Below are 98,575 nucleotides of genomic sequence, written 5' to 3'. Positions count from 1 at the left end.
CATCATTCGTTCGGTAACAGATACATGTATTAAAAATGGACAAAATGTTTTAAATGCTTTTAAAACTATTGCTAAATTACAACCTGAATAGTTACTAATTTGGAAACTAACTGAGGTTTCTGTTTGAAAGCTTAATTCTTTCTTAGCTTCCTCTGTACGATACAATAATTCGTAATACAACGATTCATATTCTCCACCTTTGGTTTTTAGCTCAGTTTGCAGCGCTGGTAAGTTAAATTTCTTTTGCAATTGTGGTACCAAAATATGATCTATTATACTTTGGTCGAAGTCTGTTCCACCTAAAAAGTTGTTTCCTTCGTGGTCGGCTACTTTAAGCTCACCTTCCTTAATTTGCACCAAAGCAACATCAAAAGTGCCTCCGCCGAGATCGTAGACCAGCCAATATCCTTCTTGGTCTTCTATGTTTTGAGTATTAAAATAGGCCAAACTAGCAGCTATGGGTTCTTGCAACAATACTACTTCTTGCAAACCCGCCTGCTTCCCTGCCTTAATGGTGGCATTACTCTGCATGGTATCAAAACTAGCAGGAATAGTTACTACGGCAGCGTTTACCTGCTCGCCACTATGCACAAATTGTTTTAGCTCTTTTAGTACATGGCTAGATAAGTCTATTGGCGTTACATTATCATCAAGATTAACTACATAATATTTTTGATCTGTACCCATACGCCTTTTAAAACCTGCAAACACATTAAACGGGTCGCTTTTTAAAAGTTCACGAGCTTTATCTCCTAACAGAATTCTATCACGCCGATAGGCAACCACAGACGCTAAAGTTTCCTTTAGTCCTAAGGGATTTTTGAAGACCGTAACCCTACCATTTTCAAATTTTGCAATGCCGCTATTGGTGGTACCAAGATCGATTCCAAAATTTATAGATTTTAACGAATTCATTAATTTTTATTTATTGTTGCTTTATTCGGCAATCACTATTCCTTTTTGAATTAGAGAAACACCACCATCTTGCTGCAAATATATAATAGGTTTTATTACTCTAATTATTTTTTTCTTTGAGGATGTACCTATAAGACTTGCGTCAATATCGGTACGAGCTTCGGAGAAAGCTTCGCCTATAGGATTTGACACTTTATACCCGTCTTCTGCCAATAACATACTGATTTTTTGGAAATTTCGTGAAAACTTTTCCGAGTTGTTTTCTTGGATCAACCGTTGTTCAATTTCAAAAACTTGGTTGATAATTGCTAGATAATTATTCAATAGTGTAATTTTAGTTTCTAAAGTAGGGATTTATAGGAATAAAAGCAACCTTGATTTCATTTTAGTTTTTGTACGACAGTTGGCGCGTGCATTACAAACCGTACAAGTTGATTTTACGGACATTGTAATTTAGAAAATGGGAGTTCGCATAGATAGAAAATGTAGTGAGATAGAAGACTTAAAGTTTAGATATTCGAGAATTTGATATTTGCACACAAAAGAAGGCAACTTATGCAGAAGATTTGAAAACAGGAGACTGAATTTAAAGCAGTTGATTACATGCGAAAGATTCGTAGTGAATTAACTGAACAATTTTTGCAGGACAAAGAGAAATACCTAAAATACATACGCAAAGTGATGGAATATTTCAAAAGCGAACAAAACAAGATTTGAAGATGACAACAAATTGAAGTTATATCGAGTCAACCCAAAAAAAGAAATCTAGTTTATGCATGGGATAAACGCAGCGCAAACACAGCCCGCCAGAAAATCCTACTCACTTTAAATCTCGATAAATTTCGTAAATTTATGCGATGAAAAAACAGCGGTTATATTTGGACACCTCAGTTTTTGGAGGCCTTCACGATGAGGAGTTCCAACAATATACCGAACCGCTATTTGATAGGATAAAAAAATCTGAATTTACGATAATCTTATCAAACATTACGGAAGGCGAATTAGAAAATGCCCCGAACAAAGTAAAACAAACACCAAAATTACTTCCTAAAGATTCAACTGAATATGTAACGTCGGATATTGAATCAGCGAGGTTAGCTAAAAAATATATTGATGAAGGCGTTGTAGGACTTACATCATACGCAGATTGTTTGCATATAGCACTTGCAACAATACACAACGCAGACATCTTGTTGAGTTGGAATTTCAAACATATCGTAAACGTGGTTCGAATTATAGGTTATAATTCCGTAAATATTGCGGAAGGATATAAACAAATCGATATTCGTTCACCAAGAGAATTAATGATTTATGAAGACTAAAGAAAAGAGCGCAAACAGAACTCCTGTCCGTTCAGCAGGCGGGTTCGATGCCGTAAAATTTATGCGGGAACAAAGAGACAGGATTTCAAAGGATATTATGAACTTAAGTCCAGAGGAAATAGTCAACTATTTTGAACAAAGAAAAAACGAAAAACAGATACAGCCCAGTGCCTAACAGTCTATACTTTTATACTTTGACCCCTCTGCATTTGGAACGCTAAGACTGGCGAATCAATCAATGAACAAAACCCAAAAAGCCTTCCTCTTCTCAGACATCTTCTGCCTGCTTGTCGTTCTGGCTTTTCTGTTGTGCCTGCCAAAAAAATTGTTCCATTATCCAACTTCTTATGTAATAGAAGCGAGTGATGGAAAGTTATTAAGCGCATCCATCGCTAGCGATGGCCAATGGCGTTTTCCGATTACCGATAGCATCCCACAAAAATTTAAAGATTGCATAATCGCTTTTGAAGATAAACGTTTTTATAACCATATTGGGATAGATTTTATAGCCCTTGCCAGAGCAATGCGACAAGATATACGAGCGAAAAGTATAGTTAGCGGCGGCAGCACGCTCACGATGCAAGTGATGCGTCTATCGCGTAAACAAGACCGCACCGTTGGCCAAAAATTAATAGAAATGATTTGGGCTTTACGCTTAGAACTAACAAATTCTAAAGAACAAATTCTAAAATTATATACCGCCAATGCACCTTTTGGGAGCAATGTCGTTGGTTTAGATGCTGCAAGTTGGCGCTATTATGGTCGCAATCCAGGTCAGCTTTCTTGGGGTGAAATGGCAACGTTGGCAGTGTTACCAAACAGTCCGTCTTTGGTGTTGCCAGGTAAAAACGCCGCGAAGCTAATAAAAAAACGAAACGACTTATTGGATAAATTAGCTAAGCTAAAATACATCGACCAAGAAACAGCAAACTTGGCGAAGCTAGAGCCAGTGCCTGGCAAACCTCTGACCCTGCCTCAAAACGCCCAACATCTTTTAAATCGATTTAAGCGAGAACGCAGTAAATTAAAAGTAAACTCCACGCGCATAAAAACTACGATAGATGAGCAACTACAGCTCAAAATAAACAGCATTATAAAACGCTACAACAACCGTTACCGAGCTAACGGAATTAACAATATTGCGGCTTTGGTGTTAAACGCAAGAACGGGCGAAGTGGCAAGCTACGTAGGCAACATCTATCAACCGGAAGATCCTTCTTTGGAAAGTCATGTAGATATGATTAAGGCACCAAGAAGCCCGGGGAGTACCTTAAAGCCCTTTTTATATGCAAGCATGATGAATGATGGCTTTATTCTGCCGACTACTTTGGTGCCCGATATTCCTACACAAATCTCTGGCTACGCGCCCCAGAATTACGATTTAGGTTATGATGGCGCCATTGGTGCGGACAAGGCGTTGAGCAGATCGTTAAATGTTCCGGCGGTTAGAATGTTGCAACAGTACAAATACCAGCGGTTTTATGATAAGCTTAAAAAAATGGGGATCGGTACGCTTAACCAACCTGCAGATCATTACGGGCTTTCGCTTATTTTGGGCGGCAGCGAAGTAACCATGTGGGATTTGGCAAACACCTATATGGGCATGGTAAGAACGCTCGATCATTTCAACAGCTATCAAGGCTTGTACAATGCTGCCGATTACGACCAAGCAACCTACATCAAACAGCTGAAACCAAAACAACCAATTTTAGAAAAATCTTCCTATTTGGATCATGGATCCATTTGGGCAACCTTTAATGCCATGGAAGAGTTGATGCGGCCTGGCGATGAAGGATTATGGCAACAGTTTTCTTCTTCGCAACGTATTTCTTGGAAAACAGGAACCAGCTTCGGGTTTCGCGATGCTTGGGCTGTTGGCTTAACGCCAGATTACGTAGTTTGTGTTTGGGTGGGCAATGCTGATGGAGAAGGTCGCCCGGGATTGGTTGGCGTAGAAGCTGCTGCACCAGTAATGTTCGATATCTTTAGACAACTGCCCAACGGAAAATGGTTCGAAACGCCAAAAACTAAACTCAAAACCATAAAAATTTGTAAAGAAAGCGGCTATAAGGCAGGAGAAAACTGCCCAGATGTAGTAGATGAATTGGTGCCTTTTGGCGGAGAAAAAACAACCGTTTGTCCATACCACAAACTTATTCATTTAGACAAAACCGGCACTTACCGCGTAAACGACAATTGCGAAGAAGTTATAAATATGCAAAACAAAAGTTTTTTTATTCTGCCGCCCGCGATGGAATATTACTATAAAGTTAAGAATGCCGATTACAAACCTTTGCCCCCATTTAAACCTGGCTGCGACATAAATACCTCAACCGCAGCATTGGAACTCATTTACCCAAAAAATGGGGCAACGGTTTACATTCCCTTAGAGATTGATGGAACACGCGGAAAAGTGGTGCTAAATGCCGCACACAGAAATCCACGGACCAAAATCTATTGGCACATAGACAACGAATACATTGCAACGACCACTAACTTCCACCAATTGGCGGTAAGTCCATCGCCGGGAAGACATAAACTTACCTTGGTAGATGAAAATGGCGAGCGATTAGAGCAATATTTTACGGTTTTAGATAAGGAGAGAAATAGTAAAAAATAAGAAGTGGTGTCTGGTCTATTCTTCTTTTTCAGTCCTGAAGCCAATCCTAGTTCTCGGCTGCTCGTCCTTTTCTATGAATTTGCTTAGATAGTTAAACAACAATTCGATCTTTTCATCTTGTTTCATCATCTGTTTCTCAAATTGTTCAACTTTGATAAATATATCTTTATGTTTCAACAGCATCTCGCGTATGCGGGTGTAAATACGCATAATTTGGATATTTACTTTAATTGCTTGTTTGCTGTTTAATACGCTAGAAAGCATTAGCACACCATGTTCAGTAAAAGCATTTGGCAGCTTTCTTCGACCTCCCCAACTTGATGTCGCATTTTGCGACTTCAAGTCGCTAAACTCAGTTTCATCCAACTGGAACATAAAATCTTCTGGAAAACGATCTTTATTACGCCTCACCTGCTCGTTTAATCTCCTAGTCTCCACGCCGTAAAGTTCTGCTAAGTCTTCGTCCAACATAATTTTCTGGTTCCGGATAATATACATTTTGCTCATGACTACCTCGTCAGGTATGGTTATTGATTGCGTCTTGCTCATAATACAAATATATTTTTATTTCGATGTAATTTCTTAGCGTGAAAATCAAACACAAAGGCCTCGACAAAGTCTCACACAAAATTTTCACAGTGATTCAAAACCTAACCTAAAAAAGTAGAAACCCATAAAACACCTTTCCCATCTTTTATATTAACGGTAGTGCTGTGCTTAGAATATTTCCTTGCTTTTATAAGGGACTCTATCAAGTAAAACCCTTTTAAACTCTTCTATAACAGTCCTTCTTTTTTGTCCATCTAAATCTTTTGCATATAACTTTACGCCATGAATGTTTGAAACTGCAAACAAAACTATTCTACAAAAGGGCACATTCCATTCATCCACACCTTCAGCGAATCTATACCATACTATCGGATAAGATTTATTATCAGGTAAATGGACACTAAAATTGATACTGTCCTGTAGTGGATGAAATTTAGTATGCTGAAACTCACTTTCTGCAAACGAGCCTGGATTTACCGTCTTATAAAAAAATTGGGGCGTTCTAAGTTCTGGATGATGAAGGTTAAGTTTTTTGACTTCTTTAAAGATCTGTTTTTTACTTGCAGATATTTCAAATCTAGTAAAACGTCCTACCGTACCAGCTGTGGAAACCAAAGAAAAAGCAGAAATTATAAAAATAATCGATCAAAACCCAATGATATAGTTAGATTTAATTTAGGAGCTACAGGCTTATAAATATAGCTTAGTGGCAAAACAAGTAGCGCAAAATAATCTGTATAGTCTATAACTCGCCCAATCTGAAAAATATTTAAAGAATTCCAAAAAGCAATTGGATAATCTGCTATAGGACATTTCCACGCCACAAACAAAACTGCTGCCGTTATATATGCTAGTATTTTATTGCTAAATATTACGGAAAGAAAAATAGCTAAGACACACAGACCTGCAACATCGCTCAATTTGCCAGTTAAGGTGTTATGAAATAAGTTCTTTAAGTAAAAATCGTTAATTAACAAACAAGAAAGGCAACTAAAAAAAGTGGCGATAATAACAATAACCTATGGGTGTCTCTTTTGCATTTCATATCAACTGTTAAAACTAGTGTTAAAAAAATAATTTTGTGTCATTTGAGGTGTTATCTGCAATGAATCTTCGCCCTTAGCCCACAAAAATTCAAACCACAACAAAATGCTAAGCAGCAGCACCGCGTTTAGTAGATATAAGATCATCCACGTTTAAAATTTCTATTTTTCCTTGGAGCGTGTCTAATTTAGATTTTTCATTTCTAGCTATTTAATTGCTGTTATTTAATTTTTTATTAGATAAAGTAAATTCATTTCTTTTTATCCGATCCCGCCATCTGAATATTCTTAACGAGCCTATTCTGGTAAAATTTCACTGCATCCCTTTTCCACTTCAAGTGTGTTACCTTAATCAATCCGTAAGCACTATCTGCAGGGATTAGCCTATTGAAGGAAATAAGTAAAATGCCGGGGTTGGTCCCATTTTTCATTTTTTCGGGCACATCAGAGAAGATATTCAGGTAAATTGCCGGTACATCATCAGTTCGTGAATCATAACTTGGAACACCGTTGTAATATTTAAAAATCGGTAACTTTAGTGAATCTAACAGGACTTTAAAAGGCTTATTGATGTACGATTGTTTATTGATGACAAAATTTTCTTTTAAATACTCCAGGGTATCTTGCTTAAAATTTTTCAGTGGAATAACACTAATTTTTATGGTTGAGTCCTGTAATTCGACACCTGTATGAACAACCTGCTTATTACCACTTTGACATCCCTGAATTGTTCCTAAGAGTATTAAAACAAAATTTATATATAATCTCATGTTTTTTTTATAATCGAATAAACGTTCCTTTTATCTAGCGTTTAGTTTGGCTCTTAATCATTTCTTTTTTCGGCCAATAAAATTTACTAACTCGTTTTCCAATACTATCAGTTACAATTATTCGATATTTCATACCTCTTTCTTCAACCCTAATAAATATTGGTTTCGTTTCCATGCTCGGAATTTGGTATTTTTCATATTCATCAATTTGATCTGGAAAATCAACACTACTCCGTTCATGTAATTTCAATACTAATTTATAACACCCCTCTTCCGTGTAGAATTGATCAATGGGCAGAATATGATATAGAGTAAAAGCTTCATCTTTTTCCAAAAACAAAGGATTAAAACTTCTTTTACCATGAAATTGTGGCATATTGTTCATGAGATTTTCTCCAAATTTCTTTTTTAATTGAAATTTAGCCACATATTCATCGATTTTATAGGATGTTATCCCAACATAGATGTTTGGCACAATTCTATCTTGTCGCCTCCCAGTTATTATTGTTAAAACTTTGTAGTCATTTGCAGTTTCTGATTTCAGAACAACCATGCTATCTGAAGTTTGATATATAAATTGAGTTAAAATTGTAGGAATATATATAGGTTTATTACTTCTGTTCACTAACCGAACTTGGATTCCAGTCTCTCTATTTTTTTCATTCTTAATTAAAGAATCAATAAATTTTAATTCAACGGAAATACCTTTAAAGGTTTGACTAAAAACTTTTGACTCACAAGTCAAAATAAAGATGAGGCAAAAATAAACGAGCGTTTTCATAATTTCCTTTTATAAATAATATTACTGCTGAGTTTTATACTTATGTGTTGGCAAATTAAATTTACTAAGCACGTGTCCGTTGCTATCTTTTACCACAATTTTTTTAGTTCTTTTATTATTCCTTCCGGTTATAGATATGGGTTTTGTCTGAAAACTTTCTATAGAATATTTCTTATAACCCCCAATTTGGTCTGGCGCGTCTTTGTTGCTTTTTTCATTTAAATAGAACACTATTTCATAGTGCCAAAATGGCTCATCTCTGTTGTAGAGAAAATGGATGGGAGAAATATTATACAAGATAAAGGACTCACCCTTTTTTAAAAACAAAGGTTTTAAATCTTTACCTATTTCAGTGAGCTCAGCCATAGATATTACTTGCCTGCCAAAATCTTTCTTTTTTAAAAAACTGGCGTAACTTTCGTCTGATTTATATCCAGTCAGTCCACTTATCCCGTCAGCACCCATTTCATCTGGCCTATACCCTCTAAGCACTGATAACCTTTTAAAAGCTTTATCCAAAATTAGCAAACTATCATTTGCCTGAATTTTAAATTGCTCTAAAATATTCGGTATATAAATGTTTTTGTCCGTTTGATTTGTCACTTGTATCTGGAGTGCTGCTTCCCGATAATTTCTACTCCGAATTAGTGTATCAACAAATTTTAATTCAACGGAAATACCTTTAAAGGTTTGACTAAAAACTTTTGATTCACAAGTCAAAATAAAGATAAGGCAAAAATAAACGAGCGTTTTCATCAGTTTTTTTAATAAAGATGACAATTTTTTCGAAATTCCATAAATTAAAAAACCAGTCAAACAAAAATTAAACGCGGTCGCGATTAACCCTAAACCTCCGTCTTGGTTACCAGCAACTTCCTAACAATTGTTCCATAAACCATTAAATATTGTGCTATAAAATAGCCTGCAATAACCAAGGCAGAACTTTCTACTATTGGTTGTACAAATCTATCTATCGCCCAAACGGTATTTGCAAACAAGAAAAATAAAGACGCGTAAAAAATCATCTTAAAACTTAGAAGATTTACTTTTTTAAACCTATTTACGGCCATAATCCCCATAAAGCACAATGTTAATGTGTAAATTAAAACAGCGGCCTGTTGTGGGCCGAGCTGTGGCTGCAGGTAAAAGAAAATTCCGGCGCAGAATGTGGCAAAGCCAATTATTGCCCAAATTAAATAACCGTTCTTCTGTTTCGGGTTAGATTTATGATCTAATCTAAATGCCCTTAAGTAGAACAGGTAACAAATAAACTGAGTAAAAAACACCACCGTTTCTATGTAAGTATTTGCAGCAAAGGCAGCATACACATCTCCCACCAAAGCAACACATAAACCAATAAAAATTTGTTTATGAAACCTACCCTTCAATCGTTCTGCTTGGTAAAGCCATGCCAACAACAACACAATAGATAGCGGTTTGGAAATTGCGAGTAAGTCATCGCTTTTTACATAATCGGCAGCAAGAGCTATTAAGGTAAGTATAGCAAATAAAAGAGAATAGATTTTGTTTTTCATTAGATATAAATAGAGTCAAAAATTAACAAGTCAAATGTAGTTTTAATTCGGCAAAGCCCTAATTATTCAGCTGCCGGGATAGTATTCTTTTTTGCAGTTTCTATATAGAGTACAACCTGATTTACACAAATATCTAAATTCTTCTTCAGTTCATGTTCCCAAAAACGCATAACCGTATAACCCATGTAAGTAAGTTGTTGGTTAACAAAGACATCGCGTTGCATGTTTCGCTCTATTTTAGGAATCCAAAAAGCGGCGTTGGTCTTAATTTTCTGCTTCCGTTCCGCCCACCCGTACCCATGCCAAAAATCGCCATCCACAAAAATAGCTAAACGATATTTTTTAATTACAATATCGGGTTTACCTAAAACTTTCTTTAAATGGATCCTATATCGCACATTATTCGCCCACAACGCTTTTCTAAACCTCAACTCCTGCGAAGTGTCTTTTGCTTTTATCTTAGCCATTGTAGCACTTCGCTTACTGGAAGTGTAAAAGCCGGCGCGCTCCTCAAAACGTGGTACTTTTATTCTGTCTTGCTCTTCTGGCAGGTAAAACTTTGTTGGCATTTAAAAAACAACAGGCCAGACGGCTATTTTGTTTAATTCCTTTCTAAATTTTCGACTAAAAACACCTATATGTATCAAAGTTATTATAATTTTGATTTCCATACCTTAACCTAAATCCATGCACTTTAAAGGAACTTTTTTTTGGGTAATTTTTACCTCCCTACTAGTAGCTTTCATTTGCTTGAGTGTTTTTATCGCCCATCATCCAATTATCCAATCAGACATTGCCATTTCTAATTATTTACAGCAATATCACGCCAATTGGCTAGACAAGGTTATGACCGGCATTAGCTTTTTTGGCGAGCTGCCCTATTCCCTTATCTCTGTACTACTCGCCGCAGCCATTTTTTATGTTACTCGCTATAGAAGAGAAGCTTATTATACCGCCAGCATTCTGCTTTCTGGCTTAATTATTCTGCTAGTAAAGCAATTGGTAGATCGCCCAAGACCAACCTCACTCTACGTTCGATTGGTTGGAGTCAACCGGTTCCAAAGTTTCCCGAGCGGCCATGTGCTTTCCTATACCCTCTTTTTTGGGTTTTTACTCATTCTCATGTTTACGTTAAAAGGAGTACCCAACCTAATAAAGAACGTCCTCATATTTGTGTCCACCTTTTACATCGTAACCATTCCATTTTCTAGAATATATTTGGGCGCCCATTGGTTTACCGATGTGTTGGGCGGCTTTCTTCTCGGCTTATGCTTGTTGTTTCCGTTGTGTTATTTTTATTTTAGGGGAAAGGATAAATCGGAAATAGAAAGGTCTTCTATATTAAAGAACTAGTAGCTAAAAAATATTATATTTTCATTTGGGCGCTTTTACACGCTATCCACTATAGTTTTTTTTCGCTAAAAAGCTTCAAAAAAAGCTGCCGTTTCTATCGTTAGCGCTCGCATCATGGCTATTCGTGTGGGGATGTTCTCGCTGATCTCGCTGATTGACGCAGAGGGTACTTGGCTTTATTTCTGCGCTCATCTGCAGAATTTGCTGGATATTTTTTAGCAAACTACAGAGCTCCAGTTATTTTCCTTAAATAAAAAAACGGACTGTAGCCTCGGCCACAATCCGTTAATTTTAGCTGTTACTTACTAATTAGAAAACTTGTAGATAGAGCTTGTTTTATACACTTGGCCAGGCTTTAATTCTGTAGACGGGAACGAAGGTTGGTTCGGGCTGTCTGGAAAATGTTGTGTTTCCATGGCAAATGCGGTTCTAAAATCGTCTTTAGTACCTCCTTTAAAAGTATTCATACTTTGCATAAAGTTACCGCTATAAAACTGCAAACCTGGTTCTTGGGTGTAAACATCCATAACAATTCCAGATTTATCTCCTTGTACCGTAGCCGCATGGTACATGCCCATTCCTGGGGTTTTGTTTAACACAAAGTTGTGGTCATAACCTTTGCCAAAAGTCAATTGCTCATTTTTGTCGCCTATGCGTTTACCAATAGTTTCTGGTTTTGTAAAGTCAAACGGAGTTCCTGCAACTGGCTCAATTTTTCCCGACGGAATTAAGGTAGAATCAACAGGGGTGTATTTATCGCCGTAAATGGTTACGGTATGCCCCAAAATAGTTCCACTTCCCTCTCCATTTAGATTAAAAAATGCGTGATTGGTCAAATTTACAATAGTTTTTTTATCAGTAGTTGCCAAATAATCCATTTTCAACTCATTACTATCTGTTAAGGTATAAGTTACCTTAACATCTAAATTACCTGGAAAATTTTCTTCTCCATCTTTAGATAAATAATGCAGTTCTATCGTGTGGTCGTTTGGTTGTTTGGCATCCCAAACCACATATTGAAATCCTTTTTTACCACCATGCAACGTATTTTGCCCGTTGTTGGTAAAAAGCTGACAGTTCTTGCCATCTAGCGTAAACTTTCCTTTGGCAATTCTATTTCCATAACGTCCAATGGTGGCGCCAAAATACGGCTCGGTAGATTTTTCATAATCGGCTACACTCTTAAAACCAACAACTACATCTGTAAGTTTTCCATTTTTATCTGGTATTAACAGGCTTACAATTCTGCCGCCGTAATTGGTAAAAATAGCCTCGGCATTATTTTTATTTTTTAGTGTGAATAAGCCGACTTGCTTTCCGTCGATTTCTGTTTTAAAAGAATCGGCTACTAATTTCACTACTTTTACAGAATCGTTTGTAGCGCTATCTGTAGAAGAAGCATCTTTTTTAGAATTAGATTGGCAAGACGCCAACAATAGACCACCAGAAGCAAGCATGCAGTAAATGGATTTTAGGTTCATTTGAAAAAAATATTTAGGTTAAAATATAAAACGTAAATGTAACCATAACAATTATAATAGCAAATAGAAGTTAAGTCTTTGCCTAACTCGCAATGCTTACCAAAACTTATTTTTCATTAGAAATTGGTATAATTGCAAAAAAAGAATACGATGGAACATACAGCTACAGAAAACAGGTACGAGAAAATGCAGTATCGCCGCTGCGGAAAAAGCGGCTTAAAGCTACCCGCCATGTCTTTAGGACTTTGGCACAATTTCGGGTTTGTAAATGATTTTGAGAACAGCAAAAACCTTATAGCAACCGCTTTTGACCACGGAATTACCCATTTCGATTTGGCAAACAATTATGGGCCGCCTCCGGGATCTGCAGAAACTGTATTCGGGAAAATTTTAAAAGAGAATTTTTCAGCTTATCGCGATGAAATGATTATTTCTAGCAAAGCTGGCTATACCATGTGGGATGGCCCTTATGGCGATTGGGGTTCGAAAAAATATTTGGTCGCCAGCTTAGATCAAAGCTTAAAAAGACTTGGGCTAGATTATGTAGACATATTTTATCATCATCGCCCCGATCCCGAAACGCCGCTGCAAGAAACTATGGATACCTTAAGCTTAATGGTGCAACAAGGAAAAGCACTTTATGTGGGCATTTCTAATTATCACCCAAAAGAAGCAAAAAAAGCCATCAAAATACTTAAAAAGAATGGCACCCCTTGCCTTATACACCAACCAAAGTACTCTATGTTTGAACGCTGGGTAGAAGACGGATTGCTAGATGTACTCGAAGAAAATGGCGTTGGTTGTATTCCTTTTTCGCCATTAGCGCAAGGATTGCTTACCAATAAATATCTTCATGGCATTCCAGAAGATTCTAGAATAGCCACAAGTGGTGTGTTTTTGAAAGAAAGCAACTTAACTCCAGAAACTTTAACAAAAATCTCTAAGCTAAACGAGCTGGCACAGTCTCGTGGACAAGATTTAGCACAAATGGCTTTGTCTTGGATTTTAAAAGACGAACGTATTACTTCAGTTTTAATTGGAGCAAGCAAGCCAGCACAGGTGCTCGATTCTGCAAAAGCAATAGAAAACACCAAGTTTACAGAAGAAGAATTGAAGCACATCAACCAAATTTTGGGCTAATTGGCGAGAGCTAACAAATCTATATATAGCGCCTTAGCTGCAAATTTGCTTATAGCTGTAACCAAATTTGTGGCAGGCGCTTTCACCAGCAGTTCTTCTATGATTGCCGAGGGAATTCACTCTACAGTTGATACCAGCAACCAGCTTTTACTGCTTTATGGATTAAAGAAAAGTAAAAAACCTGCAGATGAACGCCATCCTTTCGGCTACGGAAAAGAGCTGTATTTTTGGTCGTTCATTGTAGCCATTATGATTTTTGCCTTGGGTGGAGTGGTTTCTATTACGCAAGGCATTTATCATATTATAAATCCCGAAGAATTAAAAAGCCCCACTTGGAATTATGTAGTTTTAGGGCTTTCGTTCTTATTTGAAGGCGCTTCCTTAATTATAGCAGTAAACGAATTTAACGAAACCCGCAAGGGTGTTGCTTGGTGGAAAGCTTTTATTAACAGCAAAGACCCAGCTGGTTTTCTTGTTATTTTCGAAGATGGTGCAGCAGTTCTTGGTTTGCTTATAGTATTTATAATGATGCTTTTTAGCCATCATTATGGCTTGCCGTGGTTAGACGGGCTGGCCTCGGTATTGGTTGGAGTTTTGCTTGTATTGGTCAGCCTAATTTTAGGTAGAGAAAACAGAAGCTTACTTATGGGTGAGGGATTATCCAAAAAACTTCAAAATGAGGTAAAATCAACTGTGGTAGAAGATGAAAGCGTTGTAGCTGTAACGCGTCTTTTATCTACCTATCAATCGCCAAATGAAGTGATGCTGGTATTGATCATCAACTTTAAAAACGACATGAATACGCAAGAAATTGAAAAGCGTATCGTACAGATAAAAAATAAGGTAAAAGAAAAGTTCGCAGTGATTAAGCATGTGGTTATCGAACCAGCAGCCTCTGCAACTGAAGCAACTAGTTGATTAAAGAGTTGATTTTCTTTTTTAATACGGCAGCAGCTTTGGTGTAACCACCTTCGGCACCGTCTATAAAGTGGATGTGGTCATCTTCTAAATCTCTAACATAACAACTCATTACAGACGCCGAACTTATGTGCAAGCCATATAAAATTTCGCTGTTTTTTTCCATTTTATCCAGCGCTTTCACCAACGCAGAACGTTGAGTTTCTGAACCTGTAATAACCGTATTAATTCTACCGTCTACCACAAGCGTATCAGACATTTCTACCAATCGCCGTAAATATTTTTTCCCTTTTTCTGTTCTAAAGAACACATACCCATAGAAATTAGTTAAATAGGTTTTAAGCAGTTTGAGTATATTAATTTTGCCAAGCTGGCTTTTCATCTCGCGGCCGAGATTGTTAAAGCTTGTTTTAAATACCAATTTAGACACAGATATCGGTTGGCGCATCTCTGGCATCCCATAAATTTTATCGATAAAACTGATGACCGCAGCAAAGCAATTGGCTTGATGAACATGGTCTCTTGAAACGACTATTAAGGTTACAATCTCGTTATTCGTTTTAGGAGGTTCTATCTTATCCCATCTACATTGCATACCAGAAAGATCTGGCTCGTAATCTTGAGGATCCACACCCGAATACAGGTAGTCATCACCTTTAATTATTTTCTCTGCATAATCCAAGCCATCGCCCAAAACAATTGGCGTAACCAAGTTGCCAGAACTTGCAAATTTGCTAATGCGAAGCACATGGCCTTGTTTATAAACTTCTTTAACCGCTACAATACCAGTTCTTAAACTTAGACTGAAAGCGTTAAGGGTATTTTTTTTATAAATAAGCAGCGCTTTCATTGCATCGTTTACAATGTTTGGCGGCACCAGAAAAGTTGCGCCATCTCCACCAAAAAAAAACGGAACAACGATGTCGTTTTTATAAGCTATGTTTAACAAGGCGACAATACTTCCAGTTGCAACGAGGTTTACATTTTCGTGTAAACCGGCATGTACTGCATCTGTAGATTGCTCTATGTCTGTAATAATTACAAACCAATCGTTAGGCACATTAAAAAACAGACGCTCATTCAGCATCAATTTACTTAACGACAACCTGTTAACTGGTAAATTAGCATAGAATTTCTCCGTTTCAACAGCCATAATTAATTTCTAACGCGTTCCACAATTAAAAATAATAGCCTTACATCCGTTCAGGAGCGTTGATGCCAAGAATTGATAAGCCCGCGTTGAGCACATCTGCAGTCTTTTTACAAAGATTAAGCCTAAACTGTTTTACATCCTTCTCTTCGGTTTTTATAATTGGAGGCACATCATGATAAAACTTGTTAAACAATTTTGCCAGCTCATATAAATAATTGGCCAAACTTGCCGGGCTGTGAGCCTTTGCCGCAATTTCTACCTCTGCGGGATATTTGGCCAATAAAATAATCATATCAAGCTCCACCTCAACTATACCAGAAAACTTTGAATTTAATTTAGCACTGTTGTAATCGGCTTTGCTTAACAGCGATTTTATCCTTGCATGGGTATATTGAATAAAAGGCCCTGTATTTCCTTGAAAATCTATGCTTTCTGCTGGATTAAACAGCAGTCGCTTTTTTGGCTCAACTTTTAATAGAAAATATTTTAAAGCGCCAAGACCAATCTTTTTATAAAGCTCTTCTTTCTCCTGCTCGCTAAAATCACTTATTTTTCCAAGTTCCACAGATTTTTCCCTAGCTGTCTCCACCATGCTTTCTATCAGTTCATCTGCATCGACCACCGTGCCTTCTCTACTTTTCATTTTTCCGTTTGGCAAATCTACCATGCCATAAGAAAGATGATAAAGGCCGTTTGCCCAGCTCTTACCAAGTTTATGCAAAATGAGAAACAGCACTTTGAAATGATAATCTTGTTCGTTGCCCACCACGTAAATAGATTCGTCCATGGCAAAATCATCATACTTCATTTTAGCTGTGCCTAAATCTTGGGTAATATAAACCGAAGTTCCATCTGCCCTCAACACCAGTTTTTGGTCAAGTCCTTCTTCGGTTAAATCAATCCAAACAGAACCGTCGTCTTTCTTAAAAAAAACACCTTTTTCCAAACCTTCCTTTACCGTATCTTTTCCGAGTAAATAGGTGCTGCTCTCAAAATAATATTTATCAAAGTCTACACCTAAGTTCTCATAAGTAACTGCAAAGCCCGCATACACCCATTCATTCATCATATTCCAAAGCTGCATCACGCTAACATCATCAGCTTCCCATTTTTGCAACATGTGTTGAGCCTCTACAATTAGTGGCGCGGTCTTTTTGGCCTGCTCTTCTTCCAGGCCCTCTAATTTTAGCTGTGCTATTTGTTTTTTATACTCTTGATCAAAAATTACATAATATTTTCCAACCAAATGATCACCTTTTAATCCACTACTTTCTGGTGTCTCGCCATTGCCCCATTTCTGCCAAGCAAGCATTGATTTACAAATATGTATTCCCCTATCATTTACCAAGTTAACCTTAATTACTTCGTAACCATAAGCTTCTAACAACTTAGACACAGAATACCCCAATAAGTTATTTCTTACATGCCCCAAATGCAGCGGTTTGTTTGTATTTGGCGAAGAATACTCTACCATTACTTTCTTTCCGTTTGAGGGAAATTGCCCAAAATCATCGGCAGAGATAACTTCGTTAAAATGCTTCAAAAAAAACTCTTCGCTTAAACTGAGGTTTAAAAACCCTTTTACAACGTTAAAATCTGTAATTTCTGCAACATTATTCTTTAAATATTCGCCAATCTCGGTTCCGGTTTGTTCTGGCGACTTTTTAGAAAAACGGGTAATAGGAAAAACCACCACAGTTACTTGTCCATTAAATTCTTTCCGGGTATCTGTTATGTTTATCAAGCTGGGAGAAACATCCTCTTGGTAAAGTTTCAATACAGCTTTATGTGTGGCATCGTAAATAAAATCCATGTGTCAAAAGTAGCTAAAAACGCTAAGCAAAAAAAGGCACATTTAACTTAGAACCGACATACTTGCCTTTTTAATCAGAAAAATTGATTTACTTTTATCTTTTGAACAAACAAATTAATATCTTCATTGAGAAGCAACTATTCAATCGAGCTAGTTGTTGAAGAATTTTAGATTTGACATTTAAAACCAAACAAACGTTGTGGACACTTCGATTGGTCTGAGTAAATTATAGGAATTGATATGTTAAAAATGGATAAAAAAAAAGATACTGTACAGGTAACCAGCGAAGTTGGTCGTTTACGTAAGCTATTGATTCACAGTCCAGACAGCGGATTGGGGAAAGTAGTTCCTTCTAAAGCCCAAGACTGGCTTTTTGAAGACATTGTACATTTGGACACTATTAGAAGAAAAGAATATGATTACTATTTAAAACTGTTGATGTACTTTTTAGATCCATCTAAAATTAAAGGTAAGCTTGCAGAAATAGATAATCCATTAGCCAAACGCGCGTTTTACAAACCAAAAAGTACCGATTTCCACCACTCAAATTCGGTTATAGAAATCCAGATTTTGTTGACCGAAATTTTGGAACAGGAATTAATCAGAAAAAAATTGGTCGCGGCTGTTTGCGCAATAGAAGGCATCACTTATAAAGTGCAATTAGAGCTTATAGATACTGAGCCTGCACAACTTGCAGAAATTTTAATCTCTGGAACGCTTGCAAATGATAAGATGATTTTTGCTCCGATTCCAAACTTAATTTTTACACGCGATGTTGGGACGACCATAAACAACTTCATTCTTATTAATAAACCAGCAAAAAAGGCCAGGGTTAGAGAAACATTATTGATGCGTTATATTTTTTTCAATCACGCGTTGTTCGAAGGCCATCAAGATTTTGTATTAGAAATACCAGACGTAACGATGCATTTTTTGAGGCCTGGCGATGAACCTGCCTTTAGCACTACTTTAGAAGGTGGAGATGTGATGGTGGTTTCGCCAAACCATGTGTTAATTGGTTGTAGCGAAAGAACATCAGAACATGGCGCAAATGAAGCCATTAAACTGCTATTTGATAATGATGTAGTAGAAAAAGTTACCGTAGTGAAAATTCCGAGTAAAAGAGACTACATGCACTTAGACACCGTTTTTACACAGGTAAAACGTAACACTTGGGTAATTTTAAACTCCATTGCACATTCTCCAAAATATAATTTGCAAGAGCCTATAAACTTCTTAAAAGAACCAGAAAGATTGGAGGCAACAACGGCAATTCAATTCACCAAAACAAACCCAGGCGAACCAAAAATTTTCCAAAATGTAGAAGCTTTGCTTAATGACATAAGTCAGAACGATTTAAAAAGCACCGAACCCACCAAAATTATTTATAGTGGCAACAATTCTTTCCCTTATGATTCTAGGGAACAATGGACAGATTCTTGCAACCTGCTCGCCATTAAAGAAGGCGTTGTAATTGGCTATGATAGAAATGATAAAACCGTTGAAGCATTTAAAGATGCGGGCTATGCCATTGTGAAAGTTAAAGACTTGATAAACGATTTAGAGGCAGGCAAAGTTGATGTAGAAACCATTACAGATACGCTCATTTTAATGCCATCGGCAGAGTTGTCTCGTGCACGTGGCGGTTTCCATTGTATGAGTATGCCGATTTTGAGAGACCGCTTAGAGGATTAAACACGTACAAAAACACACGTTTATTTTAAATTTCGATACATTAAAAACAATGCCCGCAACCAGCCACCTATTAATGATTCGCCCGGTAGACTTTAAGTTTAATAAGCAAACGGCGGCGAACAACATGTTTCAAGAAAAATCAACGCACACCAAGGTTCAAGAGTTTGCCTTGCAAGAATTTGATGGATATGTAGTTATGCTTCGAAAAAACGGTGTGAATGTCTTGGTGATTGAAGATACCCTGAAACCAGAATCACCAGATTCTATTTTCCCAAACAATTGGATATCGATGCATAAAGATGGAGAAGTGATTCTGTACCCAATGTTTTCTCCAAACCGCAGGGTAGAGCGTCGCGCTGATGTGGTAGACATGCTTAAAGAGAAATTCTACGTTAAAAAAGTAACCGACCTAAGTTTTTACGAGCACGAAAATTTGTTTTTAGAAGGTACGGGGAGTTTGGTGCTAGATCGGAAACACAAAATTGCCTACGCTTGTCTGTCAGTAAGAACTAGCGAAAAAGTCATCGAAGATTTTTGTGCGGAAACCAATTACAAGGCCATAACCTTTCATGGAACAGATCAAGATCATGCGCCAATTTACCACAGCAACGTAATGATGTGCGTGGCAGACGATTTTGCAGTAATTTGCACAGCGGCGATTGCTGATAAACAAGAAAGAGAAAAGATAACAGAAAGCTTAATCACTACTGGCAAAGAAATTATAGAAATCACCTTCGGTCAAATGAATCAGTTTGCCGGGAATGTGCTGCAGATCAAAAATAAAGCTGACGAAAAATTAATTGTGATGTCTGAACAAGCGTTTAAAACACTTAATCAAGAACAGATAGATAAGCTAGAAAAATTTGGTAGAATTATTTATGCTCCACTCTACACGATAGAAAAAAATGGCGGGGGAAGCGCCCGATGCATGCTTGCAGAAATTTTTTTACCTGACAAGATTTAAGAAATCAATTGGATCAACGCTGATAAACGGCAATAGTTTCTGCTAGTTCGATGATGTTTTTAACTTTTAATTTTTGGAACAGCCTAAGCTTATAAGTGCTTACCGTGCCCATTTGCAAATTAAGTTTTTTAGAAATATCCAACACTCCATCACCTTTTACAAGTAACTCTGCCACTTCTAGCTCTCGGGCAGAAAGTTTAGCAAAAGGTACTTTTTCTACAGTTCCAAAAGCGCTATTGAACATGCTCTCCTTGATGTTTTTACTAGAGTACCTGCTACCAGCTAGCACAGTGGTTAACGCAGCGATAATTTCGCCTTCTGGTGCGTTTTTTAACAGATAACCAGCAGCTCCATGCTTAAGGTAAGGCATTGCATATATGCTTTCATTTAAGGTAGAAAACACTAAAACTTTCGCTCCAACTTGCGCATCTAAAATTTGCTTCATCAATTTTACGCCGTAGGCTTCTGGTAAGGTAACTTCAGTGATAATTACCGTGGGCTTTTTCCTAACCTCTATAATCAGTTCAGCTACAGTTTTTGCTTGGCGTACTACTGCACCTGGCCAAAAATCGTTTAAAAGCCCCTTTAATCCACGTAAAACTATTTCTTGATCGTCCGCAATGAGAATGGTTAATCTATTTAAATTTGTTCGTTTATTCATATAAGGTAGGGCTTTTTACGCCCTCACTTTTTTACTGTACAACTTAATTTACCAAACTGCTCAATTTAAACGAATCCTTTAAATATTCAAAAACGCTCTAAAAAGTCTGTTTTAGTATACAAATTTAGTTTTATTTTAATTAAATCCTAATAATAATTTCTAATTCTTAGTTCCATGTTAAATGAGCGGAAAAACCTAAAATCAAGTCAGACATAAATTTTTAAAGCCAGTACACATTATTAATTTAATAAAAAACAAGCGGCAGTGCCAGATTTTATCTCTTTGCATAAAAAGCCTCATGTTTTTCTATACCAAGCCCAAAAAGTGCAAAATCGTACTTTACTGGGTCGTTTTTATCAAATGCTAGGAGATGATGGGTTAGCTCAACGGCAGTTTTCCAATCTGTTTGTTTTCGATCAATCAAACCTAATATTCTGGCAATCCTATCTACATGCAAATCACAAGGGCAGATTAAGCTTTGTTGATTTAATTTAGTCCAAATACCAAAATCTACCCCCTTGTCGTCTTTTCTTACCATCCAGCGCAAAAACATATTTAATCTTTTACAAGTAGAATTTTGCCTTGGCGACGAAATATGCTTTACCGTTCTGGGTGGATAATATTCTAATGAAAAAAAGTATTGCCTAAAATTGTTCAATGCGTGCTCGATACTAAAATTCAGCTCAGCAGCGAAACAAACGCTTCCCTCCTGCTGGGCCTCCTCGGTAAATGTTGCATTGTTTAAATAACCATCTAAATATTTTCCGCTCTGCGAGATAAATGCGTCTTCTAAACTCCTTGAATGTGAAAAATGAAACTTAAAAAACGAGATAAAATAAAGTAAATCGGTATCGTTGAATGTTCGATGTTTAAAACCTAACAAACCCTTCAAATCAGCATCGGTATGATTTACTACGAAATCGAAGGGCGAATTATCCATACGAGCCAACAAATCACGGCATTTATTTATAATGGTTTTCCGTTGCCCCCAGGCAAAAATTGCGGCAAAAAAACCCGCAATTTCGATGTCTTGCTTTTTTTCAAACAAGTGTGGAATACAAATAGGGTCATCGTTTATAAATTCGGGCCTATTGTATTGGTCGACTTTTTCGTCTAAAAAATTCTTAAGGGATAAAAAGTCCAAAATTTACCGTTTATCATTTTCAAACGCATCAGAGTTACTTCAATGCGTTTTCCAAATCTTGTATTAAATCCTCTATATCCTCTACGCCAACACTTAGCCTTAATAAACTATCGGTTACGCCAACTTTTTCTCGTTCCTCTTTTGGGATCGAGCCATGCGTCATAGAAGCTGGGTGGTTTACTAAAGATTCAACTCCCCCTAAAGATTCGGCCAAGGTAAAAACCTTAAAGTTCGAAGCAATTCTAAACGTTTCTGCCAAATCTGCATCTTTTAGACTGATTGAAACCATTCCTCCAAAACCGCGCATTTGTTTTTTGGCAACATTATGGTTTGGATGGTCTTCAAATCCAGGCCAATAAATTTTATCAATTTTAGGGTGATTTTTCAAATACCGAGCAACCTTTTCGCCGTTTATGCAATGGGCTTGCATACGTAAATGCAAGGTCTTAATTCCCCTTAAAACCAAAAAGGAATCTTGCGGACCTGGCGTGGCGCCACAAGCATTGTACACAAACCAAAGTTTATCGTATAACTCTTTATTGTTGGTTACCAAAGCGCCCATTACCACATCACTGTGGCCGGCAATGTATTTGGTAACAGAATGCATTACTATATCTGCACCCAAATCTATCGGGTTTTGCAGGTATGGAGATGCAAATGTGTTGTCTACTACAAAAACTAGATCATGAGCTTTAGTAAATTTCGCTAAACCCGCTATATCAACAATTTGCATGGTTGGATTGGTAGGCGTTTCTACCCAAACCATTTTGGTGTGCTCATTTACATAAGGCAAAATATTTTCTGGCTTAGATAAATCTAAAAAATGAAACTTTATTCCATAATTGGCAAACACCTTGGTAAATATCCGATAAGAACCTCCATACAAATCGTTCCCGGTAATCACTTCATCGCCGGGTTGGAGCATTTTCATTACCGCATCTGTAGCAGCCATACCGCTACTAAAAGCCAAACCATAAGTTCCGTTTTCTAAAGCTGCGATACAATCTTCTAAAGCTTTACGTGTTGGATTTGTTCCCCTAGAATATTCATAACCTTTATTGTCGCCAGGCGATTTTTGCCAATACGTAGAGGTTTGATAAATTGGGGTCATTACGGCCCCAGTTGTAGGATCTGGGTGTTGTCCTGCATGTATTGCTTTCGTTCCAAATTTCATTTTTTCAATATTTAGATATGAGAAGTGAGATTTGAGATTTGAGTTGCATTCCTCAACCCCGGTTACCTACTTCGAACTTTTAACTTTTAATACTTAACTTTCAACTCTAATACGCTCTCGCAAATAATACGCGTTGGATAGACGGCGCACCAGAATAGATGCAAACACCATCTTCTAAGGTATTGTTTAGCGGTATGCAACGTATGGTTGCTTTTGTCTCTTCTTTAATTTTCTGCTCTGTTTCTGCGGTGCCATCCCAATGCGCCGAAATGAAACCTGCTTTCTCATCAAGCAATTTTTTAAATTCGTCGTAGCTATCTGCTTTGGTAATGTGGCTATCTCTAAATGTTAAAGCCTTAGTATACATATTTGTTTGTATATCGTCAAGCAAACGCACAATATATTCATCTAAATCGGCTTGCGGCACGGTTTGTTTCTCTTTAGTATCTCTACGCGCAATCTCTACTTCTCGGTTTTGCATATCTCTTGCACCAACCGCAATCCTTATCGGCACGCCTTTCAACTCATATTCTGCAAACTTAAATCCGGGTCTTTGGGTATCTCTATCATCAAACTTTACCGAAACATTTGCTTGTTTCAATTTCTCGATTAATGCTTTTGCAAAGGCAGATATTTTTTCTAGTTCCTCGTCGGTTTTATAAATAGGCACAATAACCACTTGTGTGGGCGCCAATTTAGGTGGGATAATTAGGCCGCTGTCATCGCTATGCGCCATAATAAGCGCACCCATCAACCTGGTAGAAACGCCCCACGAGGTGGCCCAAACGTAATCTAACTTACCATCTCTCCCCGTAAACTTAACATCAAACGCTTTTGCGAAATTTTGCCCTAAAAAGTGTGAAGTGCCAGCCTGCAATGCTTTGCCATCTTGCATAAGCGCCTCTACGCAATAAGTCTCTAACGCACCTGCGAAACGTTCATTTGGCGATTTTAACCCACGGATTACTGGAACGGCCATGTAATTTTCTAAAAAGTCTGCATATACGTGGAGCATTCTTTCTGTTTCTTCTATCGCTTCTTGAGCTGTTGCATGTGCGGTATGTCCTTCTTGCCATAAAAACTCAGCCGTGCGCAAAAATAACCTCGTACGCATTTCCCATCTTACCACATTTGCCCATTGGTTAATAAGTAAAGGTAAATCTCGGTAAGATTGTATCCATCCACGGTAGGTATTCCAAATAATGGTTTCTGAGGTTGGGCGAACGATAAGTTCCTCTTCTAATTTAGCTGTTTCATCTACAACGATATTGCCATTTCCATCGTTTTTAAGACGATAATGTGTTACTACTGCACATTCTGTTGCAAAGCCTTCTACGTGAGACGCTTCCTTGCTGAAAAAAGATTTTGGGATAAAAAGGGGAAAGTAAGCATTGCTGTGGCCAGTATCTTTAAACATTTTGTCTAAAACAGCCTGCATCTTTTCCCAAATGGCATAACCATTTGGCTTGATAACCATACAACCACGAACTGCCGAATGTTCAGCCAAATCGGCCTTAATTACGATATCATTGTACCACTGCGAGTAATCTACAGCCCGCTTTGTAACTTCTTTGCTCATATACGATTTTGGAACGCAATTTGTAATGAAAAACAGATAAACTTTAGCCACAAATCTATAACTTTATGAGCAAAAAACACCACAATAGCTTTTAAAACTAATTCTACAGTTTTCTGACGATAATTTAGTGAAAAAAACGTATATTGTGTTGATTTGATTTCTTTAGACACACACAACACTAAATATAAACACAAATGAAACCAATTAACTTTTTACAAATTGCGCTGATTGCCACTGCTGGGATGGTGGCTTCTTGCGCGACACCTAAGTTGGCCAGTAATTCGGCAACTGACGATGTTTACAACACGACAGCAAAAGCTCAAGAAGTGGTTTATGCGCCAGTAGCCGAGCAAAAAACAACCGTTTATGACGATGGTTATTACGGAACGAGCAACCCATATTTAGATATGGATTACGCCTCTAGAATAAACAGGTTCTCTAACGGCTACTCTTGGCGCTCTTATTACGATCCCTATTTTGATAATTTGTACTATGGAAATTCATTTGGTTATGGATTGGGATGGAATTCTGGCTATGGCCTTAATTACGGATTAGGATATTACGGCGGAATTTGGAATAACCCATTTTATTATGGTAGCTACTTTGGTAGCCCGTTTTATGGGTACAACTCTTGGGGACCCTACTCCTACTATGATGCTTTTGGCCGCGGCGGCGGCTATTATGGTTACGGCGGCGGATATGGCTACGGTGGCGGTGGCTATTACGGCGGCGTTTACACCAACAACAAAAATTATAGACCAAGACCGGGTAGCGGGGGCGAAAACCAAGCTGCATACAGCGGGGGCAACAGAGCAAGGACCAGCGTAACACCTAAAGGAGACTATGGCAGGCCAACGCTCGATGCAACTGGAAGACCAGCGAGAGGTTCTGCAAACAATACTAATAGCCAACCCAACCGTGCCGGTTCGAGACCAAGTAGAGGTGAAGTAAGCAGACCTCAAACTCAAGAAAGTAGACCACAGCCTCAAAGCAGACCTCAGCCAGAAAGTCAGCCGACCAGCCGACCCCCTCGCGGAAGTTATACACCTTCACCCTCTTCTTCACCTGCTCCAAGCCGTTCTTCGGGCGGCGGTGGCGGTAGTGCTCCAACAAGGGCAGGAAGAGGTTAATTTAATTTGAACACATAACATGAAAAAATATATACTAGCTTCAATAGTGGCTACAGTAGCCACTATTGGGGCATCGCACGCTCAGAGTTATGCTCCAGATGCATTTCGTTTTTCTCAAACCAATTACGGAAGTTCTGCTAGATTTAAAGGTATGGCAGGCGCTCAAATCGGCGTTGGCGGAGACATAGGCTCTATAAGCGCTAACCCTGCTGGATTAGGGTTATTTACTAAATCAGAGTTCAGCTTAACTCCCGAGTTCAATTCTGTATCAAATAATAGCAAATTTCTAGGAACAGGAACTAAAGAAACTAAAAGTCAATTAAATCTTAGCAATATTGGCGCAGTATTTTATAGCCCAGCTTTTAAAAATAAAGGTAGCGAATTGAACAAGGGTTTGGTTAGTACCGTATTCGGGATCAGTTATACAAGAAACAATGATTTTTTGAATAACATTAGCTACAATGGCACCAACACGAATAGTTCCATTAGAGATGCTTTTGCAGAGCAAGCAAATAGTTCTGGCGTAGATCAAACGATTGCAGGTGATGCATACAATAGTTACTTAATTAATAAAGATGCCACCAACTATCCAAACAGTTATTCTGCCGAGCCTTATAAAAATTCGAGTTTTAATCAAAATTGGAAAGAAAATAGATTAGGTTCAACTTCAGAAATTAATTTAGCTGGCGCATTAAATTTTGGAAACAAAATCTACATTGGTGCAACTACAAGCTTTGTTAATGTTAGATATTCAAGCGAAGCTACTTATACCGAATCTGGTCTTGTTAATACCTTCGATCCTGTTAAAGGTTATGCTGGAAATGAAGATTATACCCTAACTCATCTTAGAAATCAAGACACAAAAGGAAGTGGTTTCAACCTGAAACTTGGAATGATTTTTAGGCCAGTTAGTGAGTTTAGAATTGGACTGAACTTTCAATCGCCAACTTGGATGAGTATTCAAGACAATACAGACGAAACCGTAAACAGCCAATTGGCAAATTATAACTCAAATAATCCTGGCAGAAATTATCCTTTCAATTATAATTTACGCACCCCACTAAAAGCCTCAGCAGGATTAAGTTATATTATTGCAGGAACTGCATTAATTTCCGCAGATATAGATTATGTTGATTATTCATCTATGCGCTTTAGTGCCGATAATGGTTCTGGTCAAACTACTATTAACAGCACAAATGCATTTATAAAAAATTCTTATAAGGAAACCATAAACTATCGCGTGGGTGCGGAAATTAAGGTTAGCCCAGAGATTAGTTTAAGGGGTGGTTATGGTATAAATGGGAATGGCGTTAAGGGTGGCGATAATTCATTTTACCAAGGTCAATATTTTACTGGTGGCATTGGTTATCGCATTGAGAATTATTACTTTGATTTAGCTTATCAAAACTATCAAACTAATTTCAACTCGGCTCCGTATCAATTACAGGATTTCTCTGAACCAGTTGCCAATATTAAAAGTGACAGAAATAATATGTTCTTGACGTTTGGAGTGAGATTTTAACACGACTTTTTTTATCAAAGAAATTTGACACTTTTAAATGCCCACAAAGTTATTTGGCTTTCGGGCATTTTTTTTTCGACAACGCTGCCTTTAAAACATAGCAACCATTTCAACAATTAATATTGGCCAATTGCGGTTTATGAAAACATCCTGAAATAGATTAAGTGCTTTTTTAATGTTTCATTACCCCACCCTACTTTAAATGTTCAACTTTCGGAATGGCACGCGTAATTGATGAATTATCGACGGCAAAAAAAGGATAGAAAGACCAGCAAAATGTTATACCAAACATTTAATTGGAATGATTGTTGTGGATTAAAAGGGATTAACACATCGATCGCAAAGTTTACATTTCCAATATTTTAACTTTTAAATTTGATGATTTTTTCGTAACTTTGCAAACCGAAAATATTATATAGCGCACAAAACATATAAATGAGACAACTCAAGATTACACAATCCATCACAAATCGCGAAAGTCAGTCATTAGACAAGTACTTGCACGAGATTGGAAAGGTGGATTTGATTACGGCAGAAGAAGAGGTAATTTTAGCTAGAAAAATTCGGGAGGGTGATCAGGCAGCGTTAGAACGTTTAACAAAAACGAATCTACGTTTTGTTGTTTCTGTAGCAAAGCAATATCAAAACCAGGGGCTTACCTTGGGAGATTTAATTAATGAAGGAAACTTAGGTCTTATAAAAGCAGCAAAACGTTTTGATGAAACGAAAGGATTCAAATTTATTTCCTATGCTGTTTGGTGGATTCGCCAGTCTATTTTACAAGCTATTGCAGAGCAAAGTAGAATTGTGCGTTTGCCGCTTAACCAAGTAGGTTCGTTAAGTAAAATTAGCAAAGCTTTTTCTAAGCTAGAACAAGAGTACGAGCGAGAACCATCTCCAGAAGAATTGGCAGAGATTTTAGAAACTACAGTTGAAAAGATTTCTGATACGTTGAGTAATTCTGGACGTCATGTTTCTATGGATGCTCCGTTTGTACAGGGAGAAGAAAATACTTTGCTAGATGTATTGGAAAATCACGAGCCGAATACGGACAGTTCATTAATAGACGAATCGCTATCAGAAGAGATTAAACGCTCACTGTCTACTTTAACAGAAAGAGAGAGAGAAATTATTGTCTTGTTTTTCGGACTTGGATCTAACCATCCACTATCGTTAGAGGAAATTGGCGAAAAATTTAACCTTACGCGAGAACGGGTAAGACAGATAAAAGACAAGGCGCTACAACGTTTGCGCCATACTTCTAGAAGTAAGATTTTAAAATCATATTTGGGTTAAAAACCAAGTCATAATCATATTGGTAATAAAAAAAGATCGACGGTAGTCGGTCTTTTTTTATTTGTGAGGACTACAGGAATTAACCACGGAGTACACAAAGTTTTGCACAAAGTCCACAGAGCAGGCGGCTTTTTTATTTGGACACTTTGTGTGATTTTCTCTGCGCTCTTTGCGGTTACTTTTTAACTGAATGATATAGGAATCGACATCCGATTTCTGACTTCTGACATCTGACATCTCCTTATTAAAACAACAAATGCTTTACAGTTAACCCATTGTTGATCAATTGCTTTAAAGAATCGATCCCGATACGCAAATGCGTTTCCACATAATTCTCTGTAATAGACGAATCGCTCTTTTCAGTCTTCACACCTTCTGGAATCATTGGTTGGTCTGACACTAACAGCAAAGCACCAGCAGGAATTTTATTTGCAAATGCAGTAGTAAAGATGGTTGCCGTTTCCATATCTACGGCCATAGCTCGTAAGGTTTTTAAATATTTTTTAAAATCCTTGTCATGCTCCCAAACCCTTCTATTGGTGGTATAACAGGTCCCAGTCCAATAATCTCTACCATAATCTCTAATGGTAGTAGAGATGGCCTTCTGCAGGGCAAAAGCAGGTAAAGCTGGTACCTCAGCAGGTAAATAATCGTTAGAAGTTCCCTCTCCCCTAATGGCGGCTATCGGCAAAATCAAGTCGCCAAGCTGATTTTTCTTCTTCAACCCGCCACATTTACCTAAAAATAAAACTGCTTTTGGTTTAATTGCGGTAAGCAAATCCATCATGGTAGCAGCCATTGGGCTTCCCATACCGAAATTTATAATGGTAATGCCATTGGCAGATACACTTTGCATGGGCTTATCTAAGCCATAAATTGGTGCGTTTTGATTCCATTCTGAGAACATGCCTAGGTATTTGCTAAAGTTTGTTAGCAAAATGTAATCGGTAAATTCTGATAATGGTCTACCTGTATATCTAGGCAACCAATTACTTACTATTTCTTCTTTAGAAACTAGACCAGATTTTACTGCGGATACTACTTCCTTAATCTTTTTGACTTTGGTACTGGAAATAGTTTCCTTTTTTATGTCTTTTTCTTCGTTCATAATAAATAAAATAAGCGTTTTCAGAAAAGCATTGTTAAAAAAAATCCTCTCGTTTTTGGCGAGAGGATTTTTTCGATTTGTTAGGCTGCTTGTAAGTTTTTAAAATTTCCCTTTTCGAATTTTCCAATCGCGTAATCGAGCGTAATGTGCAACTCTTTTACATCGGCCTGCGTCGGCGTGTCAAACATCGCGTCTAGCATAATAGCTTCGCAAATAGACCTAAGCCCTCGCGCGCCCAACTTATATTCCATCGCTTTATCTACAACGTAATCTAACACATCATTTTCGAAAACCAGGTTTACTCCTTCGTAGTCGAACAATTTTACATACTGCTTAATAAGCGAGTTTTTTGGCTCGGTTAAAATATTTCTTAAAGACTCTTTATCTAATGGATTTAAATGAGACAGCACAGGAATCCGACCGATTAATTCAGGAATTAATCCAAAAGATTTTAGGTCTTGAGGTGTAATGTATTTATAAAGATTCTTTAAATCCAGCTCGGCATCGTCTTTTTTAACTTTATAGCCCACCACATTGGTCCGCAATCTATTTGCTATTTTCCGTTCAATACCATCGAAAGCACCGCCGCAAATAAATAGAATATTATTGGTATCAACAGGGATCATCTTTTGATCCGGGTGTTTTCTACCCCCTTGGGGCGGCACATTTACCACCGTTCCTTCTAAAATTTTTAGTAAGGCCTGTTGTACGCCTTCGCCAGATACATCTCTTGTGATAGATGGATTATCACTCTTTCTAGCTACTTTATCAACCTCATCAATATACACAATGCCACGTTCTGCCGATGCCACGTCGTAATCTGCAGCCTGCAATAGGCGTGTTAAAATACTTTCTACATCTTCGCCAACGTAACCTGCTTCAGTCAATACCGTAGCATCGCAAATACAAAAAGGCACATGCAAAATCTTCGCAATTGTTTTTGCTAAAAGTGTTTTTCCAGTTCCCGTTTCGCCAACCAGCATGATATTTGACTTTTCAATCTCAATTTCATCCTTATCAACTTTTTGGTTAAGCCTTTTGTAATGGTTGTAAACAGCCACCGACAATACTTTTTTTGCATCGTTTTGACCAATAACGTATTGATCTAAATGTTCCTTAATTTCTAACGGCTTTAATAGAGAAACCGTAGAAGGAATGCTTTTTGCCGACTTATTGCCAAGCTCTTGCAACAATAGTTGATTTGCCTGCGTAACGCATTTGTCGCATATAAATGCATCCATGCCTTCAATAAGCATCAACGTTTCGTTTTTGCCAGAATGACAGAATGAACACCTTGAATCTTTATTTTGTTTTGCCATTTTTCTTCTCGTTTCTCGATAATACTTCATCAACCATACCAAAGCCCTTAGCTTCACTTGCGGTCATCCAATAATCTCTATCTGATGCTTTTTCTACCCAATCATAAGTTTGGCCGGAGTGTTCTGAAATAATATCGTACAGCTCCTTTTTTAACTTTAACATCTCTCTCAAGTTGATCTCCATATCCGAAGCAACTCCTTGTGCACCACCAGAAGGTTGGTGAATCATTACCCTAGAATGGGGCAACGCCGAGCGTTTTCCAGGCGCACCTGCCACCAATAAAACTGCACCCATAGAGGCGGCTATTCCAGTACAGATTGTTGCAACATCTGGCTGAACAAATTGCATGGTATCATAAATACCTAAGCCCGCGTAAACAGAACCACCCGGAGAATTGATGTAAATCTGAATGTCTCTTTCTGCATCGGCAGATTGCAAGAACAAAAGCTGTGCTTGGATAATGTTTGCGTTCTGATCGTGAATTGCATCTCCAAGAAAGATAATTCTATCCATCATCAATCGAGAAAAAACATCCATTTGAGCCACATTTAACTGGCGCTCTTCTATAATGTATGGCGTCATAGACTGTGGTGAAAAATTAGCCTGCGCAATAAATTTATCTACATGAAGGCCGCCAATACCTTGGTGCTTCACGGCAAAATTTCTAAATTCTTTTGAATCTACGTTCATGGTTTCATTTCCTTTATCGGGCTGCGAAGAACGTTAGAAATTGTTCTTTATACAAACCCTTTATGTGATTGTGAATATTTCCCTAAGTTGGTTAATTTTCGTGCCAGTTTAACCTGCCTCCAAAAATCATAAATTTAAACCATTATCGCACAACTCCCTTAAAACTACAAAAATATTTACATTTATAACGCAAAGATATTTTAACATTCAGATAATGAGTAAATTCCAACTCGATGTTAATTTTAAAATAATCGCTTCTAACAAGAAAGAGCGGCACTTAATAAGCCGCTCTTCTAATTTTTTATCGTTGCAAACTGACAAACGGTCAGCCTAAAAAAACATCTTTCTGCAACCTATTTAGTTTTTTGCATCTCAACAAACATATCGTAGTCGATGTCTTTTTGCTCTAAAGTTGCCAAAGATTTTATATGCTCGAACGTTTTCAGCGCTTTCACTTCTTCGAACGTGCGGTTTGCATTTTCTTTATCTTGTAAAAACTGAGCAACATATTGACCGAGTTGATTTTCTGGTAAAGGTTGAGGACTGTACATTCTGAATTGAGCATCGATCTTTTGCTTAGCAGACTGAAAAACATCTTCGTATTTTATCTCGATTTTATTGTCTTTAATAATTTTGTTTTCGATTAGAGTCCACTTCAAGTTTTTTGCGAAATCATCGTAGCCTTCTGCCAACTCTTCATCGCTCAATTTTTCATTGGTGGCTTTAAGCCATTTACGCAGAAACTCATCTGGCAATTCAAATTGGTGCTGCGCCAATAGTTGCTCGTAAATATCGTTAGAAAGTTTGCGATCAGAATCTTGTTGAAACATTCCTTCTACCTCGGCTCTTATTTTCTCTCTAAAACCAGCCTCATCGGTAACTTCGTCTTTACCAAAAAGCTTGTCGAAAAACTCTTGGTTTAAGTCTGCTTCTTCTAACCGATTCACATTTTTTACCACAAGTTTAAAACTGGCACTAACTTCTTTTGCTTTATCCTCCTCTATTTTCAACGCCTTTGCAACTAGATTTACATCGTCTAAAGCTGTTTTTATGTCAAAAGTAAGCTCAGCTTCTTTTTGCAACCCAATTAAAGACTTCTTTATTTTGGCATCTTTTATTTGGTCTAACCTAATTGTTGCAGAGCTCTTAATACCCTCTCCTACCTCGCTACCATCTTCTGCCAGCTCCGTTAAGTCTACGTATAATACGTCATCGTCTGCAGATGTTTCTGGATTGCTCATTTTGCCATAACTTCTACGAATGTTTTTTATCCGGCTTTCTAGGGTCTCGTTGTCTGCTTTTACAACATATTCGGTAAATTTATCTTTGGAAGTGATGTTAACATCTACTTCTGGCGCAAGACCAAGTTCATAATCAAACTCAAACTCATCTGTATTATCCCACTTAAACTCTTTTTCCTTTTCCATTACTGGAAGCGGCTGGCCTAAAATCTCTAGTTTTTGCTCAGCAAGATAATTGTTAAGCGTGTCGCTCAGTAAGTTATTCACTTCTTCAACCAAAATGCTTTTGCCATACATTTTTTTAATGTGTGCAACAGGAACCATGCCTTTTCTAAAGCCCGGCAATTGAGCCTTTTTAGCTTGGTCTTTAATAGCTTTATCAATCTTTTCGCTATAATCTGCTGGAGTCATCTTTATTTTTACAACCGCAGTAAGGTTTCCAGTCTTTTCTTGTGTAATATCCATTTTTTTTAGCTCTGAGTATTAAAATGTAATCTTTGGCAGACGGTCTCGTCCTCAAATTTCACACCGATTTATCTTTTTTATCAATGTTCAAAAAACAAAACCGCTCCGATTGGTATCGGAACGGCTTCATGTACTGTGCGGATGAAGGGACTCGAACCCCCACGCCGTGAAGCGCCAGATCCTAAGTCTGGTGCGGCTACCAATTACGCCACATCCGCAATTAGGAATTAATTTGGATTGCAAAGATAGACATTAGAATGAATTATCAAAAAAAATTCGAGCACTATCGCTATTTTTGTCATGTCTAAAAACATAAACCATTAAAGATAAACACTCTAATTTCTTAAAAAAAGAAAATTAATTGTTTCCCCTATTCTTCTGCGGTTGCGCAAAGATTAAACTTGCAACCTAAAAATGTCGCGTTTACTTTCTACACTTTAAACAAATTGTTTCTGCAACTCGAAGAAGTAGTGAACCGCTTTAACCATTCTGCTTCCATACCAGCTAAACATTTCGCCATCAACAAGCATAACCTCTGTATTTGGCAAGCTTTCTTTTATCGCATCGAGATGTTTCTCTTTAAAAGGATAAGGTTCTGATGACAACAATACAACTTGGCAGTTTAGCACCTCTAACTCTTTTAAACTTACCTCTGGATACCTGCTTACACTTACCACATTTGTTAGCCCTATGGTGGTAAGTATATTGTTGATAAACGTTTGCGGGCCAACTGCCATATATGGATCTTTCCAAATAAGGTAAGCTACCCGTTTGTATATATTATGTTGTGCGGCCAACAGCGCTAAATCTCTAAACCCAGCATCAATTAAATGTTTAAGGTAATCGGCTTCTGGAGCCCTATTTACCATTGATCCAATTTGGCAGATGGTTTCAACAGCGTCTTCTACGTTGTAGATATCGCTCATCCAAACCGGAAAGTGTTTTTGCAAAAACTCTATATCTTCTTTGCAGTTTTCTTCTTTATTGCCAATAATTAAATCTGGTTGTAATTGTTCAATTAACTCTAATTTTAATTTTTTTGTACCACCAACCTTGGTTCTCGAAGCAAATTTTTCTATCGGATGGACGCAAAACTTGGTCACTCCTACAACTTCTTCATCCAACCCTAAATCGAACAAAAGTTCTGTTTGCGAAGGCACGATAGAGACGATTCGCTTTGGTGGAAAATTAATGGTAATCGAGTTTCCGAGATGATCTATGAAGCTTTTTTGCATTGCTCAAATGTAAGAAAACCATTTAATCGAATTTATTAAACAGCTAGTTAACTGCTATAAATATATCAATGGGCGAACAATTACCGCTTTTTTTGGTTAAACTAACAGCATAACAACTATAAATGAACGAAAAAACAATCATAGTTTCTAATAGGCTACCAGTTAGAATAATTGAAAAAGACAACGAATACACTTTCATTCCAAGTGAGGGAGGACTAGCAACCGGATTAAGTGGCGTTTACAAATCTGGAAACTCTATTTGGGTTGGTTGGCCTGGTATAGATGTACCAGAAGAAAGGCAGCAAGAAGTAATCGAAAAGCTGAGTCATTTAAACCTTTACCCGGTATTTTTAACCCAAGAAGAAATTAACCTCTATTACGAGGGGTTTTCTAATGAAGTGCTCTGGCCCATTTTTCATTATATGATTACATACGCAAATTTCGAGCAAAGTTATTGGGAGAGTTACAAATCGGTCAATCAGAAATTTGCAGATGCAACGAAAAAGGTAATGGACCAGGATGATAGAATTTGGGTGCAAGATTACCAATTGATGTTATTACCCGGCATATTGAGGTCTGTACATCCCAAATCTACCATTGGCTTCTTTAACCACATTCCATTTCCATCTTACGAGATTTTTAGGCTTATCCCATGGAGAGAAGAACTGTTACAAGGCGTAATGGGATCAGATTTGATTGGTTTTCATACTTATGATGATGTACGACATTTTGTTAGTACTGCTACCAGGCTATTGCCAGTAAAATCTTCTTCGAACGTGTTGGTGGAAAATGATAGATCGGTGGTTATAGAAGCTTTTCCAATGGGCATAGATGCCGAAAAGTTTGAGAACTTGCCAAACCAACCAGATGTTAAAGAGGAAATTGAGCTGTTAAAGCAAGGCAGAGAAAACATCAAACTTATTTTATCTATCGACCGCCTCGATTACAGCAAAGGCATTCTTGAAAGGCTAAGGGCCTACGAAATGTTATTACAGCAAAACCCGGAATATTTAGAAAAAGTAGAACTGTATATGATTGTGGTTCCTTCTAGAGACAGCGTTGCTCAATACAAAAGTTTAAGAGAGCAAATAGATCAATTTGTGGGTAACTTAAATGCCCGGTACCGTACGCTAAACTGGAACCCAATAAATTATTTTTATAGGTCTTTCCCTATCAACGTGCTGTCTTCGCTTTTTTCTACCGCAGCCATTTGTTTGGTTACACCTATGAGAGATGGTATGAACCTTGTGAGTAAGGAATATGTGGCCAGTAGAGTACAGAACGATGGCGTTTTGATTTTAAGCGAGATGGCTGGTGCATCAAAAGAACTTACAGAAGCACTTATTGTTAACCCCAATAACCTAAACGACATTAAAAACGCCATTATTAAAGGGCTGGAAATGCCTTTGGCAGAACAACAAGAACGTATGACATCCATGCGTGCCATAGTGGCGAAATTCAATGTTAACCATTGGGTAAATAACTTTATCACAAAATTAAACGAAGTGAAAGAATCTCAAAATTCATTAAAAACCAAACATGCAATAAACAGCATAAGAGAAAAGATTGTAGAAAATTATAAAAATGCAAATGAGAGAACGCTCTTCTTAGATTATGATGGCACTTTGGTAGGTTTTTCTGGCGATATAGATCAAGCAACGCCAAATGAAGAGCTTTTAAATTTGCTAAACAGTTTAATCTCTGACCCTAAAAATAACGTGGTAATTATTAGCGGCAGGCGTCATGAAACTTTGCAAAATTGGTTTGGCGACCTAGATGTAAACTTTATCGCAGAACACGGCGCATGGCAGAAATATAGAGGTAACAACTGGACTTCGCTACCCCTATTAACCAGCGCTTGGAAGAGAGAGATCAAAACCTTGTTAGATACTTATACAGACAGAACCCCCGGAAGCTTTGTTGAGGAAAAGAGCTACTCGTTAGTTTGGCATTACAGGAAAGCAGAAGCTGGCTTAGGGGATTTAAGGGCAAACGAAATTGTGAGTAATTTACGTGTGCTTGCAGCAGATAAAGGTTTAAAATTGATGCCCGGCAATAAGGTTATCGAATTTAAGAATATGGAAGTTAACAAAGGAAAAGCGGCGTTGAATTATCTCCACGGAAAAACAACAGATTTTATATTAGCTTTAGGTGACGACTACACTGACGAAGATATTTTTACAGCTTTGCCCCAAACTGCTTTTACTGTAAAAGTTGGAAACACCAGTTCTGCAGCCAAATACTATCTGGTAGACTATAAAGAGGTTAGACAGCTGCTTTGGGCACTTGTAGAGTAAATCTATAACTCAACACTAAAATATTAAAGAGCTTTGAATCCTTGCAAACGCAATTGATTCAAAGCTCTTTTTTTAGATAAATCCTATGTATTTCTCTTCACAATAAAACCCCAAGTAAAACCTTGGCTTGTAAAATCGACAGGATTTTACAATTAGGCACAGACCAAAACGATAGCTGCCCGACAATGTAAGCCAAATGCTCTTCTATCGTTTTTTTTTGCTACTTGCCTTTTAATTTACCCCAAAATGATTTTTCAGGGATTAAATTTTTTCTATTCGAGTCCATTACTTCTTTCCCGTTCGCTCTTATTAATAAATCTAATAGCTTACTGTATCCATTTTCCATCTTAAATTCCATCTCGTTTTTATAGAGCGGGAGAACGTTGTATATATTTATTTTCCTTCCATTTCTTTCTATTTCCGTAAATTTTTTTTCAAAAGTAACCGAGGGGAGAATTATTGCGCCAACATATTCTGTATCATTGTTATAAGGTGTAAAGTCTTCTTTTGCCTGAATTGTGTGCCCAATTCCAACCCAAGTATCGTAAAAGTGCGGAAATTTAGCTGTCTTTTTAAGAATTGAAATAATCCAATCATTCTTATTTTTTCCAGAGTAAATTTGTCCGAATTCAACGTTTTTAGGAATCAACATCATTAGTTCGGCAAATTCCAATTCCTTTGAATTCGCAACTTGCTCTGAAACATTCATTTTTAACGTACTCATCCCTGACGTGAGAAGTATGTTAAATGACGAATTTTCAGGTTTTATCCAATAAATATCAAGATGCATATCCATCGTCGGAATTTCATGAAATACAGAAATTAAATCATTATCAAAGAATTCGCTTAAATGGTCGTTAATCCATTCAAGGTGTTCATGGTAATGTTTTCTATCCGAGAACGGATTTTGATATTCAGCCATGGCTTTTTTTCAGATGATACCTACCTTTTTTACAGCGATAATATTAGAAATGGCTACTTCGACAAAAAGATGGGTCGATCTAATTTTGTTGCAATTCTATATGCTGCATTCATAAGCCCAACATGGCTGTATGCTTGCGGAAAGTTTCCCCACTGACTTTCTGTATGTGCATCTACATCTTCGCTAAACAACAACAAATGATTGGAATATTTGATGATGTTCTCAAATTCCCTAATTGCATCGGCTGTTCTTCCTACACAGGCTAAAGCCTCCACGTACCAAAAAGCACAGATTAAAAAAGTGGTTTTTGGTATACCGAAATCATCTGCGTGTAGATAGCGATAAAATAACCCATGTTCTGTTTTAAGCTCTTTCTCTAAAGCGATAAGATGATTTTTGGCCCGATCTGATGCCGGATCTAAATAATTCATCACAATAAGCTGCAATGTACTGGCATCTAAATGCGGACTACCAACAGCGTTTGTATACACTTTCCTTTCTGGATCATAACAATTCTCTATGTGTGCCGATGCCTTATCTATCAATACGTTGGCTCGGTCTTCAAAATCTTTGTTTTTAATCTGCTTAGCCATTTTTAGTGCAGCATTTGCACCGGCCCATTGAAAAAGGTTGCTATAACAATGCATGTTTGCGATGTTTCTGAACTCCCAAATACCTGCATCTTTTTCATCAATGGTTCGTTCTATCAGCGACAATACCCTTTCTATCCACTTTGGAGAATCATTACGTTCGGTAAATACAAAACGTTGGTCGGTATATAAGGGTAGCATTGATATAAGCACCTGTCCGTAAATATCATTTTGAATATGTTCTGAAGCTTGATTTCCTACCCTTACCGGTTTCTCACCCATGTAACCATCCAGATAATCTAACTCCACTTCATTTAAATTTTTTTCGCCTGTAATGCCATACAGGGGCTGGTATCTATCGTCTTCGGCATAGCTAATGTCGCTTAGGTAGTTAAAAAACTTCTCCATTTCCTCAAAATGCCCTATGTGATTTAAGGAAGTAAGCACATAGTAAGAATCTCGAAGCCAGCAAAACCTATAATCCCAGTTCCGCGTACTTCCCAAAAACTCTGGTAAACTGGTTGTACTAGCCGCTATAATTGCACCCGTATCTTCATATTGATGAATTTTTAGCACCAGTGCCGACCTGATAACTAGAGTTTGATGGAAATCGGCGATGGAAGAATGCTTTATCCAGGTTCGCCAATAATCAATTGTCTTTTGCAGAAATTCTTCTGCCGTGCTAGGAACGCCTGCTTGAAAATCAAATCCATAAGTTAGGACAAGATATTTCGTTTCGTTTAACACAAATGCACGTTCTTCTATTATATGATTTAGCGATACGTTGGTACTTAACTGAAGATTTTCTGCTCCTCCAGCAAAATCTATGTGGCTGCTGCCTCTACATTTTCTTAATTTGGTTTTGCCGTAATCGTATACTGGATTACATTTTACCGTAATTCGGGGCTCGCCACTTATAGGCTCTATTTTCCTGATAACCATTAGAGGCTTGTAATAGCGCTCATAAAGCTGGAATCTGGGTGCAAAGTCTGTTATTTTGTAAGAGCCGTAATCAGTGGTGATTTGCGTGCACAATACATTTGTATTTTCTACATACCATTGTTCAGACTTATACTCGCCGCTAGGTAAAACGGTACATTCGCCGCCCTTGTTTTTATCTAACATACTGCCAAAAACAAAAGAGCTGTCAAACCTTGGCATGCATAACCAGCTGATGTTTGTATTTTTATTTATATGGGCTATTATTCCACAATTCCCAATAATCCCTGTCTCGTATAGATGTTTCTCTGCCATACCTTTATTTGTAAAATTTAAAATTCTTTTAAAAGCCGATAGTTGTCGGCTTTTGTTTAAATAGCAAAAAAGCCAATTTAGTTTAGAAAAAAGTAAATTTCTAATCTAAATTGGCTTTTAACAGTTTTTTAACTGTTAAATTTCAGTTCCGCTAGGCAGCGTAACTCCTTTTTTTAACACTACTATACCATCCTTTATGGTGTAAAGCTCGTGTTCTGCGTCCTCTAAATGTTCGCCACCGTTTATTTTTACGTCATTTCCTATTCTGCAATTTTTATCGATGATTGCATTATTGATATAGCATCGGTCTCCAATACCAATTAACGGTGTTCCAGATTCGCTCGCCGCAAAAATATCTTCCGCAGTTTGATATCTATCGCTTCCCATTACATAAGAATTGGTTATAGTGGTCGATTTTCCAACTCTGCAACGAATCCCCAAGATAGAATGCTCTACCAAATCTGCTTGAACGATACAACCTTCTGCAATAATAGCCCTATTTAGCATAGTCCCAGAAATTTTTGAAGGCGGAAGCATTCTAGCTCTCGTAAAAATAGTATGGGAACTATCAAACATATTAAATTTTGGCAGTTCATCTGTTAATCCTAAATTTGCCTCGAAAAAAGAAGCTATTGTACCAATATCGGTCCAGTAACCCTCGTATTGATAACTCAACACAGCTGTATTCTCTATGGCTCTCGGTAAAATCTCTTTACCAAAATCTTTCTCATCGGGATTGTTATTGAGCATATCAACCAAATATTTTCTATTGAAGAGGTATATCCCCATGCTGGCTAAAAAATTTCTTCCTTCAGCTTGCATTTCCGCTCCAGTATCCGAAACCCAGTCCTCTAATCCAGTCTTTGGCTTTTCTGTAAAGGAGGTAATCATATTTTGATCATTAGCCTTTAAAATTCCAAAATCTGTAGCATCTTTTGCTGTAACCGGGATAGTTGCAATGGTAACCTCTGCTTTAGCCTCTATGTGGTTGTTAATCATTTCTTGAAAGTCCATCTGATACAGTTGGTCTCCAGAAAGAATTAAAATATATTCAGATTCATGTGCATCAAAGTGATGCATACATTGTCTTACCGCATCTGCCGTGCCCTGATACCAGCCAGAATTGCTTATGGTTTGCTCGGCGGCTAAAATATCTACAAATGCTTTACTAAAATGACTAAAATGGTAGGTGTTTTTAATGTGTTTGTTTAATGAGGCAGAATTAAACTGTGTAAGCACAAACATTCTATGAATACCAGAATTGATACAGTTGGAAATCGGAATATCTACCAAACGGTATTTTCCCGCAATGGGTACGGCCGGCTTAGATCTTGTTTGTGTCAGTGGTGCTAATCTCGATCCTTGACCACCGCCAAGAATTACGCCTAAAACTTTGTTAGTCATAGTGTTTATTTTAATTTAATATTTGGTATAGTTCAATATATTCAGTTGCTGCTTTATCCCAAGAATGATCTATTTTCATTATTGTTTTTCTAATGGCTTTAAACTTCTTTTTATCACCGTATAACCCAACGGCTCTACTAATACCGTCGGTTATGTCGTATATACTTGTTTGGTCGAAACAAATTCCAAAACCACCATCTCCAACATCCGTAATAGTATCCTTAAGGCCACCTATTCTACGCACAATGGGTATGGTTCCATATCTTAAAGAATACAGCTGATTTAATCCGCAAGGCTCTACCCTCGATGGCATTAATAAAAAATCTGCACCTGCATAAAGCTGGTGAGAGAGTTGTTCATTGTAGCCTATGTAAACATTGTAATTGGCGCCATGCACATTCTTTATGTCATTTAGCCTATGCTCTACGTCATTGTCTCCAGAACCTAACACTAAAATATTTATTTTATCTCTGTGATAATGCAAGGAATCATAAAAGACATCTGGGAGCAAATCAGCACCTTTCTCATCAACCAACCGCCCAATAAATACAAACAAGGGCTTGTTAAAATCTAAACCAAAAACACCACAAACAAGCTTTTTGTTTGCCAATTTACCAGCTTCCACTGTTTTTATTTCAAAATTCTTCGAAAGCATTGGGTCAGTCGCCGGATTCCACACCTCGGTATCTATGCCATTGAGAATGCCTACACACTTTCCACGCTCATAATTAAATAAAGACTCGAGACCACGTGCATTATACCTCATCTCTTCTAAATAGCTGGGCGACACGGTTGTTACACGCCAAGCGCATTTTATCCCCGATGCTAAAGGATTGATATCTCCCTCCCACTCTAACAACCCAGATTTCCATAGATCAAATGCTGGAATATAGTAAAGTTTATCCCAACCAAACTGCCCTTGATATTGGGCATTATGAATGGTTAATACGGTAGCTGTTTCTTTTAAATGCTGATATTTAACACAGTTGGCCGTCATAAACGGCCCTAAACCGGTATGGTGATCGTGAAAGTGTAATACATCTGGCCGATGCTCCCACTGCGAAATCCAATCTAAAGCAGCAATTTGAAAGGCTATGAACCGTTCGGTATCATCTTGATAGCCATAAACGCTCGGTCTATCTGTCAATCCGGGAATATGTACAAGGTAGAGGTCGAAACCCAACTTATTGGTTTTCTCTTTAAGTACCCTGAAAGAAAACCAATGGTTCCCGTAGTTTCCCCAAGCATCATAAACCACCTCAAAAGCATTCTCTCTTATAAATTTGGTGTCGTATGCAGGCACAACTACTTTGGCTATATGGCCAAGTTTGTTTTGATATTTGGGCAATGCACCAACAACATCTGCCAAACCGCCAACTTTGGCAACCGGATAGCACTCTGCGCTTATGTGAATAATTTCCATTTGTATTTAGGCTTTTTACTCCGCTCAAGTTACTAATTGTTTTGAGCAATGCAAACAATAGATAAATTTAAAATCTTAGGAAAAATTCCAAAAAAAAAGACCGATTGGCTAGGCCTATCAGTCTTATATAAATTTTAAATTATTTTAACTAAAACTTAAAAAGATTATTTTGAATTTTCTTTTTCTGCCGCAGATGCATTTGCGAAAACGACTATGCCTGCGCCAAATGTTATAAGGCCAGCAAAAAACTCTATACTGCCAAAATTAGTACTGTTACCTGAATCGCCAACGTTCATCGCATGGAAAGGTGTAAAAACTACAGAACCTATAACAACAAGCAACCCAATAACGGCAATAGCCAAACCTAAATTCTTTTTCATAATAAACTTTTGTGCTGCAAATGTACTATATAAATGTATTCGCTAAAAATTTTAGACTATTTTTTTACAATGATTTTAATTTTTTAATCGCCTAACTAAACGCATTGCGAAACATTAATGCGGCAACAGTTAAGTTTGTTCTATCATCTATCAAAATGGCAGACCCATTTGCCCTATTATCTTCGTAAAGATCGAAAGGCAACACTTCTGCCGTTTTTAAAATTACTCTACCAATATCGTTTAATTTAAAATCTTCTGCACTGTGTTTATCTAAGGTATTTATATCTACTTTGTGCACAATCTCGCCTATTTTACACCTTGTCTTTTTGCTGTTGTGCTGCAAAGTATACATTAAAGATGCATCTAAGGGTTTTGTATCCATCCAACAAATATCTGCTTCAATTTGCTTGCTATCTTGTGGCAGGGCAGCAGAATTTACAATGGTATCTCCCCTGCTAATGTCTATATTATCTTTTAGATGAATAACTACCGACTGCCCAGCTTTAGCTTCTTTAAGGTCTTTCTCAAAAAAATCTATCTTTTTAACGGCAGAGGTTACACCCGATGGAAGGATGGTTATAGCGTCACCCACAGAAAACGTACCGCTAATTATCCGTCCGGCGTAGCCACGATAATCGTGTAGATCTTCAGTTTGTGGCCTAATAACCCATTGAACTGGCATCCGCGCTAATTTAGAATTTTCTAAATGATCGGTATCAACAGTTTCTAAAAAGTGAAGTAGGCTCTCTCCTTTATACCAAGGCATGTTAATGGAGTTCTGCACCACATTATCGCCCTTTAACGCACTAACGGGAATGTAATTAACATCCTCTAAATGGAGCTTCTTAGCCAATCCTTTATAGTTTGAAATAATATCGTTGTAGATTTCCTCGCTATAGTCTACCATATCCATTTTATTGATACACAAAACTACATGCTTAATACCAAGTAAAGACACAAGGTAAGAATGCCTGATGGTCTGTTCTGCAACGCCGTTGCGTGCATCTATTAAGATAATTGCCAAGTTGGCTGTAGATGCACCCGTAACCATATTGCGGGTGTATTGAATGTGGCCTGGCGTATCTGCAATAATAAATTTGCGCTTTTCTGTTTGAAAGTATTTGTAAGCAACATCAATGGTAATGCCTTGTTCACGCTCTGCCCGCAGGCCGTCTGTAAGAATCGCCAAATCAATAGATCCGTCGTCGTTTTTACGGCTCGAGGTCTGTAGGGCTTCGAGTTGATCCGTCAAAATGGAATCTGTATCGTACAGTAAACGTCCAATTAATGTGCTTTTGCCATCATCTACGCTGCCTGCTGTAAAAAATTTAAGTATGTTCATGTTAAAAAGTATAAAGATAAAAGTATCAAGTATCAAGATGCTAAACGCCAACTAAAAACTCGAAACAAATTAATCATGTTATCTATAAAGTATCTGTATAAAGCCCGATATTCAGTCTTGATACTTGATACTAACTACTTGATACTCCTTTAAAAGTATCCTCCTTTTTTCCTGTCCTCCATGGCTGCTTCAGATACTTTATCGTCTAGCCTTGCGCCACGTTCTGATATTTTAGATAAACTGATCTCAGAAATGATGTCGTCTATCAGCACAGCATCAGACTCTACCGCTGCCGTGCAAGACATGTCTCCAACTGTTCTAAACCGAACTTGCTTTTGAACGACTACATCTTCCTCATCCATGTTTAAAAATGGAGAAGCCGCCATCAATTGTCCGTTGCGGGTAATGCAGGCACGTTGATGAGAAAAATAAATGCTAGGTAAACTAATGTTTTCCCTACGAATGTAATTCCAAACGTCTAGTTCGGTCCAGTTGCTAATTGGAAAAACCCGCACATTTTCTCCTTTATGTATTTTACCATTGTAGATATTCCACAATTCTGGTCTTTGCATTTTCGGATCCCACTGCCCAAATTCGTCTCTTACAGAAAATATACGCTCCTTGGCTCTCGCTTTTTCTTCATCGCGCCTTGCACCACCAATACAGGCATCAAACTGATATTTCTCTATGGTATCTAATAACGTTATGGTTTGCAACGGGTTTCTACTGGCATTTCTACCCTTCTGTTCTGCAACTTTACCTTGATTTATAGATTCTTGCACAGATCCCACAATAAGTTTTTCGCCAATCCGAGCTACCATTTCGTCTCTGTAGGCAATGGTCTCTTCGAAATTATGACCTGTATCTATATGAACGAGTGGAAACGGAAATTTACCGGGTCTAAAGGCTTTCTCGGCCAGACGCACCAAAGTTATAGAATCTTTGCCACCACTAAACAAGAGTGCAGGTCTTTCAAATTGCCCCGCTACCTCCCTTAAGATATGAATCGCTTCTGCCTCTAGCTCGTCTAAATAGTCGTAATTATATGCTGTCATTTTGTATCTCTTTTTATTTTAACTTTAATTCTGCTATGGGTTACGAGTTGTGGTGCAGAACTTAACTTTTAACCTTTTAAATTTGCTATAGGTTGCCGGTTATGGGTTACGAGTTATTGTGCAGAACTTAACTTTTAACCTACTACTTTCGCCTTTTACCTTTCATCTTTCAACCCTCAACCTGTAACCCTCAACCTTTTACTTTCAATCTTTTAACTCGAAACATGCAAGCCGCATTCTTTCTTAGATTGATCTTCCCACCACCACCTGCCTGCTCTAAAATCTTCGCCCGGTTGCACTGCGCGCGTGCAGGGCGCACAGCCTATACTCGGAAAACCTTTATCGTGCAAAGGATTGTAGACTATATTATTATCCTTAATATAGGCTTTTACTTCGTCTAAGCTCCAATTAAAAATCGGGTGAAATTTAATCAATTGATTCCCTTCATCCCACTCTAGGTCTTTCATTTCTTCCCTATTTGCGCTTTGATCTGCGCGTATGCCTGTAACCCAAATGCTATTGCCAGCCAACGCCCTTTTTAAAGGTTCTATCTTTCTAATGTGGCAACATTCTTTTCTATTTTCTACAGACTCGTAAAAACTGCTTGGTCCTTTGGCATCTACCATAGCTTCTAACCTTGTACGTTCAGGATAGTATGCGTGGATCTGCTTGTTGTATATTTCTAAAGTCCTATTCCAAACATAGTAGGTTTCTGGGAAAAGTCGCCCTGTTTCTAGGGTAAAAACTTTTATGGGAATGTTGTTTGAAAAAATAAGATGTGTTATTGCCTGATCTTCCCAGCCAAAGCTAGTAGAAAAAATTATCTTTCCAGGATAGGAATCTGCTAAAAACTTTAGTTTTCCCACCAAATCTAGCCCAAGTAAACGCTCGTTTATTACTTCTAATTCCTTCTTCATCTCTAAACCAATTTTAAAATAAATAAAATAATGCTGCGGATGCTTACCGCAATTACAATCATACCCACCACGACCATAATTGTTTTTGCCGAAATTTTATTAGAAACGCGTGCTGCAATTGGCGAGGCCAGCGCACTGCCAATAATTAATCCCAAAACTGCCTCCCAATGGCTTCCGCCCAAAATAGTGAAGAAAGTTAAGGAACTTAGCGTGGCAATAAAAAAGCGGCTAATCTTTACGGTTCCTAAAGAAAACAATGGATGTCTACCTCCAGCAATTAAACTAGATAGTACGATAGAACCCCAACCGCCACCAAATGCGGCATCTATAAATCCGCCCACAAACCCAAGTAAGCCAATACGTTTTATCTTTTTGGTTGTGCGTTTCCGTTTGATGTTAATTGCTTTTGACAAAATTACAAAACCCAAAAACAGTGTATAAAAAGACACTAAGGGTTTTACATAAGCTGCGTACGCATGTAGCGACGATAAAATAAAAGCACCTAGAACCGCTCCAATAATAGCGGGAATAATCAATATTCTAAAGAGCTTCCAATTTACATTGCCCATCTTAAAGTGCATCCATCCGGCAATGCCATTGCTCAATACTTCAGAAATGTGAATGGCCATACTGGCTGAAGCCGGCGGAAGCCCCATAGCCAAAGAAAAAGACGCCGAAGTAACACCATAAGACATACCAATTGCACCGTCTATCATGGCAAAAACAAATCCTGCACCTAAAAACCAATAGAATATTGGATTAATGTTTAACACAAAAGATTGAAACTCGGGTTCAGATTTCCAGAGTGAAAACCCAATTACCGTAATTAGCAATACTGATGCGATCCAAATTAGCCAGGTGATATTACGCTCTGCAAAACCGCGTTTTGGCGTAATGAGCTTTTTTGTTACCCGGTTTAATCTTCTAACTTTCTCAGAAAAATCGCCATTTAAAGTTAATCTAAGCGCACTCATGTTTTGCAAAGTTTCATCCAACTCGTCTGGAATGCCTTCTTTTAAAATCTCTTTTATCCGCTTTGCGATGGTTGGCGACTTACCGTTGGTTGAAATGGCAATTTTAAGGTCTCCCTTTTGAACGATTGAACCCAAATAAAAATCGCACAAATCTGGCGTATCGGCTACGTTTATAAGTAAGCCCTTTTGATGCGTGATGTTTCTTATTTCCTGATTTACAACGTTGTTTCCAGTGGCAGCAAATACAATATCAATTTCCTCTAAATCTGAAGATTCAAAACTTTTTTGTTTTAAGGTAATTGATGGATAACTCGCCGCAAGCGCAAAAACAGATGCAGAAATATTTTCTGCAACAATGGTAATAGTTGCGTTATGGCTATTATTTACAATAGCCGTTAGCTTCTCCAAGCCAATATTGCCCGCGCCGATAAGTAGCGTACGCAACTTATTCAGCTTAACAAATACTGGGAAAAGTTGATTGCCTTTCTCCTCTTCAAGTAGTAGAGGTTGCACCGAATTTTCTGTGTTAGGCAAGATTTGCATAAGATGCCATTAACTTTTTAAACGACGGGTGTAAAGATACCACTTTACCAAAAACCAACAACACTGGGGCTTTAATGCTTTCGTGCTGAACCATAGATTCGATTGTTTCTACCGTTCCTACCAGTAATTTTTCATTTTCTCCAGATCCGTTTTGGATAACAGCCGTTGGCAATTGGTTTTTTCCGGCTGCCTTAAAAATTTCGATAATTTTAGATAGTTGTTTTAGCCCCATTAAAACAACAACCGTGGCCTCAGAATTAGCCGCTTGGTAAATGTCTTTAGAAACCTCGCCAGATGTGGTAGTGCCGGTAATTACCCAAAAACTTTCTGCCAAACCGCGATGCGTAACGGGAATCTGTTGCAAACCAGGAACACCAATTGAACTGGAAATACCGGGAATTACACTTACAGGGATGTTGTAAGAATTGGCGTAATCCAATTCCTCATATCCTCTTCCAAACACAAAAGGGTCTCCGCCTTTTAACCTAACCACATGGCCAAAGTTTAGCGCATAATCTACCATCAATTTATTTATGGCTTCTTGCTTGTAAGAATGTTCTCCCGAACGCTTTCCTACATATACTTTTATGGCATCTTTAGGTGCGTGTGCTAACAAAGCTTCGTTTGTAAGGGCGTCATACAACACTACGTTTGCACGCTGTAGCGCCTTTACTCCTTTTAAGGTAATTAAATCTGGGTCGCCGGGACCTGCACCTAAAAGCGTTATTTTGGGATGTATATTTAAATGTTGTTCGCTCATTGTACTAGCTTAAAACTGCTCTCTGTTCTTTAACTTGATTTAAAAATTGATTGGCCTGTGTAAAATAAGCAGTTGCAAAAGCCTCTGAAGGTTCGTTCTTATTTATTTGCAAAGCAAGATCCATAAATGTGCCATCAATGTTAATTTCTCCAGTTTCTACGAAATTGGCATCAAAATCTTTAAGTACACCAATTTGGGTATTACATTGAATACTTTTATCTAGCAACAAAGATTTGGCTGCATTTACTAAACTACTGTAAGTATGGTAAATCGAATCTGCAAAGTTCGCATTGTCTAGATTTTTTTTGGCCAAGGCCATTTTCTCATCAACCTCTAACAACAAAGTGGCCACTAAATCTATAATTACGCCAGCACATTCGCCCACGCCAATAGCTGTTTGAAACTGCTCCTTGTGCCCCCAATCAACAAATTCTTCGGTCTTTAAATTCTTTAAATTACCTAAAGGCTTAAGCAACTGATAAAAATAGTCTTTCCCTTGCCTATCATAATATTGTTGAAAGTTTTCTGCACCAATGTTGTTTTCTTTAAAATCATTTAACAAAAACCGCAATACATTATCTGCCCTTTTAGTTGGGATTTTAATCACACGCTCCGCCGCTCTTCCAACGCCATCACCCACAATACCACCACCTAGCAACACCTGAACTGCTGGTACCACTTTGCCATCGGCCTTTACAGAACTGCCATGAAATCCAATTTCTGCAACACCATGCTGACCGCAGGAATTCATGCAGCCACTAATTTTTATATTTAAGTTTTTTTCGTAGATAAGCTCTGGAAAATCAGCATAGATTACGTCTTCTAACACTTCTGCAAGTGTCATAGAGTTAGATATTCCTAAATTACAGGTATCAGTTCCCGGACAAGTTGTAATGTCTGCCACACTGTTAAAACCTGCGGTTGTAAAACCAATTTTATTTAACGCCAAATACAAGGATGGTAGTGCTTCCTTGCGCACAAATTTTAAAAGCAGGCCTTGGTTTGCCGTAACTCTAATTTCATCGGCAACATACGGTGTAATGGCAGCGATAAATTCTCGCGCTTGCGCCACTTTAATATCACCAACCGTTACTTTTATATACACACCAAAAAAACCTTTCTGCTTTTGCTCTACCACGTTAGTGGCCAACCAATGTTGGTAATGTAATTCCTTTTCGACCGCTGTTTCGGCATAATCAATTAGTGCCGGTATAGTTGGTGCAGGAACCGCATCTCTATCGATTTTATAAGATTGCACTTTATTTGCGGTACGCTCTTCTGCAGCAAGCCTTAAAAATTCTTCAATCCCAATTTTTTGGATGAGGTACTTCAGCCTAGCTTTATTTCTGTTATTGCGCTCACCATAACGGTCAAAAGTTCTAATAAGGGATTCTATAACCGGAATAAATTGGTCTTCGTGTAAAAAATCGTGGATGGTAATTGCTAAGAATGGTTGTGCGCCCAAACTACCACCAACAGAAACCTTAAACCCGCGTTCGCCTGCTTCGTTAATCTTTGGGATAAGCCCAACATCATGTATAAAGCTAAGCGCTGTATCTTTCTCACTCGAAGAAAAGCATATTTTAAACTTCCTTCCCATTTCTTGGCAAATAGGATTGCGCAAGAAATACTTAAAAGTTGCATGGGCATAAGGCGATACATCAAAAGGCTCATCGGCATCTATGCCTGCATTAGGAGATGCGGTAACGTTACGAACCGTGTTTCCGCAAGCTTCTCTAATGGTAACATCGTCTTCAGAGAGCTTCTCCCAAAGTTCTGGCGTTCTATCTAAACTAACATAATGAATTTGTATGTCTTGGCGCGTAGTAAGGTGTAAGTTTCCACTTCCGTATTCCTCTGCAATATCTGCAATGCGCAAAAACTGCTTAAAGGTTACCTTACCAAATGGCAGCTTAATACGCACCATTTGAACACCAGGCTGCCGCTGGCCGTAAATTCCTCGGGCTAACCGTAAACTTTTAAATTTATCGTCGTGCAGTTTGCCATTTCTAAATTCATTTATTTTTTTTGCTAAATCAATAATGTCTTGCGATACGACTGGGTTTTCTAACTCTGTTCTAAAAGTTTGCATTTGTTTATGGTATTGGCTTTACGTTCTATGTTATTACTTCTTCACTCCTTACAGCTCAGAGCTGATTATTTCTATTTTTAAAAATGATTTTCGGCAAATATATAAAGTATATAGGAATAGTAGACATTTTTTATAAAAAATTTTATAACAGTAGTTTCATCTTATCCTCACGGGCAATTATATGAGCAATGCTGGTCTCGGTAAGCACCTTTAAAGTTGCATCTCTAACGTCTATAAAAGCACTTCTAATGCCACAAGTCTTTTCGTCCTCACATTCCTCGCACTTATGGTAAAAATTTAGACTGGCACAAGGTACCATTGCAATTGGCCCATCGGTAACACGCATTACTTGCACTAAAAAAATATCTTCTGGTTTTTTGTTAAGCGAATAGCCTCCGCCTGCACCCTTTTTGCTAAAAAGAAAACCTGCATTTCTGAGGTCTAACAAAATTTGCTCTAAAAATTTCTTGGGAATACTCTCCTGCTCTGCAATCTTTTGAATTTGCATAGGCGGATTATCCATGTTTTTTCCCAATACTACAAGGGCCTTTATGGCATATTTGGTTTTTTTAGACAGCATAATGTTAACAAAGCTAATAAAGAAAGCCGAAAAATCTACTATCGCGGCCGTTTGGTTTTAAGTCTGATTAATGTAAGCAACTATACCGGTATAACCAACCTTAAAACTGATGTTGCCCGCTATTTAAGATAAACCTAAGCCAAAAACAACCAAACGCATAGCTTCAGTTCGTGTTAACGGCAGATTTCAATCCAATATTTGCCATCTATAAAAACCATCATTGTATGCAACAGATTGAAATCCATTGCTATAATTTTGCCTAGAGCGCATAGTTCTTTGTTCTAAAGCACAAATTTACATTTGTTAAACGCTTAGTAATTCGTAGGGTATCATTATCGATTATCTTTGTACTTTTTAAAATTCCTTACGCACTATGCGCAAAATAAGCTTGTTGCCCCTATTACTCTTTATAGTTTTCTATGTCTTACTAAACTTTTATGCCATTGGCGGGGTTCATTTTCTTTTTCCGAACCATTGGTTTGCCTCTTTCTTATGGATTTTTTCTGTAGGATTAGCGGGTTTTTTATTTCTGGCGATTATGCAATTTCGAAAAAAGCATACAGCCAAATTTTTCACCGTGGTAACCCATGCATTTTTAATGTTCTTCTTGGCTGAGGTGGTTTTCTCTATTTTTCTGCTACTTGGAGACGTTGTGGGTTTCTTTGTTGCACTTTCAGCTAAATTTTCTGGAAGTCTATTTTATTTTGAAAGAAATTACTACTGGGTTGGCTTCTGCCTTACCATGTTGTTGTTAACCATTGTTATTTTCGGATATGGAATTGTAAAGGGGAAATATGCATACCGAGTAATTAAGCACACCCTTTATTTCGATGACCTGCCACAGAATTTTGACGGATTTACCATTACACAAATTTCTGATGTACACGCTGGGAGTTTTACCAAGCCCAAAGAAGTAAAAAAAGGAATTGACTTAATTAATAAGCAGAAAAGCGATTTATTTGTATTTACCGGCGACCTGGTAAACAATGTTGCAACAGAAATTGAGCCTTACATTAATATATTTTCTAACATACGTGCCGACTATGGTAAATATTCCATTTTAGGCAACCACGATTATGGCGACTACGCAAAGTGGCCAAACCCAGAAGCAAAAATAGCAAACTTTGCCCGATTAAAGGAAAATCATGCTGCCTTAGGTTTTAGGTTGCTTTTAGATGAACATATAACTTTGACGAGAGGTGACGAAAAAATTATTTTGGCAGGTATAGAAAATTGGGGTGTTGGATTTGGGGAGCGTGGCGATTTGAAAAAAGCCTTGCATGGAACCGATGCTACAGACTTTAAAATACTGTTATCACATGATCCTTCTCATTGGGATGCAGAAACGAAAAATTTTCCGTCGAACATTGCGCTTACGCTGGCTGGCCATACGCACGGAATGCAGTTTGGCATAGAAGCCTTCGGCATTAAATGGAGCCCGGTAAAATACCGCTACAAACATTGGGCGGGTATAAAAGAAGAAAACAATCGCTATTTAAATATAAATAGAGGGTTCGGGTTTTTAGGTTTCTCTGGCAGAATTGGCATTTGGCCAGAAATTACAGTCATCACGCTCAGAAAAAAATAATTACACAATTATTCGCCTTTGCCAACGCTCGGGTTTTGTTTTGCAAAGCGATGAAGAGCCGTTTGAGAATATCCGCATATTTAAAAAATTCTTAACCATTTGGGAGCGAAATGCTTGTAAAAACAAATTATATCTGTTAAAAAAAGCATGTCGATTTTGATATTCGTTTTTATTATAGCTTTATTTGCAGAAAACCTAATCAATGGCAAAAAACTTACTCATTGTAGAATCACCAGCAAAAGCAAAAACAATTGAAGGATATTTAGGAAAAGATTTTCTGGTAAAATCTAGCTATGGCCATATCAGAGATTTGATAAAAGGAGATTCTGCCATTGATACTAAAAACGATTTTGCACAAAAATACGAGGTACCCGCCGACAAAAAGAACGTGGTTGCCGAGCTTAAAAAATTAGCAAAGAGCGCAGAAATGGTTTGGTTAGCGTCTGATGAGGACCGCGAAGGTGAGGCCATTAGTTGGCACCTGTTTGAAACGCTAGGTCTTCAGAAAGAAAAAACCAAACGTATTGTATTCCACGAAATCACAAAACCTGCCATTCTAAAAGCCATCGATAGTCCGAGGGGAATAGACTATAACCTCGTATTTGCGCAACAGGCCAGGCGTGTGTTAGATCGTTTAGTAGGTTTCGAATTGTCGCCTGTACTGTGGAGAAAAATAAAACCATCACTTTCCGCAGGTCGTGTTCAATCTGTTGCCGTACGCTTAATTGTAGATAGAGAGCGAGAAATTGTTGGCTTTAACGCTACGGCCGCTTATAGAATTACTGCCCAATTTAACACTGGCAAAGGAAAAGAAATAGTAAAGGCAGAACTGCCACAACGCTTTGAAAAGGAAGAAGATGCAGAGCTGTTTTTAAAAGACTGTTTAAGCGCCGATTTCAACATTACCAGTTTAGAAACTCGCCCTACAAAAAGAAATCCGGCAGCGCCGTTTACCACCTCTACTTTACAGCAAGAGGCATCTAGAAAGTTAGGTTTTTCTGTGGCGAGGACGATGCAGGTTGCGCAAAAACTATACGAGGCAGGTAAGATTAGCTATATGAGAACGGACTCTGTAAATCTATCAGATACCGCATTGGCTGCCGCAGCCGCTGAGATAAAGAGTGCTTACGGCGATAAATATTTGCACCATAGAAAGTACAAAACTAAATCGGCAGGTGCCCAGGAAGCGCACGAGGCCATACGTCCAACTTATTTTGATCAACACAGCGTAACCGGCGACTATTCTGAGCAACGGTTATACGATTTAATATGGAAACGTGCTATTGCTTCTCAAATGAGCGAAGCCGCTTTCGAAAAAACGACTGCTCAAATATTACCATCAACCAGAAAAGAACATTTAGTTGCCGAAGGCGAAGTATTAATTTTTGACGGATTTTTAAAAGTCTACCTAGAATCTACCGACGACGAGGACGACAATGCCGGTGAAAAAGAAAATGGAAACATATTGCCTCCATTAGCAAAAGGCCAAACCTTGTTTTTAAACGAAATGCAGGCTACCCAACGTTTTGGACGCCCGCCAGCGAGATATACAGAAGCTAGCTTGGTAAAAAAACTCGAAGAATTAGGCATTGGAAGACCTTCTACCTATGCACCTACCATATCTACCGTACAAAATAGAGGTTATGTAGTTAAAGAAGATAGAGACGGAAAAGAGCGGAACTTTACCGCAATGACACTAGCAAATGGTGCGATAAAAAAAGAAATAAAAAAAGAAATAACCGGCGCAGAAAAATCAAAATTATTCCCTACAGACATTGGCCAAGTGGTAAACGACTTTTTGGTTGAACACTTTAAAGGAATTGTAGATTTTAATTTTACGGCCAATGTAGAGAAAGAATTTGATGAAATTGCCCACGGTTTGCAAGAGTGGACAAAGATGCTCCACTCCTTCTATGAGCCTTTTCATAAGGAGGTAGAAAGTACATTAGAAACCGCAGAACGTGCCACCGGCGAACGTTTACTTGGTATAGATCCAGAAAGCGGCAAAAATGTTTACACAAAAGTTGGAAAGTTTGGCCCCTTGGTTCAAATTGGCGAAATAGACGACGAGGAAAAGCCGAAGTACGCTAGCTTGATGAAAAACCAATCCGTTACCACCATTGCTTTGCCCGAGGCTTTAGAGCTCTTTAGACTTCCTTTTATTTTAGAACCGTTTGAAGAACAAGACGTTTTAATTGGCGTTGGCAGGTTTGGCCCTTATGTAAAATGGGGAGAAAGCTTTATCTCGCTTCCAAAAAATGAGGATCCACTATCGGTAAGTTACGACCGTGCCGTAGAAATTATTAAGGAAAAACAAAAAGCAGACGCACCAATAGCACATTATGATGGATTACCCGTTACCAAAGGCAAAGGTAGGTTTGGTCCTTTTATAAAATGGAACAATCTGTTTATAAATGTTCCGGCAAAAGGCTACCAGTTTGAAGACCTTTCGCAAAGCGATATAGATACGCTAATCTCAAAAAAGATAGAAAAAGAAGACAATAGGTATATAAAAACGTGGGATGAAGAAAAAATAGCTATTGAAAATGGTAGGTGGGGACCGTTTATACGTTTTGGCAAAGCAATGCTAAAATTAAGGCTCAACCCAACAACAAAACAAAAATATACACCCGAAGAATTGGTAGATATAAATCTAGATGCTGTAAAAACCATGATTGTAGAACAAGTGCCTGATGCTTTTGAAAAGAAGAAAAAGGCACCTGCAAAAAAAACAACAACCACCACAAAAAAACCTGCCGCAAAGAAAACCGTAGCAAAGAAAAAATAGAGTAAAAGGGTTAGTAAGTTATAAATGAAATCCATATTTCAATCTGCTTATTCTAAATACTTTATTTTAGGTTTAGTACTTATTATTACTACAGCTTGGTTTAGCAAGGGATTTCATCATCCGGATGAACAATTTCAAATTTTAGAATTTGCAAATTATAAATTAGGAAATAGTCCTTCGGCCGATTTACCTTGGGAATTTGCTGCTAAAATACGACCTGGTTTACAGCCATATTTGGCTTATATTTTCATTAAAAGCTTAAACTATTTTGGTGTAGAAAATCCATTCACTTTAGCTTTTCTTCTTCGTTTAATTACAGCAATTTGTTGCTGGTTTGTTGTTAGCAAATTAATTCTATTATTACTACCCAATTTTTCGACCGAAAAAGGGAAGAAAATTTTCATTTTCTTAAGCTTATTTTTATGGTTTATACCCTATATTAATGTTCGTTTTTCTTCGGAAAACATGGCAGCAATTAGCTTTCTATTAGCCATTTACCTATTACTAAAAATCTACAGAAATCCATCAGTAGAAAAGATTTCGATGTTTATAACTGGCTTATTATTAAGCTTTTCGTTTTTCTTTAGGTTTCAAATGGCTTTCGCCATTATAGGTTTAGGTTTATGGTTAATCTTTGTAAATAAAATTACCTGGTATAAATGGCTAATATTGGTCTTTTCGGGTTTAATTGGGGTAATAATATGTGTTTATTTGGACAAGTGGCTTTATGGCACTTGGCAATTTACCCCGTACAATTATTATGTTGCCAACATAGTAACAGGTGTTGCCGCCAGTTTTGGGGTAAGCCCGTGGTGGTATTATTTAAACTTATTTTTTTTAAGGGCAATTCCTCCACTTAGCCTAGTATTATTGTGTTTTTTTACAGTCGGGGTTTATAAAAAACCGTTACATGTTTTTTCAGTTGTTGCTGTTTGTTTTTTGATCGGCCACTTTATGGTTGGCCATAAAGAAATGCGATTTCTGTTTCCAATTTGGTTTTTATTTACTTATTTAGCCGCTATTGGGTGTGATTTTTATCTCAAAAACTATCGAATAAATACTTTTGCCAAGTATGGATTTATTTTGTTGGTAGCAATAAATAGTCTGTTATTATTGTTTAGAACATTTTTTCCGGCACAAGAAGCATTAGATTGCTACAGCTATGTTTATAGACACTTTAGAAGTAAACCTCCTGTAAATATGTATTGCATTAATGAGCCTCTATATAGCTTATCAGGAATTAAGACTAGTTTTTACAGGCAAAAAAATATTAATGAAATTGTATTTAAAAGCGAAGTTGAGTTATTAGAGGCATTAAAAAAAAACCACTTTGATTCCGTTTATGTATTTAAGAGGAAAGCCGCATTAACCGGCGAATTGAGCACGTATAAAAGTGAAAGAATCTATAGTGTTTATCCCAATTGGGTTTTAAAATTTAACATTAGTAATTGGCAAGAGCGAGCAAATATTTGGAGTATTTACTTAATTCATAATAAAAAGAAACTTCCTATTTATATAAAAAACTAGAAATTTTGAAAGCAGATCTACCAGAGAATAAAGTTGAAGAAATTGCAGTTGCCGTGGTGCTTATGGGCGAAACGCCAGAGGTAAAAAATTGGTCGGTTTATTTAATCAACCTCAAAAACATAGACATAAGTAATGTTTTAATAAGCTCTAAAGGGTATGGCGATAAAAATGGAAAGCCCGTAACAACTTCGGTTCTTCGCCATTTTTTGGGAGATATGAAATCACAATCATTCGGTGCCATAGAAGCAATAGATACTGAAGTATTTGGTTTAACAAACGAATATTGGTTAAGCTATTACATTGATGGAACCATTTACGATAAGAAGTTTATTTTTTTACCTGAAAGCATTGTTGATGAAAACCTGATTAAAATTCCATTGGTTAATAAACCTGGTGTAATGATCAAATAGGTTTTTGGTAGACCTCAAAAACAGTTGTGTCCCAAAAAAATATCTTAGTCAATATGCTAGAGAACTTAGCAGCCACTTATAAATTTAAAAATCAATCTGTTGAAACTGTACAATGTAGGTAATCTACAAAAATTGACAGTAAATCAAACTGAGATTTTGTGCGATATTAAAAAAATTAAACCAAAAATATCCTTAAAAAACGAACCTTTATGAAATCAATTTACTTGCGTGGCATATTGCTGTCTGCGCTTTCTTTAATGGCCAGCTATGTGTTTGCTCAAACACCGGGAATTGAATCGGGCACTATTTACACACTAAAATCTAAGGTAAATAACAAGCTACTTAACGTAAAAAATGCTTCCATGGATAACGGGGCTGCAATTACTACGTGGACCGATACCAAATCTGATGCTCAACGTTGGATGATCAAGCAGGTAGATAAAAATATTTATACCTTAACAAACGTTGCAAGTGGCAAATTACTCCATGCTTCTGCCGCACCTACAGATTCGGTTTTGATAGACCAAACGGAAAATGCCAATGCTGATTATGTAAAGTGGACCATTAAGAAAGTGGGCAATGGGGTTTATTGTGTAAAAACTGCGAACCAAAATTATGCTTTGAACTCGCAAACCAGAAGCTTAACAGATGGCACTAAAGTTAATCTGAGTAAATCTGCTAATACAGATACGCAAAAATGGGTGTTTCAAAAAGAGAATCCTCGTCCTTTTGCACCTACTGCTGCCATTGCAGATCAAGTCTTTAATGCTTGGTATACACAATATCAAATAGAAACCCATAAAGGATTTTGGGACAAAGCGGAAATGATGGAAGTACTTTTGGATGCTTATGAAGTTACCAAAGACAAAAAATACCTGGGCAAATTCGATCTTATGTATCAGAACTTTATCCTTCAGAATAAAGAAGACTGGATGTATAATAAATTCAATGATGATATTGCTTGGGCGAGTATTTTTTGCGTTCGTGCCTATTTACTTACCGGAAATAAGGTTTATTTAGAAAAAAGCAAAGATCAATTTGATAAAATGTACGCACGTGCTTTTACCAATAAATATGGTGGCGGTTTAAACTGGTTCGAAACCAAAACTTCTAAAAATGCGTGTATACAGGGGCCAGCCATGGTTGCTTCTTGTTATCTTGCAGAAGCTACCGGAGACAAGACATATTACGATAAGGCAATTGCACTGTATAGCTGGTCTAAAATTTATCTGTTTGATGCTTCAACAGGCAAGGTAAATGACAATATTGATCTTGATAGAAAAACTGGTCTCTTAAAAACAGGTACGTGGAGTTCTACATATAATCAGGGAACATTTTTAGGTGCAGCAGTAATGTTGTATAAATATACTGGGGAAGCAAACTATCTGTTGGATGCAGAGCGCATTGCAAGATACGCCAGAGAAGATATGTATAAAGACAGGACAATGAACAACGAAGACGGAGGCAACGATTTACCAGGTTTTAAAGGGATCTTTGCACGCTATGCCCGTATGTATACTATAGAAACCAAGAAAACCGATCTTGTTGATTGGATGCTTTTAAATGCCAAGGTTGCTTACAATAATAGAAATTCGCTAGACCTGATTAAAACGAAATGGGCGACAAGAACCCCAGAGGGGAAACCTAAATCGGCTTTTGGATCTTCGACAGCCGTATCGCTAATTATGAATACCCTACCATTAAAAGACTTGAATTCAGAAAATAAATAACAATTAATTGATTTAAAAAAGCCGGGGCATTTAAAATTGCTTTGCTTTTTTATCCCAAATATTTCATTCAGAATAAATCGATTTATCTTCCAAAGTACATCATTAAAAAAAATCTTCGTTTTGGTTTAAAGTTCCGTCTTGATTAAAAAATTTATCGATTTGTTGCTCTATTATTAAGTCTTTGTACATCTCTGGAGCGTGATGCGGTTTTTTTCTGGCATCGATAATCAACGAACCTGTACATCCCCAATGCTTATTTTTAATAAATTCGCCAACACCGTAAATATCAGCAGCCGGATTACTTCTGGTAAAAGTTACCCAAACAAAATAATCCGCATTCTGTGCAGCGAACAAAGGGTTATCGCACAACACCACCAATGGCCATACTGTTATATCAATTTTTGATAGTTGTTCTTTAATTTCGGCTATTTGGATAAGCGTATTTTCAGCATTTAAGTATTTGCCAGGAAACATCATAAGTACACCAGGCAGCGCTACCGAAATCTCGTTTTCGACAGAAAAATGGGCAAAATCAGCTTCACTCAAATGTGTAGCTAAATTTCTTTTTACCTCTCCAACGGCGGCAAAAACTACCTTCGATCCGCTATTTAGTCCGTCGCCGCTATAATCTAGCGTATCTATTGTGGTGTTGGTATAAAAGTGAACATCACCGTTAAAATCTATCCGCTCTAAAATATGTTTTAAGAAACCAGCAATATTTTGGGTGCTGAGGTTCTCGTCGTCTTCGCGCGCAGCGATAAGCACATATTTAGCTAAACTCAGTTGGTTTTTACCCAAAATTTGGTTTGCAATGGTTAAAACCTCTTGCGGCTTTTTAAGCTCTAAATAAGGTGTGTACCGTTCGCTGCCAATCGCAAAAAGTAGTGGATGAACTCCGGCCGCATCTACAGCATTTATCTCCTTCAATCCTGCAATTTCTTTCGGAATCGCCTCTCCAGTTATTTCGTGTATCAACGCACCAAAACTCGTATCTTCTTGTGGCGGTCTGCCTACAACGGTAAAAGACCAAATAGCATTTGGCTTATGGTAAACATTGTGCACTTTCATTAAAGGGAACGGGTGCTTTAGGCTATAATAACCCAAATGATCACCAAAAGGCCCCTCGGGTTTGTTTTCTCCGGGATTTACGGTTCCTGTGATTACAAAATCTGCATCGGCAGAAATGCAAAAGCCTTCATCATCATAAAAATACCGAAATCTCCTACTTCCTAAAGCACCTGCAAAGGTCAGTTCAGACAAGCCTTCGGGCAATGGCATTACTGCCGCCAAAGGGTGCGAGGGCGGGCCGCCGACAAAAATGCTCACTTTTAACGGAACACCTGCCTTGTTTGCTTTGGTCTGGTGAATACCAATTCCTCTATGTAATTGATAGTGAAGGCCAATCTCCTTATTTAATTCGTACTCGTTTCCTGCCAATTGGATACGATACATTCCAAGATTGGACTTTAAAACTCCAGGTTTGTCTATGTCTTCGGTATAAACCTGAGGCATCGTAATAAATGGCCCTCCGTCTTTAGGCCAATTTTTAATTTGAGGGAGCTTATCGATGGTTGTTTTTAAAAAATATTTTTTTGCGGAGTTAGTCCTCCTCGGAATCGAACTAAATGCAGTTAATGCCGAGCCTATGTATTTTAGCGGATTTGCAAACGCTTTCATAGGATCATTTCGAAGACTTACTAACTGCTGCACTTTATGTAAGGTATCTCTAAAAATAAATTTAGATCGTTCTAACGTTCCAAATAGATTAGATACTGCAGGAAAAGGACTTCCCTTAATATTTTCGAAATATATTGCAGGCCCTTTGTTTTCGAAAACCCTTAAATGGATGGCCGCCATTTCTAAGTGAGGGTCTACTTGATGTTTTATTCTTACTAGATGTCCATTTTTTTCGAGGTCTGCAACGCAAGCCGTCAAACTGCTGTATGCCATTATTATTTATAAGAGGTTATAAGATTTAGAAAAACTACAGTAAAAAACGAGTTATCGAACAAGAAATTACTATATAAAGCTAAAAGTAACCGTATTTTTTATTTTTTCCCTGCAAAAGATCGCAACATCCAGGTGTTTTTCTCTTTAAATTGCATAAACCTATTAACCATATCATTGGTTCCATCATCTCCAACTTTCGCCGTTTTTTCAAGCAGATCTCTTTCTAATTCTATTAAATTTGCCATATCGTCTAGTAGTACATCAACCATATCCATATCTTTCATACCTATTGTTTGGCTCTCTTTAATAGAAGCTTCAGCAATATAATCGCTAAAGGTGCTGTGCGGTGGTTTGCCAAGAGTTAAAACGCGTTCTGCAATCTCATCTATGGTAACCTGCGCGTTTGTATAAAGTTCTTCGAATTTTATATGCAATGTAAAGAAGTTCTGGCCTTTCACATTCCAATGGCAACCCCTCAACTTTTGATAGTGTATTTGATAATTTGCCAAATAATCATTTAGCATGTCTACTATTGGCTTAATTTTGTTTTCTTCTAAACTTATTTCTTTCGCATTCATAATTTAATTATTGTATTTGTTCTAAAACCTTAAACCCTCAACCAAATATAAAGTTTCTAAGAAATGACCATTTTACGCAATACGGCAGTTGTATGACCGTTTATTAACAATGACAGCAGAACACCTTGTTTGTTAACGGATAATCGTTTTAAAGAAATAAAATTGACACTCGTGTCGAAAGCGCTTCAACTATTATTCGTATAATTGCCATCACTGACTAGAAAATTCAAATAAAATAGATGCAAAAAATATATTTATCTGCCATTATTCTATTAGCTCTTAGTACCCTAGATTTCCAAATTGTTCAGGCAAAAAACCCCACAGATTCTATAGGCGTAGAGAATGTTGATGGTTTAAAAGTAATCATTCACAAAGCGTCGTTAAAAGAAACATACTATTCTATTGCAAGGCGATACAATGTTTCGCCAAAAGAAGTACTTCTTTACAATGACAATAAGTATTTAAAAGTTGGGACTATTATAAAGGTACCAACAAAGTTGCCTTTTACCAATACCAACAAAAACGCCGATAACAGTACGGTTAGTTCAGCATATTTTACTTACACCATTGCGCCAAAAGACAACTTAAATTTTTTGGCTGAAAAGTATGGTACAACAATAAGCACTCTTAAAGAGTTAAATGGTTTATCAACATCTAATTTAAGCATAGGCCAAGTGATTAAAATACCGATTACTGAGAAAGCAAAAGCATTAGGAGAGGCCGTAAATGCTCAAGAAACTGCTGCGCCAGCCGGCAGCAATGTAGTGGAACAAACAGATGCATCTATTATAGAACATATTGTAAAGCCTAAAGAATTTTTAAACAAGATTGCCGAAAACTACGGAACTACCGTAGAAGAACTTAAAAAGTTGAATAATTTGAGCAGCACACATTTGCGAATTGGCCAAAAGCTTAAAATTCCTACCCACCAAAATAAAGACAGCACTACGGCGGTTAACGTACCCGATGCTGGAAGTGCTCCAACTGCAGTTACGAAAGAAGCCACCGGTACGCACAAAGTTGCAAATGGCGAAAATATTTTTACATTATCTAAGCAGTTTGGTGTTACGGCATACCAAATTAGAAAAGCAAATAACCTAGATGATAACAACCTGAAGATTGGTCAGGTGATTAAAATTCCTTCGAATATTCTGGTTGACGTAGTGGTGCCGATTGACCAACAAGCGGCGAAAGTTGCCCCCGAAGTTGCTGCACAAGCAACCTCTTTTGAATATTTGGTTGCCAATGGCGAAGATATTTATAGCATTGCCAAAAAGTTTAACCTTACTACTTTTCAAATTAAAGAAGCGAACAAGATGGTTGGAAATAATTTGGATGTTGGGCAGAAACTTATCATCCCTAAGCCACCAGAACCTCAATCGGTCAATGAAGCTTCTATTGAAGAACAAAAAGAACATCCAGATAGTCTTACCTTAAAAGATCCAAAACTGAGACGCGACCCTAGCGTATATGGCTTAAACCAAGTAGAAGAAAAAGGAACAGGCATTTGGATTGCAGACCAAGATTTAGATGGTTCTAAGATGTTGGTACTTCATCGTACCGCACCAATTGGCACTGTAATAAAAATTACCAATCCAATGACTAATATTTCTACTTTTGCAAAAGTTGTAGGTAAGTTTACTGAAAATGAATCGACAAAAGACGTGGTTATTGTAATGACAAAAGCGGTTGCAGACTCGCTTGGCGCCTTAGATAAGCGTTTTCTATGTGAATTAATGTACAGTGCACAATGAGTTTAAAGACAAAGCCCTTTGTTATAGGTATAGCGGGCGGTAGTGGTTCTGGAAAAACATTTTTTTTAAACGCATTTCTTCATCATTTCAAACAAGATGAGGTTACTTTGGTTTCTCAAGATGATTATTACATCCCAGCAGGAGAAATGACCCAAGAAGAAAACAAATTATACAACTTCGACCTGCCGAGCACTATTGATAGTAAACAATTTTTAAAAGACATTAAACAACTGATGAGCGGTGGGATTGTATACAAAAAAGAATATAATTTTAACAATACGCTTGCAGTTGTTAAAATTTTAGAAATCAAATCCGCGCCCATAATCATTGTTGAGGGACTATTTATTCTCCACTTTAAAGAAATTGCTTCACTTATAGATCAGCAGATTTTTATACATGCTGATGAGGAGGTTGCGCTTCGGCGCCGTGTAAAACGAGATGGATTGGAACGCGGATACCCAGAACCTGATGTGCTTTACAAATGGAACAACCACGTAGTACCTGCTTACAAACAATTTTTGCTGCCTTACAAACCAAATTGTGATCAAATAATTTTAAATAATTCCGATAGTGCCGAGGATATCATTGCTGTTACTGAAGAGATTTCTAAAGAATTAAAAAATAAAATTTTCAATCGCTAACCGTTTCTAAAAACAGTTACAAACGTATCTAAAACTTCATTTCAGGTATTTCTCCTTCTACAATCAGCTTTCCTTCTGTAGCGGCCTTAATTTCGCCCACACTAACTCCTGGCGCACGTTCTAGCAACTTAAATCCGCCTTGCGGCAAAATCTCTAAAACAGCAAGCTCTGTTACCACCTTCTTAATGCACTTTACGCCAGTTAATGGCAACGTGCACGATTTTAAAAGCTTGCTCTTACCCTCTTTATTTACATGCTGCATGGCAACAATAATGTTCTTTGCAGAAGCAACTAAATCCATAGCTCCGCCCATACCCTTAACCATTTTGCCCGGGATTTTCCAACTAGCAATGTCTCCATTTTCTGCAACCTCCATGGCACCCAAAATGGTTAAATCTACCTTTTGGCTTCTAATCATACCAAAACTCATGGCAGAATCGAAAATAGACGAGCCAGGCAAGGTGGTTATGGTTTGCTTGCCTGCATTAATTAAATCTGCATCTTCTTCGCCCTCTATCGGAAACGGCCCCATACCAAGCAAGCCATTCTCTGATTGTAAAACTACGTTTATCCCTTTGGGTAAATAATTAGCCACCAAAGTTGGAATGCCAATCCCTAAATTTACATAGTAACCATCTTTTATTTCTGTTGCAATACGTTGCGCTATTTGTTCTTTGGTTAAGGCCATATCGGTTTTTACTGTTTTTAATTAGTTTCTATCCAGTTGTTTTCATCCAAAAATCAAGAGAGTTAGCATTCTAGATGTTTGTTAAGAGAGGCTTTTACGTTCAGTCTACCCTTTTCTAACTGTTCGCTGCTCAATTCTCTTTTCGTAATTTTTACCTTGAAAGATCCGGTGTACATAAATGCCAGGCGTGTGAACCTGATCTGGATCTAACTCTCCTGCCTCTACCAATTCTTCTACCTCGGCAATGGTAATCTTGCCCGCCATCGCCATAATGGGGTTAAAGTTTCTGCTCGTTCTTCTAAAAATTAAATTTCCAGCAGTATCCCCTTTCCAAGCTTTTACGAGCGCATAATCTGCCTTAAAGGCATATTCCATCAAATATTCCTTCCCATCGAACGTCCTGGTTTCTTTACCAATGGCCACTTCGGTGCCAACACCTGCTGGGGTGTAAATTACAGGCATGCCATAACCTGCGGCCATGCATCTTGTGGCTAATGTACCTTGCGGCACAAGCTCTACCTCTAATTCGCCGCTTAAAAGTTGTCTTTCAAATTCGGCATTTTCACCAACATACGAAGCAATCATCTTTTTTACCTGCCGTTGTTGCAACAATAAGCCAATGCCGAAGTCGTCTACCCCTGCATTATTAGAAATGCAGGTTAAATTGTTTATGTTTTTAGAAACCAACGCGGCAATACAATTCTCTGGGATACCGCATAATCCAAATCCTCCGAGCATTATCGTTGAACCGCTCATAATGTCTCTGGTTGCCGTTTGGGCGTCCTGTACAACTTTGTTTATCATAAGATATTTTGGTTATAGGGCTAAAATACGAAATTGCGCAATAGGTTGCCAAAGAAAGTTGAACATAAAGGCTGGCTTTTTTTTGAGAATGGGGTAGCAACTTTTAGATCATGGTAGCAGGTAGCTCTTAGATTCTGATCTTGGCTGCTCACTTGCATATCCAATATTCATAAAAACATGTATATGTAACTATATGAAACAAAGTATTATTTTTAAGACGTCAACAGACAAAAATACCCGCTTCGCATAATCCGAGTTGGAATTTGCAATATACTGGGGTTTTTTGATAGAAACAAAATCCCAAAAAATTTTCGATTTTTGATTAATATTAAACTGAAGAACTTACCATTTGTAATTTAACGACTTAAAGTTTTTAGTTCAGATTTGAATCGATAAAAGTAATAAGGAATAATTCCTTATTTCCATCCCTTTACTTGCTTTAGCGATGTAATATGGGCTAAATGATGGTTACAATGCCATGCGTAAATACCTATATTTTCTACTATACTAACTTTCTTTGCGTGTTCTGGGTGTGTAAAGGTGAGTTGAAGTTGCTGTTTACTTGGACTGAATAAAATATTTTAAAATGAGAATTTGACTTGTTTTGAGTTTGGAGAATCTTACTTGATGGTAGAATTTGATGATGAATATAATGGACAAAAAACAGAAAATGAGCGAACAAGAACTTGTTTGCGAATGAACGTGCCAAATGTAAAAATACTTGCCAAAGAACTTACATTAAAAAATGTAAAAGTAGATTATAAAGAACATTCTTGGGGAATAATAGCTAAATTTTTTGACCCTGATGGAAATTTATGTGCTTTTAAAGACAGCGGAAAATTTGAAAAACAAGTTAGTAACTTTAAGCAAACTGAATAATGAAAAATAGAAATTTAAATAAAAAAAGTCAGCTCACAAAAGCCGTTTGGCGAGATTGAGGTTTCAGCGGAATCACCATTTTTTATAATACCTTCGTTTCGCCGAAAATACTCTGCTATAAAATCCTCAACCTCGCCAAGCGTATTCATAAAATAACTATGCCTAAGCTCCATCAAATACCCAAGGCATAATGAGAAATTTACAACTAAGTATTAGACCTCGATTTTGATAGCTTCTGATTTTCGTGATAAAAATCAAATTTAATATATACACATCCTGTCAAATCTTAGACCTATTCTGTTCTATACTTTAATGGCGTCTTACCATCTAGCGCTTTATTCATCTGGACAAATTTTTAGTTTGTTACCCGTTCTTCGCTAATATTTATGAATTTATCCCAGATAAGTACGAATCCAGCATACAATTATTGATGCCTTTGTCAAATGCAAACTCTTGTTAACTGAAAAGTGGATTATTCAAAAAAATTTGTTTAACCCGAGAATATATGTAGCCAACTACATATATTTGAAAAAAATAATATTTTATGGCAAATTCAATAACAATCAGACCTATCTATAATGATTGGTGTCCGCAAATTATAGCGCTCATCCTAAATATTCAGAAGGGTGAATTTGGATTAGCGGTTACGCTTAATGATCAGCCCGATCTGCTGGATATAGAAAAAAATTATCACCAGGGTGGAGGTAATTTCTGGGGTGCTTTCTTTGGAGAAGAATTAATTGGCACTATAGGTTTGATAAATAGCGGGCGAGGTTTAGCCACCATACGGAAAATGTTTGTTAAAGCAGACTACCGGGGAAAAGAGAGGGGTGTAGCGCAAAAGCTGCTCGATACTCTTCTACAGAATTGTCACGATAATCAATATGATGATGCTTACCTGGGAACAGTGCCGCAACTAAAGGCTGCGCAAAGCTTTTATAAGCGTAATGGTTTTATAGCGACAAGTGCAGATGAATTACCAAAACATTTCCCACGCATGGCAACCGACAGAATGTTCTACCGTTTACATTTAAATCATTAACGATGGGAGTTATCGAGGCATCGGGCGTTCTGGCCATCGCCACCCGCATGCAACGCTTAGGCGAACAAATGCGTAAAGACGGCGCTCTAATCTATAAAGCACATGGCATCGACTTTGAACCCAAATGGTTTCCAGTCATTTATACACTCAGTTTAAAACCGTTATTAAGCGTGGTAGAACTGGCTGCCGAAATTGGATATACCCATCCATCAACCATCGGCTTATTAAATGATTTGGAAAAGCAGAAAATAATTAAATCATCAAAAGACAAAACCGACGAGCGTAAGCGTCTTTTGCAGTTAACCGATAAAGGCAAAGCATTAATTGAACAAATGAAACCCGTTTGGATAATTATGATAGAAGCCTCTAACAGCCTAATCAATACTCAAAACAACCTGATGAAAGCAATTGCCGAGGTTGAGAAGCAAATGGAAATTCAGAGTTTTTATCTGCGCGCCAAAAGCATTATGGCTACTACCCAATAGATCTAGAAAATTATTATGCTGCAAGCATACATTTTAAGAAATTGGTTAAACGGTCGTGTCTACTGTTGCACAACTCATGAAAGATATAAACGCTTGCGAATAAAGCGCGGCAGCTGTTACACTTTTAGTTTTGTTATGCTTGCCGCTAACGTTTACGAATTGGTGATGGCTGGAGATTTAATGAATTTTTAGCCTAGAACCAACCCTCAATAAAGAAGTAAAAATACAGAATAGGTACAAAAGTTTATCGAAGAATTTGCAGCCAGAACGAAAGCCCAATAGCGAATAAAAATTTAAGGATTGCACTTTTGTCCTCAACTAATTGTTGCTTTACGTGGTTGAATTCTTCGTGTTTTATATACCGAATATTTAAGTTTTGCAATACGTGCTGAAATGGCATTGTTTGCAAGTATCATTTTAGTATCGCGCTAAATTAACGTAAACAGCTAACGAATTAACGTAAACCACTTTCAGCCATTCGACAATAAATTTGCTGTTATATGCCAGCGTTTTATTCATTGTCCGTTGGTTTCTTAATTTCCAACTACTTCTTATTGTCTTGCCTAGTACAAACTCCTTAAGACAACAGTCTTTAAATTCTGAATTTAAATAAAAGTGATCTGGAGGATAATTTACAATATATTGTTACTGATTTATAGAAAGCCGTCAAGACCGTAACTCGTACTTCGAAACTCAGACTGATAAAAACTTAGTTTATCTCCACGGCATTTCCTACAAATTTGTGTTTGTCAACTTTAAACTGGTATCCCAAAGGTCTTTTTGAAAATCCGCATTATAAGAATCACTGGAAGATTTTATCACTTTTCCATCTGAAAAATAGATGCCTTTCAGATTACTAAATTCTTTGGAAAATGCTAAATTAGCAAGTCTCGTTCCAGATTTTGAGGGCATATTAGTATTGTGTTTAAAAAGCGTCATTATTGGCATTATGTTTTTCCACAAAAACCTTATAGCGGCCGGGTAACTTTTAACAAGCCCTGTTCCGGGTGTTAAGCCAGGGTCGAAAGCATTAACGCGTATATTTGTATCTGCTAATTTCTCCTGCAAACTATACGCTGTTAACACATTACAGAGTTTAGAGGTTGTGTATCTTCTCTGCCCAACAATGTTGTGTTTCTCGGTAGCTGTTGCACTTGGATAAGCCAAATCTTCTACATTGGTATAAATAGGCGGTTCCATCCCAGTTTTTTTAGTTGCATCGTGGGTATCGCTTGCGGTAAATAAAATGCTTCCGTTTTTGTCCATAAATGGGAGCAACAATTGTGTCAGTGCAAAAGGACCTAAATGATTTGTGCCAAAAGTTATTTCAAATCCATCAGAAGTATATTGTGTTTTACCAATATTCTGCAAACCTGCATTGTTTACCAAGGCGACAATCGATTCGTGTTTTTCTTTAGCGAATGTCTCAACAAATTGCCTAATGGATTTTAGTGAAGCAAGATCCAGTTGCAAACATTTGAGATGTTGGTGCCCAGTTTTTTCCTTGATTTTGCTAATCGCTTCATTGCCGGCTTGGACATTTCTGCAAGCTAAAATGATTTCTTCGCTTTTTGCGATTTTCGCCATTTGCAAGGTACATTCATATCCTATTCCGCTATTTGCACCTGTGATTATTATTGTTTTCATTTTTCATTTTTTAAAATTCTAATACAAAGGTCTAGCATTTGAAAATGAAACCATTTGCCATTTGGCAAATAAAAAAAAACTATAAAAGCACTTTCTTCCCAATTGTTCCAAAAATTATATTAGCTAACTCTTCTTTATTCATAATATCCTGTAAAGCTTCTTTTGGAAGAAAAATCGGCTCATCACTTAAGTCAAAAGTGCCATAATGCATTGGGAAGAGTTTGCTTGCTTTAAGCATTCGCTGGCATTCTACCGCTTCCGCCGGGTTGGTGTGAGAATCTCTCATAAACCAGTTTGGCTCGTAAGCCCCGATACCGATAAATGCATAATCTATTTTAGGGAACAATTTGCCTATCTGTGTAAAGTGGTCGTCAATTCCGCTGTCGCCTGCAAAATATAGACAATGGTTCGCTGCCTGAATCATAAAACCGCCCCATAGCATTTCATTTAGGTCAAAAAGCCCACGCCTACTCCAATGTTTACTCGGCACTAAAGAGATGTTTATTCCTGCAATCTCTTTAAATTGCTGATACCACCCTGCTTCGATAATTTCATTTTTGATAGACCAGTTGCGTAATAATTTTGATATACCAAGAGTGGTGTAAATTACCGCCTGGGGGTTTCGATTACAAAGTTGTTTGATGCTTTTTTCGTCTAAATGGTCACGATGATTGTGTGATAACAGGATAATATCAATATAAATCAAATCCGTTGGACTACAAGGAAATTCTGTATATCTTTTCAATGGCCCTATTTTACCGAATACAGGATCTATGATGATATTTTTTTCATTCAACGTAAAAACAAAAGTTGCATGTCCCAGCCAAGTGAAACCATTTCGCTTATCTGATAGAAAATCACTGTTCTTTAGTACTTCTACGTTTGTTTTTTGGTTTTTCTTGTGTTTTCTAAACGGATTTTTACTTAACTGCCACTTGAATAAATCTTTGTATGTTTTTTCACTTTTCCCATGTAGGTTTTTGTATCTTCCTTCAGCATCAAGCGGATTTCCCTCCCAGTTTTCTGTTAGGATAGGAAGGTTTTCATTTAATATCTTTCTCATAGGTTTTTTCTTATTCTACTTAACGAGGATTGGGTTATCCCCATATATGATGCGAGATTAGAAAGCGGAATTCTATTGGCTAGTGTTGGGAATTTTTCTAAAAACATCAGATAGCGCGTTGTTGCATCTTCTGCCAACATCGGACTTAATTTGTTTACTTTTTCTATCAACGCCTTTGTTGTTATTTGGCTGATGATCTTATCCCAGCCAATGATGGTCATCGATAGTTCATCCAATGCTTCGGTCGAAAAAATTAAAAGTGAACAATCTGTTACCGCCTGCACATATTCTGACGAAGGAATTTTTTGTGTAAAACTGTTAATGTCCACAGCAAAGTTGTTTTCATCTATAAAATATTTTGTTATTTCTTCGCCCTTGCTATCGTAATAGCAAACACGTAAAATTCCATGGGTAATAAAGGCAACTCGTTTGGGTATTTTCCCAGCTTCAGAAAAATATTCGTCCTTTTTCAATTCTAAGGATTTCGCTTTGCTTTTAACCAATTCAATTTGTTGCACATTTAGTTGTCCGAACTGCAACAGATAATTAATTAATTTGTCCATAGTCGCAAAGATGATATTTGCAAATCTAGTTTGATTTGTCAAATGGCAAAAATTTTAGGCCCAATTAATCGTTTTTATAAATATGTGAGATTACTTTTAATTAACCGCCCGAAAGTTCCTTAACTTTTAAGCTATCAAAACTAGAGAATGAAAAACATAATGGTAATTGGCACATCTGGATTTTCAGGAAAACACCTTTGGCCGCAATTGAAGGAAGATTGATTCTCATCAACATATCTTCCGATGTAAAGCGCTTAATAAATATTGGGTTGCTTGTTACCATAATTAAGCATCCGTTCTTTATTAATACCTTGGTTTTTTGAGAATTTTATTATTATCCATTCATCTATTGCGCCAATCAATCCCAATAAAAAGTCAAAACCAACTAAAAATATATAAGAAAATTTAGATCGCGTAGACGCGGATTAGGAAGAACTTGACAATGTTACATACCCAACTTATCGTAAAGATCTATAACTTTTTTTCTTAGCTTATTAAGTTCTTCTTCCTTCAATAACAAGTCTTTCTTTAAAGAAAGAACTTCTTCCTTGTTAGCTGACTGACTATAGTTGGTGGCAAATAACTCCGTCGGTGTAGTCTTTAAAACTTTGCAAATCTGCATCAACCTAGAAATATTCAAATCTGTTTGGCCGTTTTCTATTTTGCAATAAGCAGGAGCAGAAATTTTTAACAGTTTGGCCATAGCGGCTTGACTAAGCCCTAAACCAGCCCTTTGCTTTTTGATTTTTGAAGCAATATCTTCCAATTCCCTTACCATTTGCTCCTCCAATCAGCATCCTGTTAAAGAGGAAAAATTAATACTGACTAGATTTCCTTAACAAATTGCGCAGCAACCCAATTGTCTTGTTGCTTATGGTCAACATAATTTAGTCCGTACTTTGCGCACTCAACCTTAATAAGTTCTAAATCAGGATCAAGATAAAAACCGCTAAAGAAGATGCGGCCATTATCAACCAACACCTCTGCGTAACGCGAAATCTGATCTAAAAGAATATTTCGATTGATATTGGCAAAAATTACATCGAATGCGCTTTCTGGAATGGCCTCCTTACTTCCACAAACCGCGGTAATATTTTCAATATGGTTTAACGCTGCATTCTCTTTTGTGCTCTCGTAGCAAACCTCATCATAATCGACTGCGGTTAGTTCTTTCGCGCCCATTTTTGCAGCCAAAATAGCTAAAATACCGGTACCGCAGCCCATATCTAAAACTGTCTTGTCTTTAACATCTGCAGCTATAATGTACTCCATCATCATGGTAGTGGTTTGATGATGCCCTGTACCAAAAGCCATTTTTGGATCTATAACAATCTCGTAGGGATAGGAAGGTTCTAGTTTGTGGAACGTAGCCCTTACGTAGCACACATCATAAACAACAAGTGGTTCGAAGTTCTTCTCCCATTCCAAGTTCCAATTCTCCTCGGGTACATCTTCGATTTCATAGCTGGTCGCAAATTCCTTTTCATAATTTGCGATAACCACCTTTAGTTGTTCCTCACTGAAATGATCTTTTATCATATATGCTGTAAAGCCATTTTTTGCTTCCTCAAAAGCATCAAAGCCAATATCAGCAAGATCGTTAATAAACAAATCTTGCTGATAATCTTCGATTTTATCGAACTGAACTACTACCTTTATGTATTGCATTAGCTATTGAATACCCTAATAATATCTGTAAAATCTCTAGATTTTAGGGAAGCGCCGCCAATTAAGCCGCCATCAATGTCTTTTTGAGAAAAAAGCTCGTTGGCATTTTTTGGATTGCAACTTCCGCCGTATAAAATACTGGTATCATCTGCCACGTTGAAACCGTAATTGGCTTCAATTTCGCTCCGTATAAACGCGTGGATGTCTTGCGCTTGCTCTGGCGTGGCTGTTAATCCTGTACCTATAGCCCAAATAGGCTCGTAAGCAATTGTTATTTTGCTAAAATCTGCCTCTGTAAGGCTAAACAAGCCATGCAACAATTGTTTCTTCAACACTTCATAATAACTCCCGTTGTTGCGTTCATCTAAGGTTTCTCCAATACAAAATATAGGATTTAAATGATGCTCCAAAGCTTTTTTAGTTTTTGCAGCAAGTAGTTCATCGCTTTCGGCAAAATATTCTCTGCGTTCTGAATGGCCAATAATTACATACTCAGCACCTGTAGATTTTACCATTTTGGCAGAAATTTCGCCGGTAAAAGCTCCACTCTCGTTATCACTAATGTTTTGCGAACCAATTTTAACTTCGGCGCCACCTAGTTTTGCCAAACTGTTTAAATGAATATAGGGAGGACAAATTACAACTAGCTGATCGCCTTTGCGCTCATCTTTAACCATGTTTACAATCTCGCTAAATAACGAAACACCTTCGTTATAATCTAAATTCATTTTCCAGTTCCCTGCAATAATATTTTTTCTCATCTCATTGGTTTTAAGCTGTATTGGCAATCTTACAACGTATTTGAAGATAACCCCTGCACAGCATTTTTATTGTGTTAATTAAATTTTCTAAATCTTTTGGTTTGCTCAAACACGTGTTCCATTATCTCTTTTTCTAGTTTATCAAAAGGCATATCTCTACGATTGAAAACTTTTTCGGCGGTTTCGGTCATTTTCTTTAGACTGTATTCTTCTATCTTAGCAGCACCGCCCCAAGAAAAATCTGGAATAAAGTTTCGTGGAAAACCAGCTCCAAATATATTAGCTGCAACACCTACCACCGTACCTGTATTAAACATGGTATCTATGGCACACTTGGCATGATCTGCCATAATAAGCCCGCAGAATTGTAAACCAGTATCTCTAAAACGCTCTGTTGTGTAATCCCAAAGTTTTACGTTAGCATAATTATTTTTTAGGTTAGAGTTATTGGTATCAGCGCCCAGATTGCACCATTGACCCAAAACCGCGTTACCCAAATAACCCTCATGGCCTTTAGAAGAGTAGCCCCAAATAACCGCGTTGTTCAATTCTCCTCCTACCCTGCTGTATGGGCCTACAGTGCTACCAGGATATATTTTTGTACCCATCTTTATTGAAGAATGTTCGCAAAGTGCAAAAGAACCACGGATGGCGCTCAACTCAAAAACCTGAGAATTTTTACCCAAATAAATCGGGCCTTGCAAACTGTTAAAAACAGAACATTCGGCAGTTGCACCTTCTTCTACAAAAATATTGTCACCCAGAAATGTATTGGTATTGCTCAACTTAGCAGAGTTTCTTCCCTTAGTTAAAAGATTAAAATCTTTATTAATCTCTGCTACATTATTTGAAAAAATATGTTCTGGATAGGATATTTTCAACAAATCTCTATCAAACGCTATATGCTTTAAATCCTTTCTGGGATTAAAATCATGCTGAATGATAGAAGTTGCTTTATAAGCGATCACCAAATCCCCTTTCAACAAAACTTCTCCATCCAAAAGTTGATCAACAGCATCTAACAGCGCTTGACCTGGACAAATTGAGCCGTTTATAAAAGTATCTGCATGCTGATGGGCAGTAAATTTTTGCGAAAGGTAGCTTTTGGTTATAAAACCAAACTCGGCATTAAAGTATTTTGCCCATTTTTCTGCTATGGTGAGTATTCCAATCCTCAAATCGGCCACTGGGCGCGTAAAAGTTAGTGGATTTAGAGTTTCCCAACTGTCGTCATCAAAGAAATTGATTGTCATAAGCAGCAAAAATAAAAAAAGTCCGCTGTTTTTAACACGCGGACTTCAAAAAAATATTATAAGTGCTAGAAAATTACTTCTTCGCGTAACGAGTTTTAAACTTATCGATACGACCAGCAGTATCTACCAATTTCATTTTTCCTGTATAAAAAGGATGAGAAGTGTTAGAAATTTCCAACTTATAAAGTGGATACTCATTTCCATCTTCCCACTTAACTGTTTCTTTTGTTTCTACGCAAGACTTAGTTAAAAAGGCATGCTCATTAGACATATCTTTAAAAACCACTGGTCTGTAATTTGTAGGATGCAAATCTTTTTTCATTTTAATATTCTTTAGTTATTTGTGTAAAAACTTTAAGACCCTTTTTGCAATTTGCTGGCAACAACGGCTATAACGTTTTCTATTAATCTTTTCTACTTTTAGAGGTTGCAAATGTACCAAAACATTTTATTAAAAGCAATATGCAATCAAAAAATAAACAAGATGACGTTTTGCCATTTTATTGGATAAATGACGTTGAACGAAGAACGGATTTCGCACCGCTTTAAATTAAACAAATAACTATTGAATTACCTTATACCGCGGCAAGCGACTATTTGCACAATTTTGGTGTTAGCTGATATTATAATTCAGACGACTTAAATACATTACCCACCCAACTCCTTTTTGTCGTTCCATCATTTTTGATTGTTTTAACAAGTAATATTGTGTATGAATCAAATTCATTAGGGTCTTTAAGGTTTTTCTTAATACATTGAGCTATTGATTTCTCCAAAACTTTTTGCTGGTCATCACTTGTGGGAATATTTTTTCCATTTGTTATACTCACTGTGAGTTCTGTAGATGTCTTTTTGTTTTTTGTAACTTCTTTTCCTTGAAGATTAATATTCTCTGCCGTAACAAGACTGGTAAGTGCATTTTGAAACTTATTATTATCGATAAATACCGGATTCTTTACATTTGCGGTCGTCATGGTACAACTAAACAGCATTGTTGTCAAGCAAATAATTTGATAAAAAGTGTTCTTTGTTAATTTCATTTTTGAGCTATTTAAATTTTAACTTGTTAAGTTGGGTTATTAATAATTGTCAGGACAATTGTAGCTAATTTAACGCTTAAAGCAACCCTCGTTTCCTTAACATTGGTCTTATATCTGGCTTGTGCCCCCTAAAGTCAAAAAACATTTTGTTGTAGTCTTCTGTGTTCCCTTTCGATAAAATCATGTCTCTAAACCGCTGACCGTTTTCGCGTGTTAGACCACCGTGTTCTTGAAACCAAGAAAATGCATCATTCTCTAGCATTGATGTCCAGGTATAAGCATAGTAACCTGCTGCATAACCGTTGCTCCAAATGTGTAGAAAATAACTACTTCTGTACCTTGGTGGCACAGCATTTAAATTTAAATGCGTTTTTTCTAACGCAGCTTTTTCAAAATCATCTACGTTTTGCAATGGGCTGCCAGCAGGGAGTGTGTGCCACTGCATGTCTAAAGCCGAGGCAGCCAATGCTTCGGTAAAAGCGTATCCCTCGTTAAAAGTGCTTGCTTTTTTAATTTTATCTAACAATTCTTGCGGCATTGGCTTACCTGTTTTGTAGTGAACTGCGTAGTTTTTTAACACCTTTGGGTTTGATGCCCAATGCTCGTTAAATTGCGATGGAAATTCTACAAAATCTCTGGCTACGTTTGTACCAGAAATGCTGGCATATTTCTGGTTGCCAAACAGGCCATGGAGGGCATGGCCAAATTCGTGAAACATGGTAGTTACGTTATCAAAACTTAATAACGCAGGCTGTCCATCTGCAGGTTTTGTAAAGTTGCATACATTATACACCACTGGTTTTTCGCCAAACAATTTAGATTGAGGCACGAGATTATCCATCCAGGCGCCACCACTTTTGTTGTCGCGTTTAAAATAATCGCAATAAAAAAGACCAAGTTGGCTGCCATCTTTATCCATCACATCGAAAAAACGAACATCTTTTTGATATACTGGCAAATCCTTACGTTCTTTAAAAGTAATGCCGTATAACTGGTTAGCTGCATAAAAAACACCTTTTTCTAGCACGTTATTTAGTTCAAAATAAGGTTTTATCTCATTTTCATCGATGTTGTATTTGGCCTTTCTTACTTGCTCAGCATAAAAATTCCAATCCCAGGGTTGCACTTTAAATCCTCCTTTTTGTTTGTCGATAAGAGTTTGAATGTCGGCCTCTTCTGCTTTTGCCTTTGCCGTTGCAGCAGGGACCAAATCATTTAAAAAAGCGTTGACCACTTCTGGCGTTTTGGCCATTTGGTCTTGCAACTTCCACGCGGCATAGTTGGCAAAACCCAAAAGCTTTGCCTGCTCACCACGAATTTGTGCAATGCGAGAAATTGTTTTTCGAGTGTCGTTTGCATCGCTCATTTCTGCGCGGTTCCAAGATTTAGAAAATAACTTCTCTCTATCGCTCCTATTTGCCATGTCTTGTAAATCTGGTTGTTGCGTTGTATTTGCCAAGCCTTTTCCTGCAGCCAATAGCTTATTACTGAACTGAGAAGTTAAAACAGCTTCTTCTTTATTTAAAGTTTTGAGTTTTGCTTTGTCGGCATCTGATAAATTGGCGCCTGCCAAGGTAAATTTCTGATAATAATAATCAACCAACCTCAACGATTCAGCGTCCAATTTACTAGAATCTTTTTGATTGTGCACCGCTTTAACCCTTGCAAACAACTTACTATTTAAATAAATGGCATCGTAATTTGCAGATTGCTTTGGGGCAATCTCTTCTTGCAGTTTTTGCAGCGTAGGATTTGTGTTGGCGCCGGTAAGCAACCCAAATACACGGTTTACCCTGCCCAAATATTGCCCACTTTTCTCTATACCCAAAATGGTATTCTCGAAATTAGGCGCCGCAGCGTTATTTTTAACCGAATCTATCTCTTGCTGCTGCTGTTTCATAGCCGCTTCAAAAGCGGGTGCAAAATCACCGTCTTTAATCTTATCAAAGCTCGGTGCTTCCCACGCCAACGTGCTTGGTTTTGCAAAAACGCCAGAAGTATCTGAGGCAAATGTACTCTTATTGGTTTTTGGGTTACTACAACTTGTGGCGGCGACAATAACTACCAATGGTAAATAAAGGATGGTTTTTTTCATAGTTAGAATTCTTAAAGCTTTTTAAGCGTTAAACGCGATAAATATACAATATTCTGAAAGTTAACTTACTTACAGCCCTTATTGTAAAAAGCTACAGGACTATTGTTATTTTAACTTGTCTGATAAACATAATTTTTGAGCTTGCTGATTGGATGGGCTGTTGGTGGTTTAACCTGCTAATTTCACATTGGGTTGAAACCCACCGCTAAAAAATCGGCCGCTCCTACAGAGCTTTAGAAAAACCTAATATCGTAATCATTCTTCAAAAAACTGACAATGAATAGCTTGGCTTAATAATAACACGGCGGCTTGGTTAGTTGTTAACAACACTGGTTTTCGTTTATAAACCTGATAAAAGCGGCAGCTCCCGATTTTTCATCGGGACTATAGCGGTTAGCAGGGCTTGCGGAACCTATGAAAAACCGCCCCTCCATTTTCTAATTATTATCAATTTTTTTATAACCATTTAATCTCTTGGCAAAGTTCTATCAACACGCCATTGGTATTTTTTGGGTGTAGAAAACAAACCATTTTGTTATCTGCACCTTTCTTTGGCGACTCGCTTAGCAGCACGAAACCCTCATTATGTAAGCGCTCCATTTCTGCCAGAATATCATCTACCTCAAACGCAATATGATGAACACCCTCTCCTTTTTTCGCCAAAAATTTTGCAATTGGACTGTCGGGAGAAGTTGCCTCTAGCAGTTCTATTTTATTTTCGCCCGATTTAAAGAAAGCTGTTTTTACCTGTTCACTTTCAACATGTTCTGTTTTATAACAATCGGTATTGAGCAATTTTTCATAAACATCTATTGCTTGGTTCAAATCGCTTACAGCGATGCCCACGTGTTCTATTTTTTTCATTAATTTAAGGTTGGTTAAATGTAAAAATACTTGCCTGATTTTTAGCCAACGGGATAAACCGCAATTTGTTAGAAAAGTTTTTACGTATCTTTGTACAACAAAAATAAGAGAACTTAGCATGAAACAGCCGATATATTTAGATAATAATGCAACCACCCCTTTAGACCCAAGGGTTTTAGAGGCAATGTTGCCTTATTTTACCGAGAAATTTGGAAACGCTGCTAGCCGAAACCATGCTTTTGGTTGGGTTGCAGAAGAGGGTGTAGATTATGCCCGCGAGCAGGTTGCTAAGTTGATTGGCTGTACCGAAAAGGAAATTATTTTTACGTCTGGAGCAACTGAGGCCGACAATTTGGGCATTAAAGGTGTTTTTGAAATGTACAAAGAAAAAGGCAACCATATTATTACCGCGGTTACCGAACACAAGGCGGTATTAGATACTTGTAAACATTTAGAGAAAAATGGTGCAAGGGTTACTTATTTAGGTGTTAAAGAAGATGGCTTAATAGATCTTGCAGAATTAGAAGCTGCAATGACGCCAGAAACCATTTTGGTTTGTATTATGTATGGCAACAACGAAATTGGCCTTATTCAGCCGGTTAAAGAAATTGCTGCCATTGCACACAAATATGGTGCTTTATTTATGAGCGATGCCACGCAAGCGGTTGGAAAAATTCCTGTCGACGTAAATACAGACGGAATTGATTTGATGGCTTTTACCGCCCATAAAATGTATGGTCCAAAAGGTGTCGGCGCACTTTATGTTCGCAGAAAAAACCCAAGGGTTAAAGTTACTTCACAAATGGATGGTGGCGGCCACGAACGCGGAATGCGTTCTGGTACGTTGAACGTTCCTGGCATTGTGGGTCTTGGAAAAGCATGCGAATTATGCAGGTTGGAAATGGAAAGCGAAGCTAAACGTTTATCTGCTTTGCGCGATAGATTGGAAAGCACGCTAAACAAAATGGAAGAAAGCTATGTTAATGGAAATACGGCACATAGATTACCTCATGTATCTAACATTTCCTTTAAATATGTAGAAGGCGAAGGTTTGATGATGGCGATGAGCGATTTGGCAGTTTCGTCTGGCTCTGCATGTACTTCGGCTTCTTTAGAGCCTTCTTACGTGTTGAAAAGTTTAGGTCTGTCTGATGATTTGGCACATTCTTCCATCCGTTACGGCTTAGGTAGGTTTACAACTGATGAAGATATTGATCATGCGATAGCGATTACCGAGAAAGCGGTAAATCACTTGCGCGAACTTTCTCCGTTGTGGGAAATGTTTAAAGAAGGTATAGATTTGAGCAAAATAGAATGGGCAGAACATTAATTTTCGAAGCAAATTAATGTGTTGAAAGTTAAGAGTTAAAAGTTATCGGCCAGGATGCCAAATCATCAGACATAACCCTTAACCTATAACCTATAACCTATAACCTATAACCTATAACCAAAAAACAGTCACCTTCGCAGAAGGTTTAAAAAAATAAACGCATGGCATATTCAGAAAAAGTAATAGATCATTATAACAACCCGCGGAATGTGGGTACGCTTAACAAGAGCGAGAAAAATGTGGGCACAGGTTTGGTAGGCGCTCCAGAATGTGGCGATGTAATGCGTTTGCAGATCGAGGTTGGTGCAGATAACATCATTACAGATGCTAAATTTAAAACCTTTGGATGCGGATCAGCAATTGCCTCTTCTTCTTTAGCAACAGAGTGGTTAAAGGGAAAGACAATTGATCAAGCATTAACAATCGACAACATGGACATTGTGGAAGAATTGGCTTTACCGCCAGTAAAAATCCATTGTTCTGTGTTGGCAGAAGATGCAATTAAGTCGGCCATTAACGATTACCGCGTTAAGAATGGTCTTGAGGCGTTTGTTTCTGCAAAAAGTCATCATTAGTAACAGGGGTTGAAGGTTACGAGTTAAAGGTTGCAAGTCTAATTTACATATCCTTGCCTCGCAACACGTAACCTATAACCCACAACATTTTTAAAACATGATAACCATAACCAATAAAGCAAAAGAAAAAATTGGCCATTTGATGCAAGATTCAGCAATGGGCGAGGACTATTTTTTACGGGTTTCTGTAAAAGGTGGTGGCTGCTCTGGGCTAACTTATAACTTAGATTTCGACAATGAAGTAAAAACGGGTGATCAATTCTTTGAGGACAAAGGAATTAAACTTGCCTTAGAAATGAAATCGTTCCTCTATTTGGCAGGCACAGAATTAGATTTTACAGATGGTATAAACGGCAAAGGTTTTAACTTTATAAATCCCAATGCAAGTAGAACTTGCGCTTGCGGAGAAAGTTTCTCTGTTTAAACCTGATATAAGATATTTAAGAGCTTCGATATTTTCGAGGCTTTTTTTATGGATTATAGTTTCCATTCGCTCTTAACATTTATTCCCTATTTAGCTCTATTCAAGTAATAAATATTGCTTTGCAATATTATTCCAAAATAGGTATTATTGCTTGTTCAAATATCACAACATTACCAAAATGCCTTTAATAACCGAATATTCCACCGTGCCAACGCTTTTAAGAAACGTTGTAGAACACCTTCATAAGCCAAGCGAGACTTTCTTAATGGCTAAAAGAGGCGATATTTGGGATGAAATTTCTTTCGAAGAAGCCTTAAAAAAAGCAGATGCAGTATCTGCTTACTTTTTAGAAAAAGGCATTAACAAAGGCGATCGCTTAGGTTTGATTATAGAAAATTCACCCGAATATGTGTACTACGACCAAGGATTACAGCAAATTGGCGCAATAAATGTATCTATTTACCCTACACTTTCAGAAAAAGAAACAGAATACATCATTAATGATTCAGGCATAAAAGCTTTGCTGATCGGCACCAGTTTCTTATATAAAAAAGTGTTAAAGCTTATTTCTAACGCAAAGTCTATCCAATATTTAATTCCTGCTTTCGCCGATTATGAGGCAATTGAAATCCCCGCAAATTTGAATGTAGAAGTCATCGCTTTCGCTGATATTTTGGCGTTAAAACATCAGGTTACGTCTTCAGAACAAGCTGCGATAGATCAATGCAGGAAATTGGTAGCGCCACAAGATGTTTCATCATTAATTTACACCTCTGGCACCACAGGTACGCCAAAAGGCGTAATGCTTACTCACAGCAATTTTGTAGAGAATGTAAAGGTTTGTCTGGAGCAAATTCCCGTAATCGATAAAAACGAAACCTTTCTGTCTTTTCTACCACTTTCTCACGTCTTTGAGCGTACAGCTACCTACCATGTGTGTTGTGCCCAAGGTTGCAAAATAGCCTTTGCTCAAAGCTTAGAACTATTGGCCAAAAACATGGGAGAAGTTAAACCCACCGTAATGAGCTGCGTTCCGCGTTTATTAGAGCGCATACACGATAAAGCTGTAAAATCTGCCACCACAAATGGAGGCACAAAAGCCAACATATTTAACTGGGCCTTAGAAACTGGAAAAAAACATCGCAACGCAATAGAAAACGAAGAAAAGCCAGGCTTTTTGTTAAACATCAAAAAAGCAATAGCAGAAAAATTGGTGTTTAGCAAGATAAAAGACAAAACCGGCGGGCGATTAAAATTTATGATTTCTGGTGGGGCTGCGCTGCCCAAAAACATCGGAGAGTTTTTTGGGGATCTTGGAATTGTAATTTTAGAAGGGTTTGGCTTAACCGAAACTTCGCCCGTGATGTCGGTAACAGAGTTTCATCGCCAAGTTTACGGTACCGTAGGAAGAATAATTCCAGGCATAGAAGTTGGAATACAGAACATAGAATCGAAGGCATTCGTGGCCAAGCAAACGCACGAAAGCTTTGATCCAAACTTCGAGTGCGAAGAAGGCGAAGTGATTGTAAGAGGCCACTGTGTAATGAAAGGCTACTTTAACAAACCAGCCGAAACCGCTGAGGCTATTGATAAAGATGGCTGGTTCCACACCGGAGATATCGGTAGATTTTACAAAGGAAACCTACAGATTACCGATCGTTTAAAAAACATGATTGTAAACGCGTATGGAAAGAACATTTATCCAACACCAGTTGAAAACATCTATTTAAAAAGCCTAAAAATCGACCAATTGTTTCTAATTGGCGATAAACGTGAATTTATCACGGCCATTATTGTTCCCAATAGAGAAACACTGCAAGAAACTTTTAAGTTAAAAAACAACTTCTTCGAACAGGATGGTTCTTTTATAGACGACGCCGAAATTGTTTCCTGGATGGAAAAAGACATTAAAAAAATATCTACCGAGTTGGCAAAATTCGAGCGCATTAAGGCTTTCAAAATAAAACGTTTGCCGTTTAGTATTGATGATGGGGAAATTACGCCAACGTTAAAAGTTAAGCGAAAGGTAGTGGAGAGCAAATATGCCGAGGATATTTCGAAGATGTATAAAGGTTCAGAAAAAGAATGTTAAAGGTGGAGAGTAGGTTTAATAAGTAACGAACAAGGATCAAAGACCAGCCACCATTAGCAACTGTGATGATTTCTGACTGCTGACCTCCGACTTCTGAAATTCATCTTACTTTACCGAAAAACTATTGTCGCTTTTGTCTTTATCGGGAACATGTGCGCTTCCTAACACAACCTTTTTAAGCAATTCGGTTGTCTTAACTGTTGCAATCGTTTTCTGTTCATCGTTTTTCCATACGGCAATAGAATAATGTAGCTTTTGCTCCTCGCCATTTTCATACCTTAACGTTAAATCTACAGGCAGGGGTTTAAGGCTTTTATTCTCTATAGTGATTGTATATCCATCGGATGTTTTATCTACAGCCGTAATGGCTATATCGGTTACGCCGCCATAAAAAAACCATCTTTTCCAAAACCAATTTAAATTTTCCCCAGCACCTGTGTTTATGCTGTTAAAAAAATCATAAGGCATTGGGTGCTTGCCATGCCAATTGTTGATGTAATTGTGCAGAGCGAAGTTGAATTTTGTTTCTCCTAAATAGTCCTTTATAAACAAATACGCAAGGCCTGGTTTTGGATAGGTATTTGTAAAAGCAGCGCCGCCAACTAGATCTGGTGTTAATGTCATGATGGGAGTGTCGTTTTTTGAGCCAGAAGATGAAGCGGTTGGCTGAATTCCATATTCATCAACTATGGTAGAATCTATCAAGGGGGAAATTGTCCATTCGCCAATGGTTGCCCAACCTTCATCCATCCATCCATATTTAGTCTCATTGGTGCCCATGTAAAATGGAAACATCGTGTGAAAAATTTCGTGGTCGGTTAACGTGATGGCGTCTGTGCGATTTTGAAGAGGATTATCATTTACCATCATTGGGTATTCCATTTGATCTAAACCATCAAATATGGTTTCGTGTTGATAAGGAAATGGCCATTTCGGAAAAACATAACTCATCGCATGCACGGTTTTTCTGGCAAAATCTATAACCTCGTAAAAGTCTTTGTGCGCCGGATTGAAGGCTGCATCTACTCGTGTTCTTCTCTTGGTTACAGAATCTACGGCTAAACTTGTAGATTTCCAGAGATAATGATCGCTCAGCGCAAACACAAAATCGGTAACATTTTTAGCCTCAAATTTAAATGTGTTCACATCTTTTTGAGTTGTTACCAGATGATTTTTCAATTCATCCTCATTAATCACATTAACTACCGTATCAACACGTGCCGCAAGCTTCATCTTGGTCACAATCTGTGGTTGATAAACTTCTTGAGCGTTTACCAAATCGCCAGTTGCCCAAATCGAAAAATTTTTTGGTACCGTTATTTCACTTTTAAAATTATCGAAATCGTTATAAAATTCTTCTGCGCCATTGTATGGATATTTGTTCCAACCATCAACATCATCGTACACAGCAATACGAGGAAAGAAATAAGCGATAAAGTAAGCGCCATCATCCACCTGACCAGTACGGATATGTGAGCCTTTGTTTAACGTGTAGCTGTAGTCTATAGAAAAAGTTAATTTCTTATTTGGAAACAAGGCAGGGACTTTTACCGTCATGTTTGTGCCAGTAATTTGATAAGCACTTACAACCTTATCATTAACGGTAAAATTCTGTATAGCAACGCCCTTACCCAAATCGGCTTCTGCAATTTTAGACTTTCTGGGTGTACCTTTTTTATATAAGTTCGGGTACAACTTAAACCATACTTCTTTTAGGGTATCTGAACTGTTATTTGTATAAGTGATATTTACATGCCCGCTTAAAAGCCTCGTTGCTGGATTAAACTTAACCTTAATGCTATAATCAGAATGGTTCTGCCAATAATTTACCCCCGGCTTGCCAGAAGTATCTCTGGTTTTTTGAAGGTAAGCCCTTTGATAAACAGCATCTATCGGAAGTTTGATTTGGCCATTTACATAACCGAACCAAAAAACACTCAGAATAACGATACGCAAAAATTTCATAGAAGTGCAGATTCTTTAATCTATTAGATTTCCAACAAACCTATTATTTCCCAAATTTCATTTTAAGCTGGTCTAACATGTCGTCATCTATAGGCTTTGCTGGCTGTTTTGCTTTAAATTCTTTACGAGGAGGTTGATTTGTATATGTTTTCTGTTGCGGTGCTTTTTTAACTTCGGGAGCTGGTTTAGCGTTCTTTTCCTCATTTTTCTTTTCGTTGAATTTTGCCCATTCTTCATCCAATTTTTTCTTGGTGTACAACGGGAAATCTCCTTGCTTCATCCAAGCGTAATAACTCGGTTCTGCAGTAAAAACCTGCAAAGCCGTCTTGCCTTTATGTTTTCCAAAATTAAAACACACTTCACCTTTGTCATTATAAACCATTCTCCCTGCAAAATCTACAGGTTTGTGCAAATTGGTAAAGTTGTGTAATTCCTCAACATCGTTAACAACAGGCGTACTTTTTTTGCCGTCTTTAGCTTCAAACTCTGTGCTTTTATACATTTCTAACTGACCAAGCAATACCTGATATGTTGCGCGTACATCAGCCTCTGCCGCGTGGGCATTTACTAAATCATCCTTGCAATAAAACTTATAAGCAGCTTTTAAGGTACGTTGCTCCATTTGATGAAAAATATTTTGAACGTCCACAAACTTTCTTTCGCTCATGTCAAACTCGTATCCGGCTCGTAAAAATTCTTCTAAGAGCATTGGAATATCAAACTTGTTAGAATTGTACCCCGCTAAATCACTATCTCCAAAAAAATCAGCAACCTCTTTAACTAGCATTTTAAAAGTTGGTTCGTTTGCAATATCTTCATCGTAAATGTTATGAATCAAAGAAGTTTCTAAAGGAATCGGGATTTCCGGATTTACACGCCAGGTTTTCAACTCTTCAGATCCATCTGGCATTGCTTTTAAAATGGCAATTTCTACAATTCGGTCTGCGCCAACATTTAGGCCTGTCGCCTCAAGATCGAAAAATGCTAGTGGGCGCTTTAAATTTAGTTTCATGTATATAATAAGTTACTTTCTTAAAAAATGGGTAATCAAAGGTGCTAAAAAAATAATTGCTTTAAAGATAACAGAAATTTTCAAATTGGTTTTATGCTTGTTTGCTTTCTGCCTTGAATAAGACAGCGAAATCAAAATAAGGCATCTTAAACTTTGTAAAATAGCTGGTTTAAAAATTTGATAGTTCTTGCTTAACTTTCTTTAGCGCAGAACCAATAACCTGGTGCATATCGTAATACTGGTATTCTGCCAACCTACCACCAAAAATAAAGTTTGGAAGGTCTTTTGCAAGCGATTGGTACTGCCCGTATCTTTTCATGTTGGCACTATCTTTTATGGGGTAAAAAGGCTCGTTTGCTTTCATACCACTCAATGGAAATTCTTTTGTTATCACTGTGTATTTTTGTTTTCCAAACTCAAAATGCTTATGTTCAATAATTCTTGTAAAGGGAACGCATGCATCACAGTAATTGATTACTGCATTTCCTTGAAAATCATCTATTTGCAGTATTTCCTCCACAAAATTTAAACTTCTGTATTCTAGTTCTCCAAATTTATAATTAAAAAACTCATCAATTTTCCCAGTAAACACAATCTTACGGGCTATCGCGTCAAGTTCTTTTTTATTATAAAAATAATCTATACCTACTTTTGTTTCAACTCCGCCTAACAAACCGCCTATAATTTTATTGTAACCTCCTATCGGGATGCCCTGATATTTATCATTAAAGTAATTGTTATTAAACGTAAATCTAAGCGGCAGCCGTTTTATAATGAAAGCAGGGAGTTCAGTTGCTTTTCTCCCCCATTGCTTTTCTGTATAATGTTTTATCAGCTTTTCATAAATCTCAGGACCTACCATCAATAAAGCCTGCTCTTCTAAATTTTTTGGCTTCGTGATGTTAAGTTGTGAAATTTGATCTGCAATTTTAAGTCGCGCTTCAGTAGGGGTTTTTGTTCCCCAAAGCTTATAGAAGGTATTCATATTAAATGGTAAATTAAAAAGGCTACCATTATAATTTGCTATTGGTGAATTTATATAAGGATGAAATGCTGTAAATTGATTGACGTAGTCCCATATAAATTTATCATCCGTATGGAAAATATGCGCTCCATAAGCATGAACATTTATACCTTCTATGTTTTTACAAAAAACGTTCCCACCTAACTGCCTTCTCTTATCTATAACTAGGCATTTCTTCCCAGCTTTTTTTGCTTCATAAGCAAACACAGCTCCAAATAAACCCGAGCCCACAATTAAGTAATCATATTCGTACACAGCCATATTTACCTCTAACGTGAGAAAGAAAAGCTAAAGTGTTTTTCTGGGATGATGAAGTCCTTTGTGTTTTTTATCGAACGGGCTCACGCCCCTCCATCCAAGAATTCGATTAGCTACGGAATTTGGAACTGGATCAATACCTAACATCGTTGCCACCGTTCCGAGCCTCAGCTCGCTAATTACGTGCATATATTCTGGCTTTAGGATTTCTTTGCAAATCTTTTTGAATGCCTTATTGGCTATTAATATCCCACAGAATGGCACCACTCCTACCGCGTATTTTGCCGCAGCAGGTGGTAATAGCTTTATCGAAGCAAACCAGCACCAAGCATCTCTTTCTGGGTACATTACACTGGGCACAACCAAGTCACAATCCCAAACCCTGCCAAAATACTCGTGTAAATCTATATCGCACCAGCAATCCCATTCTACTAGCAAGTAGCGCTTAGCAGGATGTTTTTTAGAATTCTTAAGATACCATTCATACATTGGAATGTCTGAACAAAGCCATGCTTTCTTTTTATCTTCCAAGTTATCTAATGTATTTATAACTGTGATAACTTCTACATCAGGATTTGACAACTCAAAGGTTCTTTTATTTTCTTCAAAGGCCTTTATTTTCGCAGGATCAACTTCGTTGTACCAACCTATCAACACAATCAGTTCTTTCATTCAATAAATAGATTTTTTTTTTAGATTTAGTCCAATAATGGATTAGCGATTTATTGTTTCTTTTTATAAAAAGTAAACGCTTCTTTTACTGAACATTCTATTCAAATTTCAACATCCCCCTGATTTCTCGGATAACTTTCTCTATATTTTTAACTTTATCCTTGTTGTAGAAATACAACATATTTGCTTCGCCCTGCTTTGCAGAAGCGATATACACGTGCCGATTTTGATGATATTTTCCTCTGAAAACAAATGGACAAATCGCAGTAAACTCTCCAGCTGCACCTGCATTAAACCAATCTTTGGCCTCTGTTGCCGTATAACGTATTAAAGGATAATTAACAGAATCTGCTCCATATTTTACTCTTGCATGTACGTTTTGAATTGGAAAGTAGCTAAGCGGTCTGGAAAATTTTAAATTCACTGAATCACTCCAGTTCTTAGAAATGATATTTAGAAAACATATCGCTATAGAACTATCTTTATTCACAATTGTGTAGGCAACGCTACTATAGGCTGATTCGCTGGTTTTTAGGCAGTAGAGACTGCTTGTAGAATCCAGTTCTGAAAAACCTTTTGGCATCTTAAATTTCAATTCTGCATTTCCGCATAAACCAGAAAAGATTCTGTTATAGACTTGCCCGGTAACGCCGAGCGGAATAACCATCATTAGGGCTAAGAATAATTTTTGTAATTTCCTCATAATATTAAATTTTATAGTGCTATAAAATAACTTGCACCCGCCAGGTCAGCATTAGTCATAGTATTGGATGTTGAACCTGATGTTGGATCAAAGACTTCATAAGTACCTAGTAGTGGGTCAAAACTTTTAATGATGATGGCGTGGACTTCGCCATTTGGACCTTGATTCGGCAGAACGGTGGCTAATTCTTTGCCACTATTTAGCGCACTAACTACACCAGATCCTTGGACGATATTTGCGCTTACCCCAATATTATTTAATAGTCGCGACATGATGCTCCCCGAGGTGTTAACTCCATTAAGGCTACCGGTTGACGAATAACTAAAACCGAATCCACCTGCGCCCGAGGAAAGATTTTTATCTGCAGCTGTCATAAACAAATAAGTATCGAAAAAATCTCTCTGCGTTTTGGTGCTGGTTGGATTTTTTTGGCCATTTACGTAATTCAACAAATTAAATACGCAATTACCCGGGTCAGCGGCATTATATTGTGGGTGTATTCCACTCGCAGTTTTATAATTAGCAGCGGATGTTACAAGCCCCTGCGCAAATTGCATCGCAGCGGAAAGTGTATCCCACGGGTCTCCCACTACGCCACCATTCCCGCCACCTCCGTATCCACTATCACCATAGCCACTGCTACCATAATCGCCGCTACCGTTACTACTAGAACCAAAATAATTAGTTAACCCAAAATCTTCATTGCCAAATCCGTTGGATGAATTATAGGTAGAATAGCCGTTATCAAACATATAATCTACCATGTCTTGCGCGCTATCAAAGCCACCAATAATTTGCCTTAGATTAGCGTGCGAAATAATCTCCATTTCGCTTTCTAGCATTTCAAATGCTAATGTTGTTTTGTTTTTCATAATTTGTTTATTTTTTTTTGTATTGATAGCCAATAATCTATTTAAGCGTTTTTAAAATGTCTTTGGGGCGATACATTACCTATTCGACTCCTTTTTAATCCAACTATGTGTCCAATAATGAATAAGCGGTTGCGTAATTTCTCGCTTAGGTGGGTTTCTTATTTCTTGGTAATCGAAAGCAAAAGCTTCTTTAACAGGTATTTTTTTCATGAACGTATTTGGGTGAAGTTTAAAACTATCGCGCATTCTGAACGGGCCCGAGAACAACGGCGTATCCATACTGTTGCGTTTTCCAGCTGCATAAACATAAGCTATGTCCAATGATAACAGCATCAAGAAATCATCGTTCGGAATGCTGCAAAAAAACTCCGAAGCCAACGTTTGGTTATGAGGGTCGCAAAGCATAAAACCTTTTGGGTATCTATTGCATAGCGCTCTAAACTTTTTAATGTTCAACAATTCAATATCCCAATCTACGTAGTAGCCGCCAAAACTATAGACAATTAGGTAACGCGCAATATCAGCCGCCTCACCGTGGTTTCTGGCGTTTGTAAATGCGGAATAGGCAAAGTCATGTTGCTCAAGCAGGAAATCTGCAATTAGTGCATCGTTCCATATTCTTATTTCGAAACCCTGCTTTTTTAAAGCTTGCCATGAATGCAAACACTTAGCTATTATTGGAATAGCAGGCTGACCAACAATGTGGTGGATGATTTTTGGGATTAGGCTGTTATCTGGCTTCATTGTTTTTATCTAAATTAATTGTGCCGCGGGTTGAAACCCGCAGCTACGAATTCGGCCGAAGCTACGCATCTGCAACTTTTGGCTTTCCCCTCGCACATCAGGCTGACCTCGGAAAGCATCTCACTCGCTAGGACCGCAAACGCAATTACCCCTTTTGTGAGCTGTTTCGCTGCACTCAACAGGACGGGTCACTCGTGGTAAACCCTAAACCTTCCACCCCTCTACCTTCCACCTTATAAATAAATCTTCGCTATAATTTGATGCCTGCATTTTATCAAACCAAAATGATTGTGAAGTGCCTTTACCTTTGGTGCGGCAAAAACCCTATCCAACCATTTATTCAATTCAGAAAGTCTCTTATCGTTATTAAAAAACCTCTTGCCATAACTAAAACAAATGGCAGCATGCAGCATTAATTCTTCCGTGCAATGTTCTATCTCGTACTTATCTAATTCCCTGCTAAGCAATTTAACTACATTAGCTTTCAATTTTTTCTGGTTGCGGTTACAACTGTTATTTGCATACCAACGGTAACTTAAATGAATTCTTGGCAAATTAGCAACCTTTGAAACTTCTGCGATTCTACACCATAAATCATAATCTTCAGTATAAAGAAATTCTTGCTTATACTTTAATTTTCTTACGAGATCAGTTCGCATAGTTACCGTCGGATGTGCAAATTGATTACCAAACAGCAAACCTAATTTAATGTCCTCGTGGTTTGAGGTGGTTTTTAAAGTATTTCTTATTTTTCCATCGACATCCATAATTTGATACCAACTACCAACCATGCCATAATCGGGGTTACTTTCTAAAAAATCTATTTGTTCTTGTAAGCGGTTGCCCAACATTACATCATCTGCATCCATCCGAGCAATGTATTTTCCTTTGGCTAGTTTTATGCCTATGTTTAAGGTTTTTACGATGCCAAAATTTGTTGGGTTTTTGAGGTAAACAATGCGTTCATCCCCTATTGCTTTCAGTATCTCTTCTGTGTTGTCCGTACTTCCATCGTCAATAATTAATAATTCATAATTAGAGTAAAACTGGTTTAAAACACTTTTCACCGTTTCTAAAATGTACTTGGCGCAATTGTATGTTGGGAGGAGAACGGTCGTTTGGGGCATTAGTAATATTATATTTATTTACCGCTTATTCAAAATTAAAATACATTATAATAAGTGTGATTGATTTCCCAACTTAGGTATCCATTCTTCAAGGTACAAAATTTCGATAATATCGAACTTTATGACTCCGATGCCTAAATTATCTGTCACATTAGCCTTTTAATTTTAGCACCTACTATTTTATAAAGTTAACCGAGTAATTTATAATTTTGATATCAATGCCTTCCAAATCCATCGTAAACGTTTCATAACTGCCTTGCTTGGTTCTTTCTAAGCGTACCCAATATTAGTACCTATTCTCATGAGCTAACATTTCAATTAATGGTCTTGCAGTACACAGAAATTAAAGCCACTTTCATCTTTTTTTGTAACGGTGTGCGTGGTACGGCGAACACAACCGCTGGCTACCATTTCCAAAGCAAATATTAGCACAAGATATTTATTTTTCATAGTTTATTTGCGTAAAAGTGGAAGTTTCAACAGCTTTTTCTATGGTTTGGTCGTCCTCGTCGTTAAAATATATCCAGGTGATATAGAAAAGATATTTGCCTCTAAAACAAGCAAGACCTTTCTGGTTGATTGGTGACCCATCCCGATTAAGTTTATAACTGATGAAAGTTTGGCCATCTATGGTTTTTTTACCGTAGGTTTTTATAACCGCAATATTTGCATTCTCTAAAAGCTTGACCTGATAATCCAGGTATTGCTGTGGAGTGTTTACGCCTCCGGATTTTAGATAGGTTCTTGCAATTAAGCCACTTAGCAACATCGGGTATTTTGATTTCGCACTTTTTATAGCAGATAGTAAAAAAATTGTTTCGCCTTCTGCGGATGGAGTATGCAATTTCGTATTTTCATTTTTCAAATCACCGTCTCTTATTACTTCGGGTAATTTTTCCCAGCCTGTTGGAATAATCATTGTCCAGCCAGCCAATTTGGTAGAATATTTTGTGGCCAGGGTGTTAGTATCTAATTGTGCGCTGACGCTTGCTAAGAGCGAGCAATTAAAAACAACCAATAGCAAGAGGTATTTAATTTTCATCTTTTATTATTTTATCATTTCGCCATAACTATCCCAAAATAATTTTAAAGGTAGGTTGGGATTAGAGTGGTGATTTGAGACATTTATTCTAATAATGTCTTAACTAACCATTTACAAAATGGACTACTGTAAATCTTAGCCTAATTATGCTCGACGTAAATTCAAAAGACTCATGCATATTTGACCCTAAACACCTCATCTTTTAGGCTGTAAATTTCATAAAGGAGTAGAATTAACACAACAACTAATGCCTAAACTCAATTTCATTAGATTTTTTAAATGATTAAAACAGATTCATATTGAGACAATGCCTGACCGATTAGATAAAGTTTAGTATCCTCTACATCCAAAACCAAAAACCTTTCAGTCTTAAAAAATTTCTCTTGAAATACTTCCTTCTCTCCAATAGATATTTCAGACAGATTATAGACGCAAGAAGTATGTTCGCTTTTGAAAATACTTTTACAGTCAAAATAACAGTAATTGTCCTTAATCTGGAGGTTGTAAACAATTTGCCCCATAAGTTTCGCTTTTCTAATTAATGGATAAACCATCAAAATAAAATACAAAACCAAACAGCCTGCAAAACTAATCAACCTGCCAGATAAGCTGACACCAAAGTCTTTACTTGGCGAAATGACTACTAGTAACAATAAAAAACATATTAAAGGAAATTTATAAAGCAATTTATTTTTTAAAGAGGCGCCTTCCAAAGCTATCCATCTGAAAAACTCATTATTTCGTATTTTCATGTCTCAAAAAAATAAAAACAATTCTAACGTACTATTTTTAACTGTTCCAAAATTAATTCTGAGTCTTCCCAATAACTATCGATAAAATAATTTCTTATACCACGGTTTGCGAACACAATAAAATTCTGATTTTTAAAATAGTTTGCTTCAGCCTTATTTGCATCTAAAATTTCTATATTTTTAATTAGCAAATTTGGCACATCTAAATCTATCATTTCATTACGTTCAAATCCAAATGAATAAGAATCGCCAACAATATTAATATCGGTCAAAATGTTTCCTAACATTGTAATTGTCCTTTTAAATGGAATAAAAAAGTTAAAGAAAAGAAATCCCGCCCCAAAAAAAACTATAAATAAAGTCAAATAAATATCGGATTCCCTATTTTTAGTTAAATTGATTAAAAATAGACCTACTATCATGATTGGTGAAAAGATGTAAAAGCCTCTTTTAGACTTATTCTTATATTCAGAAATTTTTAATAACCCGTTTTGGGAAATCCGATAGTTCATAAAATTAATGCTGATTCTGCGACACGTGGTAAATCTCCACTCCTGTATTAGCTCCGTCAAGCCCATAATATGCTGCCGTTGCATAATTACCAGCTCCAGCAGCGATCCCCGCATCTGTAAAAAAGCCTGCGAACCCACCGGTAGCGACTGTTGCAAGTGCGTCATTAACAAGCACGCCCCACTTCTCTCCATCCTCTGGACTCACTGCTCTACCTATTAAACCGCCAAGATTTTCAGAACCAGCCCCAGGAGTAATAGCAGAAGCTGCATTTGACCCAAGTCTACCAATACCATCTACCACTAAGAAAAGGCTAGCTCCGCCAGTTTCTGCAGCACCTAATATACCAACTACAATCTCACCTGTGGCAAGAACATACGAAATACGGAGCCGGCTCTTTCTTCGGATTGGCTACTATTACTACCTCCCCCATTACTATCATAACCCCCATTGTCATACCCTCCATTCGAAGAAAACCCAGAGTTGGAGCTATAACCAGTGCCATAATTCATTGCACCAGTAAATGTCGACCCGGAAGATCCAGTTCTTTGACCATAAATATCAACCGTGCCCAAATCTATAGGTGTAGAACCTGTGCCAAAACCAAAGTCGCCACCACTGCTGCTATAACCGTTAGAACTGCTGTAATTTGATATGTTTTCAGCAAGCATATAATCTACCGTATCCTGTGCAGTTCCAGCTCCTCCTTTAATTGCGTCCAACTCATTAGATATTAATAGTGACATCTCTGCTTCTAATTGCTCAAAAGCAAGCACTGATTTTGATAATTTTGGTCATTGCAGGTAATGTAATTTGGTATTGTAAATGTATGAAAAAAGGCAATTCAAAAAAATCCATCAAGTAGAAAAGGTTTCAAATCCAAACGATGCAATTTTGCTGCCGTGGTAAGCTAATATTTGGGTGATTTTTGATCTAGATGAACTTTCTTCATTTATTACCAATTTATAAATTATTCTTTTGATACCTTGTTCTCGCCTTACCCAAAAAAGAATTTTCAGTAGCATCTTCCAACGGCTCTATATTGTTCCACTCCCACATTTTATTCCACAAATGCACAGCGTAAGTATTTTCATCAAAAGTTAAATTATCGAATTGCGAAAGTTGCTCAAAGTTTGTGTAATCATTTGGACAGAAAAACACGGTTGGCTTAACGTATTCTAACAACTTCTGAATTGCTATTTGCTTGTACAAAATTTGGGCACCAATTTCTGTCCAAGTTATTTCTTCATGTTTTTTTGATGCGAACTTTTGTTGTATTTCTTTTAAAACTTCCTCTCCAAATTTACTCTTGGCAGGTAATTTAATTACTGCATTGCATATGCACAAGTGTCTAGCCCCATGTTGAGATATTCCCTCTGTAGCGAATACATAAGGGGCATCGAAATTAAACCGTTTAATACAAAATGTGTCGCAGTCTACCCACCAACCCCCAACTTCATGCAACAATTTTATTCTAAACCAATCAGAAAAGGTTGCGAAAGAGTTTTTTAAATCTAGAAATATTTTATCCTCAGCTATGATGGTGTTCGCATCTTTTACAACAACACCAACTGGCACGTTTTGAAGGTTATTATAGGTATATAGATGGAAAGCTATGCCTTTATCTAAAAATGATTGAATACATAGTAGTTGTAATTCGCCTATTATTGGGCTAATCCATAGACTGTTAACTGTATTATTTATATTCATCATGATAGAATTTTCAATGTAAAATTATCTAATGATAAATTTTCGCTAAAATCTGCTGCCTACATATTAAAATGCCGAGCCGGTTATGCAACACTTTTACTTTCGATGCTGAAAAAACCTTATCTAACCACCTATTTAATTGAGAAAATCTATCTTCACTATTAAAAAACCTTTTTCCATAATTAAAACAAATAGCAGCATGCAACATTAATTCTTCTGTGCTGTGTTCTATCTCGTACTTATCTAATTCCCTGCTAAGCAATTTAACTACATTAGCTTTCAATTCTCTCTGGTTGCGGCTGCAGCTATTATTTGCATACCAACGATAGCTTAAATGAATTTTAGGGAGGTTTGCGAGCTTGGAAACTTCTGCCATCCTACACCATAAATCATAATCTTCAGTATAGAGAAATTCTTGACTATACTTTAATTTTCTCACGAGGTCTGTGCGAATCGTTACCGCAGGGTGTGCAAATTGATTACCAAACAGCAAAGCCAACTTTATATCCTCGTGGGTCAAGGTTGTTTTTAATGTGCTTCTTATTTTTCCACCCACATCCATAATTTGATACCAACTACCAACCATCCCATGTTCGGGATTAACCTCCAAAAAATTAATCTGCTCTTGCAAGCGGTTGCCCAGCATAATGTCATCTGCATCCATGCGGGCAATGTATTTGCCCTTTGCTAGTTTTATGCCTTTGTTTAACGTTTTAACAATGCCAAGGTTTTTTGAGTTTTTTAGATAAACAATACGTTTGTCGCTTATCGACTTTACAATCTCTTCTGTATTATCCGTACTTCCATCATCAATAATTAATAATTCGTAATTAGAGTAAGATTGGTTTAAAACACTTTCTACAGTTTTTAAAATATACTTTGCGCAGTTATATGTTGGGAGGAGAATGGTGGTTTGAGGCATTGGTAATTTAATTTTTTAGTTTTGGCGCAAATCCGAGTGAAAAAATGGGGAGCATAAATTGCTGCCTAACATAATTACAAGTTATATAAAACCAACTAAAAATAGCATTTTTCCGTGTAACTATTTAGCTGCTTAAATAACTGTTGTTTAATTGCCCTGTAAGGCAATAGGTTTCAAATTCTCAATTTGTTCTTTAAACAGGGTATCTTTCTTTCGCTTGCCAAACAACCCTAAAATGATAACCAGGGCTATAACGGATACTGTGGCTGTTTTAGGCTGGTAAATAAAATGCAGCACAATTAGAACAATTGCTAGCATTAACATGGAATAAAGTAGAACTAAACCTCCTTTCGTGGTAAAAAAGCCGGGCTTAAATACAATTTTATCACCATCCGCCCTGCTGAGGTTATATTTGGCAATAGAGGCATAGAATAAGCTAAAGACACTTTCTTCTTTGATTGCAAACTTTTGCTCCTTATCATTAAAAGAAAACTGCTTACTCGATCCATCTCTAAAAGATAATATAAGATAGGTAACATTAGTGACCGAAAAATAACACTTGTAATTATCAATATCATCCCAAAAAATAGTGATCTCGTCTTTTATTAAATCATCATGAGTACTAGACTCAATCATCTTCACTGCATCATTATCAAAATCAAGCGTAATATTTCTAGTAAAGAGAAGTTTGAATTTTTTCTGAAAAAAAAATGGAATAATAATAAGAGCGATCCAACCAATTACAAATATTAAAAAAGCACCAATCTTTACAGCAGCAAACAGTAAAAACAAGGTGCCAAATGCAAAAATTGGGAAACCATATAAAAATGCTTTCCCATTATGGTAGGTAGTTGACTTGTACGTTACTGATTTATTGCCCATTCTAATTAATTTCTGTGCGCAGCCTCGTAAGCCTCATAAGCATCATAACCTAATGTGCCAGCAGCTATGCCAACTCCAACAGTTCCATCATATGCTTCTCCTAGACCGGTAAATTCAGCAGCGCCAGCAAGACCTGCTAATCCCAATGCAATCCAATCAGCTGATGAACCATGCCCTCCGTTTTCAAAACTTTGGTAAATATTGTACCCTGCTGGTAAACCGCCGGCCACCATTCCAATTACAGTTCCGCTGCCAGTAAAAGCCTTGAACGCAGCGCCTTCGATAGCCTCTCCACTTGCCGCGAAATTAAGAGCAGTAGCACCTGCCCCTCCCAGTATATGTGAATCTGCGGCAAGTCCAACAGCCGCTGCTGCATCAACTTCAGAAGAACCAGTTCTTTTACCATAAACATCGACAGTGCCCAAATCTATCGGTGTAGAACCTGTACCAAAACCAAAGTCCCCGCCACTGCTGCTATAACCGTTAGAACTGCTGTAACTGGATATGTTTTCAGCAAGCATATAATCTACCGTATCCTGTGCACTCCCGCCCCCACCAGTTATGGCTTCCAATTCACTACTTATTAACAGGGACATCTCTGCTTCCAATTGCTCAAAAGCTAATACTGATTTTGATCTTCTCATAAAATTTAGGTTTAAGTTAGAAAAAATTATTTTGATGATGTAAAACAAACTAAAAAAATTGAAAAAACAAAATAAAATTTGGTTTTTACAAAAAAAAAAAAACATAATTTGGCAGATATAATTAGCAAGGTAGCTTTGTTGCAGAAAATAAGGGCTAAAAGCCGAAAGACCAAAAAGCGGAAAGCAGAAAGCAGATGTGCAAAGTAAATGCAAACGTAATTGGGTGCTAACCCGTTAAATTTTAAAAATAAAGTAACTATTCAGCTTGTACTAAAAAAGCATAGTTATCAACAATTTCGGTTGTTGGTTTTAGAAAAACAGCTTAATTATGCACGCGTGTTGACTAC

At 37.4% G+C, this 98,575-nt stretch carries 92 protein-coding genes and 1 tRNA gene; 25 read left to right on the top strand and 68 right to left on the bottom strand.

Features of this window, described 5'->3' with window-relative positions:
- A partial coding sequence (locus ABIB40_RS16590; protein WP_354360511.1) for an Hsp70 family protein occupies nucleotides 1-915 on the bottom strand: 915 nt, incomplete at its 3' end.
- A 21-nt stretch (nucleotides 916-936) separates the two neighbouring features.
- Nucleotides 937-1,239, bottom strand: a complete 303-nt coding sequence (locus tag ABIB40_RS16585) for a hypothetical protein (protein WP_354360510.1) — start codon at nucleotides 1,237-1,239, stop codon at nucleotides 937-939.
- A gap of 533 nt (nucleotides 1,240-1,772) precedes the next feature.
- Here ABIB40_RS16585 and ABIB40_RS16580 point away from each other — a divergent pair.
- A complete protein-coding gene (locus ABIB40_RS16580) occupies nucleotides 1,773-2,237 on the top strand; it encodes a PIN domain-containing protein (RefSeq protein WP_354360509.1) in 465 nt (154 codons plus the stop codon).
- A 238-nt stretch (nucleotides 2,238-2,475) separates the two neighbouring features.
- Nucleotides 2,476-4,857 carry a penicillin-binding protein 1C gene (pbpC, locus tag ABIB40_RS16575; protein WP_354360508.1) on the top strand — a complete coding sequence of 794 codons (2,382 nt, stop codon included), beginning with the start codon at nucleotides 2,476-2,478 and terminating at the stop codon, nucleotides 4,855-4,857.
- Between the two features lie 15 nt (nucleotides 4,858-4,872).
- Here the strand turns inward: pbpC and ABIB40_RS16570 are convergent, their stop codons facing one another.
- From ABIB40_RS16570 to ABIB40_RS16535, 8 genes are all read right to left on the bottom strand, one after another.
- Complete coding sequence (locus ABIB40_RS16570; protein WP_354360507.1) at nucleotides 4,873-5,406, bottom strand: ORF6N domain-containing protein; 534 nt, start codon at nucleotides 5,404-5,406, stop codon at nucleotides 4,873-4,875.
- A 168-nt stretch (nucleotides 5,407-5,574) separates the two neighbouring features.
- The gene (locus tag ABIB40_RS16565; protein WP_354360506.1) at nucleotides 5,575-6,021 is read right to left on the bottom strand and encodes a hypothetical protein; all 447 of its coding nucleotides are present in this window, start codon (nucleotides 6,019-6,021) and stop codon (nucleotides 5,575-5,577) included.
- Nucleotides 6,022-6,035: 14 nt separating this feature from the next.
- Nucleotides 6,036-6,326: a hypothetical protein gene (locus ABIB40_RS16560; protein WP_354360505.1), complete on the bottom strand. Its 291-nt coding sequence runs from the start codon at nucleotides 6,324-6,326 to the stop codon at nucleotides 6,036-6,038.
- Between the two features lie 374 nt (nucleotides 6,327-6,700).
- Nucleotides 6,701-7,219: a hypothetical protein gene (locus ABIB40_RS16555; protein WP_354360504.1), complete on the bottom strand. Its 519-nt coding sequence runs from the start codon at nucleotides 7,217-7,219 to the stop codon at nucleotides 6,701-6,703.
- Between the two features lie 34 nt (nucleotides 7,220-7,253).
- Entirely contained in the window at nucleotides 7,254-8,000 is a 747-nt protein-coding gene (locus ABIB40_RS16550; protein WP_354360503.1) for a hypothetical protein, read from the bottom strand.
- 21 nt (nucleotides 8,001-8,021) lie between these two features.
- On the bottom strand, nucleotides 8,022-8,603 hold the full coding sequence (locus ABIB40_RS16545) for a hypothetical protein (protein ID WP_354360502.1): 582 nt from the start codon (nucleotides 8,601-8,603) through the stop codon (nucleotides 8,022-8,024).
- A 242-nt stretch (nucleotides 8,604-8,845) separates the two neighbouring features.
- Nucleotides 8,846-9,535 carry a lysoplasmalogenase gene (locus tag ABIB40_RS16540; RefSeq protein ID WP_354360501.1) on the bottom strand — a complete coding sequence of 230 codons (690 nt, stop codon included), beginning with the start codon at nucleotides 9,533-9,535 and terminating at the stop codon, nucleotides 8,846-8,848.
- Between the two features lie 62 nt (nucleotides 9,536-9,597).
- Nucleotides 9,598-10,104: a very short patch repair endonuclease gene (locus ABIB40_RS16535; protein ID WP_354360500.1), complete on the bottom strand. Its 507-nt coding sequence runs from the start codon at nucleotides 10,102-10,104 to the stop codon at nucleotides 9,598-9,600.
- Between the two features lie 118 nt (nucleotides 10,105-10,222).
- On the opposite strand from ABIB40_RS16535, the gene ABIB40_RS16530 reads away from it, so the two are divergent.
- Complete coding sequence (locus ABIB40_RS16530; RefSeq protein ID WP_354360499.1) at nucleotides 10,223-10,888, top strand: phosphatase PAP2 family protein; 666 nt, start codon at nucleotides 10,223-10,225, stop codon at nucleotides 10,886-10,888.
- 305 nt (nucleotides 10,889-11,193) lie between these two features.
- On the opposite strand, the gene ABIB40_RS16525 is transcribed toward ABIB40_RS16530, so the two are convergent.
- Nucleotides 11,194-12,369: an aldose epimerase family protein gene (locus ABIB40_RS16525; protein WP_354360498.1), complete on the bottom strand. Its 1,176-nt coding sequence runs from the start codon at nucleotides 12,367-12,369 to the stop codon at nucleotides 11,194-11,196.
- 150 nt (nucleotides 12,370-12,519) lie between these two features.
- Here ABIB40_RS16525 and mgrA point away from each other — a divergent pair, with 150 nt between their 5' ends.
- Together mgrA and ABIB40_RS16515 are read left to right on the top strand one after the other, a co-directional pair.
- The gene (gene mgrA, locus ABIB40_RS16520) at nucleotides 12,520-13,509 is read left to right on the top strand and encodes an L-glyceraldehyde 3-phosphate reductase (RefSeq protein ID WP_354360497.1); all 990 of its coding nucleotides are present in this window, start codon (nucleotides 12,520-12,522) and stop codon (nucleotides 13,507-13,509) included.
- Nucleotides 13,510-14,427 (top strand): cation diffusion facilitator family transporter, encoded by a 918-nt coding sequence (locus tag ABIB40_RS16515; RefSeq protein ID WP_354360496.1) that lies wholly within the window; start codon nucleotides 13,510-13,512, stop codon nucleotides 14,425-14,427. It abuts the gene before it with no gap.
- Here ABIB40_RS16515 and ABIB40_RS16510 read toward each other — a convergent pair.
- Nucleotides 14,420-15,580: a DUF3095 domain-containing protein gene (locus tag ABIB40_RS16510; protein ID WP_354360495.1), complete on the bottom strand. Its 1,161-nt coding sequence runs from the start codon at nucleotides 15,578-15,580 to the stop codon at nucleotides 14,420-14,422. The genes ABIB40_RS16515 and ABIB40_RS16510 overlap by 8 nt on opposite strands.
- A gap of 40 nt (nucleotides 15,581-15,620) precedes the next feature.
- Complete coding sequence (argS, locus tag ABIB40_RS16505) at nucleotides 15,621-17,393, bottom strand: arginine--tRNA ligase (RefSeq protein ID WP_354360494.1); 1,773 nt, start codon at nucleotides 17,391-17,393, stop codon at nucleotides 15,621-15,623.
- 249 nt (nucleotides 17,394-17,642) lie between these two features.
- Here argS and ABIB40_RS16500 point away from each other — a divergent pair, with 249 nt between their 5' ends.
- Together ABIB40_RS16500 and ctlX are read left to right on the top strand one after the other, a co-directional pair.
- Complete coding sequence (locus ABIB40_RS16500) at nucleotides 17,643-19,088, top strand: arginine deiminase family protein (protein WP_354360493.1); 1,446 nt, start codon at nucleotides 17,643-17,645, stop codon at nucleotides 19,086-19,088.
- Between the two features lie 49 nt (nucleotides 19,089-19,137).
- A complete protein-coding gene (gene ctlX / locus ABIB40_RS16495) occupies nucleotides 19,138-20,052 on the top strand; it encodes a citrulline utilization hydrolase CtlX (protein ID WP_354360492.1) in 915 nt (304 codons plus the stop codon).
- Between the two features lie 13 nt (nucleotides 20,053-20,065).
- Here ctlX and ABIB40_RS16490 read toward each other — a convergent pair whose 3' ends face one another.
- The 4 genes from ABIB40_RS16490 to proS form a co-directional block, all read right to left on the bottom strand.
- A complete protein-coding gene (locus tag ABIB40_RS16490) occupies nucleotides 20,066-20,713 on the bottom strand; it encodes a response regulator (protein WP_354360491.1) in 648 nt (215 codons plus the stop codon).
- 274 nt (nucleotides 20,714-20,987) lie between these two features.
- Nucleotides 20,988-21,857, bottom strand: coding sequence for a TIGR02757 family protein (locus ABIB40_RS16485; RefSeq protein WP_354360490.1), 870 nt, complete (start codon nucleotides 21,855-21,857; stop codon nucleotides 20,988-20,990).
- Nucleotides 21,858-21,891: 34 nt separating this feature from the next.
- Entirely contained in the window at nucleotides 21,892-23,031 is a 1,140-nt protein-coding gene (locus ABIB40_RS16480) for a cystathionine gamma-synthase (RefSeq protein WP_354360489.1), read from the bottom strand.
- Nucleotides 23,032-23,137: 106 nt separating this feature from the next.
- Entirely contained in the window at nucleotides 23,138-24,610 is a 1,473-nt protein-coding gene (proS, locus tag ABIB40_RS16475; protein WP_354360488.1) for a proline--tRNA ligase, read from the bottom strand.
- Between the two features lie 194 nt (nucleotides 24,611-24,804).
- On the opposite strand from proS, the gene ABIB40_RS16470 reads away from it, so the two are divergent.
- The 3 genes from ABIB40_RS16470 (at nucleotide 24,805) to ABIB40_RS16460 (ending at nucleotide 28,558) form a co-directional block, all read left to right on the top strand.
- Entirely contained in the window at nucleotides 24,805-25,740 is a 936-nt protein-coding gene (locus ABIB40_RS16470; protein WP_354360487.1) for a hypothetical protein, read from the top strand.
- A 19-nt stretch (nucleotides 25,741-25,759) separates the two neighbouring features.
- On the top strand, nucleotides 25,760-27,262 hold the full coding sequence (locus ABIB40_RS16465; protein ID WP_354360486.1) for an OmpP1/FadL family transporter: 1,503 nt from the start codon (nucleotides 25,760-25,762) through the stop codon (nucleotides 27,260-27,262).
- Between the two features lie 435 nt (nucleotides 27,263-27,697).
- Nucleotides 27,698-28,558, top strand: a complete 861-nt coding sequence (locus ABIB40_RS16460) for a sigma-70 family RNA polymerase sigma factor (RefSeq protein WP_354360485.1) — start codon at nucleotides 27,698-27,700, stop codon at nucleotides 28,556-28,558.
- Between the two features lie 244 nt (nucleotides 28,559-28,802).
- Here ABIB40_RS16460 and ABIB40_RS16455 read toward each other — a convergent pair whose 3' ends face one another.
- The 6 genes from ABIB40_RS16455 to ABIB40_RS16430 all read right to left on the bottom strand — a co-directional run bounded on the left by ABIB40_RS16455 (nucleotide 28,803) and on the right by ABIB40_RS16430 (nucleotide 34,617).
- Entirely contained in the window at nucleotides 28,803-29,666 is an 864-nt protein-coding gene (locus ABIB40_RS16455; protein ID WP_354360484.1) for an AMP nucleosidase, read from the bottom strand.
- 80 nt (nucleotides 29,667-29,746) lie between these two features.
- Nucleotides 29,747-30,985: an ATP-dependent Clp protease ATP-binding subunit ClpX gene (clpX, locus tag ABIB40_RS16450; RefSeq protein ID WP_354360483.1), complete on the bottom strand. Its 1,239-nt coding sequence runs from the start codon at nucleotides 30,983-30,985 to the stop codon at nucleotides 29,747-29,749.
- Nucleotides 30,969-31,676 carry an ATP-dependent Clp endopeptidase proteolytic subunit ClpP gene (clpP, locus tag ABIB40_RS16445; RefSeq protein ID WP_354360482.1) on the bottom strand — a complete coding sequence of 236 codons (708 nt, stop codon included), beginning with the start codon at nucleotides 31,674-31,676 and terminating at the stop codon, nucleotides 30,969-30,971. Before clpP ends, clpX begins: the two co-directional genes overlap by 17 nt.
- Before the next feature lie 353 nt (nucleotides 31,677-32,029).
- Nucleotides 32,030-33,382 (bottom strand): trigger factor, encoded by a 1,353-nt coding sequence (gene tig / locus ABIB40_RS16440; protein WP_354360481.1) that lies wholly within the window; start codon nucleotides 33,380-33,382, stop codon nucleotides 32,030-32,032.
- 136 nt (nucleotides 33,383-33,518) lie between these two features.
- A tRNA-Leu gene (locus ABIB40_RS16435) sits at nucleotides 33,519-33,600 on the bottom strand.
- 219 nt (nucleotides 33,601-33,819) lie between these two features.
- Nucleotides 33,820-34,617 (bottom strand): ABC transporter substrate-binding protein, encoded by a 798-nt coding sequence (locus ABIB40_RS16430; RefSeq protein WP_354360480.1) that lies wholly within the window; start codon nucleotides 34,615-34,617, stop codon nucleotides 33,820-33,822.
- 122 nt (nucleotides 34,618-34,739) lie between these two features.
- Here ABIB40_RS16430 and ABIB40_RS16425 point away from each other — a divergent pair, with 122 nt between their 5' ends.
- Nucleotides 34,740-36,914: a bifunctional alpha,alpha-trehalose-phosphate synthase (UDP-forming)/trehalose-phosphatase gene (locus ABIB40_RS16425; protein ID WP_354360479.1), complete on the top strand. Its 2,175-nt coding sequence runs from the start codon at nucleotides 34,740-34,742 to the stop codon at nucleotides 36,912-36,914.
- Between the two features lie 220 nt (nucleotides 36,915-37,134).
- On the opposite strand, the gene ABIB40_RS16420 is transcribed toward ABIB40_RS16425, so the two are convergent.
- The 12 genes from ABIB40_RS16420 to ABIB40_RS16365 form a co-directional block, all read right to left on the bottom strand.
- Nucleotides 37,135-37,836, bottom strand: coding sequence for a suppressor of fused domain protein (locus ABIB40_RS16420; protein WP_354360478.1), 702 nt, complete (start codon nucleotides 37,834-37,836; stop codon nucleotides 37,135-37,137).
- A 53-nt stretch (nucleotides 37,837-37,889) separates the two neighbouring features.
- Entirely contained in the window at nucleotides 37,890-39,680 is a 1,791-nt protein-coding gene (locus ABIB40_RS16415; protein WP_354360477.1) for a glycoside hydrolase family 15 protein, read from the bottom strand.
- Nucleotides 39,681-39,815: 135 nt separating this feature from the next.
- Nucleotides 39,816-41,084: a glucose-1-phosphate adenylyltransferase gene (locus tag ABIB40_RS16410; RefSeq protein ID WP_354360476.1), complete on the bottom strand. Its 1,269-nt coding sequence runs from the start codon at nucleotides 41,082-41,084 to the stop codon at nucleotides 39,816-39,818.
- A 10-nt stretch (nucleotides 41,085-41,094) separates the two neighbouring features.
- Complete coding sequence (locus ABIB40_RS16405) at nucleotides 41,095-42,507, bottom strand: glycogen synthase (protein ID WP_354360475.1); 1,413 nt, start codon at nucleotides 42,505-42,507, stop codon at nucleotides 41,095-41,097.
- A 164-nt stretch (nucleotides 42,508-42,671) separates the two neighbouring features.
- Nucleotides 42,672-42,887 carry a hypothetical protein gene (locus tag ABIB40_RS16400; protein WP_354360474.1) on the bottom strand — a complete coding sequence of 72 codons (216 nt, stop codon included), beginning with the start codon at nucleotides 42,885-42,887 and terminating at the stop codon, nucleotides 42,672-42,674.
- 91 nt (nucleotides 42,888-42,978) lie between these two features.
- Nucleotides 42,979-44,229 carry a sulfate adenylyltransferase subunit 1 gene (locus tag ABIB40_RS16395; RefSeq protein WP_354360473.1) on the bottom strand — a complete coding sequence of 417 codons (1,251 nt, stop codon included), beginning with the start codon at nucleotides 44,227-44,229 and terminating at the stop codon, nucleotides 42,979-42,981.
- A 149-nt stretch (nucleotides 44,230-44,378) separates the two neighbouring features.
- Entirely contained in the window at nucleotides 44,379-45,284 is a 906-nt protein-coding gene (gene cysD, locus ABIB40_RS16390; protein WP_354360472.1) for a sulfate adenylyltransferase subunit CysD, read from the bottom strand.
- 212 nt (nucleotides 45,285-45,496) lie between these two features.
- The gene (locus ABIB40_RS16385) at nucleotides 45,497-46,201 is read right to left on the bottom strand and encodes a phosphoadenylyl-sulfate reductase (protein WP_354360471.1); all 705 of its coding nucleotides are present in this window, start codon (nucleotides 46,199-46,201) and stop codon (nucleotides 45,497-45,499) included.
- Nucleotides 46,202-46,203: 2 nt separating this feature from the next.
- A complete protein-coding gene (locus tag ABIB40_RS16380) occupies nucleotides 46,204-47,718 on the bottom strand; it encodes a TSUP family transporter (protein WP_354360470.1) in 1,515 nt (504 codons plus the stop codon).
- Nucleotides 47,702-48,478, bottom strand: coding sequence for a uroporphyrinogen-III C-methyltransferase (gene cobA, locus ABIB40_RS16375; protein ID WP_354360469.1), 777 nt, complete (start codon nucleotides 48,476-48,478; stop codon nucleotides 47,702-47,704). Before cobA ends, ABIB40_RS16380 begins: the two co-directional genes overlap by 17 nt.
- Nucleotides 48,479-48,482: 4 nt before the next feature.
- A complete protein-coding gene (locus ABIB40_RS16370) occupies nucleotides 48,483-50,570 on the bottom strand; it encodes a ferredoxin-like domain-containing protein (RefSeq protein WP_354360468.1) in 2,088 nt (695 codons plus the stop codon).
- A 142-nt stretch (nucleotides 50,571-50,712) separates the two neighbouring features.
- Nucleotides 50,713-51,150 (bottom strand): RrF2 family transcriptional regulator, encoded by a 438-nt coding sequence (locus tag ABIB40_RS16365; RefSeq protein WP_354360467.1) that lies wholly within the window; start codon nucleotides 51,148-51,150, stop codon nucleotides 50,713-50,715.
- A 373-nt stretch (nucleotides 51,151-51,523) separates the two neighbouring features.
- Between ABIB40_RS16365 and ABIB40_RS16360 the strand changes: the two genes are divergently transcribed.
- The 5 genes from ABIB40_RS16360 to ABIB40_RS16340 all read left to right on the top strand — a co-directional run bounded on the left by ABIB40_RS16360 (nucleotide 51,524) and on the right by ABIB40_RS16340 (nucleotide 59,193).
- The gene (locus tag ABIB40_RS16360; protein WP_502931066.1) at nucleotides 51,524-52,738 is read left to right on the top strand and encodes a metallophosphoesterase; all 1,215 of its coding nucleotides are present in this window, start codon (nucleotides 51,524-51,526) and stop codon (nucleotides 52,736-52,738) included.
- Nucleotides 52,739-52,940: 202 nt separating this feature from the next.
- Nucleotides 52,941-55,526, top strand: a complete 2,586-nt coding sequence (gene topA, locus ABIB40_RS16355) for a type I DNA topoisomerase (RefSeq protein ID WP_354360465.1) — start codon at nucleotides 52,941-52,943, stop codon at nucleotides 55,524-55,526.
- 24 nt (nucleotides 55,527-55,550) lie between these two features.
- Nucleotides 55,551-57,053 (top strand): glycosyltransferase family protein, encoded by a 1,503-nt coding sequence (locus ABIB40_RS16350; RefSeq protein WP_354360464.1) that lies wholly within the window; start codon nucleotides 55,551-55,553, stop codon nucleotides 57,051-57,053.
- A gap of 5 nt (nucleotides 57,054-57,058) precedes the next feature.
- Nucleotides 57,059-57,463: a hypothetical protein gene (locus tag ABIB40_RS16345; RefSeq protein WP_354360463.1), complete on the top strand. Its 405-nt coding sequence runs from the start codon at nucleotides 57,059-57,061 to the stop codon at nucleotides 57,461-57,463.
- 209 nt (nucleotides 57,464-57,672) lie between these two features.
- Nucleotides 57,673-59,193, top strand: a complete 1,521-nt coding sequence (locus tag ABIB40_RS16340) for a glycoside hydrolase family 76 protein (RefSeq protein ID WP_354360462.1) — start codon at nucleotides 57,673-57,675, stop codon at nucleotides 59,191-59,193.
- Nucleotides 59,194-59,295: 102 nt separating this feature from the next.
- Here the strand turns inward: ABIB40_RS16340 and ABIB40_RS16335 are convergent, their stop codons facing one another.
- A complete protein-coding gene (locus tag ABIB40_RS16335) occupies nucleotides 59,296-61,143 on the bottom strand; it encodes a UbiD family decarboxylase (protein WP_354360461.1) in 1,848 nt (615 codons plus the stop codon).
- 98 nt (nucleotides 61,144-61,241) lie between these two features.
- Entirely contained in the window at nucleotides 61,242-61,721 is a 480-nt protein-coding gene (locus ABIB40_RS16330) for a Dps family protein (RefSeq protein ID WP_354360460.1), read from the bottom strand.
- A 239-nt stretch (nucleotides 61,722-61,960) separates the two neighbouring features.
- Here ABIB40_RS16330 and ABIB40_RS16325 point away from each other — a divergent pair, with 239 nt between their 5' ends.
- Both ABIB40_RS16325 and ABIB40_RS16320 read left to right on the top strand, forming a co-directional pair.
- On the top strand, nucleotides 61,961-63,475 hold the full coding sequence (locus ABIB40_RS16325; protein ID WP_354360459.1) for a LysM peptidoglycan-binding domain-containing protein: 1,515 nt from the start codon (nucleotides 61,961-61,963) through the stop codon (nucleotides 63,473-63,475).
- Nucleotides 63,472-64,116 (top strand): uridine kinase family protein, encoded by a 645-nt coding sequence (locus ABIB40_RS16320; RefSeq protein ID WP_354360458.1) that lies wholly within the window; start codon nucleotides 63,472-63,474, stop codon nucleotides 64,114-64,116. Before ABIB40_RS16325 ends, ABIB40_RS16320 begins: the two co-directional genes overlap by 4 nt.
- Before the next feature lie 28 nt (nucleotides 64,117-64,144).
- On the opposite strand, the gene ABIB40_RS16315 is transcribed toward ABIB40_RS16320, so the two are convergent.
- Nucleotides 64,145-64,804 carry a CoA transferase subunit B gene (locus ABIB40_RS16315; RefSeq protein WP_354360457.1) on the bottom strand — a complete coding sequence of 220 codons (660 nt, stop codon included), beginning with the start codon at nucleotides 64,802-64,804 and terminating at the stop codon, nucleotides 64,145-64,147.
- Between the two features lie 105 nt (nucleotides 64,805-64,909).
- Complete coding sequence (locus ABIB40_RS16310) at nucleotides 64,910-65,608, bottom strand: CoA transferase subunit A (protein WP_354360456.1); 699 nt, start codon at nucleotides 65,606-65,608, stop codon at nucleotides 64,910-64,912.
- A 627-nt stretch (nucleotides 65,609-66,235) separates the two neighbouring features.
- On the opposite strand from ABIB40_RS16310, the gene ABIB40_RS16305 reads away from it, so the two are divergent.
- From ABIB40_RS16305 to ABIB40_RS16295, 3 genes are all read left to right on the top strand, one after another.
- Nucleotides 66,236-66,487, top strand: a complete 252-nt coding sequence (locus ABIB40_RS16305; protein ID WP_354360455.1) for a hypothetical protein — start codon at nucleotides 66,236-66,238, stop codon at nucleotides 66,485-66,487.
- Between the two features lie 544 nt (nucleotides 66,488-67,031).
- Nucleotides 67,032-67,529, top strand: coding sequence for a GNAT family N-acetyltransferase (locus tag ABIB40_RS16300; protein WP_354360454.1), 498 nt, complete (start codon nucleotides 67,032-67,034; stop codon nucleotides 67,527-67,529).
- A 2-nt stretch (nucleotides 67,530-67,531) separates the two neighbouring features.
- Nucleotides 67,532-68,014 (top strand): MarR family winged helix-turn-helix transcriptional regulator, encoded by a 483-nt coding sequence (locus tag ABIB40_RS16295; protein WP_354360453.1) that lies wholly within the window; start codon nucleotides 67,532-67,534, stop codon nucleotides 68,012-68,014.
- 732 nt (nucleotides 68,015-68,746) lie between these two features.
- Here the strand turns inward: ABIB40_RS16295 and ABIB40_RS16290 are convergent.
- The 11 genes from ABIB40_RS16290 to mce all read right to left on the bottom strand — a co-directional run bounded on the left by ABIB40_RS16290 (nucleotide 68,747) and on the right by mce (nucleotide 78,968).
- Nucleotides 68,747-69,661 carry an SDR family NAD(P)-dependent oxidoreductase gene (locus ABIB40_RS16290; RefSeq protein WP_354360452.1) on the bottom strand — a complete coding sequence of 305 codons (915 nt, stop codon included), beginning with the start codon at nucleotides 69,659-69,661 and terminating at the stop codon, nucleotides 68,747-68,749.
- A gap of 79 nt (nucleotides 69,662-69,740) precedes the next feature.
- The gene (locus tag ABIB40_RS16285; RefSeq protein ID WP_354360451.1) at nucleotides 69,741-70,724 is read right to left on the bottom strand and encodes an MBL fold metallo-hydrolase; all 984 of its coding nucleotides are present in this window, start codon (nucleotides 70,722-70,724) and stop codon (nucleotides 69,741-69,743) included.
- Nucleotides 70,721-71,287, bottom strand: a complete 567-nt coding sequence (locus tag ABIB40_RS16280) for a Crp/Fnr family transcriptional regulator (protein ID WP_354360450.1) — start codon at nucleotides 71,285-71,287, stop codon at nucleotides 70,721-70,723. The genes ABIB40_RS16285 and ABIB40_RS16280 overlap by 4 nt, the downstream gene beginning before the upstream one ends.
- Nucleotides 71,288-71,732: 445 nt before the next feature.
- Nucleotides 71,733-72,077, bottom strand: a complete 345-nt coding sequence (locus tag ABIB40_RS16275) for a helix-turn-helix domain-containing protein (protein ID WP_354360449.1) — start codon at nucleotides 72,075-72,077, stop codon at nucleotides 71,733-71,735.
- Between the two features lie 35 nt (nucleotides 72,078-72,112).
- Nucleotides 72,113-72,955 (bottom strand): 50S ribosomal protein L11 methyltransferase, encoded by an 843-nt coding sequence (prmA, locus tag ABIB40_RS16270; protein WP_354360448.1) that lies wholly within the window; start codon nucleotides 72,953-72,955, stop codon nucleotides 72,113-72,115.
- Nucleotides 72,955-73,716: a triose-phosphate isomerase gene (gene tpiA, locus ABIB40_RS16265; RefSeq protein ID WP_354360447.1), complete on the bottom strand. Its 762-nt coding sequence runs from the start codon at nucleotides 73,714-73,716 to the stop codon at nucleotides 72,955-72,957. Before tpiA ends, prmA begins: the two co-directional genes overlap by 1 nt.
- A gap of 74 nt (nucleotides 73,717-73,790) precedes the next feature.
- On the bottom strand, nucleotides 73,791-74,969 hold the full coding sequence (locus tag ABIB40_RS16260; protein WP_354360446.1) for a putative sugar nucleotidyl transferase: 1,179 nt from the start codon (nucleotides 74,967-74,969) through the stop codon (nucleotides 73,791-73,793).
- Nucleotides 74,970-75,042: 73 nt separating this feature from the next.
- Nucleotides 75,043-75,291, bottom strand: a complete 249-nt coding sequence (locus ABIB40_RS16255; protein ID WP_354360445.1) for a type B 50S ribosomal protein L31 — start codon at nucleotides 75,289-75,291, stop codon at nucleotides 75,043-75,045.
- Nucleotides 75,292-75,592: 301 nt separating this feature from the next.
- Entirely contained in the window at nucleotides 75,593-76,009 is a 417-nt protein-coding gene (locus ABIB40_RS16250; protein WP_354360444.1) for a hypothetical protein, read from the bottom strand.
- 76 nt (nucleotides 76,010-76,085) lie between these two features.
- Nucleotides 76,086-78,104, bottom strand: a complete 2,019-nt coding sequence (locus ABIB40_RS16245) for a M3 family metallopeptidase (RefSeq protein ID WP_354360443.1) — start codon at nucleotides 78,102-78,104, stop codon at nucleotides 76,086-76,088.
- Between the two features lie 456 nt (nucleotides 78,105-78,560).
- Nucleotides 78,561-78,968, bottom strand: coding sequence for a methylmalonyl-CoA epimerase (mce, locus tag ABIB40_RS16240; RefSeq protein WP_354360442.1), 408 nt, complete (start codon nucleotides 78,966-78,968; stop codon nucleotides 78,561-78,563).
- Nucleotides 78,969-79,086: 118 nt separating this feature from the next.
- Here mce and ABIB40_RS16235 point away from each other — a divergent pair, with 118 nt between their 5' ends.
- From ABIB40_RS16235 to ABIB40_RS16220, 4 genes are all read left to right on the top strand, one after another.
- On the top strand, nucleotides 79,087-80,298 hold the full coding sequence (locus tag ABIB40_RS16235; protein WP_354360441.1) for an IscS subfamily cysteine desulfurase: 1,212 nt from the start codon (nucleotides 79,087-79,089) through the stop codon (nucleotides 80,296-80,298).
- A gap of 161 nt (nucleotides 80,299-80,459) precedes the next feature.
- Nucleotides 80,460-80,873 (top strand): Fe-S cluster assembly scaffold IscU, encoded by a 414-nt coding sequence (iscU, locus tag ABIB40_RS16230; RefSeq protein ID WP_354360440.1) that lies wholly within the window; start codon nucleotides 80,460-80,462, stop codon nucleotides 80,871-80,873.
- A 97-nt stretch (nucleotides 80,874-80,970) separates the two neighbouring features.
- Nucleotides 80,971-81,297, top strand: a complete 327-nt coding sequence (locus ABIB40_RS16225) for a HesB/IscA family protein (protein WP_354360439.1) — start codon at nucleotides 80,971-80,973, stop codon at nucleotides 81,295-81,297.
- A 178-nt stretch (nucleotides 81,298-81,475) separates the two neighbouring features.
- The gene (locus tag ABIB40_RS16220) at nucleotides 81,476-83,389 is read left to right on the top strand and encodes an AMP-dependent synthetase/ligase (protein WP_354360438.1); all 1,914 of its coding nucleotides are present in this window, start codon (nucleotides 81,476-81,478) and stop codon (nucleotides 83,387-83,389) included.
- A gap of 105 nt (nucleotides 83,390-83,494) precedes the next feature.
- On the opposite strand, the gene ABIB40_RS16215 is transcribed toward ABIB40_RS16220, so the two are convergent.
- The 18 genes from ABIB40_RS16215 to ABIB40_RS16130 form a co-directional block, all read right to left on the bottom strand.
- Nucleotides 83,495-85,354: a M1 family metallopeptidase gene (locus ABIB40_RS16215; protein WP_354360437.1), complete on the bottom strand. Its 1,860-nt coding sequence runs from the start codon at nucleotides 85,352-85,354 to the stop codon at nucleotides 83,495-83,497.
- Nucleotides 85,355-85,397: 43 nt separating this feature from the next.
- Entirely contained in the window at nucleotides 85,398-86,366 is a 969-nt protein-coding gene (locus ABIB40_RS16210) for an exonuclease domain-containing protein (RefSeq protein ID WP_354360436.1), read from the bottom strand.
- A gap of 169 nt (nucleotides 86,367-86,535) precedes the next feature.
- Nucleotides 86,536-87,651 (bottom strand): UDP-galactopyranose mutase, encoded by a 1,116-nt coding sequence (gene glf, locus ABIB40_RS16205; RefSeq protein ID WP_354360435.1) that lies wholly within the window; start codon nucleotides 87,649-87,651, stop codon nucleotides 86,536-86,538.
- A 27-nt stretch (nucleotides 87,652-87,678) separates the two neighbouring features.
- Complete coding sequence (locus tag ABIB40_RS16200) at nucleotides 87,679-88,320, bottom strand: hypothetical protein (protein ID WP_354360434.1); 642 nt, start codon at nucleotides 88,318-88,320, stop codon at nucleotides 87,679-87,681.
- A 97-nt stretch (nucleotides 88,321-88,417) separates the two neighbouring features.
- Complete coding sequence (locus ABIB40_RS16195) at nucleotides 88,418-89,023, bottom strand: hypothetical protein (protein ID WP_354360433.1); 606 nt, start codon at nucleotides 89,021-89,023, stop codon at nucleotides 88,418-88,420.
- 11 nt (nucleotides 89,024-89,034) lie between these two features.
- Nucleotides 89,035-89,895 carry a hypothetical protein gene (locus ABIB40_RS16190; protein ID WP_354360432.1) on the bottom strand — a complete coding sequence of 287 codons (861 nt, stop codon included), beginning with the start codon at nucleotides 89,893-89,895 and terminating at the stop codon, nucleotides 89,035-89,037.
- Between the two features lie 75 nt (nucleotides 89,896-89,970).
- Nucleotides 89,971-90,639 (bottom strand): glycosyltransferase, encoded by a 669-nt coding sequence (locus ABIB40_RS16185; RefSeq protein ID WP_354360431.1) that lies wholly within the window; start codon nucleotides 90,637-90,639, stop codon nucleotides 89,971-89,973.
- 233 nt (nucleotides 90,640-90,872) lie between these two features.
- Entirely contained in the window at nucleotides 90,873-91,766 is an 894-nt protein-coding gene (locus tag ABIB40_RS16180) for a glycosyltransferase family 2 protein (protein WP_354360430.1), read from the bottom strand.
- Nucleotides 91,767-92,084: 318 nt separating this feature from the next.
- Nucleotides 92,085-92,216 (bottom strand): hypothetical protein, encoded by a 132-nt coding sequence (locus tag ABIB40_RS16175; protein WP_354360429.1) that lies wholly within the window; start codon nucleotides 92,214-92,216, stop codon nucleotides 92,085-92,087.
- The gene (locus ABIB40_RS16170) at nucleotides 92,206-92,808 is read right to left on the bottom strand and encodes a hypothetical protein (RefSeq protein ID WP_354360428.1); all 603 of its coding nucleotides are present in this window, start codon (nucleotides 92,806-92,808) and stop codon (nucleotides 92,206-92,208) included. Before ABIB40_RS16170 ends, ABIB40_RS16175 begins: the two co-directional genes overlap by 11 nt.
- Before the next feature lie 275 nt (nucleotides 92,809-93,083).
- Nucleotides 93,084-93,461, bottom strand: coding sequence for a hypothetical protein (locus tag ABIB40_RS16165; RefSeq protein ID WP_354360427.1), 378 nt, complete (start codon nucleotides 93,459-93,461; stop codon nucleotides 93,084-93,086).
- Nucleotides 93,462-93,583: 122 nt separating this feature from the next.
- Nucleotides 93,584-93,847, bottom strand: coding sequence for a hypothetical protein (locus ABIB40_RS16160; RefSeq protein WP_354360426.1), 264 nt, complete (start codon nucleotides 93,845-93,847; stop codon nucleotides 93,584-93,586).
- 229 nt (nucleotides 93,848-94,076) lie between these two features.
- The gene (locus ABIB40_RS16155) at nucleotides 94,077-94,373 is read right to left on the bottom strand and encodes a hypothetical protein (RefSeq protein WP_354360425.1); all 297 of its coding nucleotides are present in this window, start codon (nucleotides 94,371-94,373) and stop codon (nucleotides 94,077-94,079) included.
- A 47-nt stretch (nucleotides 94,374-94,420) separates the two neighbouring features.
- Nucleotides 94,421-94,816 (bottom strand): hypothetical protein, encoded by a 396-nt coding sequence (locus tag ABIB40_RS16150; RefSeq protein WP_354360424.1) that lies wholly within the window; start codon nucleotides 94,814-94,816, stop codon nucleotides 94,421-94,423.
- Between the two features lie 217 nt (nucleotides 94,817-95,033).
- Entirely contained in the window at nucleotides 95,034-95,783 is a 750-nt protein-coding gene (locus tag ABIB40_RS16145) for a capsular polysaccharide synthesis protein (RefSeq protein WP_354360423.1), read from the bottom strand.
- A 25-nt stretch (nucleotides 95,784-95,808) separates the two neighbouring features.
- Entirely contained in the window at nucleotides 95,809-96,702 is an 894-nt protein-coding gene (locus tag ABIB40_RS16140; RefSeq protein WP_354360422.1) for a glycosyltransferase family 2 protein, read from the bottom strand.
- A gap of 147 nt (nucleotides 96,703-96,849) precedes the next feature.
- Nucleotides 96,850-97,584, bottom strand: coding sequence for a hypothetical protein (locus tag ABIB40_RS16135; RefSeq protein WP_354360421.1), 735 nt, complete (start codon nucleotides 97,582-97,584; stop codon nucleotides 96,850-96,852).
- Nucleotides 97,585-97,589: 5 nt separating this feature from the next.
- Nucleotides 97,590-98,228: a hypothetical protein gene (locus tag ABIB40_RS16130; protein ID WP_354360420.1), complete on the bottom strand. Its 639-nt coding sequence runs from the start codon at nucleotides 98,226-98,228 to the stop codon at nucleotides 97,590-97,592.
- Between the last annotated feature and the right edge of the window lie 347 nt (nucleotides 98,229-98,575).

The organism is Pedobacter sp. UYP30, from assembly GCF_040547165.1.
Lineage (GTDB): Bacteria > Bacteroidota > Bacteroidia > Sphingobacteriales > Sphingobacteriaceae > Pedobacter.
The sequence above is the reverse complement of the archived record's forward strand: the minus strand, read 5'-3'. Positions and strand labels throughout refer to the sequence as shown.

Coding starts and splice junctions, on each gene's coding strand:
- ABIB40_RS16580 (WP_354360509.1), top strand. CDS start 1,773: ATGAAAAAACAGCGGTTATATTTGGACACCTCAGTTTTTGGAGGCCTT.
- pbpC (WP_354360508.1), top strand. CDS start 2,476: ATGAACAAAACCCAAAAAGCCTTCCTCTTCTCAGACATCTTCTGCCTG.
- ABIB40_RS16570 (WP_354360507.1), bottom strand. CDS start 5,406: ATGAGCAAGACGCAATCAATAACCATACCTGACGAGGTAGTCATGAGC.
- ABIB40_RS16555 (WP_354360504.1), bottom strand. CDS start 7,219: ATGAGATTATATATAAATTTTGTTTTAATACTCTTAGGAACAATTCAG.
- ABIB40_RS16550 (WP_354360503.1), bottom strand. CDS start 8,000: ATGAAAACGCTCGTTTATTTTTGCCTCATCTTTATTTTGACTTGTGAG.
- ABIB40_RS16540 (WP_354360501.1), bottom strand. CDS start 9,535: ATGAAAAACAAAATCTATTCTCTTTTATTTGCTATACTTACCTTAATA.
- ABIB40_RS16535 (WP_354360500.1), bottom strand. CDS start 10,104: ATGCCAACAAAGTTTTACCTGCCAGAAGAGCAAGACAGAATAAAAGTA.
- ABIB40_RS16530 (WP_354360499.1), top strand. CDS start 10,223: ATGCACTTTAAAGGAACTTTTTTTTGGGTAATTTTTACCTCCCTACTA.
- ABIB40_RS16525 (WP_354360498.1), bottom strand. CDS start 12,369: ATGAACCTAAAATCCATTTACTGCATGCTTGCTTCTGGTGGTCTATTG.
- mgrA (WP_354360497.1), top strand. CDS start 12,520: ATGGAACATACAGCTACAGAAAACAGGTACGAGAAAATGCAGTATCGC.
- ABIB40_RS16510 (WP_354360495.1), bottom strand. CDS start 15,580: ATGGCTGTTGAAACGGAGAAATTCTATGCTAATTTACCAGTTAACAGG.
- argS (WP_354360494.1), bottom strand. CDS start 17,393: ATGGATTTTATTTACGATGCCACACATAAAGCTGTATTGAAACTTTAC.
- ABIB40_RS16500 (WP_354360493.1), top strand. CDS start 17,643: ATGGATAAAAAAAAAGATACTGTACAGGTAACCAGCGAAGTTGGTCGT.
- ctlX (WP_354360492.1), top strand. CDS start 19,138: ATGCCCGCAACCAGCCACCTATTAATGATTCGCCCGGTAGACTTTAAG.
- ABIB40_RS16490 (WP_354360491.1), bottom strand. CDS start 20,713: ATGAATAAACGAACAAATTTAAATAGATTAACCATTCTCATTGCGGAC.
- ABIB40_RS16480 (WP_354360489.1), bottom strand. CDS start 23,031: ATGAAATTTGGAACGAAAGCAATACATGCAGGACAACACCCAGATCCT.
- proS (WP_354360488.1), bottom strand. CDS start 24,610: ATGAGCAAAGAAGTTACAAAGCGGGCTGTAGATTACTCGCAGTGGTAC.
- ABIB40_RS16470 (WP_354360487.1), top strand. CDS start 24,805: ATGAAACCAATTAACTTTTTACAAATTGCGCTGATTGCCACTGCTGGG.
- ABIB40_RS16465 (WP_354360486.1), top strand. CDS start 25,760: ATGAAAAAATATATACTAGCTTCAATAGTGGCTACAGTAGCCACTATT.
- ABIB40_RS16460 (WP_354360485.1), top strand. CDS start 27,698: ATGAGACAACTCAAGATTACACAATCCATCACAAATCGCGAAAGTCAG.
- ABIB40_RS16455 (WP_354360484.1), bottom strand. CDS start 29,666: ATGAACGAAGAAAAAGACATAAAAAAGGAAACTATTTCCAGTACCAAA.
- clpX (WP_354360483.1), bottom strand. CDS start 30,985: ATGGCAAAACAAAATAAAGATTCAAGGTGTTCATTCTGTCATTCTGGC.
- clpP (WP_354360482.1), bottom strand. CDS start 31,676: ATGAACGTAGATTCAAAAGAATTTAGAAATTTTGCCGTGAAGCACCAA.
- tig (WP_354360481.1), bottom strand. CDS start 33,382: ATGGATATTACACAAGAAAAGACTGGAAACCTTACTGCGGTTGTAAAA.
- ABIB40_RS16430 (WP_354360480.1), bottom strand. CDS start 34,617: ATGCAAAAAAGCTTCATAGATCATCTCGGAAACTCGATTACCATTAAT.
- ABIB40_RS16425 (WP_354360479.1), top strand. CDS start 34,740: ATGAACGAAAAAACAATCATAGTTTCTAATAGGCTACCAGTTAGAATA.
- ABIB40_RS16420 (WP_354360478.1), bottom strand. CDS start 37,836: ATGGCTGAATATCAAAATCCGTTCTCGGATAGAAAACATTACCATGAA.
- ABIB40_RS16415 (WP_354360477.1), bottom strand. CDS start 39,680: ATGGCAGAGAAACATCTATACGAGACAGGGATTATTGGGAATTGTGGA.
- ABIB40_RS16410 (WP_354360476.1), bottom strand. CDS start 41,084: ATGACTAACAAAGTTTTAGGCGTAATTCTTGGCGGTGGTCAAGGATCG.
- ABIB40_RS16405 (WP_354360475.1), bottom strand. CDS start 42,507: ATGGAAATTATTCACATAAGCGCAGAGTGCTATCCGGTTGCCAAAGTT.
- ABIB40_RS16400 (WP_354360474.1), bottom strand. CDS start 42,887: ATGAAAAAGAATTTAGGTTTGGCTATTGCCGTTATTGGGTTGCTTGTT.
- ABIB40_RS16395 (WP_354360473.1), bottom strand. CDS start 44,229: ATGAACATACTTAAATTTTTTACAGCAGGCAGCGTAGATGATGGCAAA.
- cysD (WP_354360472.1), bottom strand. CDS start 45,284: ATGACAGCATATAATTACGACTATTTAGACGAGCTAGAGGCAGAAGCG.
- ABIB40_RS16385 (WP_354360471.1), bottom strand. CDS start 46,201: ATGAAGAAGGAATTAGAAGTAATAAACGAGCGTTTACTTGGGCTAGAT.
- ABIB40_RS16380 (WP_354360470.1), bottom strand. CDS start 47,718: ATGCAAATCTTGCCTAACACAGAAAATTCGGTGCAACCTCTACTACTT.
- cobA (WP_354360469.1), bottom strand. CDS start 48,478: ATGAGCGAACAACATTTAAATATACATCCCAAAATAACGCTTTTAGGT.
- ABIB40_RS16370 (WP_354360468.1), bottom strand. CDS start 50,570: ATGCAAACTTTTAGAACAGAGTTAGAAAACCCAGTCGTATCGCAAGAC.
- ABIB40_RS16365 (WP_354360467.1), bottom strand. CDS start 51,150: ATGCTGTCTAAAAAAACCAAATATGCCATAAAGGCCCTTGTAGTATTG.
- ABIB40_RS16360 (WP_502931066.1), top strand. CDS start 51,524: ATGCGCAAAATAAGCTTGTTGCCCCTATTACTCTTTATAGTTTTCTAT.
- topA (WP_354360465.1), top strand. CDS start 52,941: ATGGCAAAAAACTTACTCATTGTAGAATCACCAGCAAAAGCAAAAACA.
- ABIB40_RS16350 (WP_354360464.1), top strand. CDS start 55,551: ATGAAATCCATATTTCAATCTGCTTATTCTAAATACTTTATTTTAGGT.
- ABIB40_RS16340 (WP_354360462.1), top strand. CDS start 57,673: ATGAAATCAATTTACTTGCGTGGCATATTGCTGTCTGCGCTTTCTTTA.
- ABIB40_RS16335 (WP_354360461.1), bottom strand. CDS start 61,143: ATGGCATACAGCAGTTTGACGGCTTGCGTTGCAGACCTCGAAAAAAAT.
- ABIB40_RS16330 (WP_354360460.1), bottom strand. CDS start 61,721: ATGAATGCGAAAGAAATAAGTTTAGAAGAAAACAAAATTAAGCCAATA.
- ABIB40_RS16325 (WP_354360459.1), top strand. CDS start 61,961: ATGCAAAAAATATATTTATCTGCCATTATTCTATTAGCTCTTAGTACC.
- ABIB40_RS16320 (WP_354360458.1), top strand. CDS start 63,472: ATGAGTTTAAAGACAAAGCCCTTTGTTATAGGTATAGCGGGCGGTAGT.
- ABIB40_RS16315 (WP_354360457.1), bottom strand. CDS start 64,804: ATGGCCTTAACCAAAGAACAAATAGCGCAACGTATTGCAACAGAAATA.
- ABIB40_RS16310 (WP_354360456.1), bottom strand. CDS start 65,608: ATGATAAACAAAGTTGTACAGGACGCCCAAACGGCAACCAGAGACATT.
- ABIB40_RS16305 (WP_354360455.1), top strand. CDS start 66,236: ATGGTAGAATTTGATGATGAATATAATGGACAAAAAACAGAAAATGAG.
- ABIB40_RS16300 (WP_354360454.1), top strand. CDS start 67,032: ATGGCAAATTCAATAACAATCAGACCTATCTATAATGATTGGTGTCCG.
- ABIB40_RS16295 (WP_354360453.1), top strand. CDS start 67,532: ATGGGAGTTATCGAGGCATCGGGCGTTCTGGCCATCGCCACCCGCATG.
- ABIB40_RS16290 (WP_354360452.1), bottom strand. CDS start 69,661: ATGAAAACAATAATAATCACAGGTGCAAATAGCGGAATAGGATATGAA.
- ABIB40_RS16285 (WP_354360451.1), bottom strand. CDS start 70,724: ATGAGAAAGATATTAAATGAAAACCTTCCTATCCTAACAGAAAACTGG.
- ABIB40_RS16280 (WP_354360450.1), bottom strand. CDS start 71,287: ATGGACAAATTAATTAATTATCTGTTGCAGTTCGGACAACTAAATGTG.
- prmA (WP_354360448.1), bottom strand. CDS start 72,955: ATGCAATACATAAAGGTAGTAGTTCAGTTCGATAAAATCGAAGATTAT.
- tpiA (WP_354360447.1), bottom strand. CDS start 73,716: ATGAGAAAAAATATTATTGCAGGGAACTGGAAAATGAATTTAGATTAT.
- ABIB40_RS16260 (WP_354360446.1), bottom strand. CDS start 74,969: ATGACAATCAATTTCTTTGATGACGACAGTTGGGAAACTCTAAATCCA.
- ABIB40_RS16255 (WP_354360445.1), bottom strand. CDS start 75,291: ATGAAAAAAGATTTGCATCCTACAAATTACAGACCAGTGGTTTTTAAA.
- ABIB40_RS16250 (WP_354360444.1), bottom strand. CDS start 76,009: ATGAAATTAACAAAGAACACTTTTTATCAAATTATTTGCTTGACAACA.
- ABIB40_RS16245 (WP_354360443.1), bottom strand. CDS start 78,104: ATGAAAAAAACCATCCTTTATTTACCATTGGTAGTTATTGTCGCCGCC.
- mce (WP_354360442.1), bottom strand. CDS start 78,968: ATGAAAAAAATAGAACACGTGGGCATCGCTGTAAGCGATTTGAACCAA.
- ABIB40_RS16235 (WP_354360441.1), top strand. CDS start 79,087: ATGAAACAGCCGATATATTTAGATAATAATGCAACCACCCCTTTAGAC.
- iscU (WP_354360440.1), top strand. CDS start 80,460: ATGGCATATTCAGAAAAAGTAATAGATCATTATAACAACCCGCGGAAT.
- ABIB40_RS16225 (WP_354360439.1), top strand. CDS start 80,971: ATGATAACCATAACCAATAAAGCAAAAGAAAAAATTGGCCATTTGATG.
- ABIB40_RS16220 (WP_354360438.1), top strand. CDS start 81,476: ATGCCTTTAATAACCGAATATTCCACCGTGCCAACGCTTTTAAGAAAC.
- ABIB40_RS16215 (WP_354360437.1), bottom strand. CDS start 85,354: ATGAAATTTTTGCGTATCGTTATTCTGAGTGTTTTTTGGTTCGGTTAT.
- ABIB40_RS16210 (WP_354360436.1), bottom strand. CDS start 86,366: ATGAAACTAAATTTAAAGCGCCCACTAGCATTTTTCGATCTTGAGGCG.
- glf (WP_354360435.1), bottom strand. CDS start 87,651: ATGGCTGTGTACGAATATGATTACTTAATTGTGGGCTCGGGTTTATTT.
- ABIB40_RS16200 (WP_354360434.1), bottom strand. CDS start 88,320: ATGAAAGAACTGATTGTGTTGATAGGTTGGTACAACGAAGTTGATCCT.
- ABIB40_RS16195 (WP_354360433.1), bottom strand. CDS start 89,023: ATGAGGAAATTACAAAAATTATTCTTAGCCCTAATGATGGTTATTCCG.
- ABIB40_RS16190 (WP_354360432.1), bottom strand. CDS start 89,895: ATGAAAAACAAAACAACATTAGCATTTGAAATGCTAGAAAGCGAAATG.
- ABIB40_RS16185 (WP_354360431.1), bottom strand. CDS start 90,639: ATGAAGCCAGATAACAGCCTAATCCCAAAAATCATCCACCACATTGTT.
- ABIB40_RS16180 (WP_354360430.1), bottom strand. CDS start 91,766: ATGCCCCAAACGACCGTTCTCCTCCCAACATACAATTGCGCCAAGTAC.
- ABIB40_RS16175 (WP_354360429.1), bottom strand. CDS start 92,216: ATGAAAAATAAATATCTTGTGCTAATATTTGCTTTGGAAATGGTAGCC.
- ABIB40_RS16170 (WP_354360428.1), bottom strand. CDS start 92,808: ATGAAAATTAAATACCTCTTGCTATTGGTTGTTTTTAATTGCTCGCTC.
- ABIB40_RS16160 (WP_354360426.1), bottom strand. CDS start 93,847: ATGTTAGGAAACATTTTGACCGATATTAATATTGTTGGCGATTCTTAT.
- ABIB40_RS16150 (WP_354360424.1), bottom strand. CDS start 94,816: ATGTCACTATTAATATCTAATGAGTTGGACGCAATTAAAGGAGGAGCT.
- ABIB40_RS16145 (WP_354360423.1), bottom strand. CDS start 95,783: ATGATGAATATAAATAATACAGTTAACAGTCTATGGATTAGCCCAATA.
- ABIB40_RS16140 (WP_354360422.1), bottom strand. CDS start 96,702: ATGCCTCAAACCACCATTCTCCTCCCAACATATAACTGCGCAAAGTAT.
- ABIB40_RS16135 (WP_354360421.1), bottom strand. CDS start 97,584: ATGGGCAATAAATCAGTAACGTACAAGTCAACTACCTACCATAATGGG.
- ABIB40_RS16130 (WP_354360420.1), bottom strand. CDS start 98,228: ATGAGAAGATCAAAATCAGTATTAGCTTTTGAGCAATTGGAAGCAGAG.